The 115,343-nt window shown below is 64.5% G+C and carries 77 protein-coding genes and 2 tRNA genes (1 of these 79 running past the window's edge); 34 read left to right on the top strand and 45 right to left on the bottom strand.

Translation table 11 applies throughout. The features are described 5' to 3' along the window. Window positions 1–185 precede the first annotated feature (185 nt). From NTZ26_08300 to NTZ26_08335, 8 genes are all read left to right on the top strand, one after another. Window positions 186–1,529, top strand: coding sequence for an alpha-L-fucosidase (locus NTZ26_08300; GenBank protein ID MCX6560503.1), 1,344 nt, complete (start codon window positions 186–188; stop codon window positions 1,527–1,529). 132 nt (window positions 1,530–1,661) lie between these two features. After that, window positions 1,662–5,045, top strand: coding sequence for a hypothetical protein (locus NTZ26_08305; protein MCX6560504.1), 3,384 nt, complete (start codon window positions 1,662–1,664; stop codon window positions 5,043–5,045). 62 nt (window positions 5,046–5,107) lie between these two features. Continuing rightward, window positions 5,108–5,554 carry a CBS domain-containing protein gene (locus NTZ26_08310; GenBank protein ID MCX6560505.1) on the top strand — a complete coding sequence of 149 codons (447 nt, stop codon included), beginning with the start codon at window positions 5,108–5,110 and terminating at the stop codon, window positions 5,552–5,554. Between the two features lie 23 nt (window positions 5,555–5,577). Continuing rightward, window positions 5,578–7,224 (top strand): FecR domain-containing protein, encoded by a 1,647-nt coding sequence (locus NTZ26_08315; GenBank protein MCX6560506.1) that lies wholly within the window; start codon window positions 5,578–5,580, stop codon window positions 7,222–7,224. 2 nt (window positions 7,225–7,226) lie between these two features. Then, complete coding sequence (locus NTZ26_08320; GenBank protein ID MCX6560507.1) at window positions 7,227–9,152, top strand: CHASE2 domain-containing protein; 1,926 nt, start codon at window positions 7,227–7,229, stop codon at window positions 9,150–9,152. A 108-nt stretch (window positions 9,153–9,260) separates the two neighbouring features. After that, window positions 9,261–12,170 carry a M14 family zinc carboxypeptidase gene (locus tag NTZ26_08325; protein ID MCX6560508.1) on the top strand — a complete coding sequence of 970 codons (2,910 nt, stop codon included), beginning with the start codon at window positions 9,261–9,263 and terminating at the stop codon, window positions 12,168–12,170. Window positions 12,171–12,250: 80 nt separating this feature from the next. Further along, window positions 12,251–13,483, top strand: a complete 1,233-nt coding sequence (locus NTZ26_08330) for an MFS transporter (GenBank protein MCX6560509.1) — start codon at window positions 12,251–12,253, stop codon at window positions 13,481–13,483. A gap of 443 nt (window positions 13,484–13,926) precedes the next feature. Next, on the top strand, window positions 13,927–16,086 hold the full coding sequence (locus NTZ26_08335) for a Tex family protein (protein ID MCX6560510.1): 2,160 nt from the start codon (window positions 13,927–13,929) through the stop codon (window positions 16,084–16,086). On the opposite strand, the gene nuoF is transcribed toward NTZ26_08335, so the two are convergent. Both nuoF and fdhF read right to left on the bottom strand, forming a co-directional pair. Further along, complete coding sequence (gene nuoF, locus NTZ26_08340; protein ID MCX6560511.1) at window positions 16,061–17,818, bottom strand: NADH-quinone oxidoreductase subunit NuoF; 1,758 nt, start codon at window positions 17,816–17,818, stop codon at window positions 16,061–16,063. The two genes, NTZ26_08335 and nuoF, sit on opposite strands and share 26 nt — an antisense overlap. Beyond that, the gene (fdhF, locus tag NTZ26_08345; GenBank protein ID MCX6560512.1) at window positions 17,815–20,529 is read right to left on the bottom strand and encodes a formate dehydrogenase subunit alpha; all 2,715 of its coding nucleotides are present in this window, start codon (window positions 20,527–20,529) and stop codon (window positions 17,815–17,817) included. The genes nuoF and fdhF overlap by 4 nt, the downstream gene beginning before the upstream one ends. A 56-nt stretch (window positions 20,530–20,585) precedes the next feature. Here fdhF and NTZ26_08350 point away from each other — a divergent pair, with 56 nt between their 5' ends. Continuing rightward, window positions 20,586–21,701: a molybdenum cofactor guanylyltransferase gene (locus NTZ26_08350; protein MCX6560513.1), complete on the top strand. Its 1,116-nt coding sequence runs from the start codon at window positions 20,586–20,588 to the stop codon at window positions 21,699–21,701. Between the two features lie 376 nt (window positions 21,702–22,077). Here NTZ26_08350 and NTZ26_08355 read toward each other — a convergent pair whose 3' ends face one another. The 3 genes from NTZ26_08355 to glgP all read right to left on the bottom strand — a co-directional run bounded on the left by NTZ26_08355 (window position 22,078) and on the right by glgP (window position 26,623). After that, window positions 22,078–23,562, bottom strand: coding sequence for a hypothetical protein (locus NTZ26_08355; GenBank protein MCX6560514.1), 1,485 nt, complete (start codon window positions 23,560–23,562; stop codon window positions 22,078–22,080). After that, window positions 23,559–23,942: a BlaI/MecI/CopY family transcriptional regulator gene (locus NTZ26_08360; protein ID MCX6560515.1), complete on the bottom strand. Its 384-nt coding sequence runs from the start codon at window positions 23,940–23,942 to the stop codon at window positions 23,559–23,561. Before NTZ26_08360 ends, NTZ26_08355 begins: the two co-directional genes overlap by 4 nt. A 551-nt stretch (window positions 23,943–24,493) precedes the next feature. Continuing rightward, window positions 24,494–26,623 (bottom strand): alpha-glucan family phosphorylase, encoded by a 2,130-nt coding sequence (gene glgP / locus NTZ26_08365; protein ID MCX6560516.1) that lies wholly within the window; start codon window positions 26,621–26,623, stop codon window positions 24,494–24,496. 270 nt (window positions 26,624–26,893) lie between these two features. Between glgP and NTZ26_08370 the strand changes: the two genes are divergently transcribed. The 8 genes from NTZ26_08370 to NTZ26_08405 all read left to right on the top strand — a co-directional run bounded on the left by NTZ26_08370 (window position 26,894) and on the right by NTZ26_08405 (window position 39,876). Continuing rightward, on the top strand, window positions 26,894–29,074 hold the full coding sequence (locus NTZ26_08370) for a DUF5916 domain-containing protein (GenBank protein MCX6560517.1): 2,181 nt from the start codon (window positions 26,894–26,896) through the stop codon (window positions 29,072–29,074). 452 nt (window positions 29,075–29,526) lie between these two features. Next, on the top strand, window positions 29,527–30,906 hold the full coding sequence (locus tag NTZ26_08375) for a Gfo/Idh/MocA family oxidoreductase (protein ID MCX6560518.1): 1,380 nt from the start codon (window positions 29,527–29,529) through the stop codon (window positions 30,904–30,906). 12 nt (window positions 30,907–30,918) lie between these two features. After that, entirely contained in the window at window positions 30,919–31,890 is a 972-nt protein-coding gene (locus NTZ26_08380) for a PmoA family protein (GenBank protein ID MCX6560519.1), read from the top strand. After that, window positions 31,890–33,155, top strand: a complete 1,266-nt coding sequence (locus NTZ26_08385) for a mandelate racemase (GenBank protein MCX6560520.1) — start codon at window positions 31,890–31,892, stop codon at window positions 33,153–33,155. Before NTZ26_08380 ends, NTZ26_08385 begins: the two co-directional genes overlap by 1 nt. A gap of 135 nt (window positions 33,156–33,290) precedes the next feature. Further along, a complete protein-coding gene (locus tag NTZ26_08390) occupies window positions 33,291–34,742 on the top strand; it encodes a caspase family protein (GenBank protein ID MCX6560521.1) in 1,452 nt (483 codons plus the stop codon). 11 nt (window positions 34,743–34,753) lie between these two features. Then, a complete protein-coding gene (locus NTZ26_08395) occupies window positions 34,754–35,788 on the top strand; it encodes an outer membrane beta-barrel protein (GenBank protein ID MCX6560522.1) in 1,035 nt (344 codons plus the stop codon). A gap of 33 nt (window positions 35,789–35,821) precedes the next feature. Continuing rightward, window positions 35,822–37,492, top strand: a complete 1,671-nt coding sequence (locus tag NTZ26_08400) for a hypothetical protein (GenBank protein ID MCX6560523.1) — start codon at window positions 35,822–35,824, stop codon at window positions 37,490–37,492. Between the two features lie 47 nt (window positions 37,493–37,539). Next, entirely contained in the window at window positions 37,540–39,876 is a 2,337-nt protein-coding gene (locus tag NTZ26_08405; protein MCX6560524.1) for a caspase family protein, read from the top strand. 104 nt (window positions 39,877–39,980) lie between these two features. On the opposite strand, the gene NTZ26_08410 is transcribed toward NTZ26_08405, so the two are convergent. Continuing rightward, window positions 39,981–45,995, bottom strand: coding sequence for an MG2 domain-containing protein (locus tag NTZ26_08410; GenBank protein ID MCX6560525.1), 6,015 nt, complete (start codon window positions 45,993–45,995; stop codon window positions 39,981–39,983). Window positions 45,996–46,156: 161 nt separating this feature from the next. On the opposite strand from NTZ26_08410, the gene NTZ26_08415 reads away from it, so the two are divergent. Next, window positions 46,157–47,320, top strand: a complete 1,164-nt coding sequence (locus NTZ26_08415) for a hypothetical protein (GenBank protein ID MCX6560526.1) — start codon at window positions 46,157–46,159, stop codon at window positions 47,318–47,320. A gap of 132 nt (window positions 47,321–47,452) precedes the next feature. Then, window positions 47,453–50,350, top strand: coding sequence for a glycosyl hydrolase (locus tag NTZ26_08420; protein ID MCX6560527.1), 2,898 nt, complete (start codon window positions 47,453–47,455; stop codon window positions 50,348–50,350). A 75-nt stretch (window positions 50,351–50,425) separates the two neighbouring features. Here the strand turns inward: NTZ26_08420 and NTZ26_08425 are convergent, their stop codons facing one another. The 8 genes from NTZ26_08425 to NTZ26_08460 all read right to left on the bottom strand — a co-directional run bounded on the left by NTZ26_08425 (window position 50,426) and on the right by NTZ26_08460 (window position 58,409). Next, window positions 50,426–51,553, bottom strand: a complete 1,128-nt coding sequence (locus NTZ26_08425; protein ID MCX6560528.1) for an ABC transporter permease — start codon at window positions 51,551–51,553, stop codon at window positions 50,426–50,428. Next, on the bottom strand, window positions 51,550–52,737 hold the full coding sequence (locus NTZ26_08430) for an ABC transporter permease (GenBank protein ID MCX6560529.1): 1,188 nt from the start codon (window positions 52,735–52,737) through the stop codon (window positions 51,550–51,552). Before NTZ26_08430 ends, NTZ26_08425 begins: the two co-directional genes overlap by 4 nt. Then, a complete protein-coding gene (locus tag NTZ26_08435; GenBank protein MCX6560530.1) occupies window positions 52,734–53,678 on the bottom strand; it encodes an ABC transporter ATP-binding protein in 945 nt (314 codons plus the stop codon). The genes NTZ26_08430 and NTZ26_08435 overlap by 4 nt, the downstream gene beginning before the upstream one ends. 14 nt (window positions 53,679–53,692) lie before the next feature. Beyond that, window positions 53,693–55,060: a TolC family protein gene (locus tag NTZ26_08440; protein MCX6560531.1), complete on the bottom strand. Its 1,368-nt coding sequence runs from the start codon at window positions 55,058–55,060 to the stop codon at window positions 53,693–53,695. Beyond that, window positions 55,047–55,991: an ABC transporter ATP-binding protein gene (locus tag NTZ26_08445; protein MCX6560532.1), complete on the bottom strand. Its 945-nt coding sequence runs from the start codon at window positions 55,989–55,991 to the stop codon at window positions 55,047–55,049. The genes NTZ26_08440 and NTZ26_08445 overlap by 14 nt, the downstream gene beginning before the upstream one ends. Window positions 55,992–56,002: 11 nt before the next feature. Next, window positions 56,003–56,974 carry an efflux RND transporter periplasmic adaptor subunit gene (locus NTZ26_08450; protein MCX6560533.1) on the bottom strand — a complete coding sequence of 324 codons (972 nt, stop codon included), beginning with the start codon at window positions 56,972–56,974 and terminating at the stop codon, window positions 56,003–56,005. Beyond that, entirely contained in the window at window positions 56,971–57,618 is a 648-nt protein-coding gene (locus NTZ26_08455) for a TetR/AcrR family transcriptional regulator (protein ID MCX6560534.1), read from the bottom strand. The genes NTZ26_08450 and NTZ26_08455 overlap by 4 nt, the downstream gene beginning before the upstream one ends. 104 nt (window positions 57,619–57,722) lie before the next feature. Then, a complete protein-coding gene (locus NTZ26_08460; protein ID MCX6560535.1) occupies window positions 57,723–58,409 on the bottom strand; it encodes an HAD family phosphatase in 687 nt (228 codons plus the stop codon). Window positions 58,410–58,526: 117 nt separating this feature from the next. Here NTZ26_08460 and NTZ26_08465 point away from each other — a divergent pair, with 117 nt between their 5' ends. Further along, window positions 58,527–59,597 (top strand): hypothetical protein, encoded by a 1,071-nt coding sequence (locus tag NTZ26_08465; protein MCX6560536.1) that lies wholly within the window; start codon window positions 58,527–58,529, stop codon window positions 59,595–59,597. A gap of 9 nt (window positions 59,598–59,606) precedes the next feature. Here NTZ26_08465 and NTZ26_08470 read toward each other — a convergent pair whose 3' ends face one another. Beyond that, window positions 59,607–60,644 (bottom strand): hypothetical protein, encoded by a 1,038-nt coding sequence (locus NTZ26_08470; protein ID MCX6560537.1) that lies wholly within the window; start codon window positions 60,642–60,644, stop codon window positions 59,607–59,609. Between the two features lie 145 nt (window positions 60,645–60,789). On the opposite strand from NTZ26_08470, the gene NTZ26_08475 reads away from it, so the two are divergent. Beyond that, on the top strand, window positions 60,790–62,802 hold the full coding sequence (locus tag NTZ26_08475) for a glycoside hydrolase family 127 protein (GenBank protein ID MCX6560538.1): 2,013 nt from the start codon (window positions 60,790–60,792) through the stop codon (window positions 62,800–62,802). Between the two features lie 355 nt (window positions 62,803–63,157). Here the strand turns inward: NTZ26_08475 and NTZ26_08480 are convergent, their stop codons facing one another. From NTZ26_08480 to NTZ26_08550, 15 genes are all read right to left on the bottom strand, one after another. Next, window positions 63,158–64,183, bottom strand: a complete 1,026-nt coding sequence (locus NTZ26_08480; protein ID MCX6560539.1) for a hypothetical protein — start codon at window positions 64,181–64,183, stop codon at window positions 63,158–63,160. A 124-nt stretch (window positions 64,184–64,307) separates the two neighbouring features. Then, window positions 64,308–65,312 carry a hypothetical protein gene (locus NTZ26_08485; protein ID MCX6560540.1) on the bottom strand — a complete coding sequence of 335 codons (1,005 nt, stop codon included), beginning with the start codon at window positions 65,310–65,312 and terminating at the stop codon, window positions 64,308–64,310. A gap of 67 nt (window positions 65,313–65,379) precedes the next feature. Further along, window positions 65,380–66,468 (bottom strand): response regulator, encoded by a 1,089-nt coding sequence (locus NTZ26_08490; GenBank protein ID MCX6560541.1) that lies wholly within the window; start codon window positions 66,466–66,468, stop codon window positions 65,380–65,382. 19 nt (window positions 66,469–66,487) lie between these two features. Beyond that, window positions 66,488–68,410 carry a cache domain-containing protein gene (locus tag NTZ26_08495; protein MCX6560542.1) on the bottom strand — a complete coding sequence of 641 codons (1,923 nt, stop codon included), beginning with the start codon at window positions 68,408–68,410 and terminating at the stop codon, window positions 66,488–66,490. After that, window positions 68,407–68,811 (bottom strand): response regulator, encoded by a 405-nt coding sequence (locus tag NTZ26_08500; GenBank protein MCX6560543.1) that lies wholly within the window; start codon window positions 68,809–68,811, stop codon window positions 68,407–68,409. The genes NTZ26_08495 and NTZ26_08500 overlap by 4 nt, the downstream gene beginning before the upstream one ends. A gap of 8 nt (window positions 68,812–68,819) precedes the next feature. Then, window positions 68,820–69,350, bottom strand: a complete 531-nt coding sequence (locus NTZ26_08505; GenBank protein ID MCX6560544.1) for an NADH-quinone oxidoreductase subunit B family protein — start codon at window positions 69,348–69,350, stop codon at window positions 68,820–68,822. Window position 69,351: 1 nt separating this feature from the next. Further along, window positions 69,352–69,897: a 4Fe-4S binding protein gene (locus NTZ26_08510; GenBank protein MCX6560545.1), complete on the bottom strand. Its 546-nt coding sequence runs from the start codon at window positions 69,895–69,897 to the stop codon at window positions 69,352–69,354. A 2-nt stretch (window positions 69,898–69,899) separates the two neighbouring features. Beyond that, window positions 69,900–70,802, bottom strand: coding sequence for an NADH-quinone oxidoreductase subunit H (locus NTZ26_08515; GenBank protein ID MCX6560546.1), 903 nt, complete (start codon window positions 70,800–70,802; stop codon window positions 69,900–69,902). A gap of 10 nt (window positions 70,803–70,812) precedes the next feature. Then, window positions 70,813–72,483, bottom strand: coding sequence for an NADH-quinone oxidoreductase subunit C (locus NTZ26_08520; protein ID MCX6560547.1), 1,671 nt, complete (start codon window positions 72,481–72,483; stop codon window positions 70,813–70,815). A 4-nt stretch (window positions 72,484–72,487) separates the two neighbouring features. Further along, entirely contained in the window at window positions 72,488–74,350 is a 1,863-nt protein-coding gene (locus NTZ26_08525; GenBank protein ID MCX6560548.1) for a proton-conducting transporter membrane subunit, read from the bottom strand. Next, a complete protein-coding gene (locus tag NTZ26_08530; GenBank protein MCX6560549.1) occupies window positions 74,350–75,192 on the bottom strand; it encodes an FAD/NAD(P)-binding protein in 843 nt (280 codons plus the stop codon). Before NTZ26_08530 ends, NTZ26_08525 begins: the two co-directional genes overlap by 1 nt. Continuing rightward, window positions 75,189–76,253, bottom strand: a complete 1,065-nt coding sequence (locus NTZ26_08535; protein MCX6560550.1) for a 4Fe-4S dicluster domain-containing protein — start codon at window positions 76,251–76,253, stop codon at window positions 75,189–75,191. The genes NTZ26_08530 and NTZ26_08535 overlap by 4 nt, the downstream gene beginning before the upstream one ends. Window positions 76,254–76,255: 2 nt before the next feature. Then, entirely contained in the window at window positions 76,256–78,238 is a 1,983-nt protein-coding gene (locus tag NTZ26_08540) for a molybdopterin-dependent oxidoreductase (protein ID MCX6560551.1), read from the bottom strand. Between the two features lie 224 nt (window positions 78,239–78,462). Next, window positions 78,463–78,984, bottom strand: coding sequence for a hypothetical protein (locus NTZ26_08545; protein MCX6560552.1), 522 nt, complete (start codon window positions 78,982–78,984; stop codon window positions 78,463–78,465). A gap of 22 nt (window positions 78,985–79,006) precedes the next feature. After that, entirely contained in the window at window positions 79,007–79,378 is a 372-nt protein-coding gene (locus NTZ26_08550; GenBank protein ID MCX6560553.1) for a response regulator, read from the bottom strand. Window positions 79,379–79,510: 132 nt separating this feature from the next. Between NTZ26_08550 and NTZ26_08555 the strand changes: the two genes are divergently transcribed. Continuing rightward, window positions 79,511–80,347, top strand: coding sequence for an SDR family NAD(P)-dependent oxidoreductase (locus tag NTZ26_08555; GenBank protein MCX6560554.1), 837 nt, complete (start codon window positions 79,511–79,513; stop codon window positions 80,345–80,347). Window positions 80,348–80,353: 6 nt separating this feature from the next. After that, window positions 80,354–80,983, top strand: a complete 630-nt coding sequence (locus tag NTZ26_08560; GenBank protein ID MCX6560555.1) for a CDP-alcohol phosphatidyltransferase family protein — start codon at window positions 80,354–80,356, stop codon at window positions 80,981–80,983. A 257-nt stretch (window positions 80,984–81,240) separates the two neighbouring features. Here NTZ26_08560 and NTZ26_08565 read toward each other — a convergent pair whose 3' ends face one another. From NTZ26_08565 to NTZ26_08580, 4 genes are read right to left on the bottom strand one after another with little or no spacing between them, the layout of a single operon-like run. Beyond that, the gene (locus NTZ26_08565; protein ID MCX6560556.1) at window positions 81,241–83,208 is read right to left on the bottom strand and encodes a DUF362 domain-containing protein; all 1,968 of its coding nucleotides are present in this window, start codon (window positions 83,206–83,208) and stop codon (window positions 81,241–81,243) included. 1 nt (window position 83,209) lies between these two features. Beyond that, window positions 83,210–83,428 (bottom strand): 4Fe-4S binding protein, encoded by a 219-nt coding sequence (locus NTZ26_08570; protein MCX6560557.1) that lies wholly within the window; start codon window positions 83,426–83,428, stop codon window positions 83,210–83,212. 3 nt (window positions 83,429–83,431) lie between these two features. After that, window positions 83,432–85,390 (bottom strand): aldehyde ferredoxin oxidoreductase family protein, encoded by a 1,959-nt coding sequence (locus NTZ26_08575; GenBank protein ID MCX6560558.1) that lies wholly within the window; start codon window positions 85,388–85,390, stop codon window positions 83,432–83,434. A gap of 45 nt (window positions 85,391–85,435) precedes the next feature. Then, window positions 85,436–85,669 (bottom strand): MoaD/ThiS family protein, encoded by a 234-nt coding sequence (locus NTZ26_08580; protein ID MCX6560559.1) that lies wholly within the window; start codon window positions 85,667–85,669, stop codon window positions 85,436–85,438. Between the two features lie 156 nt (window positions 85,670–85,825). Here NTZ26_08580 and NTZ26_08585 point away from each other — a divergent pair, with 156 nt between their 5' ends. Beyond that, window positions 85,826–86,899 carry a 6-bladed beta-propeller gene (locus tag NTZ26_08585; GenBank protein ID MCX6560560.1) on the top strand — a complete coding sequence of 358 codons (1,074 nt, stop codon included), beginning with the start codon at window positions 85,826–85,828 and terminating at the stop codon, window positions 86,897–86,899. Window positions 86,900–86,996: 97 nt separating this feature from the next. Here the strand turns inward: NTZ26_08585 and NTZ26_08590 are convergent. After that, window positions 86,997–87,079, bottom strand: a tRNA-Leu gene (locus NTZ26_08590). A 228-nt stretch (window positions 87,080–87,307) separates the two neighbouring features. Here NTZ26_08590 and NTZ26_08595 point away from each other — a divergent pair. From NTZ26_08595 to NTZ26_08605, 3 genes are read left to right on the top strand one after another with little or no spacing between them, the layout of a single operon-like run. Then, window positions 87,308–88,996, top strand: coding sequence for a PmoA family protein (locus NTZ26_08595; protein MCX6560561.1), 1,689 nt, complete (start codon window positions 87,308–87,310; stop codon window positions 88,994–88,996). Between the two features lie 13 nt (window positions 88,997–89,009). Next, window positions 89,010–90,374 (top strand): Gfo/Idh/MocA family oxidoreductase, encoded by a 1,365-nt coding sequence (locus NTZ26_08600; GenBank protein MCX6560562.1) that lies wholly within the window; start codon window positions 89,010–89,012, stop codon window positions 90,372–90,374. A 7-nt stretch (window positions 90,375–90,381) separates the two neighbouring features. Beyond that, on the top strand, window positions 90,382–91,509 hold the full coding sequence (locus NTZ26_08605) for a DUF4185 domain-containing protein (protein ID MCX6560563.1): 1,128 nt from the start codon (window positions 90,382–90,384) through the stop codon (window positions 91,507–91,509). A gap of 40 nt (window positions 91,510–91,549) precedes the next feature. Here NTZ26_08605 and NTZ26_08610 read toward each other — a convergent pair whose 3' ends face one another. The 5 genes from NTZ26_08610 to lpxC all read right to left on the bottom strand — a co-directional run bounded on the left by NTZ26_08610 (window position 91,550) and on the right by lpxC (window position 97,557). After that, window positions 91,550–92,389, bottom strand: a complete 840-nt coding sequence (locus tag NTZ26_08610; GenBank protein MCX6560564.1) for a carbohydrate-binding family 9-like protein — start codon at window positions 92,387–92,389, stop codon at window positions 91,550–91,552. A gap of 47 nt (window positions 92,390–92,436) precedes the next feature. Next, window positions 92,437–94,266, bottom strand: coding sequence for a glutamine--fructose-6-phosphate transaminase (isomerizing) (glmS, locus tag NTZ26_08615; GenBank protein ID MCX6560565.1), 1,830 nt, complete (start codon window positions 94,264–94,266; stop codon window positions 92,437–92,439). Window positions 94,267–94,290: 24 nt separating this feature from the next. Beyond that, window positions 94,291–95,700 (bottom strand): bifunctional UDP-N-acetylglucosamine diphosphorylase/glucosamine-1-phosphate N-acetyltransferase GlmU, encoded by a 1,410-nt coding sequence (gene glmU / locus NTZ26_08620; protein ID MCX6560566.1) that lies wholly within the window; start codon window positions 95,698–95,700, stop codon window positions 94,291–94,293. Further along, window positions 95,697–96,209 carry a tetratricopeptide repeat protein gene (locus NTZ26_08625; protein MCX6560567.1) on the bottom strand — a complete coding sequence of 171 codons (513 nt, stop codon included), beginning with the start codon at window positions 96,207–96,209 and terminating at the stop codon, window positions 95,697–95,699. The genes glmU and NTZ26_08625 overlap by 4 nt, the downstream gene beginning before the upstream one ends. A gap of 499 nt (window positions 96,210–96,708) precedes the next feature. Next, window positions 96,709–97,557: a UDP-3-O-acyl-N-acetylglucosamine deacetylase gene (gene lpxC, locus NTZ26_08630; protein MCX6560568.1), complete on the bottom strand. Its 849-nt coding sequence runs from the start codon at window positions 97,555–97,557 to the stop codon at window positions 96,709–96,711. Between the two features lie 84 nt (window positions 97,558–97,641). Between lpxC and larB the strand changes: the two genes are divergently transcribed. The 5 genes from larB to NTZ26_08655 all read left to right on the top strand — a co-directional run bounded on the left by larB (window position 97,642) and on the right by NTZ26_08655 (window position 103,048). Continuing rightward, complete coding sequence (gene larB, locus NTZ26_08635) at window positions 97,642–98,385, top strand: nickel pincer cofactor biosynthesis protein LarB (GenBank protein MCX6560569.1); 744 nt, start codon at window positions 97,642–97,644, stop codon at window positions 98,383–98,385. A gap of 201 nt (window positions 98,386–98,586) precedes the next feature. After that, window positions 98,587–100,353, top strand: a complete 1,767-nt coding sequence (dnaG, locus tag NTZ26_08640; GenBank protein ID MCX6560570.1) for a DNA primase — start codon at window positions 98,587–98,589, stop codon at window positions 100,351–100,353. Next, entirely contained in the window at window positions 100,350–102,005 is a 1,656-nt protein-coding gene (rpoD, locus tag NTZ26_08645) for an RNA polymerase sigma factor RpoD (GenBank protein MCX6560571.1), read from the top strand. Before dnaG ends, rpoD begins: the two co-directional genes overlap by 4 nt. Window positions 102,006–102,179: 174 nt before the next feature. After that, window positions 102,180–102,251, top strand: a tRNA-Ile gene (locus NTZ26_08650). 20 nt (window positions 102,252–102,271) lie between these two features. Beyond that, window positions 102,272–103,048 (top strand): hypothetical protein, encoded by a 777-nt coding sequence (locus tag NTZ26_08655; protein ID MCX6560572.1) that lies wholly within the window; start codon window positions 102,272–102,274, stop codon window positions 103,046–103,048. A 36-nt stretch (window positions 103,049–103,084) separates the two neighbouring features. On the opposite strand, the gene NTZ26_08660 is transcribed toward NTZ26_08655, so the two are convergent. From NTZ26_08660 to gyrB, 3 genes are all read right to left on the bottom strand, one after another. Further along, window positions 103,085–104,860, bottom strand: a complete 1,776-nt coding sequence (locus NTZ26_08660; GenBank protein MCX6560573.1) for a long-chain fatty acid--CoA ligase — start codon at window positions 104,858–104,860, stop codon at window positions 103,085–103,087. 516 nt (window positions 104,861–105,376) lie between these two features. After that, complete coding sequence (gene gyrA, locus NTZ26_08665; GenBank protein ID MCX6560574.1) at window positions 105,377–107,935, bottom strand: DNA gyrase subunit A; 2,559 nt, start codon at window positions 107,933–107,935, stop codon at window positions 105,377–105,379. A gap of 31 nt (window positions 107,936–107,966) precedes the next feature. Beyond that, window positions 107,967–110,354, bottom strand: coding sequence for a DNA topoisomerase (ATP-hydrolyzing) subunit B (gene gyrB / locus NTZ26_08670; protein ID MCX6560575.1), 2,388 nt, complete (start codon window positions 110,352–110,354; stop codon window positions 107,967–107,969). A gap of 244 nt (window positions 110,355–110,598) precedes the next feature. Between gyrB and NTZ26_08675 the strand changes: the two genes are divergently transcribed. Both NTZ26_08675 and NTZ26_08680 read left to right on the top strand, forming a co-directional pair. Next, window positions 110,599–111,594 carry a 50S ribosome-binding GTPase gene (locus NTZ26_08675; GenBank protein ID MCX6560576.1) on the top strand — a complete coding sequence of 332 codons (996 nt, stop codon included), beginning with the start codon at window positions 110,599–110,601 and terminating at the stop codon, window positions 111,592–111,594. 370 nt (window positions 111,595–111,964) lie between these two features. After that, window positions 111,965–113,812 carry a VWA domain-containing protein gene (locus NTZ26_08680; protein MCX6560577.1) on the top strand — a complete coding sequence of 616 codons (1,848 nt, stop codon included), beginning with the start codon at window positions 111,965–111,967 and terminating at the stop codon, window positions 113,810–113,812. 20 nt (window positions 113,813–113,832) lie between these two features. Here the strand turns inward: NTZ26_08680 and NTZ26_08685 are convergent, their stop codons facing one another. Then, window positions 113,833–114,774: a rhomboid family intramembrane serine protease gene (locus tag NTZ26_08685; GenBank protein ID MCX6560578.1), complete on the bottom strand. Its 942-nt coding sequence runs from the start codon at window positions 114,772–114,774 to the stop codon at window positions 113,833–113,835. Between the two features lie 43 nt (window positions 114,775–114,817). Then, window positions 114,818–115,343: the final stretch of a M20/M25/M40 family metallo-hydrolase gene (locus NTZ26_08690; GenBank protein MCX6560579.1), read on the bottom strand. The gene runs 1,022 nt beyond the window's last position; 526 of the gene's 1,548 nt are visible here — the last part of the coding sequence; its start codon lies off the right edge, out of view — the gene reads right to left on this strand; it ends in the stop codon at window positions 114,818–114,820.

Here is a 115,343-nt window from a genome sequence, read left to right on the forward strand (position 1 = left end):
AGATCGTCGTCGACGATGAGACTTCGTTTCGGGGTCATGATGGCTCGCTCTTCCGTCCGGGGGCATTCATCTTAGACAAATAAGGCTTATCGCGCAAGGCGCGGCGGGGATCGGCCGATTCGGATTCTGGACGGAGCCCGCGGGCCGGGGTACAATGCGCCCATCCCGCGAAGGAAGGTGTTCTCATGAAGCGACGCGCGGCCGTCCTCATCGGAATCGTTCTCCTGCTTGGCGTGGCACTGGCAGGCCAGGCGCCGAAAGCCCAGGACAAGGAGACTGATCCCCAGGTGCTCCAGAAGCTCCAATGGTTCCAGGACCAGAAGTTCGGGCTGATGATGCACTGGGGCCCCTACAGCCAGTGGGGAGTCGTCGAATCCTGGAGCATCTGCGCCGAGGACGAGCCCTGGTGCCGTCGCTCCCTGCCCGACTACATCGAATACAAGCGCCGCTACGAGGCCCTGCCCAAGACCTTCAACCCGGTCGAGTTCGACCCGGCCGCCTGGGCCAAAGCGGCCAAGGCCGCCGGCATGCGCTATGTCGTCCACACCACCAAGCACCACGACGGATTCTGCATGTTCGATACCAAGCAGACGGATTACCGGATCACCGGGCCCGGCGTGCCGTTCGCCTCGAACCCGCGGGCCAACAACTACTGGGCCCCGGAGTGGGCCACTCCCGACCGCCACGTCAATTACGACACCGCCAAGTACCCCGAACGCTGGAAGAAGTTCAAGGACTTCACTTACGCCCAGATCGAGGAGCTGATGACCGGCTACGGACCGGTCGACATCCTCTGGCTCGACGGCGGCTGGGTTCAGCCCTACCCGGCCATCCCGGCCGCCTACAAGGGCCTGATCAAGCAGCCCGCCAACCAGGACATCGACATGCCCCGCATCGCGGCCATGGCCCGCAGCCACCAGCCCGGGCTCATCGTCGTCGACCGGGCCGTGGGCGGGCGGTACGAGAACTACCGTACGCCGGAGCAGGAGATCCCCGAAAAGCCCCTCCCCTACGTCTGGGAGACCTGCATGACCATGGGCAATTCCTGGTCCTATGTCCCCAACGACAATTACAAGTCGGCCGGCCGGCTCATCCATCTTCTGGTCGACATCGTCTCCAAGGGCGGCAACTTCCTGCTCAACATCGGGCCTGACGCGCAGGGACGTCTGCCGGCCGAATCCCTGAAGCGGTTGGCCGAGATCGGTGATTGGATGAAGACAAACGGCGAAGCCATCTACAAGACGAGGCCGATCGCTCCCTACAAGGAAGCCAAGACCTGTTTCACCAGCCTGGCCGACGGCACGGTCTATGCCGTCTATCTGGCCGACGAGGACGAAGTGCGGCCGCCCGCCTCGATCATGATCTATTCCCGCCAGGCCAAGCCGGGAGTACGGGTCGAGATGCTCGGCGTCCAAGGCGCGCTCCGCTGGGAGGCCGTGGGCAAGGGCATGCTCATCCACCTCCCCCCGGCTGCGGTCGAAAAACCGCCCTGCCGCCACGCCTGGGCCTTCAAGATCGCCGCTAAGTAAGAAGGGGAGCCGGAGATGACAGATACACCCGGGATTGAAACCAAAAAGCGACGCGCCCCAGCCTTCCGAACGGTCTTTGTCGCTACCGTTGCGATCGCTCTGTTCGTCTTGATTCTTGGGAACCTTCCTCCCATGGATGCTCATGACCACGCCCGCGCCGACGGCCTCGCCGCCCCCGACACGCCGAGCGCCTCGCCCGCCGCCGCGAAGGCCGCATGGCTCAAGGGCTATGCCCGGTCGATCTCCGGCGAGACGATCGGCTATCACTCCTCTTATCCGGATGCGACCTCGGCCCTGTTGGTGCGGGCCACGGACGGCCGGATGGCCGTCGAATGGGAGACAGAGCCCGTCCCGGCCGGATTCGACGCCCCCGAAGCGTCTTTCATCTGGCTCTGCGGGCTGGCTTCCGGGAAAGGCGCCCATCGTTTCGACCTGACGGTCGACGGGCGGCCCGGCTTCTCTTTCCGGACGGCAGCGGGGGCCGGCGACAAGGACTGGGATATTCCCGGCCCCGACGGCTTATCGCTTTCCTTCAAGACGACCCTAGTCGACCAGTTCGGCGAGTTGTTCGGCTTCATGACCCTGCGGGTGCAGCGCGCCGCGCTGACGCCGGGCCGGCCGTTTCGGCTCCGCGTCGCGGGCGAAAACGGCGGCAGCCTTGACTGGCACATGGTGTTCCAATACGAGCTGAAGCCCTTCGTCCAGGCCGCGGGCGAACCGGCGGTTCTGGCCAACGGCGGCCATCCGGGCCCTCACACCACCAGCGGAGACCGCGGTGCGAGTGAGGACGAGGTCGGAAACCTCCCTCGTCAACTCATCCGGATCGCGGTCAGTCACATCGCACCTCCCGCAACGGCCGAGCTCAAGATCGACGGCACGCCGGCCAAGTCCGTCCGGCTGGAGACGGGGTACAACACGTTCTACCTTCCGGTCGCCGCCGTCCAAGCGCCGCGCCGGGCCGTCGTCGAAGTCGTGCCCGCGGGCGGCGAGCCGTCGCGGCTTGAGGTCGACCTGCGGCCGGTGACGCCGCGGACATTCTATCTTCTCCCCCACTCCCACACCGACATTGGGTACTCCTCGCACCAGGTCAAGGTCGAGAGCGACCATCAGGCGTACATCGACCAGGCCGTCGAGCTGATCGGCAAGACCGCCGCCTATCCGGAAGGCGCCCGCTTCAAATGGAACAGCGAGGTTCTTTGGGCGGTCGAGACCTGCCTGCGCCGCGCCCCGGCCGAGAAGCGCGCCGCTTTTTTGCGGGCCGTGCGGGAGGGATCGATCGGGCTGCAGGCCCTGCTGGCCAACGAGCTGACCGGGGTCTGCCATCCCGAGGAGCTGATCGAGCTGACCGCGTACGCCCGCCGCCTCAACCGCGAGTTCGGCTTGGCCATCGATACCGCGATGATTTCCGATATTCCCAGCTATTCATGGGGCATCGTCCCCGCGCTGGCTCTGGCCGGCGTCAAGTACCTGTCCTCCGGTCCCAATTACATGCCCGTCAACGCCGACGGCGGCGACCGTATCGGCGGCGCCCTGAAGGCCTGGGGCGACAAGCCGTTTTACTGGATCTCGCCTTCGGGCCGGGAGAAGATCCTGCTATGGATGGCGGGCCACGGATACTCCTGGTTCCACGGCATGAACATGGGCCAGCTGACCGCGGACAAGGGCCAGCCGGTCTTCGATTATTGCCGCGAGCTTGAGGCCAAGGGCTATCCCTATGAGATGGTCCAGGTCCGTTACACCGTCGGCGGCGACAACGGCCCCCCTGATCCGGCTCTGCCCGACGTCGTGCGCCGCTGGAACGAGGCCTTCGTGACCCCGAAGCTGGCCATCGCCACAGCCGGGGAGATGTTCGCGGCCTTCGAGAAACGCTACGGCGCGACCCTCCCCTCGGTCAAGGGTGATTTCACTCCCTATTGGGAGGACGGCGCGGGATCAACGGCCCGAGAATCCGCCCTGAACCGGAGGTCCGTCGTCCGGCTCCTGCAAGCCGAAACGCTCTGGGCCATGCTCGACCCAAAGGGATATCCGGCACCCGCGTTCGATGAGGCTTGGCGCCAAGCCCTGCTCTGGGACGAGCACACTTGGGGCGCCTCCGATTCGGTCAGCGACCCCGAGGGCGAAAACGCCAAGTCGCAGTGGGTTTATAAACAGGCTTTTGCCCTGGAAGCCGACAAGCGCTCGCGCGAGCTTTTGGCCGCGATCATCGGCCGGGACGATAAAAGCGGATCGGCGCAGTTCCGCGTCTTCAACACCTGCTCTTTCGAGCGAACCGGAGCCGTCATCGCCCCGGCCGGTCCCGCCGCCCGGGGCGACCGGGTCGTCGACGAGATGGGGCGGCCGGTCCCCTCGCAACGGCTCAAGGACGGCACCCTGGCGGTCCTGGCCGCGGGAGTCCCGGCCTTCAGCGAAAAAGTCTTCACCATCGGACCGGGCCTGCCGGGGCGCGGCACCGTCGCGACAGCCTCGGGACCGGTGTTGAAGAACGACAGAATGGAAGCGGCTATCGATCCCGTCTCGGGCGCGGTTAAAAGCCTGCGCTGGCTGGAAAAAGGCGGCCTCGAGCTTGTCGACTCCGGCGCGCTCCCCGGCCTCAATTCCTATCATTATGTCCCCGGCCTCGACCCCAAGACCGCGGCGGGCGTTAAAAGCGGCCGGATTTCGGTCGGAGAGACTGGTCCGCTCGTCGCCTCCATTGTTGTGGAGTCCGAAGCACCCGGCTGTCGCGGCCTGCGCCGGGAATACCGGTTGACCGCAGGCTCGAGCCGGCTCGAGATCATCGATCGGCTGGACAAGTCGATGATCCGGACCAAGGAATCGGTCCATCTCGGATTCCCCTTCCGGGTGCCCGGCGGGACTCTACGCTTCGACCTGGGCTGGGGCTGGATCGAACCGGGCCGGGACCAGATCGCCGGCTCCTGCCTGGATTTCTATTGCCCGCAGAACGCAGCCGACATCTCCAACGGCGACTGGGGCGTCACCTGGGTGACCCTCGACGCGCCCCTGGCCGAGCTGGGGCGGATGACCGATGAATCGCGCGGCCCGAAAGGGACAAGGACCTGGCGGACATCCGTCGAGCCCTCCCAGACCGTCTATTCCTACGCCATGAACAACTACTGGCACACCAACTACAAGGCCGACCAGGGGGGGCCGGTCGAGCTGCGCTACGCCATCGAGCCCCACGCCGGAAGCGGACGCGAGATCGCCAAGCGGATCGGGCAGGACGCCGAGCGGCCGCTGATCGTCACGTCCGCGGCCGCGTCGGCCGCGCGCCCGATTCCGGCCCTTTCGAATCCGGACATCGTCGCCACCTCGCTCAAGCCGGTCGACGGCGGCTCGGCTCTGCTTTTACGCGTCTTTAACGCCTCGGACCGGCCGGCCGAAATCCGGCTGCCGCCGCTAGCGGGTTTGCATGTCTTCCGGGCCGATGTCGACGGCGGGCGGGGCGCGGCCCTGGCCGGCCCCCTCCTCCTGGCGGCCCGCGAGATCGTCAGCCTGCGGCTTGAATTCGCCCCGTGATCGGGCTAGAATGATTACAGCAATTTGACAGGTTTTGTAAGTTTAGTGAAGGGAGACAGTCCATGAACACGGTCAAGGATCTGCTGAACGAAAAAAGCTCCACGGTCTGGTCGATATCGCCCAAGGCCAAGGTCTTCGACGCCCTTAAGCTAATGAGTGAGAAGCAGATCGGCGCCTTGATGGTCATGGACGAGAAGGGCGAGACGGCCGGCATCATCACCGAGCGCGACTACGCCCGCAAGATCATCCTGCTGGGCAAGACCTCCAAAGAGACCGCGGTCGAGGAGATCATGACCCCGGTCGATAAGATGTACTACATCAAGCCCGCCAACACCGTCGAGGAGTGCATGGTCCTGATGACGGCCAAGCACGTCCGCCATCTCCCGGTCTGCGACGAAGGCAAGTTCGCCGGGCTGGTCTCGATCGGCGACGTCGTCAAGTCGATCATCTCCGAGAAGGAGACCCTGATCAACCAGCTCAGCGATTACATCGGCGGCAAATACCTGTAGCCCGGAGCGGGGGGGAGGTTTTCATGCGGCTGGCTTGGTTCTTCGTCATTCTGGCCTTGTTGGGCGGGATTGTCCTTGGCCAAGTCCCTCCCGACCAGGTCGTGGAAGTCCGGGTCGCCCAGGGAGACACAGTCGGGGCGATCGCGAAAATGTATCTGGCGAATCCCGCGGATTGGCGCGAGATCGCCCGGATCAATCGTCTCTCGAATCCGGACCGGATCAGCCCGGGCCAGATTCTGATCATCCCCGTTCGTCTGCTCCGGGAGGCTCCGGCCGAAGGCGTCGTCGACTTCCTCAGCGGAACGGCCGAAGTTCAGGCGCCGGGGAGCTCCGTCTGGACGCCGCTCGCGCTGCGGAGCCGGATTTCCGAAGGGAGCCTGGTTCGAACGCGCGAGGCCAGCGTCCTCGAAATCGCCTTTGAAAACGGCGATTCCTGTCTTCTTCGGCCGCAGACGACCCTCGGCCTTTCAACGCTGCGCCGGCAGGGAGGTTCGATCTTCAAACATCTCTTCCTCCAGGCGGGGAAAGTCATCACCCGGATCCGCAAAGCGACAGGAGCGGAATCCCGGACCGAAATCCAAACCCCCTCCGCCCAATGCGCCGCCCGCGGGACCATTTTCCGAACCTCGGCCGGGGCAGACGGCACTTCCCGAGCCGAAGTCTTGGAGGGGACCGTCGTCGTCGAGGCGATGCGGACGCCCATCGACGTGCCCCCCGGCTTCGGAACGGCCGTCCGCAAAGGCGAAGCGCCGCTCCCGCCCAAAGCCCTCCTCCCCGGCCCCCAGCCCGTCGGCTTCGAGACGGTTTACCGAGCTCTGCCGTTCGCCATTCGGTACGACCCGCGACCGGGGGTCGTCGCCTATACCGCAGCCCTGACCAAGGACCGCGAGGGACGGGACGTCGCCGTCGAGGCGACCTTCCAGCCGGGGGACCCTTTCCGCGTCGAATCCGTCCCGGACGGGCTGTACTATCTGCAAGCCCGGGCCATGGACGATTTGGGGCTTGAAGGCCTCCCCGCCGATCCCGTCGAAGTCCATGTCCGGACCCGACCGGGGCCTCCCTCGATCGCGGCCCCCCTTGGAGGGTTCCGCCGGCAAATCGGCGCGTTGCCGCTGACTTGGCCAAAAGAGGAGGGCGCCGAGGGCTATCGAGTCCAAGTCTCGGAGGACCCGGTTTTTGCCAAGATCGTTTCCGAGAGAATCGAGTCCGGTCCGACATCGAGCCTGCCTTGGCCCGCGATGGGGACGTTTTACTTCCGGGCTCGGTCGATGGCGGCCGGCGGCTTCGAGAGCGCCTGGTCTCCCCCGATCACGGTGACGGTCGTTCCGCCGCTGGCCGCGCCCGTCCTGGAGAAACCGCGGATCAAAGGATCCTGGGTCCTTCTCCGTTGGAAAGATCTCGGGGCAGGCAAGCTGTTTCGCTGCCAAGTCGCCGAAGATGCTCGGTTCATGCGACTGATTCACGACTCCTTAGTCTCGGCCGGAAGCCTTGATATCGCGAAGCCATTGGCGGCGGGAATTTATTACGTCCAGATCAAGGCGCTCGACGGCGAGGGTGGGGAAAGCCCCGCCTCGGCCCCGGAAACCTTCAAGATCGGCCGCGGCCTATTGAGCTGGTGTACTCCCTGCATGATTCTCCCCCTGGTTTTGCTCCTGGTCCTCCTCCTCTGATCATGCCGCGGCCACGCCTCCGTCGCGAGTTGGCTGCCGTCCTGGCCGCCTTGAGCCTACTCCTCGTCATCGAGGCCTTGGGTTTTTTCGAGGGATTCGATCGCTCTTTCTATGATCTTTCGTTCCGGCTCCGGGGCGCCATCCCCGGAGACCGCACCATCCTCATCGCCGCCGTCGACGATCGGACTCTGGCCCGGCTCGGGCGATGGCCGATCCGACGCCGCTATTATGCTCAACTGCTCGACGCCGCCGCGGGAGCCCGGGCTGTCGGCCTGGATTTCCTGCTGGCCGAATCCTCCGAGGACGATGGGCTTCTCTCCGCCGCCATCCGACGCCACGGCCGCGTCGTGCTGCCCATCGCCATCACCCCGCGCAACGAGATCTCGCTCCCCTTCTCTCCGCTCGACGGCCTGAGGCATGGCCATGTCCAGATCGAGCCCGGGCCCGATGGGATCGTGCGAAGCGTTTATCATACGCTCCATACCACCGCGGCCATCCTGCCGTCATTCGCCTCCGTTCTTTACGAAATCGCGGCCGCTCGGCCGCTCCGGCGCAGCGCCGTCCCGAACGGCCGCAAGCCCGGGCCGGGGACGATCCGCCAAGAGGATGAATCGGCCATCGACTTTTACGGTCCGCCGGGGACGTTCGAATCCATTTCACTCGTCGACATTCTTGATGGGCTTTACCCGGCCTCGTTTTTCCGGGACAAAATCCTGCTGGCCGGCTTGACCGTGCCGGGTCTCGGGGACCAGCTTATGGTCCCCTTCACCGAAGACAGGAACACGATGTCCGGCGTCGAAATCCACGCCCAGATCCTGAGCAATCTGCTCGACGGCCGGGCCATCCGCCCGGTCGGCCGGATCCTCCGATGGCCTGCTGTGCTGCTGGGCGCCCTCTTGTTTTACCTTCCGCTGCGGCGGAAGTCCGAGGCCGTCTCGGTTCTTTTTTTGGCCGCGGCCCTGGCTGGGATGGCCGTCGCTTCGTACGGCCTTTTCGCCAAGCTCGAAACTTGGGTTCGCCCGGTCCTGTTCGGGTTCGCCGCCGTGGCCGCGTTCGGGCTGGCCTATTTCTTCCGGCTCGACGAAGCCGCGCGCCGCTTGGACGCCAAATCCAGAACTCTTGTCGCGCGCCTAAGCGGAGCCGCAGCGGGGACTGCGGAATCGCCGGTCGTAAAGGCCGGATTGGCCGGTTTTCTCTCAACCCAAGGGCTGAACGCAAAGATCGCGCGCCTGCTTGCGGCCGAGGATCGATATGAATCCGGCCTCGAAGAAACCGTCCGCGACCGGACCCGGGATCTGCAGGAAGCCCTCTCCGTCATCAATAAAATGTCGAACGAGATGATCCTCCGGCTGGCCCGGGCCGTCGAGTCCAGGGAGTCGGGAACCGGCGAGCATATCACCCGGATCGGACTTTATGTGGAACGGCTGGCTCGCCGCCTCAAGCAGACTCCGGAAGAGGTTGAGAGGCTGACGTTCGCCAGCTTCATGCACGATTTGGGCAAGATCGGCATCCCCGATCGGATCCTCCTCAAACAGGGGCCGCTGACGACGGAGGAATATGCCGTCATGAAGGAGCACACCCGCATCGGCGAGCGCATCCTGGCCAAGTCGGACCATCCCAAGATCCAGCTGTCGGGCGTCATCGCCCTCCATCACCACGAAAAATGGAACGGCCAAGGCTATCCCCAAGGACTGCGGGGCGAGGAAATCCCCTTTGAAGCCAGAATCGTGGCCATCTGCGATCAGTATGACTCCCTCAGGAGCCCCCGCCCGTACAAACCCGGCTTCGACCATGTGACGGCGGTCCGGATCATCCTGGAGGGGGACGGCCGCACCCGGCCCGGGGACTTCGATCCCGAGGTCGCGAGGGCGTTCTCGGACCTGTCGCCGGAATTCGAGAGCATCTACGATGCGCACCCCTCGCATTGAGCGAGGCCGGGAGCTCTATTTTGCCCTTTACACTCTGAGCCCTCCTTGACCGTCGCCCCGAAAAAAACTATGGTTATCCTCATCTTGGCGCCCATCTGGAGGAGACCCATGATCCACCCCCGTCGCAAGGCCTGGACTCTCGCCCTGGCCGTCCTCATCGTCGTTTCCGCCGCCTATCCGCAGCGGATCCATGAAGCCTACACGAAGAAGATCCGCGAGTTCACAACCGAAAAGGCCTTCCTGACGAAATACGTCGACTACCTGCCGGCCTCGTCGTCCGGCGTCCCCTCCCCGCTCGAGGTCCTCGGGCACATCGTCGGGGCGCCTAACGTCCTGAGCTATTCGCAAGACGTCTATAAGTACTTCGACGCCCTGGACAAGGCTTCGCCCCGGGTCAAGGTCTTCCGGCTCGGCAAGACCGAGGAGGGCCGGGACTGGATCGTGGCCGCGATCGGCGACGAAGCCTCCATTCGCGACCTGGACCGTTACAAAGACATGACCGCCCGCCTGGCCGACCCCCGCAAGACAAACGAGGCGGAGGCTGCCGCGATCATCAAAAAAGCCAAGCCCTTTTATTGGGCCACCGGGGGGATGCATTCCTCCGAGACCGGATCGGTCGAGATGCTCATGGAGCTGGCCTACCGGCTGGCCGTGGACGAGACGCCGTTCATCCGGACCATCCGGGACAACGCCATCGTCCTGATCACGCCGATCCTCGAGGTCGACGGCCGCGACAAGTACGTCGACGTGGCCATGGCCCCCCGCAAGGATCCCAAGACAAACATCACCAGTCGCCTGTTATGGTGGGGCAAATATATCGGCCACGACGACAACCGCGACAACATCGGTCTGGGCCTGGTCCTGTCCCGCAATATCATGGCCGCGGCCCTGGACTATCATCCCCAGGTCATGCACGACCTGCACGAGTCGGCCTCCCACCTCTACATCTCCACCGGCTCCGGCCCCTACAACGCCTGGCTCGACCCGATCGTCATCGACGAATGGCAGATGATGGCCTTCCACGAGGTCGACGCCATGACCCGCGAAGGCGTGCCCGGCGTCTGGACCTTCGCCTACTACGACGGCTGGGCCCCCAACTACGCCTTCTACGCCGCCAACGGCCACAACGCCATCGGCCGCTTTTACGAGACCCAGGGTGCCGGCGACGGCTCGACCCGGATCGTCTCGAACTCGACCGATCGGGCCTGGTACAAGCCCAACCCGCCGCTGGCTCAAGTCGTCTGGTCCATCCGCAACAACGTCAACCTCCAGCAAAGCGCCCTGCTCGTCGGGATCAACAACGTAGCCGCGAACCGGGTCCGCTTTCTTGAAAACTTCTACCTCAAGAGCAAGCGCTCGATCGCCAAAGCCAGGGCCGAAGGCCCGGCCGCCTATCTTTTCCCCGCCAATGATCCCCGAGTCGGCCTGCAGGCCCGCCTGCTGCGGCTGCTGCAGGCCCAGGGCGTGGAGATCCACAAGGCCGAAAAAGCTTTCAAAACCGGCGACATCGAATATCCCGCGGGATCCTATGTCGTCCGCATGGACCAGCCCTACTCGCGCATGGCCGATATGCTCCTCGACAAGCAGTTCTTTAACACTTCCGACGCCCGCCCCTACGACGACGTCGGCTGGCAGCTCGGCCCGTTGTTCAACGTCAAAGTCGTCCGGCTGACCGACGTCGCGGTCCTGGCGGCGCCGATGAGCCTGGTCAAGCGACCGGCCCAGGCGCCGGGCGGCTTGATCAAACCGACGCCGGGCGCTCCGGCGGCGGCCTATCTCATCAATCACAACGGTGACAACGGGCTGGCTTCGTTCCGGTTCAAAGCCAAGGACCTTCGGATCCACGCGGCCGAAAAGGCTTTCGAAGCCGAGGGCCGGAAGTTCAACCTCGGCAGCTTCATCGTCAAGCCGGCCGAGAACGGGCCTGGCCTGGAGGCCGCCCTGGACGCGGCCGGCAAGGAATTCGGGCTGACCGTGATCGGCGCCGCGGCGGCGCCCGCCGTGCCGACGCACGAGATGATCGTGCCGCGGATCGCCCTGATGCACACCTGGCAGAACACCCAGAACGAGGGCTGGGTCCGGATCGCCTTGGACGAGCTGGGCATCCCTTACGACTACGTCTCGGTTCACGCCGTCCGCGACAACGCCCGGCTGCGGGACAAGTACGATGTCATCCTCTTCGGCCCCTCCTCCGGTGACGCCATGAGCATCGTCAACGGCAATCTCGGGGACAAGCCGACGGCTTGGAAGAAGACGGCCGTCACCCCCAACATCGGTACCGAAGACTCGACGGAGGACATCCGCGGCGGCGTCGAGCTCGAGGGAGTCCTGCACCTGCGCGACTTCATCAAGGACGGCGGGCTGTTCATCACCCTGACCAACAGCTCCATCCTGCCCATCCATTTCGGGTTCGCGCCCGGCATCGCCGTCCGAACGACGCCCAACCTGATCGCCGGAGGCTCCGTGTTCAAGGCCGACGTCGCCGACAAGGCCAGTCCGATCGTCTACGGCTACGACGACTCGCTGGGCGTCTACTTCAGCCAGTCGCCGGTCTTCGGCTTCGGCTCGGGCGGCTTCGGCGGCCGCGGGGGCATGACCGCCTCAGGCCGGCCGTCGGGACGAGGCAGCCAGAGCGACCCCGATATCCCGCAGGGCCGACCGCGCGACCTGGGCCAGAAGGCCGTCGAGGACTTCCGCAAGGCCAACCCGACGCCGCCGGCGGATCCGCGCATGGTGACGTCTTCGGCCCCGCGCCCGCGGACCATCCTGCAATTCGCCCGTACCGCCGACCTCCTGATCGCCGGCGGACTGGCCGGAGGCGACGAACTGGCCGGGACACCCGCGCTTATCGACTCGACGATCGGGGCGGGCCACGCCGTCCTGTTCGCCTTCAACCCGATGTGGCGGCACGAAACGCACGGCTCCTTCGCCCTGGTTACGAATGCCATGCTGAACTGGAAGAATCTGGCGCCGCCGCCGGCGGCGGCGGTTTCGCCGTCCTCACCGCCCGCAAAATAGACCTCGAACGGGAATCTTCGACCCCGGGCAGCCGTCTCGACGGATCCCGGAACGGACCGACGATCGCCAAGGAGGGCCCGATGAATGAACGCAACCTCAAAGCCTACGGATACCGCTGGGTGGTCCTTCTGGCTTTCGTCCTGCTGGGGGCTATGACCCAAGTCCTGTGGATCTCCTTCGCCCCGATCACCAGCGAGGCGGCCAAGTTCTACGGCCGCTCCGACCTGATGATCGGGCTGCTGTCGATGGTTTTCATGGCGGTCTACATCCTGATCGTCATCCCCTCGGCCTGGGCCATCGATACCCTCGGCTTCAAGACCGCCGTCGGCATCGGGGCGGTCGCGACCGGCGGCTTCGGGCTGGCCCGGGGCCTGTTTGCCTCCAACTTCACGATGGTCTTCATCTGCCAGATCGGCCTGGCCTTCGGCCAGCCGTTCGTTCTGGGAGCCATCACCACCCTGGCCGCACGCTGGTTTCCGGCCAAAGAGCGGGCCACGGCGGCCGGCCTGGGCACGCTGGCCCTTTACCTCGGCCCCCTGGCCGCCATGTTCCTGACTCCGATGCTACTCGTCCGGGTGGGCATGGTCCGGATGTTGACGATCTACGGCATCGCGGCCGCCGTTTCGGCCGTCCTCTTCCTCCTGCTGGCCCGCGACCGCCCACCGACGCCGGTCGGCCGGGAGGAGCGGGCCCTGATGTTCGACGGCCTGCGCTCGATGATGAAGCGGCGGGATTTCCTGTTCCTCCTGGGCATCTTCTTCATCGGCCTGGGGCTGTTCAACTGCGTCTCGACCTGGATCGAGGATATCGTCCGCCCCCGCGGCTTCAGCATCGCCCAGGCGGGCCGGGTCGGCGGCCTGATGCTCATCGGCGGCATCCTCGGCGCCGTGATCATGCCCCTTCTCTCAGATAAGTTTCGCCGACGCAAGCCGTTCATCATCCTGGCCGTGGCCGGCCTCCTGCCGGGCCTTCTCGGCCTGACCTTCGCCGCGGATATCCGGCTGCTGATGCTGTCCGGGTTTTTCGTCGGCTTCTTCCTCTTGAGTGCCGGGCCGATCGGCTTCCAATACGCGGCCGAGATCACCCACCCGGCGCCCGAAGGAACTTCGAACAGCCTGCTCCTTGTCTCCGGCCAAATCTCGGGCATCATCTTCATCCTGGCCATGGATGCCCTCAAGAACAAGGCCACCGGCTCGATGACGACCTCGCTCCTCGGGCTGGCCGGCCTGGTTGCGGGCGCCATCCTGCTGGCGCTGTTCCTGCCGGAATCGCCCGTCTGCCGGGAGGCCCAAAAGATCGACCCCCTGGGCTGATCGCCGGGCCGCCCGAAACGGGGCTTGAATAATGAATCATCTCTCGATTTCGGGGAAGGTAAAGCGGTCCGGAGTGTCGGCCAACGGCGAAATCGCGAGGGCCTAGCCTTTTTCCACCTCTCTCCGAGGGTAGCCAACCCTCGCGGGGACTGTCGCAACGACGTCCCGACAAGGACTGCGAAGCGCTGCAGCCGCCGGAGGATGTTTGAGCATGCATCCATCATGGGGAACGCGATGAAGTGGGTGGGCAGGTGGATTCGAGTGAATAAACGTGCGGAGTTCCGGAGGCGCCGAGGAGATCGGTGGGAAAAGGCGTTAAAGGCCCGAAGCCGCCGGGACGACGCTCCGGACCGCTCCCCCCGAAATCGGGAGATGGGCCTTTTTTCATCCCGGCCCGGCTTGTGGTATCATCATCGACCGATTCGGAGAAAGGACTGAAGGACGTGCAAATCGCGGAACGATTGGTCAAGGAATTCAACGCCGGCGCCGGCCAGATCCAGGCCACCCTGGCGCTTCTCGACGAGGGGGCGACCGTCCCCTTCATCGCCCGCTACCGCAAGGAGCGAACGGGCAACCTGGACGAGACGAAGCTCCGCGACATCGCCCATCGCTATGCCTACTACAAGGAGCTCGAGGCCCGCAAGGAAACGATCCTGGCCTCGATCCGCGAGCAGGGCAAGCTCACGCCCGAGCTCGAGGCCCGGATCGGCGAAACGGCCGACAAGACCGAGCTCGAGGATCTCTACCTCCCCTTCAAGCCCAAGCGAACCACCCGGGCCTCCAAGGCCCGCGAAGCCGGACTGGAGCCGCTGGCCCGCTGGCTGGCCGACCTGTCCGAGCCCGAGGCGGACCTCAACGCCGAAGCCGAGAAATATCTCAACCCCGAGAAGGGCCTGGAAACGGCCGAGGCCGCCCTGGCCGGCGCCTGCGACATCCTGGCCGAGGAATGGTCGGATGATGCCGACGCCCGCAAAGAGCTGCGAACGCTAGCCGCTGAGGAAGGCATCCTGGTCTCGGCTGTTCGCAAAGGTTTCGCCGACAAAAAGACCAAATACGAGATGTATCGCGACTACAGGGAGAAAGTCTCCACCTTGGCTTCGCACAGAGTCTTGGCCATGATGCGGGGAGAGCGGGAGAAGGTTCTGGCCCTCAAGCTCGACCTGCCTCAGGAGAAAGCCGTCCGTGCTCTTGTCTATCGCTTTGTCCGCCACCCGCACGCCGCCTCCGCGCCCCGCCTGGTCGAGACCGCGATCGACGCTTTGGGCCGCCTCCTGGCGCCCGCCGTCGAGACTGAAGTCCGGCAGGGGCTGATCGAGAAGGCCGAGAAGGAAGCCTTTCAGGTCTTCGGGGCCAACCTCAAAGACCTGCTCCTCTCCCCGCCGGCCGGCCGCCAGCCCGCGTTGGGTGTGGACCCCGGATTCCGCACGGGCTGCAAGCTGGCCGTGGTGGACGCGACCGGCAAGTTCCTCGAGAACGCCGCCATCTATCCCAACGAGCCCCGCAACGATACCGACGGGGCCAAGCTGACCCTGCTGAAAATGATCGCCGAATACGCCATCGCCTATATCGCCGTCGGCAACGGCACCGCCGGGCGCGAGACCGTCCAGTTCATCCGCGAATCGCTGGACGAGCTGCCGGCGGGCCGAAGGCCGGCCGTCGTCGTGGTCAATGAGGCTGGGGCCAGCGTGTACAGCGCCTCCGAAGCGGCGGTGCGGGAATTCCCCAGGCTCGACATCACCATCCGGGGGGCCATCTCCATCGCCCGCCGGCTGCAGGACCCTCTGGCTGAGATGGTCAAGATCGAGCCCCGCTCGATCGGCGTCGGGCAATACCAGCACGACGTCGAGCAGACCGGTCTCAAGACCGCTCTCGACGAAGTCGTGGAAAGCTGCGTCAATTCGGTCGGCGTCGACCTCAATCTGGCTTCGGAGGAGCTGCTCCGCCACGTCTCGGGGCTGAATAAGGCGACAGCAGAAGCTGTTGTCCGGCGCCGCAACGAGAGAGGCCCTTACGCCGCGCGGGCCGAGCTGATGGAGGTCAAGGGGCTGGGCGAGAAGACCTTCGAGCAGGCGGCAGGGTTCCTGCGCATCCCGGGCGCCGCCAACCCCTTGGACGGCTCGGCCGTCCATCCCGAGCGCTACGGCTTGGTCGAACGGATGGCCGAGTCCCTGTCCGCCTCCGTCGGCGACCTGATCGGCAACACGGCCCTGCTGCGCAAGATTTCCCCCAAATCCTTCGTAACCGAGGACGCCGGCCTGCCGACCATCGTCGACATCGTGCGCGAGCTGGAAAAGCCCGGCCGCGATCCCCGGGCGGCTTTCAACTACGCCTCGTTCCCCGAGGGCGTCAAGGACATCAAGGATCTGACTGAAGGGATGATCCTGGAAGGGGTCGTCTCCAACGTAGCCAACTTCGGCGCCTTCGTCGACATCGGCGTCCACCAGGACGGGTTGGTCCATGTCTCCGAGCTGGCCGAGAAGTTCGTCCGGGACCCCCGCCAGGCCGTCAAGGTCGGCCAGGTGGTCAAGGTCAAGGTTCTGTCGGTCGATCTGGTCTTGAAAAGAATCTCGCTGTCGCTCAAGCAGGCTGCGGCGTCGAAGTAACCGGCCCGGCCAGTCCGGCTTCGAATTCCGGCCGGAACTTCGCCAGCATCGATCCCACAGCCGTGGCGAAAGCGTCTCCCAACGGGCATAAAGTCGTGCCTCCGATTCCCGAGCAGAGGGCGGCGGCCAGATTCAGGTCCCCGGCCGTCCCTTCTCCGCGCGCCAAGCGGCGGAGCAGCCGCCCAACGGCGTCCGAGCCTTCCCGACAGGGGACGCAGGCGCCGCACGATTCGCGGGCAAAAAAGGCCATGGTCCGTTCGGCCAAGGCCGGGATGGAGACCGATTCGTCCAGGACGACTACGGCGCCCGAGCCCAGCATCGTCCCCCGCCGGCGGCAGGAGTCGAAATCCAGCTTGAGCCCGGCCGCCTCCGCCGCCGTCAGAATGGCCGACGATGCGCCGCCGACGAGGACGGCCTTCATCCGGCCGGTGGCCCCCCCGGCCAGATCAATCAGGTCTTCCAGCCCGACGCCCATGGGCATCTCGTAGACGCCCGGCCGGGCGACCCGGCCGGAGACGCAATAGATCTTCGGTCCGTAATTGTCCGCTGATCCGATGGCCCGGAAAGCCTCGGCGCCCTTCCCGACGATGAACGGCAGGCAGGCCAGTGTTTCGACGTTGTGGACGACGGTGGGGCCGCCGAACAGCCCCCGTTCGGCCGGGTAAGGCGGCCGCAGGCGAGGCTGGCCGCGCTTGCCCTCCAGCGATTCAAGCAGCGCGGTCTCTTCGCCACAGATATAGGCCCCGGCACCGCGGTGGACGAGAAGATCGAAGACCCTCTCCCCCGCTCCCAGCCAGCCGGCCGCCCGGGCCTCCGCCAGCGCCGTCTCCAAGAGACCGGCAGCCCGATCGAATTCGCCTCGAATGTAAATATATCCCCGTTCAGCCCCCAGGGCTCGAGCCGCAATGGCCAGCCCCTCGATTAAAAGGTGCGGGTCGCCCTCCATAAGGACGCGGTCTTTAAAAGTACCGGGCTCGCCTTCGTCGGCATTGCAGACCACGGTCACAGGCGCGGAGGCGGCCAGGGCCACCTCCCATTTCAGGCCGGCCGGGAAGCCCGCGCCGCCGCGTCCGCGGAGACGGGAGGCTTTGACTTCGGCGACGATCGCCTCCGGGCTCATCGAGCGGGCTTTGGCCAAAGCCCGGTAGCCGCCGTCGCGGACATACGCCGCCAAGCCTACGGGCTCCCCTCGGGCGGCCCGGCCCAACAGGATGCCGCATTCGGACACGATGCGTCGATCGGCCGGCCAAGCCGCAACCCGGCCGCTTCGGAGCGCGTCCAACAGAACTCCCGCCCGTTCGGGCGTGACTCGTTCGCAAAGCCGTCCGGCCACTCGAACGATCGGGGCCGTATCCGATGAACCGAGATCTTCGACTTCCTCCAGCGAGAACAGCCCATCGGGCGTCGTTCCTCCCGCCTGGATGCCGAGCCCGGCCTCGAAAGCCCGCAGGGTTTCCTTGGCGCCCGCCAACCAGCCGGGAACCGACGTGTCCACCTGCAGGTGATGGGTCCCGACCGGCCGGTCATGGTAGAGCGAATAAAACGTTCGCACGCCGAACGCCCCGGCCAGGGAGACGCCCAGCAGGCGGGCCGCCGCGGCCAAGTCCTCCTGGAGCAGCGGGCCTCGGGTCAGGGATTGAAGCAGGCTCAAGACGGGCAGGAGCGCCGCCTCCCGGCGCGGATACCGGGCCGCCAGATCCAGGATTTTGCGCTCCAAGCCGGCGTCGATCATGCCTCGGCCTCCCCGGCCGCGATTTTGTCCAGCCGGGCCGCACAGACTTTGTATTCGGGGATCTTGGCCAGCGGATCGAGGACGTCGAGGGTCAGCCGGTTAGCCGCTGCCTCGGCGAAGTGGAAGGGGATGAAGATCGCCCCGGCCGCGACCCGGGGCGTTATCAGCACCGCGATATCGATCGTCCCGCGCCGGGTGGACACGCGGACGATCTCGCCGTCGATCAGGCCGAGGCAGGCCGCGTCCACGGGATGGACTTCGACCATGCCCCGCGGCACGAGCCCGGACAGGACCTCGGACCGGCGGCTCATGCTGCCCGTATGGTAGTGCTGGAGGAGGCGCCCGGTGTTGAGACGGAAGGGATAGGAAGAGTCCGGCTCCTCGGCCGGAGGGACATAGGCCACGGCGGAAAGCTTGGCTTTGCCCCGAGGGAAAGAGGCGGCGTGAAGGATCGGCGTGCCGGGATGGCTTTCGTCGGGGCAGGGCCAGCGCAGGCCTTGGCCCGCAATCCGCTCATAGGTGATGCCCCGATAGGATGGCGTCAGATTTCGGATTTCCCGATACAGCTGCTCGGGCCCGGCCGGGAAGCCTTTCGCCCCAAGCCGGGCGGCCAGGTCGGCGATGATCTCCGAATCGGGCCGGGCTTGGCCGGGCGGGTCGAGCGCTTTGCGGCTGATCTGAACCCGGCGCTCGGAGTTGGTGTAGGTGCCTGTCTTTTCGAAGCTGCAGGCCGAGGGCAGGACGACATCGGCCAGCTGGGCGGTTTCGGTCAGGAAAATGTCCTGGACGATGATCAGCTCGGCCCGCCGAAGCATTTTCTCGGCGTGGTTCAGGTTGGGATCGGCCACCATGGGATTCTCGCCTATAATGTAGAGCCCCCGGATCGTGTCGCCGCAGGCGGCCACCATCTCGGTCATGGTCAACCCGGGTGCGGAATCCATGGCCGCCGGATCCGCCCCCCAGGCCGCGGCGAAGGCAGCCCGGACGGCCGGGTCGGTCACAGGCTGATACCCCGTAAAGACATTGGGCAAGGCACCCATATCCGACGCGCCCTGGACGTTGACCTGGCCGCGCAACGGATTGATGCCCGTGCCCTCGCGGCCGATGTTGCCGGTGATAAGGGCCAGGTTGGCCAAGGCTCGGACATTATCCACCCCATGGGCGTGCTGGGCGACGCCCATGCCGAAGTAGATCGCGGCCGCGCCGGCCGAGGCATACAACCGCGCCGCCGCAGTCAGCGCATCAGCCGGGATGCCGGTGATCGATTCCACCGTCGCAGGGGTATAGAAGGCCAGGCTGTCGAGATAGGCGTCCCAGCCTTCGCAGCGCGCCCGGATGAATTCGGGCCTGTGCAGGCCGTCCCTGACAATGACGTGTTGCAGGCCCATCAGGACGGCGATGTCGGTGCCGTTGCGGTGGCGGAGGTGGATGTCGGCGCACTCGGCCAGTTCGATCCGGCGCGGGTCGGCTACGATGAGCTTCACGCCCCGCCGCTTGACGGCCCGCCGGATCATGCCGCCGAAGACGGGATGGCCCCAAGTCGTGTTGCTGCCGGTGACGAAGATCACGTCGGCCTTCTCGGCTTCCTGAAGACTGTTGGTCATGGAGCCGGAGCCGAGGACCTCGGACAGGGCGGCCACCGAGGAGGCGTGGCAGAGCCGGGCGCAATGGTCGATCGAATTCGTCCCCAGGACGCCCCGGGCCAAGCGCATCAGGGCGTAGTTTTCTTCGTTGGAGACCTTGGCCGAGCTGAAGACACCGAGCGAGCGCGGCCCATACTTGCTCTTGATCTCGGCCAAGCGGGCCGCCGCAAAGGACAGCGCCTCTTCCCAGGTCGCCGGCCGCAGCTCGCCGCCCTGCCGCAGGAACGGTGTCGTCAGGCGATCGGGCGAGGCGACGTAATCGAACCCGAAGCGGCCCTTGACGCAGAGCATACCGCGGTTGGGCAGCCCGGCCGCGCCGTCCTCGACCCCTTCCGACCACATCCAGCGATTGTCCTTGACCCGCAGATCGATGAGGCAGCCGACGCCGCAGTACGGGCAGACGACCCGGTGCGCCTCGGTCTCCCAAGGCCGCGCCTTCCCCCGAGCCCGCTTGTAAACCAAGGCCCCGACCGGACAGACCTGGACGCACTCGCCGCATTGGACGCAGGTAGACCCGCCCATCGGTTGGCCGTCGTCGCAGACAAGCCGCGACCGGGCCCCGCGGCCGGCGAAGTCCAGCACTTCGTGAAGGACATTCTCCCCGCAGGAGGCGACACAGCGGCCGCACAGAATGCACTTGTCGAGGTCGCGGATGATGCCCTCGGAGGATTCATCGGGAGGCTCTTTGTCCCGGCCCGTGAGGAAGGCGGGCCTCTCGATGCCCAGCCGGTAGGCCAGACTCTGCAGCTCGCAAGCCCCATTGGCCTGGCAGGACAGGCAGTCGTGGCCGCCGCCCGCCAGGAGGAGCTCGACGACAAGGCGGCGGGCGGCCAGAACCCGCGGCGTCGCGGTCCGGATAGACATCCCTTCCCGCACCTCCAGGGCGCAGGCTTCCTTCAGGCGCTCCACTCCCTCCACCTCGACCAGGCAGGCCCGGCAGCGGCCGGCCGCACCGGTCCGGGGATGCCAGCAGAGGGAGGGGACGTCGATGCCGTTGGCCCGGGCCGCCTCGAGGGCGGTCAGGCCCGCCGGCACGGTGAAGGAAACGCCATCGATCAGAATGTTCATGCCGTTTCGGGTTTTGCTATTATACTATACCCTCGATCGGAACGATCGGGGCCGAAATGCTGAAAGCGCTGAATGTCCTCCTGATCGGGGCGGCCGCCCGCAAGGCCGGCAAGACCGCCTTTTCCTGCCGGGTCATCCGCAGTCAGGCCGCCCGCCGCGAAGTCGTCGGCGTCAAGATCACACCGGTCCACGGCCCGGACGAGCCCTGCCCCCGGCCCGACGGCGGATGCGGCGAATGCCGGGACTTCCCGGGGCGGTTCCGCATCCATGAGGAACGGCGAGCCTCGCCGGCTTCCGATACCGGCCGGATGCTTCTGGCAGGAGCCCGCAAGGCCTATTGGCTGCAAACCCGGCGGGAGCACTTGGAGGAAGCCATGGCCGCCCTCTGGGCCCGGATTCCCGCGGGCGCCTGTATCGTGGCCGAGGGCAATTCAGCCCGGCGCGCCCTTGAACCCGGACTGTTCGTCCTGCTTCGGGAGCGGAACAATCCCGAGATGAAGGAATCCTTCCGGGAGCTGCTTCCAATGGCCCATCGGGTCGGGCTGTTCGACGGAACGGAATGGGATTTTCCGCCCGAGGACTGCCGATTCTTCGACGGCGGCTGGATGATCCGCCCACTGGCCTCGGCCGTCATCCTGGCCGGGGGCGACAGCCGCCGCATGGGACAGGACAAGGCCCTGCTCGAGATCGACGGCCGCCCCCTCATCGCGTTCATCGCCGGACGGCTGGCGGAGTTTTTCGACGAGATCGTCGTTGGAGCCAACCGGCCCGCCGACTATGCTTTCCTTGGCCGTCCAGTCATCCCCGACCGCGAGGCGGGGCTGGGCCCGCTGATGGGGATCGCCTCGTGCCTGGACCGAATCACGAACGACCTGGCCTTCGTCACGGCCTGCGACATCCCGTCGATCGACCTGCGGTTCGTCGCCTCGATGCTGGAACAGGCCGAGGGTTATGACTGGGTCTTGCCGCAAGCCGGGCCCGAAACCTATGAACCGCTGTTCGCCGTCTATCGGAAGACGGTAGTCGCACCGGCCCTGGCCGTCCTGGCTGGCGGCGGACGCCGGATCGTCGAGCTTCTCGATCGGGTCCGGGTCCGCAGGTTGGCCCTGCCCGACTCGACCCGCATCCGCAACATCAACACCCTCGACGATTACCGGGCCTTGAAAAAATAAAAAGGAATCTCTTCCAATCTGTGCGGGTTGGTGAGGCGGCACGGTGTTTGGCCAACGGCGAAACCGCGCGGGTTTAGACTTTTTTGCGAGCCTCTTCGAGGGCACCCAACGGGCGCCGAGGGATGTTTGAGCACGTGATAATCATGGAGAATGAGACGGAGTGGGTGATCGTGCAGATTGGAGAGATCGAAGATGCGGAGTTCCGCAGGCGCCGAGAAGAGTAGCGCAAAAAAGGCGTGAAAAACCCGCGCCGCCGGGTCAAATACCGTGACGCAGGCCGAACAGATTGGAAGAAAACCGCAAAAAAGAAGCCCTACCCCGGCCTCCCTCGCGGAGGCCTCGGCCGGGATAGGGCGGGACGGCGTCGGTCGATCGCTTACTTCTCGGACTTGGCCTTCATCTCGGCCTGGACTTTCTGGGCCAGCTCCTTGAGGGCGGCCTGCTTCTCGAGGACCATCTGCAGGTTCCTCTTAAGCTCGTCGCGCTTCTCCGCGATCTCGGTCTTGTCGAGCTCGGCCCGGATGGCGGTCTCCTTCTCCTGCAGGGATTCCAGCTTGCTTTTCAGTTCGTCGAGCGACGGCAAAGCGGTCGGGGAAAGAGACGTCTTGGAGGCGGACTGCATCTCGGCCGCTTTCATCTTGAGCATCTGCAGCTCCTTCTCCAACCCGGCTTTCGTCTCCGGATCCTGGGTCTTGGCCAGCTCGGCTTCGATCATTTCGGCCTTCTGCTTCAGCTTCATCATCTGCTCGGAAAGAGGGGCCGACGACTTCAGATGGATGCCTTGGGCCTCCAGTTTGGCGCCCAGCTCCTGGCGCTTCTGGGCCAGCTTTTCGAGCTTGGCCTTGATCTCGCCGCGCCGGGACTCGTCCTCGGTCGCTTGGTAGGCTCCCTTGAGCTCGATCATGGTCTGATCGATCTTGCGAAGCTCGTCGGCGGCCTGAGCGGCCTTTTCCTGAGACATCTTCTCCATCTTAGCTTGGTCGGACTTGTCCTGTCCGGCGGGCGCCGCCGAGGCGGCGAACCGGGGGACGGCGAAAAGGGCGACCAGAGCCAGGGCCGCGGGCACGGCCAGCAGACACTTCCAGCGAGAAACACCGGCGGACCGGTTTCGGGACATCATCGTCATTCTCCTTTTAATTAGAGACTGCTTGAAGCTGTTCCCCACTCCAAACAATCGGGCGCCCACGTGCTGCTCGAACACGAGCCGCCGGTACCCGCTGCCGCCGAAGCCCTGCGCAATGACTCCGGCGTCGGCCAGATACTCGTGGGTCTCTTGTAGCGATTTCTTGAACGGCCAGACGAGAGGGTTGAACCAGACGAGGACGACGGCCAGCTCCATCAATAAGAGGTCCAGGGAGTGAAGCTGGCGGATATGGATGCGTTCGTGGGCCAGGATCCGGCGGAGATCGCCGGGCTCGAGCCCGCGCTCGTTGAGGAAAACGAAGCCGAGGAAGGAGAAAGGCGAGAACTCGGCGCCAACGGCCACGATTCGGGTTCCGTTCCGGCGGCGGATGCCGCTTTTGCGGATCACGGAGGCCAGACGGACCAGGTGGGCGCCGAAGCGGATGAGGAAGGCCAGCGCCCCGGCCGCATAGACGACGGCCAGAACGTCGAGGAGCCCGAGGCCCCGGGCGGGCAGCGGGCCGGCCGGGCTGGGCATCCAATCCAGGATGGCCGAAGCCGTCCGGAACGGCGATGCCACAGGGAAGGCGGGGATGAGAAACGAGAGGGCCAGAGCCGCGATGAGGAAGCCCCGGTTCAGGTGAAAATGGGTCTCGTTGCGGAGGAAGACGACGTAGAGGGCATAGAAGAGAGACAGCCCGAGGGCGGCCTTGGCGGCATAAACCAGGAGCGGGATCATTCCTTCCCTCCCCTCTGCCGCTCGATCTCCTCGTCCAGGAGCCGGCGGACGCTCTCGAGCTCGTCCAGGCTCATATCCCGGCCGCCGGCGAAGAAGGACACCATTTCGGGAAAGGAATCGCCGAAGAAGCGGCGGACGAAGGATCGGACGAACTTCTTCTTGTACTCGTCGCGGGCGACGAGCGGGAAATATTCGTGGGTTTTCCCATAAGCCTTGTGGCCGACCACCTTTTTCTTTTCCAGGATGCGAAGGATGGTCGAAACGGTGTTGTAGGCGGGCTTCGGCTCGGGCAGCTTTTCAATGACGTCTTTGACGAAGCCCTTCCCCAGGCCCCAGAGGACCTGCATGATCTCTTCTTCCGCCCTGGTGAGTTCTTTCATTGCACCCCCAATATAAAACTAATCTTTTAGTTTGTCAACTATTATTTTCGTTTCATAACTAAACGCACTAATGATACGATCAAACTAAAGCTGCTGTTACAGATTAAAAACCAGCGAGATTTTATTGATTCCGGGAAACATTGGCGGATCGGAGTACCGGCCAACGGCGAAACCGCGCGGGTTCCGGCTTTTTACGCCTCTCCGCGAGGGCAGCCAGTCCTCGCTGGAACTATCGAAGCGACGTTCCGACGAGGGCTGTTTGAGCACGCGACAATCTACCGGAATCGCAACGGAGTGGATGGTCACCGTAACCGGGAGATCTCGAATGCGGAGTTCCGCCCTCGCGGGGACTGTCGAAGCGACGTCCCTACGAGGACTGCGAAGCGCTGGAGGCGCCGAGGAGAGAAGCGCAAAAAAGCGTGAAAAACCCGACGCCGCCCTCGCGACGACGGGCGAAGCGCCGGTCGTTACGAGGACTACCAAAGCGTTGCCGGGCCGGATTCCCTGCCGCACAGCCCGGAGATGGGAGAAGGACCGCTTGAATCGCCCGGTCAGCGCGGCAGGTAATACTTGGTGACGTATTCCTGAACCATGCGCCGGGTGTGGTAGCGGGGCGTCAGGCCGGAGACGGCGTTGCGGATCATCTTGATCCAGCGGCGCGGCAAGCCGGAAGCATCCCGCTCGTAGAAGGCCGGGACGACCTCTTCGGACAGCACCCGGAAAAGGTTCTCGGCATCCACCCGGTCCTGCTCCCCGACGTCGGCCGGGTGGGAATCGGGGCCGATGGCGAAGCCATTGGTCCCGTCGTAGGCCTCCCGCCACCAGCCGTCCATGATGCTCAAGTTGAGGCAGCCGTGCACTCCGCATTTCTGGCCCGACGTGCCAGAGGCCTCCAAGGGCCGGCGGGGATTGTTCAGCCAGACGTCGCAGCCCGAGATCATGCGCCGGGCCACCTGGACGTCGTAGTTCTCGATGAAGACGAGCGAGCCTTTGAGCGCAGTGTGCTTGCTCAAGTGGATGATCTGCTGGATGAACCGCTTGCCGTCGTCGTCCCGGGGATGTGCCTTGCCGGCGAAGACGAACTGGACGGGCCGTTGGGCGTCCTTGGCCAGCTCGACGATGGCTTCGAAATTCCGGAAGACAAGCGGCGCCCGCTTGTAGGTGGCGAAGCGGCGGGCGAAGCCGACCGTCAGGGCGTCGGGGTCGAGCAGGGCGTCATAGGTGATGAAGTCGCCCTGGCCGACGATGCGGCCCTGAATGAGCAGGCGCTTGCGGCAGTACTCGATCAGCTTGCGCCGCAGCTCGTAGCGGAAGGCCCACAGCTCCTCGTCCGAGACGAAGGCCGGGTCCTCGACCTTGGCCCAGAAGGCCGAATCATCGACCCTGTCGGCCCAATCCCCCTCGGCCTTGCGCGACCAGAACCGGTAGGTCGTCCCGTTGAGCCAGGAAGGCACATGGACGCCGTTGGTGATATGGCCGATGGGCACCTCGGCTTCGGTCCGCTCGGGCCACAGCCCATGCCACATAGCCCGACTGACGCGGCCGTGGAGCTCGCTGACGCCGTTGGCCGCCCGCGAGCCCTTGAGGGCCAGGACCGTCATGCAGAACAGTTCGCACTCGTCGGCCGGGTGGACGCGGCCCAAGCCCAGAAGCCTCTCCCGCTCGTGGGGAAACGATTTGAGGTAGCGCGAGGCCGCATACTCGACCAGGTCGGCGCTGAATCGGTCGTGGCCGGCCTCGACGGGGGTGTGGGTCGTGAAGACGCACTCGGATCGAACCTCATCCCAGGCCTTCTCGAAGGTCAGGCCGGCCGCGGTCTTTTCGCGCAGAAGCTCCAGGGTCAGGAAGGCGGCGTGGCCCTCGTTCATATGGAAGACCGAGGGGTCGAGGCCCAGGGCGCGCAAAAGCCGCACGCCCCCGACACCCAGCAGCAGCTCTTGCATGATCCGGGTCGTGTGGTCGCCGCCGTAGACGCGGCGAGTCAGGTCCCGATGGGAGGGCTCGTTCTCGGGCAGGTCGGTGTCGAGCAGATAGACGCAGACGCGGCCGATGTTGGCCCGCCAGGCCCGGAAGCGGACTTGGACGGCGGCGATCGGGACGGATCCGACGACCGGCTCTCCCCTGTCGTCGAGCACCGGCTCCAACGGCAGATTCCGCGGCTGGAGGGTGGGGTAGGATTCGATCTGCCAGTTCTGGTGGTCGACCGACTGCATGAAGTAGCCTTCGCGGTAGAACAGGCCGACCCCGACAAAGCCCAGGCCCAGATCGCTGGCCGATTTGGCGTGGTCGGCCGACAGGATGCCCAGTCCGCCGGCGGTGATGGGCAGCGACTCGTGGAAGCCGAACTCGGCGCTGAAATAGGCCACCGGATGGTCGAAAAGATCGGGGGCGTTCTCGCGGCCCCAGGTCCGCTCTTCCTTTAAATAGGCGTCGAAGGCGGCGAGCACGGCTTTGGCCTTGGCGGCAAAGGAGGGGTCCATCAGGCGGACGCGCAATTCATAGGCCGAGACTTCGTGCAAAACGGCCACGGGATTGTGGTAGAGATTCTCCCAGGCCCGCGGCGAAAGGTCTTTGAACAGCCCCTGGGCCGGGGGGTTCCAGGACCACCAAAGATTGCGGGCCAGGCGGTTGAGTCCGGCCGTCAGGGCTTGGATCTGGGCATTTCCGTTCGTCGGTTTCAAGAAGACCTCGCTTCGGGCGGTCCGGGCCGCGAAAATTCCCGGTCATGATAGTCCCATCAGAGGGCGCGATCAAGGGGGCTCCCCCTCACGGTAGCCTTATCCGATTGACTTGGATTTTATTTTCCAAGCAGCTTTATGACCAAGAACTCGTCCCAACACTGACGAGGGAGAGTAACGGGCTATCATGAAGGGCGCATCTGATCCCAATATTTCCGGCCAAGGCAACAATTCGGGTATGATGAGCGTATTTATCAGGTGGAGTCGTCCAAAATGAAGAAGCCGTTCCCGCTCGCCGCAGCCCTCCTCCTGGCCCTCACCCCGGCGCTGGCTGCCAACGCCGGCCCGGCCGCCCAGGGCCAGACCCTGCTCAAACCATATAAAACGGAGACGCCTCCCGTGCTCGACGGCAAACTGGACGACCCCGTCTGGGCCGCGGCGCCTTCGGTCTCCGACTTCGAGACCTTCATCCCCGAGTTCGGCAAGAAGCAGCCCGAGAAGACCGTGGCCTACATGGCCTACGACCGGGAAAACATCTATTTCGCCTTCCGCTGTTTCGACGACCAGCCCGACAAGATCAAAGCCGCCGTCTCCCGACGCGACGACGTCATGACCGACGACTTCGTCTGCATCAACCTGGACTCCTTCAACGATCAGCAGTCGCTCTATGCCTTCTACGTCAACCCACTGGGCATCCAGGGCGACAGCCGCTTCGCCTCCAACAAGGAGGATTTCAGCTTCGACATGGTCTGGTGGAGCGCCGGCCGGATCGACGCGCAGGGCTATACGGTCGAGATCCGGATTCCGCTCAAGAGCATCCGCTACGCCCACGCCGACCGGGTCGTCATGTCGATCTTCTTCGAGCGGGCCATCAACCGGCGTCAGGAGCACGGCTCCTACCCGGCCCTCGACCCCAAGCGCGGCTACGCCTTCCTGACCCAGATGGCGCCCATGGAATATTTCGGCCTGAAGCGCTACAACCTGTTCGAACTGCTGCCGGCCTTCACTTACGGCAGCGAGTCGGTACGGGAGGGTGGCAGCCTGCGGCGGGGCCAGGACTCGCACGAGCTGAGCCTGACCGGAAAGTACGGGATCACCCCGAGTCTCATCCTGGACGGCACGATCAATCCGGACTTCAGCCAGATCGAGGCCGACGCCGGGCAGGTCGACGCCAATCTCCGCTACGACCTCTTCTATCCCGAAAAGCGGCCCTTCTTCCTGGAGGGCGGCGAGAACTTCAACGTCGGCGCCGTCCTCACCAGCCCCCTGCAGGCCCTGGTCCACACCCGGACGATCGTCGATCCCAAGGCCGGATTCAAGCTGACCGGCAAGATCGGCCGCAACGACACCATCGCCTCGATCTTCGCCGTCGACGCCTCCCCTTCGTCCAGCACGGGTATTTCGGACGCGCCAGACGCCTGGTTCTCGATCTTCCGTTACAAGCGGACGACGAGCCAGGACGGGTATCTCGGCGTCTTCTATTCCGAGCGCGACCAGGACGGGCGAGTCAATCGAGTTCTCGGTCCGGACGGCCAGATCCGGATCAACCAGTCCGGCATGCTCAGCTTCCACGCCTTCGGCTCGTTCACCCGGGCCGAGAGGGACTCGGGCTGGTCCAACGGCCGGGCCTTGAGCCTGGAGTACTACCACGACTCCAGCACGCTCGGTGTGGACGCCTCCTTCCACGACATCTCCTCGGGCTTCGAGGCGGACACAGGCTACTTGACCCGGACCGGGCTGACCAGCGCCGTGGTCAACATCGCGCCCCGTTTCTACCCCAAATCCGCCTGGTTCCGCCGGGTTTCGGTCGGCCTGGGCCTGGGCGCCCTGCACGACTACGACAGCGGCCTCACCGAGTCCTCCGCCTCCATCGGAACCGTGGCCGTCCTCAAAGGTAATTCCTCCGTCTCGGCTATCCTTCTGGCTTCAAATGAAGTCTTCCTCGGCCGCCGCTTCAACACCAGCGGTTTCACTCTGACTAGCCGCACCCAGCTGTCCAAGATGTTGTCCTTGACGGCCAACTTCTGGACGGGGAAATCCATCCGCTACGTCGCCGACCCTTATCAAGGCCACGGCTCCCGGGCCACTTTGACAGCCACATATCGGCCTTCGGAGAACATCAATATCTACCTGGCCTGGCAGTACTCGGACCTGTTCAAGGACGCGACAGGGGAGAAAGTCTACGACTACAACATCCTGCGCGGGCGGCTGACCTACCAAGTCAACAAGTATCTCTTCTTCCGGGCCATCCTGGAGTCGAACTCCTATAAAAAGACGCTGCTGGCCGATTTCCTGGCCTCGTTCACCTACATCCCCGGGACGGTCATCCACGTCGGCTACGGCTCGCTCTACGAGAAGCTCTCCTGGGTGGAGGGCGAGTACCGCGAATCGGATCGCTTCCTGGAGATGCGGCGCGGATTCTTCTTCAAGGCTTCGTATCTCTGGCGGCTGTAAAAGGAGCATCTCCCATCTCCGGGAAAAGCGGCCAGGGGGTATCGTCCCGGCGGCATCGGCCTCTGCTCGCCTTTTCCCACAGCTCTCTTCGGCGCCTCCAGCGCTTCGCAGTCCTCGTAGGGACGTCGCTTCGACAGTCCCCGCGAGGGCGGAACTCCGCATTCCAGATCAACCGGTCTTGGTGACCTCCCACTCCGTTTCTTTTTCGATTTTTCTTTCCTAGCTCAAACAGCCCTCGGCGGCCGATGGCTTCCCTCGGAGAGCTATGGAAAAAGGCGCCGGCCTCGCGATTTCGCCGTTGGCCGATACCCCTATCCGCATTCCTTTCCCGGAGATGAGAGATGAATTTAATAAAAAAGCCCCCCCTCTCAGGTCCCACGGCCCGGTTGTCTCCCGGCCTTCGGATGTGATAGGTTGAACGGCGGAAACCCATCACTGTCCGGGAGAGAGCCATGAGCAAACCCGCGTCCTTGTCCCGCCGCGATTTCATCAAAACGGCTTCCGCCGCCCTGACGATCCCGGCCGCAGCGGCTGGATCATTTAGGACAACTACGGAAGCCTCCGTCGCGGCGGGACCGACCATCGTCCCTTCGCGCGTCGTGACGGGCCGCATCCGGCCCAACGACACCCTGTCCTTCGGCTGCATCGGCGTCGGCCGCCAAGGCACGGGCGACATGCAGGAGCTGATCTACCGAGGCCTGGAAGCGGGCGCCCGGGTCGTAGCCGTATGCGATGCCGACGCCCACCGCCGGGATAATGCCCAGTGGACGGCGGAGAAGATCTACGCCGCCGAGCTAGGGGCCACCGGCTACAAGGGCATCGACGTCTACGCCGATTTCCGCGAGCTTCTGGCCCGGCCGGACATCGACGGCGTGCTGATCGTCACCCCGGACCATTGGCACGCCTGCCACGCCATCGCCGCGGCCGCGGCCGGCAAGGACATTTATCTCGAGAAGCCCCTGACCTACACCATCGCCGAGGGCCGCAAGCTGGTCGAGGCGGTGCGCCGGAACAAGCGCATCTTCCAGACCGGCTCCCAGCAGAGGTCGTCGGTCTATTTCCGGGTGGCGGCCGAAGCCGTCCGCAACGGCCGCATCGGCAAGCTGCGGACGATCAAGGTTCTCCTGCCGATCGACCAGGGCACCGGCGATCCCAAAGTCGTCCCCGTCCCCCGCTTCCTGGACTACAACGCCTGGCAGGGGCCGGCCGCCGAAATGCCCTACTCCGTCGACCGGGTCCACCCGGCGAACAGCCTGGACCGGCCCGGCTGGCTCCAGATCGAGCGCTACAGCCGGGGCATGATCACCGGCTGGGGCTCGCACATGATCGACAGCGCCCAGTGGGGCCATGGCACCGACGATACGGGCCCGGTCACGATCGAGGCCAAGGGCGAGTTCCCGGACCGCGGCCTGTTCGACGTCCACACGACGTTCAAGGGCCAGGCCGTCTTCGCCGACGGCGTCACGATGGACATGGAGACAGGCGAGGCGGGCGTGCGCTTCGAAGGGGACGCCGGCTGGGTTTACGCCGATCGCGGCAAGGTCCAGGCCTCCGACCCCGAGCTTCTGCGGGCCAAGCCGGGAGCGGGCGAGGTTAAGCTCCCGGTAAGCGGCAACCATATGAAGGACTTTCTCGAAGCCATGCGGACGCGCAAGGACCCCATCGCCCCGGTCGAAGTCGGGCACCGATCCAACTCCATTTGCGTCCTGACCCACATCGCCATGAAGCTCGGCCGCAAGCTCCGCTGGGGCGCCAAGGCGGAGCGGTTCATCGACGACGCCGAGGCCGACCGTTGGCTGGACGTCCCGCACCGCGCACCCTGGACGCTGTAAGGGAAGACGGCGATGACCCGGCGCTTGTCCGCGGGACTTCTGGCTCTTGGTCTCATCCTGGGAGCCAACGCCGCGCCTCCTTCACATATTGAGCTTCGCAATGACGATGCGGCAGGCCGCCTGCGGGTCCTTGTCGACGGCCGGGAGGCGTTCATTTACCAATACGCCGGCTCGCTCGACATGCCCCATTACTGGCCGCTGTCCACACCGGGCGGCCGCAATCTCCTGGTCCAGCAGACCGAGCCCTACCCCCACCACCGGTCCTTCTGGTTCGCCGACACGGTCCGTCTGAACGGCGGCCGCGACGTCAGCTTCTACAACGGGCTTTATTCCGGAGTGGAGCAGCCGACTGACCCCAAGACCTACAAGCCCCCCTTCCGCGACCACATCCGTCATGTCCGATTCGCCAAGCTTGCGGCGCACGGCTCGCGCGCCGAGATCGAGGCCGAGCTCTTCTGGGAGATGGACGGCAATCAGGCCGTGCTCCGCGAGATGCGACGGCTCGTCGTCTACGGGCTGGGCGGAGGGGACTATCTTATGGATCTGTCCTTCGTCCTGACGCCCGCCGGCGGCGAGGTCGAGTTCCGTAGCGACGACGTCCATTATGCCTGGCCCTACCTGCGCCTGCAGACGCGCTGGAGCGGCGAAGGCGGCGGCCGCCTAACGGCGGACGACGGCTCCGTCGGCCAGGAAACCACGAACATGCGGGCCGCCAAGTGGATCGACTACTCCAACACCATCGAAGGCGAGACGGCCGGCGCGGCCGTCTTCCAGTATCCCGACGGATTCAGCCACCGCTGGCTGACCCGCGAATACGGATGCTTCGGCCCGCGCCGCCCCGACGCGTTGAGCGGCAAGCCGTTCATCCTCGTTCCGGGCATGTCCCTGCGCCAGAGGATCGGCATCCTGATCCACGCTGGAGACGTCAAGAGCGGCCGGGTAGCCGAGCGCTACAAGGACTACATCGGCGACCGCTGGAAATGATGGACCGAAGGAAATTCCTCAAAACGGCCCTGGCCGCTGCCGCGGCCGATGAGGCCTGGGCCTCGATTCCGTCGAGCCGGCTGACCTGGCCGCTTGTCGGGAGGCCGCTAATAGTCCCCCCGCCTACCCGCATCGCCCGAATCGATCTCTTCCCCGTCCTCTACCCCGTCTCGGGCTACTTCAAGTTCTTCGCCGGACCCGGCGGCCGGACCGGCCGGCCCGCGGTCATCATTAAAATCACGGCTGATGACGGGACCGTCGGCTGGGGCCAGTCCGTCCCGCTGTCCACATGGAGCGACGAGACCTGGGAAGGATCTGTCGCCGCCCTTCGAGTCTATTTCGCCCCCACCCTGATCGGCCTCGATCCCGAGAATCTCGAAGCGGCCCAGGCCGCCCTGGACAAGTCTGTTGCGGGCGGTTTCTCGACGGGGCTTCCCATCACCCGGGCCGGGCTTGACCTGGCTCTGCACGACTTGGCCGGCAAGCGCCGCGGCATCTCCCTGGCCCGCCTCTGGGGGAAGCCCGAAGGCGGACGCTTGACGCTGTCCTGGACGGTCAACGTCCGGACGCTGGGCGAAGCGGACGCCGTGATCGAGGAAGGCCGCCGCCGCGGCTATGCCCACTTCAACATCAAGATCGGCCCCGACCCGGACTTCGACATCGCCCTGGCCAAAGCCGTCCGCAAAGCAGCGCCCCAGGCTTTCTTATGGGCCGACGCCAACGGAGGGTACGATCAGGAGACCGCGCTACTGGCCGCCCCCCGGCTGGCGGATGCGGGGGTTGACGTCCTGGAATCTCCCCTGCGGCCCAACCGGATCTCGGGCTACCAGGCTCTCAAGAAGCAAGGCGCCCTGCCCATCCTGATGGACGAAGGCGTGGTCTCCCCCGCCGATTTGGAAGAGTTTATTCGGCTGGGCATGCTGGACGGGATCTCGGCCAAGCCCGCCCGCTGCGGCGGGCTGCGCTCCAACAAGCACCAGATCGAGATCTGCCGCGAGCGCGGGCTGATGTGGCTCGGCAGCGGCCTGACCGATCCCGACATATCGCTGGCCGCGTCGCTGGCGCTTTACGGCGCCTTCGGACTGGCCAAGCCGGCGGCCCTGAACGGCCCGCAGTTCCTGGCCGCCGACGTGCTGAAGACGCCGCTTCGGATCGAGGGCGGCATCGCCCAAGTCCCGACCGGGCCCGGCTTGGGCATCGACGTCGACGAGGCCAAAGTCGTCGACCTCATGAAAAGAAGCGGCGGCGGCAAGCTGCTGGGCTGATCCCCTTCCTTTTTCGCCATCCGATCGAAGCTCGCGTCGGCCCGTTCCTTGACTTATCAGGATGGAGTTGTTAAGTTTCATCTAGCGAAAGCGGATTACTCGATCTTACTCATTGGGAATTATGGGGAGCGCCCTTTGAAGAGAGGCCTGATCTCGTCGATCCTTTTCCTTCTCGGAGCCATTCTCCCCGCCCCGGCCCAGGACAAGGAATTCCGATTCGACGCCGGCGCTCGCCAGGCCCGCGATGTCTCGCTGTACCGTTCCAGCTACGCGCTTGTGATCGGCATTTCCAATTACACGGCCGGATGGCCGAAATTGCCGGGCGTTTTACGGGACATCGTGGACGTGGAGAGGGCTCTGAAAAAACAGGGCTTCGAAGTGACGGTCGTCCGGGACGTCGGGCAGGATCGGATCAAGGGGGCTATCGAAGACTTCATCGGCCGCCATGGCGGCGAGCCGGAGAACCGCCTCCTGTTCTATTTCGCGGGCCACGGCCACACCTTGAGGACGGGCTACGGCGGAGAACTGGGCTTCATCGTTCCCTCCGACGCCCCCAATCCCGACGTCGACAAGGCGGGCTTCCGGGCCAAGGCCATCAGCATGCTGCTGTTCGAGAACTACGCGGTCAGCATCGACTCCAAACACGTGCTGTTCGTGTTCGACAGCTGCTTCGCCGGTTCGATCTTTGCCGCGAGCCGGTCCGCCTCCGTGGCGATCAGCGAGAAGACGGCCGCCCCCGTCCGACAGTTCATCACCTCGGGGAGCGCGGACGAGAAAGTCCCGGACGAAAGCATCTTCAAAGGGCAGTTCATCGCCGGAATCGAAGGCGAGGCGGACATGAACCGCGACGGCTATGTCACCGGGGACGAGTTGGGGATCTTTCTTGCGACAAACGTCGTCAACTACTCGAAAGGCGCCCAGCATCCGAAGTACGGAAAGCTGATGAATGCCAAGCTGGATAAGGGCGATTTCGTCTTCATCCTGCCCAAGGGGGTTATCCAACCGGTTTCCAAAACCGAGGCGGATGTCGCCTCCCGGATCGAGCTGGAGTTCTGGAAGTCGACCAAGGAAAGCGATCGGGCGGAAGCCTACGCCGGCTACCTGGCAAAATATCCGGGCGGCGTCTTCACGGCCCTGGCCAAGCAGAGGCTGGACGAATTGGCCAAGGCCGAGGCGGCGGAGAAAGCGGGCAACCCGGCCGCAGAGAACCGGGAGGAGGCCGTTCCCGCAGTCCGGTTGATCCAGCTCCCCGGGGCCATGATCCGCGAATATAACGACAGGATCGGACGATTCTCTGTTTCCGGCGTTCCTGCGGACCTCAAGGCCGGCGGCCAGATCACCCTGGTCTATGCCGTCGCCCGGGACGGCCGGGTGTCCGTCGAATCGATGAACGATGCGGCTCTCGATGTCGTCCCCGAGGATAAAAAGCAAGCGGTTAAGGACGGCATCATCGCCGCGGCCCGGGAGATCGTCCTGCCTCCGCCCCGGGACAAAGAAGGGAACCGCGTCACCGTGGTCCATTGGCCGGTCAGCTATCAGGTCGGCCGTTATCAAGACAGGCTCGTTTTCAACATCGTCGCTTTCTAAGGAGGTGGCCGTTGAAATCGCAAGGTTCCGTCCGGAGAACCGCCCTGGCCGCCGTCTCGATCGCCGTCCTGTTCCTGTCCCTCGCCCGGCCGGCCGCCGCCCAGCAGAGCGAGCTGGAGAAGGCCAAGACCCTCATCAACGCCGGGGAGTTCGACGCGGGCATCAAGCTGCTGGAAGGCTACATCGCCACCATCAAGGACATCGCCAGCCGGCGAAAGTCCATCGCCGAAGCGTATTACCTGATCGCCAAGATCTACTTCTCCGTCGGAGAGGACGACAAGTCCGACGAAAATCTAGCGGCGGCCTTCGCCGCCTTTCCGGGCTTCATGGCTGAGGAGACGAACGCCGCTTTCCGCATCCGGGCGGAACGAGGCCGGGCTCTTGCGGCCCAGCGCCAGAGGGAGGAACAGGCCGCAGCCGCGGCGAACGGGGCGAAATCCGGCGGCAAGGGAAGCGCCGCCTTCCGCTTCAAGGTGCTGGGCGCATATTGTTTCTGCGACTCGAGCCGGACCACCGCTTTCGGACAAAAAGTGAGTTCGTACTATCGCGTCGCCCCGGCCATAGGCGTGGGAGCCGAGTTCGGCTCAAGTCTGGTCCTGGACGTCGAGATATGGCTGCTGCCCAAAGGGGGCAATTTCACCTTCTCCTATCCCGCTGCCGGCGAGAGCTACTCTGAAGCCGTGGATGTGTACGTATTTCGCTGGGAGATCAGCCTGCCCGTCTTGGCCAAGCTCTACGTACTGCCCGCGGACTCCCGCATCCGGCCGTTCGTCCTGGGCGGCGGCGAGATCGCCCAGGTCACCTGGAATGTCCTGGAGGGGTATTGGGGGGACATTCAGCAGAAAAGACAGACCCTGTCGAAACAGATGGATTACGGCCTGATCTTCGGCGCGGGAGCGGATTTCCGCCTGGGCGCTCGAATATCCCTCTTCCTCGAGGGACGCCTTCATCTCGGGCTGGCCGAGCTCGACAATGGCGGCGATTACTACGGCCCGGCCCCCTCGAAGCCGTATATGCTCGGAATATTCACCGGGATCAAGTTCTGATCAAACGCTTCTTTCGGGGAAGAGGAGGAGACCGTGCATCATTCATTTGCAAGAACCGTCGTGGCCTTGGCCGTCAGCCTCTTTCTGGCCGGTCTCTTCCTCGCGGCCGCCCAGGATCGGAATCCCGCCTGGCCCGGCCAGGGAGCCAAGCCCGGCGCTCCAAGCTCCCCCTCGGGCAAGCCGGCGCCGGCCGCCGATGATGGGCTCAAATTTGTCGGCCAAATCGTCGGGGAAACGACGTCCGTCGCGGGCTCGGCCGGCCATTACGAGCGCGTCCTGCTGGCCCCCCCCGACGACGGCCGCTTGAAGGCCGGAAATACGTGGGAGATCGGCATGGACGTGGCGGTCAAGCTCGGGCTCAAGAAGCCCGCCGAGCGATGGGCGGTGATCCGCCGCAACCTCTTGTTGTCGCCGTCCGATCGGGAGGATCTCGTTCTTTGGACCGAGGTCGTCGATTCCCTCCTCGATCAGATCGGGAAGCTTCCTGCCGAGGAAAAGCCCGGAGTTCCCGGCTTCGGACTCCTTGTGGCATTCCCGGGGCAAGCCGCTTCCGACGACGCGAAAGCCAATGTGGCGCTCACATTCAACTCGAATCAGACCAGCCGCAAGGACAAGGAGCAAAAGAAGGACTTCGAAAGCGAATTGAGCCGGAGCGTCCGCGAGCCGCTGACCGGCGCGGAAGGCTTTCTGAACATCGTGGACGACCAGGGGGTCTCGTTGACGTCCGACGAAGCGCAAAACGCGCTGCTGAATGTGAAGCTCAAGCTCTATGACGGCGGCGGCAGGGAGGTGGATGCCGTTCCGGAGATGAAAGGCCGCTATTTTCGCTTCTCGCCTCTCACGGCCGATGGGGAGTTCGGAAGCGACTATTGGCTTAAGGTCCAATGGAGCGCCGAAGCGGCGGCCCAAAAAGGCGTCGCCGGGAAGGTCCTATCGGAGCATTACGTTCCCGTCCGGCAAGGCGCGCGGACGCGAATGGACGTCAGGCTGGCCTTGAGCAAGATCGTCCAAGCCGGCAAAGGCGACATCGGGCTTCCGGGAGCGCCGGCCGCCGTATCGCTTCTCTACCAGAATTTCGTGGCTTCGAATCCCCTGCTGGGAGTTCTGACCCAGGTCATGCCTTCGAACCCGGGCCTGCATCTCGGCGTACTCCAGATCAAAGACGCCGGCCCGCAGGTCTTCTGGTCGACACGCTTCCGCCTGCTGGCGGACATGCAGGACCGGAGCCCCCGCTTCATCACCCGGGGCTCCCTCCGGCTGCAGTGCATGACGGAAGCGGCAACCGACGGCCAGCCGTCTTGGCACTATGTAAAAATCACATGGTGCGGGAGCGTTGACGAGGATCAGCTGTCACTGAAATCCAGGAGAAATGCGAAATTCCTGGGCTTGAAGAGGGATTTTCTGGGGATCGGCCTGGGCGTCGTGCCTTCCTTGGAGCCGTCTCTCTTCGCCGTGGGGGCAAGTCTCAAGCCTATCAAGGGCTGCGAGATCTTTCTCGGCGCCGGCATCCGCCAGGACTATCCGACCCGATTCGTGTACGGCCTGACGCTTGATGTCATGGACATGTTGAGCTTCTTAGGCATCGCCTCCCCGTCGGAAACGCCGGCCGCAGCGACCGCGGTCGCCGCGGAATCGTCGGGGGCGGCGGAGAAAGCGACCGGGCAACGTTTCGGACCCGCGCCTCCCCGGAAGAAATCGAACTGATCCCAATCGGCCCAGCCATGTCCGGAGCCCCTGGAACGTCCCGCCGCATGCGCCGCCGCCTGACGGTCTTGGGACTTATCTGGATCTCGGCCGTGTTGGGTTTGCAGGCGGAGACACGCCGGGCTCTTCTCGTCGGCATCAACCAGTATGTTCCCCAAGGATCCCCTCCCAGCATGATCAAGGATGCCTCTTATCTGGGAAGGCAGGAGTGGTGGAACTTGCGCGGATGCCTGAATGACGTCAAGGTCATGCGGGAACTTTTGGAAAAGAAGTTTCGTTTTCCGCCGCAAAACATCGAAGTCCTCCTGGACGCTCAAGCCACGCGCCAGGCGATCATCGACGCGATCCGAGGGCGGCTGATCGCAGCCTCGTCTCGCGGCGACGTCTCGCTGTTCTATTTCTCCGGCCACGGCTCGAGATTCATCAATACTCTGAATGGCGAACTGAAACGGAAGGACGAAACAATCGTCCCGGCCGATTCCTATGCCGGGGCCAAGGACATCCGCGACAAAGAGCTGGCCCGACTCTTCAACGAAGCTCTCGACAAAGGAGTCATCCTCACGGCCATCTTCGACAGTTGCTGCAGCGGCTCGGTTTGCCGCGGCTTCTCGGCCCTGGACGCCGGCCAAAGCCGGTACCAGCCGGAAGTTCGCAGCGATGCCCTCGAGCCGCCCGACTCGACAAAAAAGCCCGAGGAGCGGACGGAGCTCAAGGAGCGCGGGATCCTCGTCTTGTCGGCAGCCCAGGATGACCAAATCGCCGAGGAAGCCTTCGATGAGGAGGCCCGGGACAAGGAAAGCCGGCCGCGCGGCGCGTTCAGCCTGGCCCTGTCCAAAGTCCTTTCGGCCGCCTCTGAAAATGAGCCGGCCTCCCGGATCGAGCAGCGCTTGCGATCGATCATGCTTTCCGAAAACCGGGCTCAGATCCCTGTCTTCAGCGGGACAAGCGAGCGGATGTCCGGGCCGCTTTTCGGCGCCGGAACGGCCGTGTCGACGGGAGGGCTCTGCGTGGCGGCCGTTCAAGTCGAGGGCGACGCAGTGGAGATCCGAGGCGGATACGCGGTCGGCCTGGCGGAGGGCTGTGAGCTGAATTTAGAGGATGCCCGGAGGCCGTCCGAAGTGCGCATCCGCATCACCAAGGTGGAGGGCCTAGCCCAAGCGAAGGCGGCAGTGATCGCGGGGTCGGCGTCCACCATCAAGCCGGGCTCGCTCTTTCGCGTTTACAAATGGACCTACTCCAACGCTCAGGGGGCTCTCAAGGTCTGGTGGCCCGCCTCGCCCCCAAAGCTCCAGGACCTCAACACCGCCCGAAGCGAGATTCAAGCGTTGAAGAGCTCCGGACAAATCGCCTGGGTTCGGGATCCGACCGAGGACAGTCCCGACTGGCAGGTCGGCTACGACGGCCGGTCGTGGATTCTTCTCGAGAAGGCCGCCGGACGGCGCATCGTCCTGAAACAGCCTTGGCGGGCGAAGGACATCTTGGAAATTGTGTCAGTCCCGGGCGGTGGGCGGGCCAAGGTTTTCGTCGGCTTTCCCGCGCCGGTCGAGCTTACCGCGAAGCTGAACCTCGGCTCCGGAACGGCCAACGACGCCGTCATCCGGACCGTCTCCGAAAGCGAGGCGAATTACTCCTTGGTGGGGCGACTGGAAGACGGCGCCGTCCAGACGGCCTGGCTAGCGCGCAACGCAATCCGGGAGCCGTCAGAATCCCCCCTGCCGGTTCGAAGCGACTGGCGGACCGTGATGCCTTCGGCGGAGTCGTTGCGCGACGCGGCTGCCGCTCTGGAAGACGCGGCACTTCGACTTCAAAAAATCAAAGGCTGGCTCAACTTGCAATCTCAGGACGAGAGCCTGCGTCCCTTCCCCTACCACCTCGGCTTCAAAAACGCGGGGACCGGCCGAGTGACGAGCCCGAACGAGCCGCTTCAAGTCGGCGAACGCTATAATGCGGTCCTCATCCGCGACGAGGCTCCTTCAGGATCTCGGCCGGAGCAGCGACGCATCTACGTGTTCGCCATCAGCGGCGACGGCCGCGGGACGCTTCTCTATCCCCGTTTCGGCGAGGTCGAAAACTTTCTGCCGCCGGAAAATCAGCTTGTGAAGGGCGGGAATATCGTCCTCAAGGACGCGGCAGGCGCGTTCCAAATTCCGGAGACGACCGATCCCTGCGCTTATTTCCTTCTGACGAGTGCCGATCCCCTTGGGAACCCCTGGGTCTTGGAGTTCGACGGAGTCAAAACAAGAGGGGCCGGCGTCGCGGAAGGCTCGAGCAATCCCCTCGCCCGGCTACTGCAGCAGGTCGGCGCCGCAACGCGAGGCAAACCTGCGGCGCCATCCCACTGGTCCGTCGAGCATTACATCGTCAAGAGCGTCCCGGCAAAATAGGCTGGGATCTATGCCGAGGAAGGCGGGAACCTGCACTCGCGCAGCGATCCAAGGTCATCTGACATCCCTCAAGCTGCCAAGACGTCCGGGATCAACCGGCCGGCTTATCGAACGATGATCTCGACGCTCCCGGAATGGCTGTTGAACTCGGGCGCGTACATGCACTCGATATGGGCCATGCCGTTCTGGTATGTCCCGCGATGGACGACCCGCAGTTGGTACTCAAAGACATAGGTGCCCTTCGGCAGGTAGTCGATGAAGAAGTGGCTGGCCGTGTCCTTGGTCGCTTCATAATAGGCCAGCCCGTCCTGGAACTTGTACTGCGACAGGACATTGACCGGCTCCAGGCCGCTGCCCCGGTGGTCCTTCATATGGACGTACTCCAGGTCCCGATCCGTTCGAAGCTCGATCCGAACGACGACCGTGTCGCCGACCGCGAGCGGCCCGCGAACCGGCTCGATGACCGGCCCCTTGGCCGTGGCCCGGCGGACGAAGACCGTCTTCTTCAGAGTCAGTGGGTTCTGGGCATGGGGCGTGATCTTGCCGATGTCCTCGAGGTACTGCCAATGGACGCCGCCCCAGGCGATCCCGGGGTCCGTCTTCTTGACGACGATCTCGCCCATGGCGGGACGGATCTCGCCCGGCGCATACCTCTTTTCATAGAAGCCGGTCCCGGCCTCGACGGTTTCGGGCTTGACGGCCTGCCCGCCCAGCCGGACTTCAACGACCGCGTCCGAGGCCAGAATGTCCGTGCCTTTGAGGACCAGGGCATAGATCGCGTCGGCTGTGGCTTTGGTCGTCTTCCAGTCCTGGGTCTGCTTCTGCTTCAGCAGCCAGATCTTGCACTCCTCGACCGCCTTGGCATCGCCCAGGACCTCGTCGAAGGCCTCGATCATCATGGCCTGGGTCTCGATGGGCGCCCGGTACCACCACCAGGCGAGCTCGGTCTCGGCCCAGTAGCGGCCCAGCTCGGGGTCCAGCTTGCTCCGCTCTTTCATCGAGCGCATGATCTTGCCCGGCGTTGCCGCGTCCCCAAACCGTTTCAGGCCGACGGCCAGGTGGGCCTGGCTCTGCCGGTTGTCGAGCGGGAGCCAGAATTTCGCCCCTTGCCCGAGGAAATAATCAAAGGCTTTGCGGGCGGCATCCGGCACGGGCTTCTCTTTCAAGAAGAAGCTCCGGCCATAGAGAAATAACGCGATCGTCGGGCTTAGGTGATTGAGGGCCTGGGTCTTGTCTTTGACGATCTCCCGATAGACCTTGTCGATCCATTCGTCCAGGTGATCGATCGCCTTCACGGCCAGATCTTGGGAAACGTCTGTGACTCCCAAACGCTTGAGGCGGCCGAAGCCGGTGACGAGGTAGAGGGTGATGTAGCTGTCGCCCCGGCCGCCGGGGAACCAGGGCCAGGACCCGTCGGCGAGCTGCATGGCCGCCAGCTTGCCGTAGGCGTTTTTCAAGCTCGAGGCCAGCGTGTTCTCGTCGAACAGCAGGCCGATGGCATGCTTGGCCTGGGTCTCATTCTTTGCCTCCAGCACCCAGGGCGATTCCTGAAGCAGGACGCTCTTAAGGTCCTGGTTCTTCTCCAGGTTGGAGACAAGCGCAGGCGTCCCCTTCCAAAGATCGAACACGCGCCGGATTTTGGGATCCGAAGCGGCGATGCGGCCGGCCAGGCCATTGGCGTAGAGGCGGTTGAAGATCTGCTCGGCGCATTCATAAGGGTATGCCATGAGATAGGGCAAGGCCTGAATGGCGTACCAAGCCGGGTTGGAAGCCATCTGCACGGTCAGGCCGAGCTGTCGAAGCGAGCCGGACCCGCCGGAGTCGGCCAGCTTATCGAAACGGAACGATTTCTCGCCCTTGTCCGATATCCACAGGGGGATCGATTCGCGGACCAGCATCCTCCGGCTAAGGACGGGGAACGCCCCCTCCTCGCCGTCGGAAAAGTCCCCCGCCGCGGCCACGGCTTTATAGCCGACCGCTTCCAGCCCGTCCGGAACGGCGATGGGCCAGGCGAACGATCGGGACTGCTTGGCCGGCAAGGTGAAGGCTTGACGGCGGGACTTGTTGGCCAAGGCCGCGTCAAGCGGAGCCTCGGTCCGCGGGTCGAAAAAGGCCAGCTCGACAGCGCCGGCCTGTTCGGTCTCGGTCATATTGGTGACCTTGACGGTGAGCTCGATCACGTCTCCCTCGCGGAGGAAGCGGGGCGGATTCGGCTGGACCATGAGCTCCTTCTGGGTCACGGCCTCGGCTTCGATGGATCCGCTGCGCAGATCCTTGTCGTGGGCGAAGCCTAGGAACTTCCAGCGGGTCAAGGCCTCGGGGATCTTGAACTCGATCGTCACCGTGCCGTTCTTGTCGGCCAGAAGCTGGGGATAAAAGAATGCCGTTTCGGAGAGGTTCTTGCGGGCCTTGACGGCTGAGAGATCAACTTCGGCCGGCTTTTTCACGGGCGGCGGAGGAGCGGCGATACCGCCGACGACTCCGCCCACGATTCCCCCGGCCATCGATTTGAGCTCGGAGGCCGGGGCAGCGGCCACATCCATAGCCATGCTCGGCTCAGCTTCCGGGATCGCGCCCGGCCGGGCCATCATCCGGCGGGACGGATAGTCGAATCCGAACAGGCGCTCCACCACATCCTCTGGAAAACGTATATAGAGGGGCGTTGCGGTCGAGGGGATGGAGTTGAGTCGATCGACATAGTCCCGCAGGTCCTGGCGCCGATTGCTGTAGCCGGACCGAAGATTAGTCGTGTCGGAGCGAAAGATGTTCATGACCCCGGGGAACCCGTGGCCAAGGAACTGGTCGAGAGAAGCGTCATAGAGCGAGGCGACCATTTCAGCCGCCGCCGCCGCGGCCTTGGGGCCTTTGATCTCGAGCGACCAGGTCTCGGCCTGGCCCGGGCGCAGCTTGGAGCGGAACGTCTTCCAGCGCAAGTCCAGGCGCTTATTCGACCAAGGGACCAACACCCGCCGGGTTTCCCGATAGAGCCGATTGTCTTTGACCATGGTCAGGACGATCGTGAATCCGCCGCGGTGCTTTTCGGCTACCCGCACGGTGGTGCGGCCTTGGGTCGCCTCGGCCGAAGCCCAGGCCCGCTCGAGCCGGCGCCCGTTCTGATAGAAGTCGATCAGGATCGGGCCTTTCGCATACCCGGTCCCCCACCACAGTTCATAATCATCGCCGACGTCGACAATATCCCGGCGGGAGGCGGCGTGGAATGGGACTTTGACGGGGAAGGATGTCGCCGCCGGATCGAGCACCAGGAAGGCGAACCGCGTTTCGACCGCGACTCCATCCTTGTCCTTGGTCCGGAGCCTGGCTTGATACGCACCCGGCCCAAGATCGAACGGGATCCGGCAGGCCTGGCGTTCGTCGAGGACGGTCTCGAAGTCCCGTTTCACCACGACCGCCCCGGCCGGCCACTTGCGCCAATCCGCGGTCCGGGCGAACCCGGCTTCGGGCCCGGATGCCCCCGCTTCCGCCTCGAGGACGGCGCTCTCGCCGATGAGGTCGGCCGGCTCGGGCCGCTCGGGCCCGAGGAGCGGGGACACCTCGATGACCCCCTTGGCCGCGACGCGCTTGCCGTTCAAGGTCAGCGTGGAAGCCGTGAGGACCACGGGCTTGCCCTTCTCCTGCCAGTCGGAGCCGGACAGCGAGGCCTCGAGCGAGGCGAACCCCACCCGGACCCGGCCTTCATCGCTGCGCGTTTCGCCCGTCCCATCGGTGACGTCGGCGGTAACCGCGAACGTGAAGACCGTACCGGGATCGGCCGGAACCGAAGCGTCGGGCTTGGCCGGAAAGCGAACCGTGAACTTTCCTTCGACGTCGGTGCGGACGGTGCCGTGGGCGATCTCCTGCGAGTCGCCGCCGGAGCCGCCGCGCCAATAGAACCACCACCAGGGATACCGGACTTCGCGTACGACCCGGTATTTGACCGAGGCGCCGTCGACCGGAGCACCGGCATAGGTCGTCGCCGCGCCGGCGAACTCGATCGTCTCGCCCAGCTTGAACTCCCGCTCGGGAACGGCCAGCTTGACCTCGAACTTGGGCCGTTTGTACTCCTCCACCCGGACCGACGCCTGCCCGGCCGGATTCTCCGCCTGAATGGTCATGGCCCCGGTCAGCCGGTCGGTCGGCGCGGAAAACGAGCCGCTGAAGGACCCGAAATCGTTCGTCGTCAGGCTCAAAGCCGCGATCTCCTCGCGGTTGGCGTCCCGGAAGACGACCCGCACGGACTGCTTGGGCAGGATCCGGTAATTGTCCGCGGCCCGGTCGACATTCAGGCAGAGGCCCTTGAAAAAGATCGTCTGCCCGGGACGGTAAATGGAGCGGTCGGTGAAGAAGACCGTGACGGGCGCCTCTCGTTCGGTCCGATCGTAGGACCGGTCGATCTGCGTCTCGGCGATCTCTCCTCCATCGGCCGTCCGGACGTGAAAAACACGATTGCGATACGAGTCGCCGGCCTGAAGAAAGAAGGCGCCTTGGGCATCGGTCTTGGCCGTGCCGATCTTAACCAGGGCGGACTTGTTGTAATCCCATTCATAGGCAACGATGTCCGCGCCGGGGACCGGGTCGCCCGAGGCGGCCCGAACGATGAGGCCTTCCGGAATGAGTCCGGCGGTCCCGGCCACGAAACCGAGGTCGGAAACCCAGAACGACGCGGCTTCGACTTTATTGGCCTTGTTCGCGAACGACTCGTCATGGCTGGCCAACAGGTAATAAAAGCCGGGCTTGAGGGCCGGCATCTCCACCAATGCCCGGCGCGATTGATAGTCTTTGGTGGGCTTCAGGTCGGCCGACCAACGGGCCTGGGGCGCCCGGGTTAAAATCTTGGCCACGGCATCGTCGTTCAGCCAGAAGAGCGTCTCGGCCCCCCTGCCGGCCAACAGGCCGGCGAAATCCTCCCGCACGGCCCGAAAATGGAGCCGGGTGACGTTCCGGTATTCAACAACCAGCCGGGCCGGACGGTCCGGCGCCACCACCCCTTCGGTCCGGACATCGAACTCGCGGGCCGTGATGCGGGCCATCAGAACTCTGCAATTCGCCGCCCCGATCGACTTGGGGTGGGCATCGGCGCCCCGCTTGGCTAAGGCATAGGCCTGGATAAAATCGCCGGACTCGTGCACCGCTTCGGCCCAACGGGCCAGGGCGGAGGCTTGAAGCGGCGAGGCGGCATGCACCTCGACCAGTTCGCGCAGGCGCTGGATATAGCGATCGCGGGCGGCGTCGCCGGCCGAGGCTTTGGCGAAATCGAGCCGCTGGAGGTCGATATCGAACGCCGCATCGCCGTCGGCGTCGCCCTTGTGAAAGGCCAGCAGGCCCTGAAAGACTCGCAAAGCCCGCAAGGCGGGGGCTTCCTGATCCGTCGTCTCGGGTTCGTACTTCAAGAATTCGGCCGCTGGGGCCAAGGCGGCCGAGTCAGCCGTAATCTCGAAAGCGTCCTCGGGACGGGCCGCGGCCTGCTCGCCGGAAGCATAAAACTCGAGCGCTTCGAAGGCCGCGAAATCATAGAGCGTCGGCCGCCGAGTAGACGGCTGGTCGCCCGGCAGAAGAAAGCCCAGGAAAGCCGCGATCGGAGTCTTCTTCAAGTTCTCCGCGTCCTTGAAGATGTCCTGATAGAGCCCGTCGATCGTCCGCAGCAGCCGGGGCAGGTCCCAAGTCGTGAAATCCTTGTCGTCGACACCCTCCGTCGCGGTCCGCCCGGTGAACCGCCAGCGGTTGCGCGAGAAATAGCTCCAGTACCAGCGGGCCAACACGATCCGCAGCATCGGCTTGAGCGATTCGGGAGCCTTCCCGATCTCCTCCTGCAGCCGGACGAGGCGCGGCCCCGGCTGGTTCCCTTCGATCGTCGCCTCCAGGATGAGCTGCCGGGTCAGAGCCCGCAGGGCTTCGGCCGGCTGGCGGTCCGCGGCGGAGGCGGTATAGATCTTCTTCAGCAGGTCGACGGCGGTCTGGGGCAGCCCATCCTTTTCGGCCTTGGCAACCTGGGCCCAGAGCTCGACCGTGTTCACCTTGGGTCGGTCTTGCATCGTTTTTCCTCGGATGGCGCCGGCCACGACGACGGCCAGGAGGACGAGAATGCCGATCAGCATGTGCATCCGGACGGTTCTTTTGCGCATCGATCCTCCTGGCGCCGGGCGGCGGGCGCCGCGTTCTGGCTCCGCTCCGGATACAATCGCCCGGAGCGCTTATTCCATTTTATATGTAAAAGCCGGCAAAGAAAAAGCCGGGATTGCGCGAAAGCCGGGGCGAAGCTATATTGGGATTCCCGGAGGGCCCCATGAACGAAAGTCCAGCAGTGAATTCCCTGTCGGCAGGCGATCTGGTCGGCCTGGTCCACTCCGTCTTTCCACCCTTCCCCGGCGACAGGCTGCTGGCCGTTCTCGTGGATCTGCCGCATGATCCCGCCTCCGACAACGCCCCCTGGCGCGAACGCCGCGGGTTGGCGGCGGCTTGGGCGGCAGCCCTGCGAGACGGAGCGACCGAGCTCCAACTGGAAGGGGTCGATCTTATCGCTTATCCCGATGTCGGCTCGAACAACGCCGATCTGCCCGCCGAGGCTTTCCTGATCGAGAGCGACCTGCCCGACGGAGCAGCCGGGCTGGCCGCGGCCGGCCGGGCGATCGCCTTTGAAGAAGTCTTCGCTTCCCATCAGCTCTACCTGGCGCCGACGGAGTTCTCGACTACGGCGCCGCTCAAGAACGCCGCCAAGCGGTTCGGCTTCCGGGCCGCGACTATGCCGGGCTTCGCCGCCTCCATGGTCCCCGCCCTGCGCATCGACTACGGGCTGGTGGCGGAACGGGTCATGGTCCTGAAAGACCGCCTCGACGCGGCGGCGCAAGCCGAAATCATTCTGGTCGCCGACGGCTTGCCGCACTTCCTGACTCTCGACTTGCGGCACCGGACCGCGCACTCCTCGACCGGCCGTTTCCCGGAGGCCGGGACGGCCGGCAATCTGCCCTCGGGCGAAGCCTATATCGTCCCCTTCGAAGGCGGCCTCGGCGATCCGAGCCAAAGCGCGGGGACGCTGCCGGTGGATACGGGCCGGGGGCTCGTCGTTTTCACGATCGCCGCCAACCGGGCGGTCGAAGTCCGGGGCGAAGAGCCCGCGTGGACGGAGGAAGCCGATCATCTTCGGCGCGAGCCGGCCTACGGCAACATGGCCGAGCTGGGCTTCGGCGTGCTGGCCGACTTCGGCCTCGACCCGGTCGGCGAGATCCTGCTCGACGAGAAGCTGGGCCTTCACATCGCCTTCGGACGCAGTGATCATTTCGGGGGCGCCGTCGGTCCCAAGGATTTTTCGACTCCGGCGGAGGTCATCCATCTGGACCGAATCTACATCCCGCAAAGCCAGCCCCGGGTCGCGGTTCGCTCGGTCGTCCTCGTCGGCCCGGACGGCGGCCGCGAGGAGATCATACGGGACGGGACCTACCGGATTTTCTAGGACAGGAGCATGACCATGCCGCGCCGCCTCGTTATCCTCAAAAATTGGATATTCTTTATCCTGACGGCTTTCGCTCTCCTCGGGCTTAGCTCCGCCTGTAGACCGAGGTCCGCCCCCCAAGGGGACGCCCAGATGCGGGCCGATCTCGAAGCGGGTTTTCGCCGGCCTCCGGATGAGGCCCGCCCCTGGGTCTATTGGTTCATCATGGACGGCAATTCGAGCCGGGAAGGGATCACCGCCGACCTGGAAGCCATGAAACGGGCCGGGATCGGAGGCGTCATCCTCCTCGAGGTCGACGTCGGCATCCCCCGCGGCCCGGTCGAATTCATGAGCCCGGCCTGGCGGGCCCTGTTCAAGCACGCCGTCGAGGAGGCCGAGCGGCTCGGCCTGGAGATCACTCTCAACGCCGGCCCCGGCTGGACGGGCAGCGGCGGCCCTTGGGTCGAACCCGGCCAATCCATGCAGCATCTCGTCGCCTCGGCAACCGAGGCGGTAGGCCCGACCCATTTCGATGCCATCCTGCCGCAGCCCCCTCCCCGGCCCCGCTACTTTGGCGGGAAAGTGCCCGAGGCATTGGACAAGGCCCGGGAGTCGTTCTATGTCGATGTGGCGGTGCTGGCTGTTCCGACGACGCCTGCCGGGGCCCGCATTGCCGACATCGACGAGAAGGCGCTGTTTCTCCGGCACCCCTATTCCTCGATGGCCAAGGTCAAGCCCTTCCTGCCCGCGCCCGCAGCCTATCCGACGGCGGCCGCATCCGCGGTCGTAGACCGCGGCCGCATCATCGACATCAGCGGCCGCCTGGAGGCGAACGGACGCGTGGCCTGGGACGTCCCGGCCGGGCGCTGGACGCTGCTGCGGTTCGGCCGCGTCAGCACCGGGGCCAACACCCGGCCGGCGCCCCTGCCCGGCTTGGGCTTGGAGTCCGACAAGTTCGATCCCGCCGCCCTGGACGCGCACTACAAAGCCTATATCGGCGCCCTGCTGGCCGAGATCGGTCCCCGCCCGGCCGGACGGCGGACGGGCTGGACGATGCTGCATATCGACAGCTGGGAGATGGGAGCCCAGAACTGGAGCAGCGCTTTCCGGGAGGAATTCCGCAGGCGCCGCGGGTACGATCTCTTCTCCTTCCTACCGGTCTGGACGGGGCGCATCGTGGACAGTCCGGAAATCTCGGAGCGCTTTCTGTGGGATCTTCGCCGGACCGCCCAGGAGCTGGTCGTGGAGAACCACGCCCGGCACCTCAAGGAGCTGGGCCGTCGGGACGGCTTCGGCTTGTCCATCGAGCCGTATGATATGAACCCCTGCGCGGATTTGAGCCTGGGGGCGGAAGCCGACGTACCGATGGGCGAGTTTTGGGCCCGCGGCTTCGGGTTCGACACCTCTTACAGCGTCTTCGAGGCCGTCTCGATCGCCCACACGCGGGGGCGGACGATCGTCGGGGCGGAGTCATTCACGGCGGACGACCGCGAAGCGTGGCGGCTCCATCCCGGGGCGATGAAGGACCAGGCCGATTGGGCCTTCGCGGCCGGGATCAACCGCTTCGTCATCCACCGCTACGCCCACCAGCCGCGTCTCGACCAGGCGCCCGGGATGACCATGGGGCCGTATGGAGTCCACTACGAGAGAACCCAAACCTGGTGGGAGATGTCGTCGGCCTGGAACCTCTACCTGGCCCGCTGCCAGTTCCTGCTGCGCCGCGGCTTGCCCGTGGCCGACATCCTCTACCTAGTTCCGGAGGGGGCACCCCAGGTCTTTGTGCCGCCACCGTCGGCTCTCTGGGGACCGAAGCCCGTCCAGAATCGTGGCGTCTTCCAATTCGACGGCTGCGCCCCGGAAAATCTGATCGAGCGGGCCTCGGTCCGGGACGGCCGAATTGTCTTCCCAGGCGGCTGCAGCTACGCCGTCCTTGTCCTGCCCGAGCGGGAGACCATGACGCCCTCCCTGCTCCGTAAGGTGCGGGATCTTGTCGCGGACGGGGCGACCGTCATGGGGCCACGCCCCTCGGCCTCGCTCGGGCTGGAAGGATATCCGGCCTCGAACGCTGAGATAAAAGGTCTGGCGGAGGAGGTCTGGGGGAACCGCCCGGCGCCGGAGCGGGTGATGAGACCGGCGCGCGCTTTCGGAAAGGGGCGGATTTTCGAAACGCCCAGACCGGCCGCAAATCCGACGGCCGATGGCTCGATCCCCCAGTATCCCGAGTATGGCTTGACCGCCGGGGTGTTGACGGCATCGCGAACCCCGCCCGATTTCTCTTCGAACGGCGCGTTCCGTTTCCTTCATCGCCAAGACGGGGAGACAGATATCTATTTCGTCTCCAATCCGTCGGAGGAGGCCGTCAAGGTTGCCTGCAGCTTCCGCACGGCCGGCAAAACGGCTTCGTTGTGGGACGCCGTCACGGGCCGGATCCGTCCGGCGCCCGCGCTCGTCGAAGATCACGGCCAAAGCCGCATGGAATTGACGTTGGAAGCCCACGGCTCCATCTTCGTCGTCTTCCAGCCGCGCGGGGCCGCGTCGCGGACAGAGCCATCGAATGTGGCCGATCTTCGGCCGGCCGCGGAGATCCGCGGGCCGTGGGCCGTCTCGTTCGGGACGGGGCCGGAAGCGCCGGCCGAGTTCGTTCTCCCGGAATTAATCGACCTGGCCGGGCATGCCGACGAGGCTGTCCGGCATTTCAGCGGCACGACGGTCTACACCGCGGAATTCGCCGGCCCGAACCCGGCGGGCCGCGTCGTCCTGGACCTGGGCCGGGTCGAAGTCATGGCCAAGGTTCGCTTGAACGGCCGCGACCTCGGAGTTCTCTGGCACGCGCCCTTCCGGGTGGATGTCACCGATGCTTTGCGCCCGGGTCCCAACAAGCTCGATATCGAGGTCGCCAACCTCTGGCTCAACCGGCTGATCGGGGACGCCGCGCTTCCGCCCGACAAAAGGCCGGCCCGGACGACATGGAATCCATACAAAGCCGACACTCCTCTGCCGCCCTCGGGGCTCATCGGCCCAGTTAGGCTGCTTGTCCCGGAAAGCCGCTGAATATGTAAACTCTGCCAATTCCGGGGAGAACAGAGCGGTTCGGCGTTTCGGCCAACGGCGAAACCGCGCGGACGATCACTCCAACCGTTTCTTGAAGCGGGCGATGCTCAAGGCCAGCACGACCGCGCCGAAGACGGCCATGGCCGCGGCCTCGTCCCACAGCTCCGCCCAACCCGATCCCTTGAGGAAGATGCCGCGGATGACCGAGAAGAAATACTTGATCGGGACGACCGTGGTCACGGCCCGGAAGAAGCCGGGCATGGTCTCGATGGGAAAGACGAAGTTCGACAGCAGGATCATCGGGATCATGAAGAAGACAGCCGTCAGCATGGCTTGTTGCTGGTTGCGGGAGATGGTCGAGATAAACAGGCCCAGGCTTAGGGTCGTCAGCATGAAGATGAGGCTCATGCCGCCAAGAAGCAGACCGCTCCCCCGGAGCGGGATATGGAATCCGAACACCACCAGGCTGGTCACCAAGACGACTTCAACGACTCCGATGAACAAGAACGGCAGGAGCTTGCCCAGGATGATCTGACCGGGACGGATCGGGGTCACAATGAGCTGCTCCAGGGTGCCCGTCTCTTTCTCCCGGACAATCCCCATCGAGCTCAGCATCATGGTCATGATCATCAGAATCAATCCCAGGACCCCGGGCACGAGGAAGTTGCGGCTTTTCAAGTCGGGATTGTAGAAGACTCGGACCTCCGGCGTGATCAGCACCGGCTGCAGACGGGCACCGCGCAGGCGGACGAAAGTCTCCACAAGCAGGGATTGGGAGAATCGGGACGTGATCATGGCGGCGTAGTTGAGTCCGATGGTCGCCGATTGGCTCTCCGTGCCGTCGGCGATGATCTGGGCTACGGCCCCCCGACCAGCCAGGAGCCGCTCGCCGAAGCCGCGGGGGATGATCATGGCCATGGCGGCATCGCCGCGGTCGATCCGGACATCGATCTGATCGGGCCTTTCAACGTCTTCCAGCCGCGAGAAATAGCCGGAGTGGAAGAACGCGTCCAGATAGGAGCGGCTCTGCGGCGTCCGGTCCTGGTCGCAGACGACCGAGGGGATGTCCCGCACGTCCATGTTCACGGCGTAACCCAGCAGCAGCAATTGGAGGATAGGCGAAATAAAGAGGATAGGCGCCATTCGCTTGTCGCGGCGGAGCTGGATGAACTCCTTCTTCAGCACGGCCAGGATGGCTTTCATCGCGCCCTCCCCTTGACCCGCTCCTCACCCGAGGTCCGGCGCAGGCGGGCCGTGCTGACGACGATGGTCAGGATCGCGAACGCCGCCAGGAAGAGCATCTGGTCCCAAAAGGCCGCAATCCCGACCCCCTTGATCATAAGGTCCCGCAGGGCGGACAGAAAATAGCGGGCCGGGACGAGGGCGCTCACGGCCCGGATGATCCCCGGCATGTTGCGGATCGGAAAGACAAAGCCCGACAGGATGAAAGTCGGCAGGAAAGTGGTCAAGATCGAGATCATGAACGCCACCTGCTGGGTCCGGGTCACGGTCGATATGAGGATGCCCTGGCCCAGTCCGCCCAACAGGAACAGCCCCATGACCAACAGGAGAAGCGGGTAGCTGCCCCGGATGGGGACGCCGAACAAGATCCAGCCCAGGCCCAGGACTAGATGGGCCGAGAGAAGCGAGATCAGAACGTAAGGAACGGTCTTGCCGACGATCAGGGCGAAGGGCCGGACAGGCGAGACGAGAATCTGCTCCATGGTCCCCCGCTCCTTCTCCCGAACGATGGAGAACGCGGTCGAGATGACTACGATGATCATGAGGATAAAGGCCATCAGCCCCGGGACGAGAAAGAGGGCGCTGCGCAGTTCCGGGTTGTACCAGACCCGGACCTCGGCCTGAACGGGAAGCGCAGGGCCGCGAAAGCCACGCCCATCCAGGACTCGGGTCGTCATCCGGATCGAAGCACCCTGGACGATGGCAGCGATATAGCCGGCCGCCGTCCCCGCGCTGGTGGCGTTCGTGCCGTCCAGGAGGACCTGGATCTCCGCTCCGCCGGCCGAGGCCAGATCCTCGGCGAACCCGCGCGGAACGACGACAGCGACCCGGGCCTTGTCGAGCCCGAACAGGCCGTCCACCTGGCGAGGATCGTCCAGGCGGAATCGGATGTCGAAGTATTCCGTCGTCCCCAGCCGCTCCAGGAAATCCCGGCTCTCCGGGCTCCTGTCTTGGTCGCAGACGGCCATCGGGATGTGCTTGAAGTCGAAATTCAGGGCATAGCCGTACATCAGCAGCAGGAAACCGGGCAGGGCCAGGAGGAAGATGAGGGTCCGCGGATCGCGGCGGATCTGCCTGAACTCCTTGCGGATGATGGGCCGAATGGAGGAGAACCCGGCCGCGAGTCCAAGCCGCCGCGCCCTCACCGGCCCGCCTCCCGGTCGCTGTCCTCGATGCGGCGCAGAAAGACGTCCTCGAGTGAAGGAACGATGCGGTCGGCTCGCCGCAGCGCAATGCCGGCCTCCGCCAACCGGGCCGCGAGCCGCCGCCGCCCCTCCTCCTCGTCGGCGACCCCGACGTGCAGAAGGACGCCGAAGATCGAGATGTCGCGGACCCAAGGCTCCCGACGAAAAAGATCGAGAGCTTCGACGACCCGATCACATTCGACTTCCAGTATCGGATTGCGAATGGTGGCCGCCTTGAGTGCCGAGGGGCTGCCCGCGCCGACGATCCGGCCGGCATGGATGAGGCGGATGTCGTTGCACGATTCGGCTTCGTCGAGATAATGGGTGGTGACGAAGATCGTAACGCCGGCTTCCGACAGCCGGTTGATGAGGTCCCAGAAGGCCCGCCGCGACACGGGATCGACACCGCCCGTCGGCTCGTCCAGAAAGACGATCCCCGGCTCATGCAGAACGGCGCAGCCAAGGGCCAGGCGCTGCCGCCAGCCTTGGGACAGATGCCGGGTCAGGCTTCGCTCGCGACCTTTCAGGCCGGCCATCGCCAGGACCCAAGCCAGGCGTGCTTGCAGGGCCGCGGAGGCCATTCCGTAAACGCCGCCGAAGAAGAGAATATTTTCCTCGACGGTCAGATCCTCATAGAGCGAGAATCGTTGCGACATGTAACCGATCGAGCGCTTGACCATTTCCGGGGCTCGGCGGATGTCATGGCCCGCCACCAGGGCCGTCCCCGAGGTCGGCTCGAGCAGGCCGCAGAGCATCCGGATGGTCGTCGATTTGCCGGCCCCATTGGCCCCGAGGAAGCCAAAGATATCCCCCCGCCGGACATCGAAGCTGATGGAGTCGACGGCGAGAAAGTCACCGAACCTCTTGCTTAGGTTCCGGACCTCGATCGCACTCGTCGCCATCCCCTTGCCTCCGCTCATGCCGCCGTCGCGCGGCGCAGCCGGGTCCTGGCCAGTTCGAGATCGATCAACGCCTGCGTCCGGCTGGTCTTGGCCTGCAGGACGAAGAGCTCGGCATCGAGGACATCGGAGCTCAGGGCGACGCCGTCTTTGAATCGATCGCCGGTGACGCGAAAATTCTCCTCGGCCTGGGCCGCGGCCGCGTCGGCGGCGGTGATTCTCTCCCGGGCTTGGCGGACAGCCAACCAGGCTTGGGTGACCTCGAGCGCGATCTGTTCGTTCAGGATCCCCAACGCGTCGCGGGCCTGAGTCCGCTGCGCCTCGGCCTGCTTCGTCTGCAAACCGGTTTGGTTGCCGTTCCAAAGATCGTACGAGACGGTCAAGCCTAGGTCCCAAGTTCCGTAGAACTTGTCTTCCGTGGGCAGAAGCCTCGGATTCGGCCGCAAGAGGTGATAGTTGCCGCCGACGAAGACTTGCGGGAGAAGGCCCGCCCGGGCCATGGCGACACTGGCTTCGGCCGCCTGGACGCGCAGGCCCATGGCTTTAAGCTCGGGCCGGCCGGCCAGGGCCCGGGCCATGAGCTCGTCCAGCGTCGTTCCTCCCTCGATCCCGTCGCCGACACCCAGGGCGATGTCGCAGACGCCGGTCCGGAGGTCGAACTCCGTAATGAGCGGCAAACCGAGCAGGCTGGCCAGGAAGACTTGCGAGGATTGAACGCCGGTCTTCCCCTCAACGAGTAGAAGGTCCGCGCCGGCCAGTTGGGCCTGGACCTTGAGGACATCGTTGCGGGTCGCCAGTCCCTGCGCCAGAAGGTTGGATACGTTCTTTAAGTGGGCCTCGAGGCGGCTCCGGTTCTCGCTAGCCACAGCCAGCATCTCCGAGGCCCGGAAAGCGGTCCAGTAGGCCGTCCGCGCCCCCGCCTCGACGTCGGCTTTGTCCTTGAGCCCGTCCTGGGTCGAGGCCTGTTCGGCCAGGCGCGAGGCCTCGGCCGCCTTTTTCAGCCGGAAGCCGGTGAAAACGGGCTGCTGCACGCTCAGCCGGACCGTGTAGTTGTTGAAGTAGACAGGCGAAACGACGAACTTGGAGGCTACGGGAAACGGCAGGCTTGAGAGGAACGGCAGGCTGATCTCGAAAGGCGGGACTTCGCTCAACCGGGTATAGCCACCAGAGAAGCGCAGGGCCGGCAGGCGGGCCGCCGCGACTTCGCGGGTCCGGGCCGCCGCCTCGTCCGTCCGGGCCCGGGCGGCATCCAGCCCCAGGCTGTGGGCGACGGCTAGAGAGACCGCGTCCTCGACCGTCAGGGCTTTCCGCTCGGCTGCCGCGGCGGCCAGACAAGCGGCGATCGCCAGCGCGGCGGCAAAGGCCGTCCGTTTAGTTGATTTCATGCTCGTTCTCCTGCCCGCCGCCCCGGGTAACGGCGATGAACACGTTTTCCAGGGAAGGCGGGATGACGCGCCAGCCGCGGATCTCGATGCCGGCCGCGGCTAAAGCGGCGGCGGCAATCGGGCGGGCCCGCTCAGCCGAGGCCGCAACGACGTGGATACGGTCGCCGAAAATCTGGACCCCGTCGAATTCGGGGTGCTCCTTGAGAAGGAAATAGGCTCGGCGGGTTTCGGAACAGACGAGCTCGGCCACCTGACCCGGCATCAGGGCCTTGACGGCTTGGGGCGTGTCCGCAGCGACAAGGCGGCCTCGGTCGAGCAATCCGACCTGTGAGGATCGCTCGGCCTCATCCAAATAGGGGGTCGTCATAAGAATGGTGATGCCCGTTCGGAGCAGGTCGGAGAGAATCGTCCAAAACTCTCGCCGCGAGACGGGATCGACGCCGGTCGTCGGCTCGTCCAAGAGTAAAAGCCGGGGCTGATGGATGAGCGTGCAAGCCAGGCCCAGCTTTTGCCGCATGCCTCCGGACAGCCGGTCGGCCAGGCGTGTTCGGAAAGGGGCTAGCCGGGTAAAAGCCAGCAGCTCCTCGCGCCGGGATCGGTAATCGCGCTGACTATGGATCTCGGCAAAGAATTCGATGTTCTCGTCCACGGTCAGATCGCCATAGAGGCTGAAGCGCTGGGAAAGGTAGCCGATCCGGCTCTTAGCCGCCCCATCCGCTTGGGCGATATCGCCGCCGAGGACGACGGCCCGCCCGGATGTCGGCCGAAGGATGCCGCAGAGCATGCGGATCAGGGTGGTCTTTCCGGCCCCGTCGGGGCCGACCAGGCTGAACATCTCCCCTTCCCGGATCCGCAGATCGACCGAGCGGACCGCCTCCAAGCCGTCGAACGACTTCGACAGGGATTTGGTCTCGATCGCCCATCCGGCCATGGCGGCTCCGCTCAACGGCCCTGATCGGTCAGAACGGCGTCCGCCGGCAGGCCCGGCTTGAGCAGGCCGTCCCGATTGTCGATCTCGATCTTGACGCCGAAGACCAGCTTGACGCGGTCCTCGCGGGTCTGGACGTTTTTGGGCGTGAATTCGGCCTCGGGCGAGATGTAGGTGATCGTCCCGGGGATTTTCCGCCCGGGGGCGCCGTCGATCGAGATGTCGGCCCGCCCTCCGAGCTTGACGCGGGCCAGCTCGACTTCGGTGACATAGATCATCACGTGAACGCGATCCAATTCCGAAACGACGGCCACGGTCGCACCGGCCGCGATGAGCTCGCCCCGCTCGACCGGGACCTGGGTGACGACGCCGGAGACCGGTGAGACGAGGTCGCAGTCGGCGATCGCCTTGCGCAAAAGGTCGGATGCCGCCTGGGCTTGATCCAGGCGGGCCCGGGCGGCCCGAAGCTCCTCCGGCCGGGCCAAAGTCCGAGACTTTTTAAGGGCCTCGGCCGCGGCTGATGTTTGGGCCCGGGTTACGATCAGGCGGGACGCCGCATCCTCGGCTTGCTTGGCCGTGACGCTGCCCTTGGCCGCCAGATCGCGCATGCGGCGGTCGTCCTCCTCGGCCGTCTTGAGGACGGACTCGGCTTGGCGAAAAGCCTCTTCGACCTGCCGGATGTCTTCGGCCCGGGCTCCGGACTTGAGCAGATCTAACTGGGCCTGGGCCAGGACGGCCCCCGCCTCGGCCTGCCGCAATTGGATATCGAGCCCGGCATGGTCGATCGAAGCGATCGGGTCGCCCGGCTTGACGCGATCGCCTTCCTTGACCGGAAGCGCAAGTAGATCGCCCGCGATCTTAGCCGAAAGACGGACTTGGCGGGCCTCGATAGTCCCCGAAGCGCGAAGCGGCCCATCCGCCGGCCCTCGGACGCAGGCGGCAGCGAGGCAGAGAGGGATGACAGCCGCGAGGAGGCGTCGGCTCATGATCGACCGTCCTTTGCCGGCGGAATGGAGCGCGGGAGCCGGCGGGAGAATTCCGAGCGGCCTCGATTCGTCAAGAGGCCTTGGAAAAAGACCTGGAGGATCGCCCCGAACAGATCGGAAGCGGGGCGGCCGTAGCGCAGGATGGCGTCCGGGTTGAGATAGCGCTCGACGAGGCCGATATACATATCCAAAACGAGGTCGATGTCGACGTCGCCGCGGAAGACGCCGTCGTCGATGCCTCCCCGCAAGACGAGCGAGAAATTAGCCCGCAGCTTCTCGCGGCGGAAGGCGTCGATAGCCGTCCAGATATGGGGCGCGCTACGGCGCAGATCGTCCAGGAAGAGCGGGCTGATCGAGGCAAACAGCGTCCCTATGGTGGCCATCAGGGCCGAGACCCGCTCGACGAAACCGGCCTTGCGGTCCGAAGCGGCGGCCTCGATGCGAGTCATCGTCTCGCCGATCGTACGCCGGACGACCGCCAGGAGAAGGTCCTCCTTGCCGGCGAAGACGGTATACAGGGTGGCTTTCCCGATCCCCAGCCGGGAGGCGATCTCGTCCATCGTCACCCGGTTGAAGCCGGAGCGGAAGAAGAGGCCCCGGGCCGTTTCGACGATCCGGTCGCGAAACGGGTCGGCGGGGCCCACTTTCTTCCCTTCCGGATCTAATACTTTAAAAACTTTCGAGGTTCTCACAGTTCTATGATCGTGCGTGAGGGCGCTCTTGTCAAGTCAGGATTTCAAAGAAACGGCTAGCGTCCGGACGAGGCGGCCGGCTCTGCCCCATCCGCGAGGCAGGATTCGATATGTTCCGCGGCGTCGTCCAGACAGGCGGCGATGTAATCGGCCGGCGAGAAATCGTGGCGTCGCGTATATTCGTTGGGAACGGCGATCACATAGCAGCCGGCCTGCCGGCCGGCCAGGACTCCGTTGCCCGAGTCTTCGAGCACGGCGCAGGCAGCTGGCGGAAGGCCTAGTCTCGCGCAAGTCGAGAGAAAAATCTCGGGATCGGGCTTCCCCGTGGCGATGTCGTCGGAATCCTGCAGGATGTCGAAGACGCCATCCAAGCGGAGCCTGGCGACGACGATGCGCAGGAACTCGCTCTGCGCGCCGGTGGCCACCGCCAGCTTCAGCCGGCCGCGGAATCTCTGCAGGATCCGGCCGAGCCCGGGCATGGCCGCCACCTCGTTGCGCAGCTTGTCCCGCATCAAGCCATTTCGGATCTCATAGGCCTTCTCGGCCGAGATCGGCAGGCCCGTCTCGCGGACGTAGATCTCCAGGCTCTCGAGCGGCTTACGGCCCATCATCTGCCGCAGGGTTTCTTCGCTCACCTCGCGGCCATAAGAGCGGGCCATCTCGTGCTCGGCGGTGAAGTAGAGCCGCTCGCTGTCGATCATCAGCCCGTCCATGTCGAAGATCAGGGCGCGGAGGGAGGTCATGCGCAAATATCCTTTCCGGAAGGTCAAAGCGTCATTGTATCAGGTCGCTCCTCTCTTGCACATCCACTCACGTTCGATTATCATGAGGTTAATGATCGAAGAGTTGGAGGGTGCCCTTTGAAATCACTGCGCGTCGCCCTCATCTACAATTCCTACCAGGACTCCCAGCCCGGCGAAGCGACCGATCACGGCAGTGTCGACCATCTGCGCTCGATGATCCGCCGCATGGCCCGGGCCATCCGCCGCCTCGGGCATACCGTGGAGATCGTTCCGCTGGCCGACGACCTGGCCGCCCTGCAGCGCAAGCTCCGCCGGATTCGGCCCGATGTCGTCTTCAATCAGTACGACGACGTCGTCCACGGAGCTCTCTACGAAATGCGCGTCGCCGCCTTCATCCGCATGCTGGGCTTTCCCATGACCGGATCGCCCGCCTTGAGCCTGGGATTAAGCCGGGACAAATTCATGGCCATCAGTCTGCTCAAGGGCGCCGAGATCCCCATCCCGCCCGACACCGCGCTCATCGAGCGCGTATCCCAGATCGAGACGCGCCAATGGCGCTTCCCGCTGATCATCCACCCGGGCCAGGAGCATGCCGGGATCGGCCTCGATCGCCAATCGGTCGTCGAAACCAAAAAAGCCCTGCGCGAGAAGGTCCGGGAGGTCATCCGCGAATACAACCAGCCCGTGCTCGTCCAGCGGTTCCTGCCGGGGCGCGAGTTCAACGTCGGTGTCATCGGCGGCCGCCGCCTGCGGATCCTGCCGCTGGCCGAGGTGGATTATTCCGGATTGCCGGAAAGCATCCCCCCGATCATGTCCTACGCCGCCAAGTGGATTTCAACTTCGGTCGAGTATAAGCGGACTCGGGTCATCTGCCCGGCCAAGGTCGATCCATCCTTGGCCGCCCGCATCGGCGAGGTCGCAGCCAAAGGCTTCCGGACCATCGGCGGATGGGGCTACGGGCGGGTCGACATGCGGCTTGACGAAAACGGGGAGCCGCGCGTGCTCGAGGTCAACTGCAATCCTTGCCTGGACGACGGCATGGGTTTGGCCCGAGCGGCCAAGCGGGCCGGCATCTCCTACTCCGAGCTTCTGGGATTGGTCATTAAGACCGCTTTCGATCCCCCGCCCTTCGACCTGAACCTGCCGATCTTCACCCTCAAGCCGAAGCCCCTGCCCAGGGGCAAATAGGTTTCGGCCTCAACCGGTCAGGCGGCCGGTGTAGGCATAATCCATGGCCATGGCAGTTGCCAGCGAGACGATGTCGAGCAGCTTTTCTTCGGCCCGCCGGGGACGATAATGCAGCCCCAAGACGCGAGCCCGGGACTCCAGCTTTCGCAGGATCGCCTCCCCCGACACCTCGGAGAGATTGGACCAGCGCACCACCCTACCGATGAGATGGTCGTGATGTTTTCGGAAAAGGTCCGCGGCAGGCCACAGGACTTCCCCTCGTAGAGGGGGGAAGACTTCGCGCAGCCGGTCATCGACGTAGCCGCGGGCGGCGCGGCGCAGTCGCTCAGCCCTTTTGCCGTAATGATCGGCCAGGGGATAAGTCATCCGCTCGATCGGTTTGAAGGTCCGGCCGCGATCAGCGAAGGGAGCCTCGTCCCGGATGCTCCGCATCAGGCCGTCGAGAAAGACGAGCTTGCGGTAAGCAGGCCAGAACCGGTAGCGCCGCCGCCACTCCCCCCGCGGCGTCAGCCAGACTGCAAAGGTTTCCGCGAAGTCCTCGTCGGGATGCTTCTGGGCGTATGTCCGGCCGTAGGGATAGGCGTCGATATGGCGGACGAATTCGCGGCTCGTCCGATCGGGGCGGAAGATGTCACGGTAAGGCCGGTGGAACACCCCGAAGTTCTCGACCCAGCCGGGCCGCTTCCATAGCCGGTAAGCGTAGTTGACGGCGTGGCCGGCCTCGTGTCGGAGGAACATCATGATGCCGGGGCCGTCCTCCAGTTCCCCGTTCTGCTCCTCCTCGATCCGAGATAACCGGGGATCGGCCAGATAGAACGGGGCGCCGATAACCGGCGATCGGTCGGGACAGCCCCATCCGTCGGTCAGATAGACTTGAGGGCGGAACGGAATCTTCTTGGCCTGAAGCTCGCGGTAGAGGCGCTGAACGGGCTTATCCAAGGGCGAACCTTCGACCCGCAGGCCGAGATCGGAGATCCGGGTGTTGAACAGCTCGCAACGGACCGTTTCCCAGCCCTGGACGAGCGATAGGACCGTTTTATCCGTCACTCCGCTTGCCTCCTCCGCCTTGGGCGGCGAGGGCCATTATATGGGAACCCGGACGATATGTCACTCCCGGCCCCCGTCCGGCCTTCGACCTTGTCTAAGTCCTCCCCCTGTGCTACTTATGGAACCGTTGGAAGGAGGAAGCCCCATGACCAGCTTGAACCGCCGCGAATTCCTGACCCATATGACGGCCGGCGCGGTCGCCTTGGCGGCGCCCGGGCTGCCGGCCAAGGCCTCGGCCGGTGTTGCGGCCGATTTATCGGCCCCGGTTCCCTCGGGTCTGTCCGAACCCAAGTTCCGTCCGCTCCCCCTGGGCTCGATCCGGGCCCTCGGTTGGCTCGAACGCCAATTGCGCATCCAGGCCGACGGCTTGAGCGGCCATCTGGACGAATTCTGGCCCGATGTCCAACGCAGCAAATGGTTCGGGGGCGAGGCCGAAGGCTGGGAGCGCGCCCCTTATTGGATGGACGGCTTCATCCCTCTGGCCTGGAGCCTGGACGATCCAGGACTCAAAGCCAAAGCCTCGCGCCATATCGAGGAGATCGTCGCCGGCCAGCGGGCCGATGGCTGGTTCGCTCCCTACCCGGAGGACGCCGCGGTCAAGAAATACGACCTCTGGGCCATCCTCCTGGCCAATAAGATGCTGGCCCAGTATCATGACGCCACCGGCGACGACAAGGTCTTGCGGGCCGTCGAACGCAGCCTGCGGGCGATGGCGGCCGGGCTGGACCGCACGCCGCTATACGATTGGGGCCGCTACCGCTGGTTCGAAGGCCTTGTGCCGATCTTCCACGTCTACGAGCGGACTGGGGAGAAATGGCTGCTCGACTTGGGCCGCAAGCTGCGGGCCCAAGGCTTCGACTACGAAGCCTTCTACCGGGGCGAAGATGTGACCGTGCCGACTCCGCGCCGCGGCTTGTGGAAGTGGGCCAAGCACGTCGTCAACACGGGGATGGCCCCCAAAGCCTCGGCCCTGTCCTGGCGGCTCGGACCCGATCAGGGCGACCCGGCTTTCCCAGCCCGGATGATCGCTCTGCTCGACCGCTACCACGGACAGGTCACGGGCATGTTCACCGGCGACGAGTGCCTGGCCGGCAAGAACCCTCTCCAAGGGACCGAGCTCTGCGCCGTGGTCGAGTTCATGTACTCACTTGAAGTCCTGCTCTCCGTGCTCGGCGATCCTGCCTTCGGGGACCGTCTGGAGCAAGTCGCCTTCAACGCCCTGCCGGCCGCCTTCACGCCGGACATGTGGGCTCACCAGTACGACCAGCAGGTCAATCAAATCCAGGCCACGATCAACCCCGACCACCTCTGGACCACCAACGGACCCGAGTCCAACATCTTCGGCCTGGAGCCGAACTTCGGCTGCTGCACGGCCAACATGCACCAGGGCTGGCCCAAGTTCGCGGCGCACCTCTGGATGAGGACGCCCGACGAAGGCCTGGCCGCCGTCGCCTACGCTCCCAGCCGGGCCCGCTTCCTCTCGCGCGGCGTCCCCGTGACGGCGGAGCTTCGGACCGACTACCCGTTCCGGGAAACACTAACCGTGTCCGTGACGGCGGAACGGCCGGCCAAGTTCCCTCTCCTTCTCCGCGTCCCGGCCTGGGCTCAGGCCCCCACCCTGCGGGTCGCGGGCGGCGCAGCGACGCCGCTCCGGCCGGGAACGTTTCACCGGCTCGATCGCGAATGGGCCGGAACGGTAGAAATCGAGCTGCGTTTCCCGATGCGGGCCGCAACAACAATCCGGTATAACGAGTCCGTCGCTGTCGAGCGGGGACCGCTGGTATACGCGCTCAAGCTGGGCGAAGAACGGACCCGGGTCAACGCGGACAAGCCCCAGCGCGAACTGCCCCACGGCGATTTTGAGGTCCGGCCGACGACGCCATGGAACTACGGCCTCGTGGTGGACGACAAGGACGCGGCGGTCGGGTTGACGTTCGAGGAAAAGCCCGTCGGCGAGCGGCCCTTCTCACCCCAAGGGGCGGGCATGAGCGCCCGGGTCAAAGGGCGCCGGCTCAAATCCTGGCGCCTTGACCACGGCTGGGCGGCGGAGTATCCGCCGGGAATTCACGAATCCGCAGAGCCTCTGGAAGAACTGGAGCTTCTCCCCTACGGCTGCACCAATATCCGGCTGACCGAATTTCCGCGCTTAAAAAAATAGGTTCTTCTCCCGTCTCCAGGAAACATCAGCGGTTCGGGGTGTCGGCCGACGGCGAAACCGCGCGGGTTCCGGCTTTTTACGCCTCTCCGCGAGGGGACCCAACGGGCGCCGAGGGCTGTTTGAGCACGCAACCGTTTAACGGAATCGAATGGGAGTGGGTGGTCTCCATGATCGGGCGATCTCGAATGCGGAGTTCCGCCCTCGCGGGGACTGTCGAAGCGACGTCCCTACGAGGACTGCGAAGCGCTGGAGGCGCCGAGCGGATTAGCGTAAAAAGGAGTGGTGAACCCGCGCCGCCGGGACAACACCCCGGACCGCGTTTCCCGGAGTTGGGAGAACAACTAAAAAAAAAGACTCAGAGCCGAATAGCCAGCCCTGCCGTCAGCTGAAACCCGGACAGCTCGCCGTTGGCGACCGTCGTTCCGGGCGCCGTGCTGTGGCCGATGGTGCTGAAGTTGGTCGTCAGGATGGGTGCCGCGTATTTTCCCCAGGCCGTCGTGGCGTTCTCCCAGCTGATGCCCCAGGTTCCGGAGAGGGAATAATCGGTCTCCGAAGGAACGGGGCTCTCCACGACCGTATGGATGGTGTGGGGGCCGTGGATCTTGGTCAGCTTGCGGAAGGCGTAGCCGCCCCGGCCGTAGATCTCCAAGAAGGGCAGGAGCTTGATCCTGATCTGGCCGCCCAGCTCGATGGCCACGCTGTCGGCGTGGCCCGTCAGCTCCATCGTCCGGGAGCTCGCGGACGTCGTCCCCGTCTCGGTGGTGACGCTCTCGCGGCGTTGGTTCAAGACCTGGAAATCGGCCAGGATCGGGCCGCCCTGCAAGTATATTTCGGTCCGCAGGAACTTGAGCAGATTCCAGCCGAAATGGACCCCCAATTGAGGCATCCAGGCCTTGGCCGATACGACAAAGCCGGAGTTCGTATAGTGGGCGGTGAAGGGAACGCCGGTCGGTGGATTGGCAACCTCGACATCCAGCCCCACGTCGGAGTTCTGAACGCCCTTCAAGTATTGCAAGCCGAAGGATAGGGCGAACGTCGGGCTGACCTGATAGCGCAGGTAGGCCCCGACCGGCGTCATCGCCGTGAGAGGCAGGAACGTCTTGCCCGCCGTGTAGCGGTATTCGGGCGTATAGGCGTCGCCGTACAAGTTGTCATAATAGGCATACTTCTTAACGTAGTAGTGTTGGAGATAAAGATTCTCGCCATCAACCGCACGGTTGATGTTGCCGGGCGCGATCCGGCTCCAGCCCCCGGTCAATTCGATGGTGAAATTGGAGAAACTGAAAGGATTGCCTTCCTCCTGGGCTAGGCCGGGAGACGGCCAAAGAAAAGCGGCGGCGATGACGATGAAGGCGACGGCCGCGATGGATTTATAATGCACGATTGGCTCCTTGGCCGATCCGCCCGCCTCGGCGGCCGGCGGACGCACTCGGCGGCGGAATTATGAAGCGGGATTGTAACGCGTTCCGGGAAACCGGGTCAACCGCAAAAGAACGGGGAGGATTTTAAAGCCGGATCGAGATTCCCGCCGTCATTTGAAAGCCGGACAGGTCGACGTTGGCGGATGCCGTACCGAACATGCCGGAGTCAAAGGACCAAGCCTGGGTCCCATATTCGGTCGTCAGGGTAGGAGACGCATAGGCGCCCCAGGGGGTGTCGGCTTTCTCCCAAGTCCGGCCCCATATTCCTGTCAGCGAGTACAGCGTATCGGAAGGCACGGGGCTCTCCGCCACGGTCCGGATGGTTCGCGGGCCTCGGATTTTGGCCAGCTTGCGGAAGGCATAGCCGCCTTGTCCGTAGACTTCCAGAAAAGGCAGCAACTTGAACCGGACCTGGCCGCCCAGCTCGATGGCGACACTGGTGGAACGGCCCGTCATCTCCAGCGTCCGATAGCCGGACGCCGTCGTACATTCCGCGGCGGTCAGGCTCTCGCGACGCTGGCTCCAAATCCGGCAATCGCCCAGTATCGGGCCACCCAGTAAATAAATCTCCGTCCGCAAGGCCTTGAGCAGATCCCATCCGAAATGGGCCCCCAGTTGGGGCATCCAGGCCTTGACCGACTGGAGGAATCCCTGGTTCCGATAATGGGCGGTAAAGGGGATTCCGGCCGGGTCATTGCCGACTTCCACATCCAGCCCGACATCCGAAGTCCGCTCGCCGCGCAGATACTGCACGCCCAGAGACAGGGCAAAGGTAGGACTGACCTGGTAGCGAATGGAGGCGCCGATCGGTGTGACCGCTTCCAGCGGCAGGAAAGCCTTGCCGGCCGTATATCGATATACGGGCGCATAAGCGGCGTATTTTTTGAGGAAATAATGATCGAGGTAGAGATTCTCGTTCTGGGCAGCCGTTTTTAAATCGCCGAGTCCGGACCCGGCCCAGCCCCCCGCGAATTCGATCCGGAAGTTGGACCAGCGGAACGCATAGCCCTGCTCCTGGGCCCGGGCCAAAGAGGGCAAGAGAACCGCCAGGGAAAGGCAGGCGATGATCCAGGCGCGACGACGGCTCATGGCAGTCCCCTTCAACCCCTTTAACGTCGGAACTTGCCGGAATTGTAACAAGAGCCGGAATTCTTTGTCAAACGGAGGGCGCGTCTGCGCCGCCCGGCAGGGGCAGGGCGACGAAGAAAGCGGCCCAGGCGCCGGGCTCGCTTTCGGCCCAGATCCGCCCCTTGTGCTTCTCGACGATCGTGCGGCAGATGTAGAGCCCCAGGCCCGAGCCCTTGACGCCCTCGGTCCCCCGCTGTTTCAGGCGCTCGAAACGCTTGAACAAGCGGTTCCGGATGTCCTCGGGAGCGATCCCGACACCCTCGTTGCGGACGGACAGGACGATCTCGCCGCTCCGCCGCTCCAGCCCGATCCGGACGGGCGTCTCGTCGCGGCCGTATTTCACGGCGTTGTTGACCAGGTTGCGGACGACGATCCGGAGAAGCTGGGGGTCCCCATGGATGGGCGGATCATCCGTGATCTCGGTCAGGATCGGCATCCGCCGCAGGTTGTCCCGGACCTCGGGCACCTCGACCACTTCCCGAATGACGTCGGCACCCAGCCGGATGTCCTTCTGGAAGGATTCGAGCCCGTCGATCTCCATCTTCGACAGATCGATGTACGAGCGGATGACGTCCTCCAGGTATTCGCAATTGCGGAGGATCGTCTCGACGATCTTGCGCTGGCCCGGCTCGAGTTTGCCGAAGTAGCCGCGGTAGAGGGTGTCAGCCGTAGTCTGGACGGTGGCCAGGGGGCTCTTGAGCTCATGCGAGACGATAGCCATAAGGTCGAGCATGCGGGCCGGCCCCTTTTCGCGGCGCGCCCGGAAGGCATTGCGGACAACGTCCTTGATCTCCTCGGGCGTGAAGGGCTTGGGGATGTAGTCGAAGGCGCCGTTCTTGAGCGCCTCGCGGGCCGTCTCGACGTTGGCGTAGCCGGTAAAAACGATGACGATGGTTTCCGGCCGCTCCTTGCGCAGGGCCTTGAGAACGTCGATGCCGCCCAAGCCGGGCATCTTAAGGTCGGTGACGACGACGTCGTAGTCGCGGCGGCGGGCCTTGTCCAGCCCCTCTTCGCCGGAGGTGGCGGTGTCGATCTCGATATCCTCGCGGGCGAAGATCCTGCGGCAGGACCGCAGGACGATGTCCTCGTCGTCGATGAACAGGATCGTGTCGGGCATGTCCCTTTTTCCCTTCGGTTCAAGCCGGCGGCAGCTTGATGATGAACTCGGTCCCCTCCCCCACTCGGCTGTGGACGTCGATCGTGCCGTGATGGCGCTCGACGACACCGTAGACGGCCGGCAGACCGAGCCCCGTCCCCTTGCCCTTCTCCTTGGTGGTGAAGAATGGCTCAAACAGCCGGGCCATATTCTCGGGCGGAATGCCGACGCCGCTGTCGGACACCCGGATGACGACCCGGGCCGGATCGGCTTCGCGGGACGTCCCGATCCGAAGCCGGCCGCCGGCGGGCATGGCGTCCGCCGCGTTCACGGCCAGGTTGCCGATAATCTGCTTGATCTGGCCGGCGTCGATCTGGACCGTGGGCAGGTCCGGATCGAATTCCCGGATGATCTCAACGTCCTGGAAATGGACGTTCTTCTCCAGGATGCGGAGGGCCTCGTCGATGACCGCGTTGAGGTCGGCCGGCTCCTTGAGGGGCTCGCTCTCGCGGGCGAAATCGAGGATGCCGCGCACGATGCGGCGGCAGCGGAGGGTCTCGTCGCGGATGACCCGGACATCCTCCTCCGCCGGCGTCCCCTTGAGCTCGTCCATCAGGAGGCTGCTGTAGGTCAGAACGCCCGTCAGCGGGTTGTTGATCTCGTGGGCGATGCCGGAAGCCAGCCGGCCCAGGGAGGCCAGCTTCTCGGACTTCAGAATGGTCCGCTCGGCCAGCTCCTGGAGCTTGCCGTCCCGCTCCTCGATCGCCCCGACCATGCGGTTGAATCCCTCGGCGATCCGGCGGCTGTCCGTGTCGGCGTGCGGGCCGGGCTCGATCCGGTGGTAGTTGCCCCTGGCCACGTCGGAGGTGGCGGCCAGGATGCGGCGGACGGGCTTGGTCAGGACGTTAACCAGGTAGACCGCGAGAATCAGGGCGATGATCAGGGTCAGCCCGATCACCCCCAGGAACAGCAGGGTCGTCCGGCGCAGGGCCAGGTCGAACTTGTCCTTGAGGACGCCGACGTAGAGCATGCCCAGGATGCGGCCGTCGATCTCGCGCAGCGGGCTGTAGCCCGAGACGTACCAAGCGTCTACGACAAAAGCCTGCCCGGTCCAGGTCTGGCCCTCCTCGAAGACCTTGCGGTAGACTTCCTCGGAAACCTGGGTCCCGATGGCCCGCCGGCCGGAGCGGTCGGCCACGTTGGTGGTCACCCGGATGTCGCCCAGGAAGATGGTCGCGGCGCCGACCTCGCGGCCGTTGATGCGCTCCTCCTTGAAGACCAGCCGCTTGAAGCGGTCGATGAACCGGTCGTTGTTGTTGAGCAGGACCGCAGCGTAAAGAATCCCCACCATCCGGCCGTCGGCGAAGATCGGGGCGGCCGCCTTCATGACCAGGGCCCGGTCCTCAACCGCCGAGTCGCGGCGGCGGGCCAGCGGGGTCGGGACGACTTTGATGATGGTCCGCTCGGCCAGATCCGGCCCTTCCCGGCGTATGTTCTCGTAGCCGAGGACCCCGGTCCCCGCGGCGGGCTTGCGGTTGCGCAGGATCCATTGGATGTAGCGATAACTGGCCACGCTGTCGCCCCAGGCGTCGAAGTTGTTGGCCCGAACGAGGATGGTGCCGTCCGGGTTGACCACGTTGACGATGTCGAAGCCGAACTCGGTCTTGATCTGGGCCAGCTTGGCGAAGAGGTAGCGGCGGTCATGGTCGGAGGCGGCCCGGACGATCTCGGCCGTTTTGGCCAGGTACTCGACGATCTGGAGCCGCTTCTGAACCTCTTCCTCATACAGCTCCGAGGTGGCGGCCAGGGCGTTGCGAACGGCGTCTCCGCCCTCCCGCACGACGTTCGTGTTGATGACGTTGATGCCGATGATGAGCGATAAGGTCCCGAGCAGGGCGACGATCGCGACCAGGCTGACGACCAGCTTGAATCGGATGTTCGACCGCCGCAGAAATCCGATCATGGCAGGAGCCGGGCGATCACGGCCAAGAGCTCGTCGACATCGACGGGCTTGGTCAGGAAGGCCTCCACCCCAGGCAGGAAGTTGTCGGCCGGGTCGAGGCTGAAGCGCGAGTTCGTGACCTGGCCGATGGCGGTCAGGATGACGAGCGGGAGGTCCCGGACCTCGGCGTAGCGGGATCCGGGCCGCGGGTTGCGGATCTGGTCCGCAACCTCGAACCCGGCCGTGTCGGTCTCCATCATCACGTCCAGGATGACCAGGTCGGGCCGTTCGGCGAGGACGGCCCGCAAGCCGTCGGCGCCGCGATAGGCCGCCGCAACCTCGTAGCCTCGGACCCGCAGAACTTGGGACAGGCTTTCCACCAGGTCGCGGTCGTCGTCAACGATGAGAATCTTCTTGGCCATGGCCGCCCTCAATCCTTCAACAGCTTATAGATCGCGTTGCGATCTTCCCAGGCCTTGGTCCGCAGGGCGGCGTCGATCGGGAACTCGACCTGCTTCAGCTCGACCGGGGCCGACTTCTGGTCGACCAGGCCGAGGGCCAGGGCGACGCCGTAGAGAATGGCCTCGGGGCGCGGCGGGCAGCCCGGGATGTAATAGTCCACCGGGACGGCCGTGGCACCGCCGCCCGTGACGTGGTAGGTATCGAACCAGCAGCCGCCGCCGACGGCGCAGGATCCCACGCCGAAGACGAGCTTGGGAGCCGGCATGGCCTCGAAGGCCCGCTTGACGAGGGGGAAGGTCGGCCGGGTCACGGCGCCCGAGAGGAGCATGACGTCGGCGTGGCGGGGCGAGCCGACCAATTTGATCCCGAACCGCTCCACATCGTAGAACGGCGTCAGGATATTGAGGATCTCGATGTCGCAGCCGTTGCAGGCGCCGCTGTTGCAGTGGTAGACCCAGAGGGATTTGGGAAATGCCTTTTTGGCCAGCTTGGTCAGCATGTCACTCCTCCATCCGGGCCGGCCGCTCGACCCGTTCAGTCGCCGCCAGGGCGGCCGGATCGAAGCGGTCGGTCGTCCGGCGCAGGACCGTCCGCGCCTCGAGGCTGTCGTAGCGGTAGCCGCGCAGCCCCAGCTTATCCACGGCGTTGCGGATTTCCATGTCGTAGCAGCGCCCGCAGCGGTTGCAGGTGAGCATGAACAGCTCCAGGTTCTGGGTGATATCGGCCCGGTTCCCGGTAGCCAGCTCGAAATCGGAGGTCATGACGATGGCCTTTTCCGGGCACAGCTCGGCACAGCGGCCGCAGTAGGTGCAGCGCGAGCCGTCGTAGAGCAAAATCCGGATCTCGGGGCAGACATCCCGCACCAAGATGGTTCGGGCCGGGCAATGATCGGCGCAGCCGCCGCAGCCCAGGCATTTGGTATGGTCCCAGGCGGGCTGGCCGCGAAAGTCCTTGGGCACAGGCCGTACCACCTTGGGATAGGCCAGGGTCACCCGGCCCGGCTTGAGAGCCAGGACGATCTGTTTGAGCTTGCTGGCGAGCCACATGATTACCATCCCTTAACGGCCAGGCCGACGGCGGCCAAAGCCCAGACGATGAGGACGGCATAATAGCGGACGGCCTGGTCGATCCGCAGGCGCGGGTTGGTGGCTCCGACCAGGCCGATGCCGGCGAAGAGGACCACCATGGCCAGGAGCTGCAGAACCAGGTCGAGCGGATAGATGCCGGTCCGCAGGACCGGAACGAAGGCCGAGACGAAGAGCCAAGCATAGAACATTCTCTTCATCATGGCCGCATACTTGAACAAGGCGAGGTTCGGCCCGCTGTACTCGATCATCGGGCCCTCGAGAAGCTCCACTTCGGCTTCGGCGATGTCGAAGGGCTGGCGGGCGACGAAGGCCTGCAGGGCCAGAAGATAGACGGCCAGCATCAGCACGGACGACAGGCCGAAGCCCGCGCCCGCCGCGGACGGCATGGCCGCCGCCAGGGTCAGGGTCTTGAGCTTGACGGCGCCGAGGACAAGGGTCATGGCCAGGACCGGCTCGACCATGATCATGGTCACCATCTCCCGGCTGGCTCCGATCATCCCGAAAGTGTTCCGGCCGGCCAGGGCGCCCATCAGAACGGCGACGCCACCCAGGGTCAACAGGTAGACGACCAGGATGCCGTCCATCCGGCCGGCCAAGGCGTTCATCCGGAAGCCGAACGGCACGGCGGCAACGACGACCAGAATGGCGGCGAACGCCAGGAGCGGCGCCAGCCGGAAGGGCCAGGTGCCGGCCGAGTTCAGGCTCTCCTTGCCCAGCAGCTTGAATAAGTCGTAGTAGGGCTGGACGAGCGGCGGGCCCTGGCGCGACTGGATGCGGGCCGTGAGCTTGCGCAGCAGGCCCTCGAAGAGGGGCGCCAGGAGGAGGAAGATCAGGATGTTGATCAGGGGTAGGAAGTATCGCATCGCTGACTCCTCACATCCGCCCGGCCCGCGACAGGGCCGTCAGCTCGGGCCGTCCCAAGACGCGGCGGCGGCCCGTCCCCTGTTCCACGACGACCGCCCGATCCGTGCAGGAGAAGCAGGGATCGATGCTGCCGACGATGATCGGGAAGTCGGCGAACTGGTTGTCGAGAAGCATCCGCGGGACGCCTTGCAGGTTATTGTAAGTCGGGGCTCGGACGCGCCAGCGCTCGGGCCGGTTCTCTTCCCCGGTGATGACATAGTGAACCGACTCGCCGCGCGGCGCCTCGACCATGGACAGGCCGTGGCGGTAGGCGGGAAGCGCCTCGAGCGGCTCGGCCAGGATCGGCCCGGCCGGCATCTTGTCCAAGGCCTGGCGCATGATCTTGACGGACTCGAAAACCTCCAGGAGGCGGACGAGGACGGTGCCCCAGACGTCGCACGAATCGGCCGTCGGGACGTCGAAGGCCAGCTCGTCATAGGCCGCGTAGGGATGGTCGCGGCGGGCGTCGATGTCGATGCCCCGGGCCCGGGCCACCGGCCCAAGCAGACCCCAGAGGACGGCCTCGGCCTTGGGCATGTGGCCGACGCCCTTGGTCCGTTTATGGATGGACGAGTCCTTCAGGACGGCGGCCTTGAGGCCCAGGACCTCGGTCTCGACCGTCTTGAGGACCGACCGGATATCCGCGGCCGTCTCCGGCGAGATGTCCCGCCGGACGCCGCCCAGGACGACCATGCCGTAGGTCTTGCGGTTGCCCGTGATCCGCTCGGACAGCCACATGACCGGCTCGCGGACACGCCAGGCGTGCATGAAGATGGTGTCGAAGCCGATCAGGTGGCCGGCGACACCGAGCCAGAGAAGATGGGAGTGGATCCGCTCCAGCTCCAGCATCAGAACCCGGATAAACTCGGCCCGGCGCGGCACCGGCAGCCCGGCCGCCTCCTCCACCGCCTGGGCGTAAGCCGTGGCGTGGACCGAGCCGCAGATGCCGCAAATCCGTTCGGCCACGAAAGGGATCTCGTTGTAGCTGACTTGCGTCTGGCACAACTTCTCGATCCCGCGGTGAGTCATGAACCCGCGGTAGTCGCAGCCCTTGATCGTCTCGCCGTCCACATAGACGGCGAAATGGGCCGGCTCGTGCAGGCTGGTATGGAACGGACCGACCGGGACCGTCGTCGTCCCGGGAGGGGCCTCGTCCAGCTCATAGGCGACATCCTCGGCCGAAGGCGGAACGAGGTTGTACGGCACGTCTTTGCGCAAAGGGTAGATCCCGTCCGGCCAGTCGTCGGCGAGGATGAGCTTCTTGGGCTTGGGATGGCCGGGGAATCGGAAGCCGAGCAGGTCCCTGTACTCGCGCTCGGTCCAGCCCGCCGCCGGGATATCGGGGGTGATCGAGGGGAATTCGGGGGCTTCGGCCGGGGCCGAGGAACAGACGGCGACCGCGAACCCGTCTCTGTCGAAGGCGAACAGATGGATGATGCCGAAGCCTGCGCCGCGGGCCCGATCGTCGGTGCCGACGCCGACTTGATAGCGGCCGCCTTCCGCGATCAGTCGACGGGCGATCTCGGGCAAGCGAGCCCGGTCGATGTCGACGAGCAGGCGCTTGGGGGCGGCGGGATCGGGACCGGCGAGAGCGGCGCCGAACTCGGCCTGAAGTGTGCAGAGAAGCGTCTCTTGAGTCATAGGCTCATTCCTTGGGTCCCATCCGGCCGCCGGTCCAGCGAAACAGGTCTTTAAGGGAGGCAAACATCCCGCGGTCGGTGAAGCGAGTCCGTTCGTCGAGGGACCGGTAGCCGCAGAGCCAGGTCGGCACGGCCCGTTCGCGGCTGCCGGCCGAGCGACGAAGCCACGCCCCGAGAGCCAGGGCGGCCAAGAGGAGCCCCAGGACGAGGGGCGGCGAGAAGGCCGCGCTCACCGCCGGCCCGAGGAGCTTGCCGATCCTGAGCCCGGACACGGAGGCGTCAAGGACGCGGTTCCAGCCGCCGGACTGGAAAAGCCAGCCCAGGGCGAAGCCGGGCGAATTCACCAGCGCGCCGGCGATGAACCGGACGAAAAGGAAAGGCAGAAGGCCCTGGGCCAGACAGATCGCGGCTAATCCGATCTTGGCCGCCAGCATCGAGCCGGGGACTTCATGGATGGGCTTGGGGGCGTACGCCTCGGCGCCGGAGGCGGTGAAGGCCAGGCCGAAGAATTTGACATAGCAGGCCAGGGTGACGGCGCTGGTGAAGAGGGCGACGATACCGAAGGGGACTAGCATGACCCAGCCTTGGCCGGCCAGCAGGGTCGAGGCGATGATCGTCCACTTGCTGGCGAAGCCGCTGCCCGGCGGCATCCCGGCGATCGCCAGCGAGGCCACCGCGGCCAGGACAGTACTCACCGGCATCCAACGGACCAGTCCGCCCAGCCGATTGAGGTCTTTGGTCCCGGTGGCGTAAAAAAGGCTTCCGCCGGTCAGGAACAGCAAGCCTTTGAAGATGGCGTGATTGAGGACATGGCAAAGGGCTCCCAGGACGGCCACGGCGGCTAATCCTATCAGGGCCGGTTCTTCGGCGGCCGAGAGATAGAGAGCCGCGCCCAGGCCCAACACGATGTAGCCGATCTGGCCGATCGAGCTATAGGCCAGGAGGCGCTTGGCGTCGCTCTGCTTGACCGATTGAAGCGTCCCTATAAACAGCGTCGCCGCTCCGATCGTCGCCAGAATCGCGCCCCACGGCCGCGGGTCGAAGCCCGAGCCGGCTCCGGGGGCCAGGAAGAAGAAAGTCCGAATCAGCCCGAAAATGCCCGTCTTGAGCATGACGCCGGAGAGGAGCGCCGAGACGGGGGAAGGGGCCACGGAGTGTGCGTCCGGCAGCCAAAGCTGGCCGAGAGGAAAAACGCCGGCTTTGAGCCCGAACCCGAGAAGAAGAAGCGCCAGCGCTCCCGCCAGGACAGTCGGGCTCGCGGTCCCCGCCTTTATTCCCAGCTCGTGGAGCGAATCCCCCGCCCGCCCGCCCAATAGGAAGCCGGCCGCCACGATCAAGGCCCAAGCCAGTTCCATCAGCAGGAGATAGCGGTTCGCAACCCGGATATTGGTCCTCTCCTTGTATTCGAACCGGATCAGCAGGAACGAGGCGATGGTCATGATCTGCCAAGCCAGGCTGAACCCGATTGAGAGATCGTCGATCGTCACTAGGGCGGCCAGGCCCAGGATGAAGAGGGGCAGCCGGAAATAATATCCGCGCAGGCTATAGCCGGCATAATGGTCCATGTAGCGGACCGAATAGAGGGCGGCGGCGGCGGAGACGATCCCGATCACGACGAGAAAGAGACCGGCCAGGCCGTCGATGAGGAAAGGGACGGCGAACGGCCCGATCCGGACCAGCACGGCTTCCTCCATGCCGCCGCCGACGGCGGCCCGGAGGCCGGTCCAGACCAGAAACGCAGCCGCCTCGGCGGCCAGGGCAAAGTGCAGCCAGCCGGTGAACCGGCGGGCCCGGGCCGTTGCCGCCGACAGGACGGCGGCGGCGGCCAGAAGAAGGAAGGCCAGGAAGAGCGGCGTCAGGAGTCTCATCAGATCTGCTCCCCTAGCGTCTTGATCTGCTTATAGGTGTAGACAGGGCCGTCGGTACAGACCAGGGTCCGGCCGATGGCGCAGTGCTGGCATTTGCCGAGGCCGCACTTCATATGGCGCTCAAGCGTCGAGATAATGCAATCGTCCCGGAGGCCGCGGCCGGAGAGCTCCTGGATGACGGCGTTGAACATGATCGGGGGGCCGCAGACAAAAGCCACGGTGTTCTCCACCGGGACCTTGGCCTTCTCGATCAGGGTGTGGACGAAGCCCGTCTCCCCCGTCCAGCCGGGTTCGGGCCGGTCGATCGTGACATAGGTCTCGAATCCCGCAGTCCCGCGCCAGCCCTCGATCGTCTCCCGGTACATCAGGTCCTTGGGCGCCCGAGCGCCGTAAAGAAGGATCAAGCGGCCGAACTCGGCCCGGTGCCGGAGGACGTGGACGATGGACGAGCGCAACGGGATGAGGCCGATCCCGCCGGCGACATAGATGATTGACTTGCCTTTGATGTCCTCGAACGGGAAACCGTTGCCGAAGGGTCCGCGGATGCCGATCTTGTCGCCGACAACGAGGCCGGCCAAAGCACCGGTGACCTTGCCCACGGACCGCACTGAGAGGTGCCGCCGATCGGCCTCGGGGCTCCAGGGCAGCGAAACGGCGAACTCGCCCGACCCGAAGACGGTGCACATGACGAATTGCCCGGAGCGGACGGCGAAGGTCCTCTCCAGCTCGGGGTCCTCGAACCGGAAGTAGTAGGTCCGGACGTCCTCGATCTCGTCCCGGATCTCCTCGATCACGGCTGCGGCCGGGACGGTCGTGATGACGGCGGGGTTGCGGTCGTTCATGGCTTCGATCCCGTGGTTTCCCGGCGGATGGCGGTGACGACGTTGGGCAGGCCGATATCGCCCGGACAGACCCGGGCGCAGCGGCCGCAGCCGACGCACCCCGGCCGGAGGTACTTTTTGGACTGGGAATAGGACAGCTTGCAAAAGAAACGCTTGTTGCGGCGGTCTTCAACCGGCCGCCGGGGATTGTGCTCGCCGGCCATGCGCGCATAGCCCTCGAAGGAGCACGAGTCCCAGGTCCGCAGGCGGTCGGTCGGCCCGGCTTGGGTTGCGACATCCTCGATGTTGAAACAGGAGCAGGAGGGGCAGACGAAAGAGCAGGCCCCGCACTCGAAGCACTGCCGGCCGATGTATTCCCAGGTCTCGGGCTTGACGAATCCCGTGGTCAGGCGGTTCACGGCCCGCGAGATCCAGGCTTTGTTTTCGACCGCCTGCCCGTCGAAGAGGCCGATGGAATGATTGACCGCGGCGTCGCGGGCCGCCGCATCGGCCGGGCCGGCGGCAGCCAGCCCCAGCTCGACGGCCAGGGCGGCGCCCTTCTCGCTGCCCGTCTCGAAGAGATAGGCGGATCCGAGGTCCGTTAGATTGACGTCATATCCTTCGGCGGCGTAGGGGCCGCTGTCCGTGCAGACGCAGAAGCATTGGACGAAGGGCCGGACGCAGGTGTTGGTCACGATCAGCATCTTGCGGCGGTGGTCGCGATAAACTTCATCGACGTATTCCTGGCCCAGGAAGAAGCGGTCGAAGCAGAGCAGGCCGTTCAGGTCGCAGGACCGGACGCCGACCAGGGCCTTGGGCCGGACGAGGTCGTCCCGGACGATGTCCAGGTCCTTGCTGTCCCGGTCGTAGCGGAAGGACAAGATCCGTTCCAGGTGCGGGAAGACGGTGAATTTGGGCGTGTTGACGGGGATGGGCGCGTCCAGCCGGAGGTCTTCCGGCGAGGCGGCCCGGTCGAAGAGCGTCTCACCGGAGACCGGGTCGACGATCGGGCCGAACAGCTCGTACCGATCGGCGAGCGTCCGCAGCAGCATTGGGAGATCGGACTTGGGCAGGATGTACATGCTCACACCTTCTCGATTCGGACGGGAATGACGCCGTCTTCCCCGCGCTCGACGGCCCCCGCTTCGGGCTTGAGAAAGCCCTCGATCATCGGCCCGATGAAATAGGGAGCGTAGACCATGCCGGGCAGGACGTCGGTCGTCACCCGGGCTTGGACGGTCATGCTTCCGCGGGCCGAAACGACTTTGACCGGCCGCTTGTCGCGCAGGCCAAGCCGGGCGGCGTCGCCGGGGTGAATCTCGACCAATCCTTGAGGATATAGGAGAAGCAAGGCGTTGTACTCCCGGCGCGGGATGAACGTCTTCTTCATGATGTTGTTCTGGTGCCAGTAGTAATAGGACTTGCCGGCCATCAGCCGAAAGGGAAAGGCCTCATCGGCCGGGGCGGGAGCCGCGATCGGTTCGTTGAGCGGCACGGCCCGCGGCCCGGCGCCCGCGAGCGGAGCGGATTCGACGGGCCAGGTCAAGCCGCCGAGGTTCACCCCCAGGCCGGCGTAGCTCGCGCCGGAGTAGGCGGGAACCAGGCGGGCGATGTCGGCGAAAATGTCCGCGGGGGCCGTGTAGCCCCAAGCCCCGCCCAGGCGCCCCGCCAGATCGGTCAGGATCCGCCAGGCCGGCCGGGCTTCGAAGCGGGGCTCGATCTTGCGGCGGTTCAACTGAATCCGCCGATCGGTGTTGGTGTAAGTGCCGTCGGTCTCGGCATAAGTTGCGGTCGGGAGGACGACATGGGCCAGGTCCATGAAGGGGTTGCTGAAAGCGCCCAGATAGAGGACGAAATCGAGCCGCCGGATCGCCTCGGCCTGCAGGATGATCTCCTCGTCATGATCCATAACCACAAGGGCTTTCAGGGGAGATCCCGAAACGCGGAGGAGATCGCCGACCCGCCCGCCCGCGGAAGCGTTCGCCGCTCCGCCCCAGGCCGAACGGAGGACGGCTTCGGCGGCCGGGTCCGGCAGAGCGCGCCAGCCGGGCAGACGATCAGGTGCCGCACCCATGTCGTTGGCCCCGGCCAGGTTGCTGATGCCGACGATCGGGATGACGCCGCAGCCCGGCCGGCCGATTTTACCGGCGGCCAGGAACAGATCGTAGACGAGGGCCACGGTATCGCGGCCGAGCCCCGTCGTCCCCGTCGAGAAGAAGCCCATGGCCCGTTTGGCCTGGGCCAGGCGGCCCGCCAGGTCTCGGAGTGCATCAACGGACAGGCCGGAGGACTTGGCCGCGCCGGCGAGATCGAATTCCACTAGCGATCGCCGTAGAGCCGCGGCTCCGGGCGTACGGCCCGCGAGAAAGTCCGGATCGGCCAAGCCCTCGTCCAGGAGGATTTTGAGCAGGGCGGCCAGAACCATCTTCTTGGTCCCCGGCGCCGGCCGCAAATGGGTTCGGCTGAGCCGCGCCAATTGGGTCGTCCGGCTGCCGATAGTGACCAGATCGGCTCCGGCCCGGGCGCCGAAATGCAGCTCCGAGGCCACGATCGGATTCTGGCGGGCCAGGTCCGTGCCGACGACGAGCAGAAAATCGGCGGACCGCACGTCGGTCAGGAAGCCGAGAGCGCCGGGCTGGTCCGTCCCTTCCCGCAGGACGCCGGCCGTGGAGGAATACCAGCCGTCGGAGAGAAGATCGATATGAGGGGTGCCGAGCACGCCCCGCGCCAGCCGGACGAGGGTGAAAACGTCTTCGTTCGAAGCCCGGGGAGAAGCCCACAGACCGACTTCGCCGGGCCGGAAGCGTCCCAGTTCGGCCGCGGCCCGGTCGAGAGCCGCGTTCCAGGTCACGGGCTCAAGCCCGGCCGCACCGCGCGTCAGGGGCCTCGGGATGCGCTCCTCGGTCGCCATCAGCTCGTGGATGTGCCAGCCCCGGACGCAGAGGCGTCCGCGGCTGACGGGATGGCCGGGCGAGGGAAAAACGCCGCGAACGGCGCCGTTCTCCACCTGGAGCAGGTGGCCGCATCCCGTCCCGCAGAAGTTGCAGACGCCCGAATGATAGCTCATGCCCACGGCTCCTCGGTCTCCCCGCGCGGGGAGTGTTTTCCCCCTCCCCTCACTTGTCCGCCGCGTCCGCGCAGACACCCCGGGGCGATCTTCGGTGAAAGTTCTCCGCCCGAAGCGACGCGGGAGCCGAAAAGGCACGGGAGAGGATGGAAATTAGAATCGAATTTACCACGAACACGGATGGAAGTAAAGACGGCCGTGCGGCCGTCGCCAGCCGATCCGAATCATCCCCCGCCTCCGAGTGGTCCGGTCCGCCGTAAGTAGGTCTGAACCAAATAAAGACCATTAGTTAAAAGGCTTATGCCGCCGACAAAACGCTCCTTGATCATCCCTTTCGGGATGGCCTCGATCTCGGCCCGGATCACATCCAAGGCTTCGCCTACGGCCGCCAGCTCGGCCTGCAGGCGCTCGGCCGCCCCGGCGTCGCCGGAACCGAGCCGAGCGGCAATCAGCTCGCGGACTCGAGCCGGCTGGGCGAAGACCGCATGGTAGAAATCCCGTCCCACGGGATTCAAAGCGCGCACCGCCCGCTCGACGGCGCAGATCCGCACGATCGCGTAGCCGATGCGGACGGCCTCCAGGTCGCGCCCGCCGGCGGAATCGGGATGGGCTTCAAAATAGGCCTTGCCCAGGTCCGTCATGGCGGCCGTATCGAAAGGGAAGTCCCCCTCCAAGCGCCGGACGGCCCGGGCGAAGTCCTCCGGAGCCGGGAAGCGCCGGAAGAGGTCCGCCGGGGTCGGCGTCATCGGAGCCGGGAGAGGCTCGGGCTCAGGACTTGCCCAGCCGCCGCATCACGGCCAGCAGCATGTCAAAGTTGACCGGCTTCTGGAAGACGCCGCTGAAGCCTAGGCTGCCGAAGCCAATATTATCGGTCGTGGCGTCGCCGATCGAGCTGAGCAGAAAGATGGGGACGTCGGGACGATCATGGCGCATGATGCCGGCCGCCTTGGCCCCGGCGTCGAGGTCTTCCATCATCATGTCGCAGAGGACGATGTCGGGCTTCCAGGCCCGAAAGACCGTGACCCCGTCCTTGCCGCTCAAGGCGGCCGCGGTCTGGAAGCCTTCCGCGTCGAGGATGGCCTGGACGGATTCGCAGATGGCCGGGTCGTCGTCTATGATGAGGATTTTCTTGACGGGCATGATGACCTCCGAGGATGATGAAGCCAGGTTATTATAACCCAGGTCCGGCCCTTTCGCCAGAGAGCGCGAGCGGATTGCCGGGCCTGCGGCTCTATGCTAGGATGAGTCCTATCCCAACCCGGAGAGCATCCCATGGCCAAAGACCTCAAAGACAAAATCGTCATCATCACGGGCGCGGCCGGCGGCATCGGTTCGGCCACGGCCCGCCTCCTGGCCGGCCAAGGCGCTGTCCTCGTCCTGACCGATATTAAAAAGGATGAGCTCGAGGCTCTCAGCCGGGAGCTCCAGGCCTCGGGTGCCAAGACCCTTGTCCACGTCCACGATGTCCGCGACCCGGCTTCCTGGCAGACGCTGACCGACCGGGTCGTGGCCGAGCTGGGGGCGATCGACATCCTGATCAACAACGCCGGCGTCGTCCATCCCGGCGCGGCCGAGGAGCTGCCCTTCGAAAAGCTTCAGCAGCAGATCCAAGTCAACCTGATGGGGACGATCAACGGCTGCCGGGCCGCCCTGCGGGTCATGAAGCCCCAGGGCCGGGGCAAGATCGTCAACGTCGCCTCGCTCGGCGGCATCATCCCGATGTCGGGCGAGGCGATTTACAGCGCCACCAAGGCCGCCATCCGATACTACACCCTGTCGCTGGCGGCGGAGCTGCACGGTTCGCCGGTGGACATAGCGGTCGTCTGCCCAGACTCGGTCGAGACGCCCCAATTAGCCTACGAACTGCAGCACGATGACGCCGTGCTGTCGTTCATCGGCACGGCGATGAAGCCGGAGAAGGTCGCCAAGGGCATCCACAGGGCCATCCGCAAGAAAAAGCCCGAGATCCTCGTCCCCGGCGGATTCGGCTCGATCTACCGCCTGGCCATGGCCTTCCCCCGCCTCTACTACATGATCTATCCCTCGCTGAAAAAAATGGGCGGCAAAAACATCCAAAAGAAACGGCAGAAAGCCGCCAAAAAGGACTGAAGCCGGATGGCGGATCGCTCTGGCTTGCGCATCGTCCCCCGCTTCATCGACCGGGGTGCTGTCGGGCTGGTCGACGCGCTGGCCGGGGCCTTCATCAAGCTGGGGTTGACGCCCAATGCCGTCACCCTGCTGGGCCTGTTCGTTTCCTGGAGTGCTGCCTATTTTCTATGGCAAGCCCGGCCGCTTCCGGCCCTCCTCCTAGGCGCGGCCTGCGGCGGCCTGGATATGCTGGACGGCAAGATCGCCGTCCGGACCGATCGCCAGACGCGCTTCGGGGCCCTGCTCGATTCCAGCCTGGACCGTTACGCCGAATTCGCGTTCTATCTGGCCTTGGCCGCCCATTTCCGGGACCGCTGGCCGCTCTGGGCGGCGTTTGCCGCCTTCCTGGGCTCGACCATGGTCAGTTACGTCCGGGCCCGGGCCGAGGGGCTCGGGTTCAAGTGCACCGCGGGCCTGATGCAGCGGGCCGACCGGTTCCTGGTCCTGGGGCTGGCCTGCCTGGCCGCGACCTTTTTTCCGGTCTTCGATCCGGCCATGACAACGGCCCTCGTCCTGATCGCGGCCGTCTCCAACGCCACCGCGATCCAGCGCATCCTTCTCATCCGCCGCCTCGACCGCAAGATTTCCCCGCATTGATACGTTCGCGGCGCCAAACCCCGATTTTCAAATCGGGGTCATAGCGCCGCTCAGTATTAACCCTTCAAATACCCCTGGGCTTCAGCCCGCCCTCATCCGCTTCGCGGCTGAGGACTGCAACCCCGTCGTCGAACCGCCGGGGCGGAAGACGAGCCCGGGGGTATCGAGCGGGTTTATTCGGAATCGATTGATCTCGCGTTAATCATTATCAGGCCTCGATCCCAGCACGGCATTTTTCCCTCAAATTAAGCCGAGGGTCAATCGAAGACTCCCTTGGCATAAGGGACCCAGGCCGGGTAGCCGATCGTCAGCGTAGCCAGGATCGTCCGCCAAGAGGGGGGCTTTCCCGAAGTCAGCTTCAGCCGTTCCGCCCGCCGGGCGTGGGCCCGCAGGGAGAACGGCAGCTCGGCGATGTGGATCGCCTCGATGAGGCCGAAAACGAAGAGCCAAATCGCCGGCGAAAGCCAAATCCCGATCCCGGCTGCGCCGAGGGCCGCCAGCACCAAGGGCGCGGCCGTGACGGCCAGCCCGGCCGCCGCTTGAGCCCGCCAAAGAAACCGGTCCTTGAGGCGGGCCACAAGCACACCGCGCAGCGAGGCGATCGCCGCGTCGTCCTCGAAGTCCCGCAGCTTTTTTTTCTCCCGGCGGTCGACGACCGGCGATTGCGGCCAGGCGATCCAATCGACGTCTTTTTCCGCTTCCGTCAGCGGCCGGGGCTCCACGATTCCCGCATCCAACTGAAAAGGCACATCCAGCCTCTCGCCTTTGCCGATCAGCCGAGATCGAATCCTTCGTATCTTGACGGTGGCCGCCAAGACGGGCAGAAGGTTCTTGTTCCGGACCGAAAGGACGCTGCAGAACGTCCCGGTCATCGAATGAAGGATGGCGTGAGGCGAATTGGCCAGGGGCATGCACCCGGCGGCGTAATAATTCACGGCTCCGGCCAGCTCGCCGCCGCAGGACCCGATCAGGGCCTTCTTGCCGGGCAGGGCCCGGATCGCGGCCTCATCGTAAGCGCGGCCGGATTCGTCGTACCAGTACCGGATCCCGTCCCGGAGCACACCCCGGCCGATGACGACGGCCCCTTCGGATTTGGAGGTATTGAATCCCTCGGCCGCGATCATGGCCAGCCCGAAACGGGTGGACGCCAGGCATCCGCCCGGACAGGCGGACTGTAGGCGATAGGCGATGTCCGGTCCGGGCGCCGCGTCCGCTCCCGGCCGGGTGACGCCGAACAGGAAGCGCAGGCCCGGGAAGCTCTTTTTGACCCGGTCCGAAAACAGGGAGCGATCGGCCGGCCGGAACGGCACGGGGCGAAGATCCCCCAGGACCCGGGCCTTGGCCGGCTCGCCGAAGCCCAATTCGTCGGCGACGCGCATCAGCTCGATTTCGGCCGGGTCAAAGCCCATCAACCAGATCGCTGCGCGGTCGGTCTCGACGGCCTGGTCCCCGGCCACGATCAGGCGGCTGTCCACCGGGTCAACCGGGGCCGGACATTCGCCCTCGCCGCCGACCACACCGTCGATGACCGTCAGGGCGGGCTTGAAAAGGTAAAGCATTTCGACCAGCTTACGGTCGATCGAGAAATGATGGTTGCGCTGGCGCAGGTTGTAGGGAATGACTCCCATGGCGTTCTTGAAGCCCAGGGTGACGCCGGTATAGAGATTGGTTTTGAGCTTGGGGACAGAGACGTAGACCGCTTCGCCGCGCACAACGGGCGAGAACACGCGGGGGATGAGGATCTCCCGCTGAACCCTGGCCTTGGGGAGGATGTAGCGGTCCACGGGCTGCTCCTCCAGGGCCAGGAGTCCGCAGCCCCGCCGGCGGGCCAGGCGATCGATGCCCGCAGCCTTAAATGAGGCCCGGGTCGGAAAACCGCGCCCGGACGATTCCACGATGGTGATCGAAGCCGCCCGCCCGGCCAACCAGAGCACGACGGCGTCAAGGACGCGGGGATCGGTTGTTTCCGGGTAAAAATCGCGGATCATGCCAAGGTGGTTGTAGACGATGACCAGATTGGGCTTGATCAGGACGGGGCGGCCGGCGATCCGGGCCCCGATGCCGCCTTCCGCGTCCAACTTGTCCAGGGCGGCGAAGACGGCGGCTCGAATGGCCGCCGTTTCCGGCCGAGCTTCCCAGGCGGGCGAGCCGTAATCCTTGGCCAGGGCGACGCACTCCTCCGCGTATTTTCCCTCGGGCAATCTTTCCACTACGACAACGGACACGTCAGCTCCTTTCGGCCATAGCCACGCAATCGATCGGACAGGCCTTGGCGCAGAGGGTACAGCCCGTACACGTCTCCGGCCGGGCCAGCTCGGGAAAGACCTTGCCGTAGCGGTCGCGGCCGCCGGCCGTCAGGTCGAGCGAGCTGAACGGGCAGGCCGCGACACAGACGCCGCAGGCCATGCACAGAGCGTAATCAATGATGGGGCGCTTTTTATCCATGGCTTATAGGCCCAGCGCCGCCCGGGATTCGGGCGTGGGCGCGCCGGTTTCCCCGTCCCAGCCGAGGGCCTTCCAGTAGTTGCGGATCATAGCCTCGAGCGGTACGGTCCGGCCGGCCAGCGGCCCTTTTTCGAGCGGCGGGTCGCCCTTCAGGCGGGAAGGGATGATGAAGCTCCGCGGTTCCAGGCCATGCTTGATGTTGAAAAGCTGGCGGAGGGTTTGGATCCGCCGCCCGGCCTCCATATAGTCCACGGGCGTGCGGTTCCAGCCCGTGGCCAGGTTCAGGTAGTCGAAGAGGCGCCAGTGCTGAAGGCCGTTGACCATGGCAAATAGGCACCCGCCGGCGGCGTCGGCCAATTGTTTGAAACAGACGTAGGCAGCGGACTTGGCCGCCTCCTCATCGCTCGGCAAGTATTCGCGGGATTTGGGGTATGGCTTAGTCACGCGGGGAGCCCAGGGGACGAACTCCCAGAGGTGCGAAGGATAGTAGTAGGAGCCGGACGCGATGGTGTGACGGCCCGGCGTCGGGTCGGCTCCGTAAGCCACCCCCATCATCGGATCCATGCGCGAATCGTGCATGGCCGGCTCCTGCCCCCCGACATGGATGGCGAACCGCTCGGCTCCGCGCCCGATCCGCGCGGCCGCCCGCTTGACGCCGTCGGCCAGGACGTCCCCGAAGCCCTCGCGAACCGCCATCATCTCCAGGAGGCGGACGATCTCCCGGGTACGGCCCCAGCCCAGCTCGAGCCCGCCGGTATCCTCCTTGGTCAGGATGCCGTTCTCGAAGCACTCGATGGCGAAGGCGATGGTCATCCCGGCCGAGATCGTGTCCAGCCCGCAACGGTTGCAGATGTCGTTGCAGACATAGATCGAATCCAGATCGGCGTTGCCGAGGAGGCCGGCAAAGGCCGCCACGGTCTCGTACTCGGGCTTGTGGGAATGGCCGGGCCCGTTCGGACCGTCCAGGCGGCTGATGCCGCCGCAGCCGACAACGCACGAATAGCAGTGGTATTTACGGATCTCGCGCCGGAGCATTCGATCGGGATTAAGCTTGCGGTAGCGGCGGCGGCCGAAATCGGCAACGCTGCCGCCCCAGTTCCGGATCGGGGAATCGCCGTTGACGGCGCCGGCGGTGTTGTTGTAGTCGGTGCCCCATTTCTTCAGGATGGCGGCCAGGATCAGACCGTCTACCGGCACGACGAGCTTGAGCCCGAGCGCCCGGCCGAACGTCGGCAAGAGGCGCCCTGTGAAGATCCGGGGCAGATTCAGGCGGCGGACCTTGGCCGCGTACTTCTTCGAGATCGCCTTGACGCCGGCCGGATCGGCGCAGGGGATGGCCCGGGCGCCGGACAAAACGACCGCCTTCAGACGCTTGGACCCCATCACCGCTCCGACTCCAGACCGGGCGGCATAGCGGCCGCCGTCGTTGGAAATTCCAGAGATGAGGGCCAGCTTCTCGGCGGCCGGGCCGATCGCGGCAACGGCGGGCCGCTTCGTGCCGCGGTATTCCTTCATCAATCGCTCTTCGGTTTCAACGGCGTCCAAGCCCCAGAGAGGGCCGGCGTCTTGGAGGCGGGGGCCTTTGACGTCGAGCACGAAGACGACCGGGCGCGGCGAGACACCCTTGAAGAGGATGCCGTCGAATCCCGTCTGCTTGATGGCCGGCGCCAGGGTGCCGCCGCAGTTGGCGTCCCCCCAGCCGCCCGTCAGGGGCGACTTGCAGACGGCCATCCAACGACCGGTCATCACCGAACCGGTCCCGGTCAGCAGGCCGCTCATGAAGCCGAGGATGTTTTGCGGGCCCAGCGGGTCCGCCCCGGCCGGGATCTCGTCATAGAGAAGGCGGGCCGCTAAGCCGACCCCGCCGAGATAGCGCTCGTAAATGTCCTCGCCGATCTTGCGCTCTTCGAATGTCCCCGCCGAGAGATCGACGAAGAGGACCTTGCCCATGCATCCTTTCACGCTTCGTTCTCCTCTCCCGGGCGAGTCGGGCCGGTCATGGGCTCGTCATCCGCCCGAAACCAGGGCCAGAAAGCCCACGGTATCGCCGTCCTCAAGCACCCGGGATAAAGACGCCTTTTCATAGTTGACCAGGCAGAAGAGAACGGTCGCGAATCGGAGCGGCATCCGAAGGGTTTTGAGAAGATCGTTCAGGGTGGCGCCGTCGGGCATCGTCACGAAGCCGGCGTCGTCGATCTTGGTGTGATCGGCGAACCGGGGTGCGTAAACGCGGATACGCATGGACATATTCGCGGTCATCATAGCTTTGATAAGGGGGGAAATTCAAGGCGCCAAGCGCTTCGCCGCGGTTGCGGATCGCGGGTGTCCCGACGTTATAATAGGGAGGGAATGGGAGAGGCGGCATCTACGGGCGAGCCGCCGTCCGGGAGGCGGGACATGCGCAAGCTGGCGAGGTTCGCATGGCTGGCCCTGATGGTCGGTATCGGGGCTTGGGCGGCGGACCAGGAGAAAGTCTTTCCCCTGCCCGAGATCTCTTCGGCCTATGCCGTCAAGGCCTGGAGCGGGCGACTGTACATCTCGGACGCCCGGACCAAGGATGTCCTGGTCTATTCCCTCGCCGACGCCAAGCTCCTGGGCCGGATCGGCAAAGCCGGCCAAGGTCCCGGCGAATTCGATTCGGCCCCCCTGATCGTCCCTTCTGCGGACGGGCTGGCGGCCAAGTCGTTCTCCAAGCTGCTTTTCTTTTCGCCCGAGGGGGTTTTTCGGCGCGAAGCCAAGGGCTTCGGCATCGATTTAATGGTCTCCGGATTCCCCGTCTTCCCGGTCGAGACGGGCTATATCGGGCTCCCATTCGTCAGGGGCGAAGACGGGCAGATGAACGAATGCATCGGCCGCGTCTATGATCAGGACTGGAAACCGATCCGGGATTTCGGGGTCCGATTCCCGAGCCCGACGCCGCCGCCCCCTCCCCCGCCGGGCGCCAAGCGAGGCGGCTCCAAACAGGATGTCCTGTTGATTAAAAACTGCTTCGACGTCGTACTCGCGGGAGGACGCCTCTATCAGGCCGACTCCCGGCTGGGACTGCATCTGACCGTCTTCGACGCGAGCGGACATCAGACCGGCGAGATCCGGGTCCCGGTCCGGCCTCTCGATGTTCCGCGGGCGGAGAAGCAGCGGCTCCTGGCCCATTGGCGGGAAGCGATGATAAAAGTGCTGAACGAATATAACCCCATCGTCCCCGATGCCTATCCCGCCTTCCTCGCTTTTCGCGTGGACGGGAGCGAGATCCATGCCGTCACCCCCGCCAGTAAGAATGGCCGATACGAAATCCTCACTTTCGACGCAGCGGGGAAGATCCTGCGGCGCGGCTTCTTCTTCCCGCTGGAGCCGTCCTGGGGCTACCTCCCCGAAATGAACGGTCATTTCGACATCCTGGACTGCCGGCTTTACGCGGTCGACTACAACGAAGCGGCCGAGCGATACGAGCTCCGGGTGACGCCGCTTCGCTGAGCCGCGGACCGGTCCACGAAAAATCGCAGATGAGCCATTCCGCTTTTGCGCTTGACGAGGGCTGGAGCCAGGATTCGGCCGAGTCAAAAGAGGGATTTGCCCAGGGCGGGACTTGAACCCGCACGGCCTTACGGCCTCGACATTTTAAGTGTCGTGCGTCTGCCATTCCGCCACCCGGGCTTTTTTTCGGCTGCGCTGCGCCGGCTACACCCCATGGCCACTCGGGCATAGCATCCTTAGCGAGAATATTATGATACGGCCATCGTAAAAACAATACTCGTATATTACGTTTACCGTCATATCCCCAAAATTTTTTTCCCCGGGACCGCTTCATTTGAATCCAAAGGCTTGAGATTGACACCGGAAAGAAGAGGGATAATGATGATGCCGAATAAAGGAGTTGGAAGGATGAGACCGGGATACCATCCTCTGATCGGGCCGACCCGGCTGACCCTTTGGGCCCTCTCGATCGGGCTGGGGATCGCATCCTTCGGGGCTCAGAACCCCCAGCCGATCCGCGTTCTCCTGCTCAGCGGCCAGAACAACCACGATTGGAAATCCACGACTCCGCGCTTAAAAGACATCCTCGAGACCGAGGGGATCTTTCGTGTGGACATCACGGAAAATCCCGGCCGACTCACGGCCGGAGCACTCGAAACCTACGATGTCGTCTTGAGCAACTGGAACGCCTTCGGGCTTGACGCCGCCGCCGCGGCCTGGCCGGAGGCGGCGAGGCGCGCCTATCTCGATTTCGTCGAGAAGGGCAAAGGGCATGTCGTCGTCCACGCCGGCAGCTCATCGTTCCCCGGCTGGGATGAATATAGGCGCCTGACCCTGGCCGCATGGAAGGACGGGCAATCCAGTCACGGCCCGCGCCACGAATTTCCCGTCCGCATCGACAATCCAAGGCACCCCGTGACCGAGGGGCTCGAACCGTTCACGATCGGGGACGAGCTTTGGATCCGGCCGGGAATCGCGGGCGGAGCCGAAGTGCTGGCGTCCTCGTACTCGGCTCCGGACAAGACGGGCCCGGGATCGTGGGAGCCGGCTGTTCTCGCCGGCCGGTTTGGCCGGGGCCGCAGCCTGACCATCCTGCTGGGCCACGACGCCGAAGCCATGGAGAATCGGGGCTTCCAAGTCCTGCTGCGACGAGCCGTCGAATGGGCGGCCACCGGACGGGTGGCCCCTCGCCCCGCCGCGCCGGCTTGGCGCTGGGAGAGAGCGGACGGAGAGTCGCTGGCTCTCGCCGGTCCCGCGGGGCCGCTGTGGCGGTTCCGTTACGGAGCCGGGCTCGATACGCCCTACTTCCACCCCCTAAACACTCCCGACGGCCGGACCCTGACTTGGGACCGGCCGCCCGATCACATCTGGCATCACGGACTCTGGTTCGGCTGGAAGTTCATCAACGGCATCAACTTCTGGGAGATCGAGGCCAAGACCGGGCGCCCCGCCGGCCGGACCTCCTGGTCGAACGTCAAGGTTGAGACGCGTCCCGATTTTTCGGCCCGGATCCGCATGGACCTGGCCTACCGGCCCGCAGGCGTAGAGAAGCCCGTTCTGACCGAAGCAAGGACGATCGAGGTCCGTCCGCCCGACGCCGCAGGCGTCTATGCCATGGACTGGACCTGCGAATTCCGGGCCGTTCGGGAGGTCGTCCTCGATCGAACCCCGATCCCGGGCGAGCCGGGCGGCCAGAGCTGGGGCGGCTACGCCGGGTTGTCGCTCCGTTTGAGCGGCACGCTCGCCGAGCGGCAGGCGGTGACGAACGACGGCCCCATCTCCCAAATGACGGAGGACCGCTACCGCGGGCGCCACTCGGCCGTCGATTATTCGGGCCTCCTCGAGGGGAAGCCGGCGGGAGCGGCCATCCTCGACCATCCCCTCAACCCCCGGTCCCCCACGCCCTGGTATATCATCCGCTCGACGGAGATGGGCTTTTTCAGCCCGGCCATCCTCTGCTTCGAGCCGATGCGGCTTCGGCCCGGCCAGGGGCTCGTCCTCCGCTACCGGGTTTTCGTCCACCCCGGCCGTTGGGACGCCGCCCGCCTCAAGGACGAATACGCGAAGCTCTCCAAACCGACGCCCGAATCCAAGTGAAGAGGAGCGAGCCATGAGCGGGACAAAGATCAAGCGAAGGGATTTTCTGAAGTCCGCCGCCGCGATCGCCGCGGCGCCGTCCATCGTGCCCGCGAGCGTGCTCGGCTGGAACGCGCCCAGCAACCGGGTTAACCTGGCCGCGATCGGCGTCGGCAACCGCGGCGCAAGCAACGTTTGGCAGGAATTCGTCGCGACCCAGGCCGACGTGCGCCTCGTGGCCGCCTGCGACTGCTTCGCCGGCCGGAGGGCGGACTTCGCCGCCAAGGCCAACGCCTTCTACGGCGGCAAGGTCTGCGAGGCGGTGGCCGATTGGCGGGAGGTCCTGGCCCGCAAAGACATCGACGGCATCGTCGTCAGCACCCCGGACCACTGGCACGTCCCCATCGCCTATCACGCCGCCCTGGCCAAGAAGGACATGTACGTCGAAAAGCCGCTCGGTGTCGCCATGGCCTGGGCCTGGAAGCTGCGGCAAGCCGCGGCCGCCAGCAAGATCGTCTTCCAATACGGCACCCAACAGCGCTCCTCGGGCGAGTTTACCCGGGCCGTCGAGCTGGTGCGCAACGGTTATATCGGCAGAATCAAGCACATCGACGCCTGGTGCGCCGGAATGCGCTCCGGCGATGGCTATGCGGAGGTCTTCGCCGAGCGATTCAAGGACACCACCCCCCTGCCCGTGCCGGAAGGCCTGGACTACGAGATGTGGATCGGCCCCGCACCGATGAGCCCCTACACCAAGACCCGCTGCACGGAATGGGGCGCTTACCACATCTACGACTACGCCTTGGGCTTCATCGCCGGCTGGGGCGCTCATCCCCTGGACATTGCCCAATGGGGGCTCGGCCTGGACCACGCCAGCCCGGTCTTCTACGAGGGCCGGGGCGAGATTCCGCAGGGGGGCCTGTTCGATACCATCGACAACTGGGACGTGCGCTGCCGCTACGCGAACGGCGTGACCATGCGCTTCATGTGCGACCGGGTGGCCAAGGGCGTCCCGGGCCTGATGGACGATCCCAAGAAGCGCCCGTTCATGGACCACGGCACGACGTTCTGGGGCGAGGGCGGCTGGATCAGCGTCAGCCGGGGGGCGCTCTATGCCGCCCCCAAAGAGCTCCAGACGAAGAGGATCCGCGACGATGAGATGCCCGTCATCCGGAGCAAGAGCCAGGGGCTCAACTTCGTCGAGAGCATCCGATCGCGCCGGCCGACGGTCAATCCGCTCGAGTCCGCCATCCGCTCCGATACGATCAGCCATCTCTCCGACATCGCCATCCGCCTCGGCCGGCCGATCAAGTGGGATCCGGAGAGGGAAAGGATCATCGGCGACGAAGAAGCCGCCCGGCGCCTGGACCGGCCCCTGCGCCGGCCCTGGAGGATGTGAGCCGGCTTTGAAAAGACCGAGGTGGCTTGGGGCGGGCTGCCTGGCGGCCGTCGCTCTCTCCCTCTGCCTCGGATGCGTGGCACCCGTCCGGCGGGCTTACGAAGTCGGCGTCGACGACGCCTACGACCGGATGTTCACGAGGTCAGAAGGGTGGACGGGAGGGGACATCGCTTCGACCGTTCCCCTCTCGGAATCCCTGACCCTATGGCTGTTCGGCGACTCCTGGGTCGGCCGGGTCTTCGAGGATCGCCATGTTCAGGCGGAGATGATCAACAACGCCGTGGCCCTCCAGGCTGGAAAAGGCGCCTCTCCGGACGGCCTACGCTTCTTCTATGGGACCCGGAACGGCAAGCCCGCGGCTCTGTTCACTCCTCCCGACGGCCGCGGCTTCTACTGGCTTTCCCGCGGCGGGATCAGGACCCGGGATGGGCTGTATCTGATCGTCTCCCAAGTCGTCAAGAAAGAGGGAGATTCTTCGGTCTTCGGATTCGAAGCCGTCGGCAATTCGCTGCTATTCATCGACAACCCCCTGGATCCCCCCACCCTCTGGCGGCCGGAAATCCTGGAAATCCCCTTTTTCGAGAGGACGGCCGACGGAGTGGAGATCGACTTCGGGGACCCGCAATTCATCGAAGCCGGCCGGATCTACATCTACGGGGTCGCCTTCGACCGGCCGCGGGGGAATCGCTTCATGCTCCTGGCCAGGGCGCCCGAAAGCCGGCTGAGGGATTTCTCGGCCTGGGAATTCTACGGCGGCGGCCGCTGGGGGAGCGATTTCAAAAAAGCCGAACAGCTCTGCGATCGATTCGGCGCCGAGTTTTCCGTCTCATATGTGCCGGGCATCCGAAAATACGTCGCGATCTATTCGGATCTGGGGATGTCCGACAAGATCATGATGAGGATGGCGCCGGCGCCGGAGGGCCCCTGGAGCGAACAGGAGATGGTTTACCAGACGCCGGATCCGGCCAAGGACAAGGATTATTTCTGCTCTGCGGCAAAGGGCCACGCCGCGCTCTCGGGGCCGGACAACCTGCTCGTCAGCTATGTCTGCAATTCGACCGATTTCTGGAAAATGGCATCCGACGCCCGGATCTACCGGCCGCGGTTCATTCGGATCCTATTCGAATCGCCCTGACGGCGGAAGACGGGAGATTTCCGGCGTCTCTCGGAATTGCCTATCGGGCCGGCGGCGCCGGATCGACGGGCCTCTCGGAAAACGTCACTCGAGTGAAGCGCTCGGGGATGTGGTTGTCGCCGTCGCCGATGCGGCCCCAGGAAAAAGCCGGGCTGACCACGGCCTCGCCGACGGCCAGCTTCCCGAAGCGGCCGAAGAAGATCCGCCACTCGTCGCCGTCCTTGGGAGGGAGGCTGCGGCCGCCGGCCAGGTGGGCCATGCCGGCCCAGGGAAAAGCCAGCTCGACCGTCCAACCCTTGTCCACCGAGCCGTCGTCGTTCAGCCGGCCGTCGACCCGGACCGCCGAGCGCAGGCCGGGAAAATCCCAATCGGTGAAAGCCCAGCGCAGCCCCCGAGGGTGGGTTCCGCGCCAAAACGTCCGGGCGTCGCGGTCATGATTGCCGCCGAAGGTATAGGCGTGTCGGGCAAAAACATCGAACTCCGGAGTCCGGAACTTCTTCAGGTAGGCATCCTGCCAAATGAATAAGACTTCGTAGATCGTATTCTTCGCGTTGATCTCGAACTCGTAATAGCAGTCCCCGCCGTCAATGAACACTTCGACGTCGTTCTCCTGGAAGATAGTCGCGTCGCGCTCCGTCAGCCTGGCTTCGACAAAGGGCTCCTCGATCCAGAACCCAACGTAGAAGGCTTCGTCGTCCCAGAGCGCTGCGGCCCTGGTCTCCATGAATCCCGGTCGGCCGGTGATCATGTCCACGAACCGCGGCGACCGGGGCGCATTCCGCCAGGACGGTTCGTCCAGCTTGCCGTCGACGAGAATGGGGCCGGCGGCGCGGCGGCAGGTGTACCGGGTCATGTCGGAGTCGGTCCAATCGGCGCTCATCGATGTCTCCTTCGGCGATGCCGCGAGATTCTTTTCCGACCGGCCCCCTACTCCACGGTCACGGACTTGGCCAGGTTGCGGGGCTGATCCACGTCGGCGCCGCGCTTGGCCGCGATATAGTAGGCGAAGAGCTGGAGGGGCAGCACCGCCAGAAACGGCACGAGCAGCGGATGGACGGCGGGAATCCGGAGGGTTACGTCGACCAAATCGGCGATCCGTTCGTCGTCCTCGGTGGCCACGGCCAGGACGCAGCCCGAGCGGGCTTTGATCTCGGCGATGTTGCTGAGCGTCTTCTCGTAGACGCGATCCTTTGGGACGATGGCCATAGTCGGCATCTTCTCGTCGATCAGGGCAATCGGCCCGTGCTTCATCTCCCCGCCCGCGTAAGCCTCGGCGTGGATGTAGGAGATCTCCTTGAGCTTGAGAGCCCCCTCCATGGCCACGGGAAAATTGACCCAACGGCCCAGGAAGAGGAAGTGGCTGAATCCGGCGAAGCGGGCGGCCAAGTCCTCGACTTCGCGGGCCCGGGCCAGAGCGCGCTCCATCTTGTGCGGCAGGCGGTGCAGCTCTTCGATCAGGGCGACTCGCGACTCCCGGTCCAGGCTGCCGCGGACCTGCCCCAGGTGCAGGGCGATCAGGGCCAAGGCGGTCAGCTGGGCCGTGAACGTCTTGGTCGCCGCAACCCCGATTTCCGGTCCGGCATGAGTGTAGAGGACGCCGTGGGCTTCGCGGGCGATCGAGGAGCTGACGGCGTTGGTGACGGCCAGGACGGTTGCGGCCCGGTCCTTGGAGGCCCGCAGAGCGGCCAGGGTGTCCGCCGTCTCCCCCGACTGGGAGATGACGACGACCAGGGTGTCCTTGTCCAGGATGAAATCCCGATAGCGGTATTCCGAAGCAAACTCGACGTCCGTGGGGACGCGGGCCAGCGACTCCATCAGATACTTGCCGACCAGGCCGGCGTGATAGGACGTGCCGCAGGCGATGATAACCGCCTTGCGGACGCTCGTCCAGACCGCGGCCGGGATGCCGATCTCATCCAGCTTGACCTCGCCCGCGTCCAGGGAGGTCCGGCCGGCCAAGGTGTCCCGCACGACTTCGGGCTGTTCGAAGATCTCCTTGAGCATAAAATGCTTGAAGCCCCGTTTCTCGATCATCATCGGGTTCCAGGCCAGGACCTCGACCTTCTTCTCCAGCGGGCGGCCGGAAAAATCGGTGAACCGGGCCCCGCCGGCGTCGAGCACGGCCATTTCACCGTCCTCCAGAAAGACGATCCGCGGGGTGTAGGCCAGGATCGGGTTGATGTCCGAGGAGAGGAACGTTTCTCCGTCGCCCAGCCCGACGACGGCCGGCGGACCGATCTTGGCGGCCACGATCCGGCCGGGGTCCTTGGCCGCGATCGCGGCCACAGCGAAGGCCCCTTCCAGCCGGGCGATGGCGGCGCGGAAGGCTTCCTCCAGGTTTCCCCGGAAGTGCTTTTCGATCAGATGGACGATGACCTCGGTGTCGGTCTCGGTCTTGAAGACGTGTCCCTCCGCCTTGAGCTCGGCCTTGAGGGCCAGATAGTTCTCGATGATGCCGTTATGGACGATAACGATCTCGCCCGTGCAGTCGCGATGGGGGTGGGCGTTCTCTTCGCTCGGCCGGCCGTGCGTCGCCCAGCGGGTGTGACCGATGCCGTAGGCGCCCCGCAGCGGTTCCCGGGCCAGCGATTCCTCCAGGACCGAAATCTTTCCCTGGACGCGCCGGACCTTGATTTCGCCGTCTGCGACGACCGCGACGCCGGCCGAGTCATAGCCGCGGTATTCGAGCTTCTTTAACCCCTCGATGATGAGCGGGACGACGTCCCGCGGACCGACGTATCCGATGATCCCGCACATGCTCCCCCCTCATTTTCGCCGGGTTCATTTCCCGGCATCGGTTTTGGCCCGCTCGTTCTGCTCGCGACGCCGCCGGGCCCAGCCGTCCTTGACCGTCTGCCGGCCGCGGGCGATGGCCAGCGCTTCGGCCGGGACATCCTCGACGATGACCGAGCCTGCCGCCACATAAGCGCCGCGGCCGATCCGGACGGGCGCCACCAGCTCCGAGCCCGAGCCGATAAAGGCGCCGGCTTCAATGACCGTTCGGTTCTTGCGGACCCCGTCATAATTGCAGGTGATGGTCCCCGCTCCGATGTTGACGCCCTCCCCGACCTCGCTGTCGCCCAGGTAGGAGAGATGCCCGGCCTTGGCCCCGGGGCCGAAATCCGACTTCTTCATCTCGACGAAATTCCCGACATGGGCCCCGGCCCGCAGGACGGTGCCGGCCCGCAGCCGGGCGAACGGCCCGATCGAGACGCGGTCTTCAAGGACGGCGTCGTCGATCACAGTCGAGGCCGAAACGGCGACATCGTCGCCGATGACCGCGTTCCGGATATGGCACCCCGGCCCGATCCGGGTCCAGGCGCCGATCGTCGTCGCCCCCTCGAGGACGCAGAACGGGTTCACGATCGAGTCGGGCCCGATCCGGACGCCGAGGTCGATCCAGGCCGTGGCGGGGTCGATGATCGTGACCCCGGCTTCGGCCAAACGGAGGTTCGTCCGGTCCCGCAGGGCCGCCCGGATGCGAGCGGCGTCGGCCCTGGTGGCAAGGGGGATGATCTCTTCGGGTCCGGGTGTCGCGAAGGCTTCCACCCGCTCGCCGCGCTGGGAGAGAGTTTCCGCCGCCGCCTGCCAGTCGCGTTCGCCGGGCGCGCCGCCCCTTCGGCCGGACCGCAAGGCCCCGAACAGAAGGCCGGCCCGGGCGCAGCCGACCCCGGTGCCGATCTCGGTCACGGCCAGGGCGGCGCCGGCGACCTCGCTTTCGGGCACGATCCGCAGCGCCCCTTCATCACCCCTTAGGACGCGCCCAAAACCGCGAGGGTCGGCCACAACGGCGCTGAGGATCGTCAGGGAAGCCCGGCGTTTGCGGTGGAATTTCAACAGCTCGGCCAGCGTTTCGGGGCGGAGCAGCGGGTAGACCGTCGGGAGGATCAGGAGATCGCTTTCGGTTTCGCCGGCCAAGGCGGCGCGGGCCGCAGCGACGGCACCGGCCGTTCCGTCCGGATCGGCTTGCACGACGTCCGCGGCTCCCGCCTCCCGGGCCGCCCGAGCCGTGGCCTCGTCGCCGCGGTCGCAGACGACGATCAGGCGGGTCGCGCCGGCGCCGCGGGCCGCGTCCAGGGCCAGCGCGAGAGGGGTATTCCCGAGCAAGGGATGGAGGGATTTGGGAGTTGCAGATCGGTACCGCGTCCCCTTCCCCCCGGCTAAAACAATTGCGGTCAGCCGCGTTCTCATGCCATGCGCGTCAGTAGCTTAAAGCGCTTGTCCTCCCACAGAGGCTCGAAATCGTGCTCGTTCTGGGCCATGATCTTGTAGGCTTTATCCGCCAGGATGGCTTTCTTCAGGAATTCGAGGCCTTCGTCAAGCTTGCCCATGGCGGTCAGGAGGGCCGCGTTCAGATAAGGAACGATGGCGGCATCGGGATCGAGCTTGGCCGCCTTATCGAGCATCTTCTGGGCTTCCTCAAACTCGCCCCGATTCATCCGGTAGACGCCGTGGTGGCAGAAGTCCGAGAAGGTCTTGGGTGTCGGCAATTCCCGGGGCTCCCGCAGCTTCTCCTCGCAGATGGCCAGGTAGGTCCGGGCCCGATCGGCGAACTCGCGCTCCGAGGCGTGCTTCTCCAAAAGGGAGCGGAGCAGTTCCGCCGCTTTCTCGAAACGGCCCTTGCGGAATTCCTTCAGAGCCTCGGAATAAGCGGCCAGCGCCTTCTGGTATTCGTCCTTTTTTGTCCGTTCGTCTTTCACTAATGCACTCCCAACACGAAGATGGGTCGTATTTTACACAAGCCGGGGTAATAAGTCCAATATAGGGCTCAGGGGATTCCCTTGGAGGTGGACCCTTTATCCGGGTCCCCCTCCAACGTTCCGTCCCGGTCTCCGACCGGGCCGTCTCTGCCTCCCCCCCAAGGAGCCTTCTCCATTCGGCTTCCATCGTATCGTGAGCAGCGGTCAGAAACAAAGTCGGATCGGGACCCTTCCTGTTTGGCTAAGCGTTCAATTTTATGTGTTTGGGAGAGGTTTGCCCCCTTTTGCTCAAGAGGAGTTCGGAATAAACCCGCTCGATACCCCGGGCTCGGCTTCCGCCCCGGCGGTTCGACGACGGGGTTGCAGTCCTCAGCCGCGAAGCGGATGAGGGCGGGCTGAAGCCAGGGGTATTAACAGGGTTAATCCTGAGCGGCGCTTATGACCCCGATTTAAAAATCGGGGTTTCAGCGCCGCGAACGTATGAATCCGAAAAATTCAATTATTCAAACGGTTCCCAGCAGTCCGGTCGATTTAGAAGCGCTTTGACGGCTTCAAGGTGGAGCCGGTGGCCGGCCCGGAAGGCGGACGCTCGGCCGAGGAACGGGCGGCCGAGCAGGGCCAGATCGCCCGCAAGATCCAGCAGCTTGTGGCGGACGAACTCGTCCGGAAACCGCAGCGGCGGGTTGACGACGCCCGCTTCATCCAGGGCCACGGTGTTGGCCAGCGAAGCGCCCAGAGCCAAGCCCCGGGCGTGCAGCGATTCGACATCTTTCAGAAAGCCGAAAGTCCTGGCAGGCGCGATCTCGGCCGCAAAGGCCTCCGGCGTCAGAGGCCGCTCCAGGCGGGACGTCCCGATCGCGGGATGCTCGTATACGATCGTATAGTCGAGGACGGCTGGGCCGTCCCCGGGGATCGGGTCCAACCGAACCCAGGCCCCGCTGTCTTCCAGGACCAGAGGCCTGACGATCCGCATCCCGGCGGCGGGGCGATCCAGCTCCCGCAGGCCGGCCTCTTCGATCGCCCGAACAAAAGGCAGGGCGCTGCCGTCCATGATCGGCATCTCGTCGGCGTCCACGGCCAGAATCACGCTGAACACCCCATAGGATTGCAAGGCGGCCAGGAGATGCTCCACGGTCCTGACCGTGAACCGCTCGCCGACCAGGGCCGTGCTGTTGCGGGATTCGACGCGGTCCAAAGCCAGCCCCATCTCCGCGCCGCCCAGGTCGGGCCGGCGGAAGATGATCGTCCCCCCATCCGAAGGGAGGATCCGAAGGCTGACCGGTTTCCCGGAGTGGACGCCCAGGCCGGAGACATCGGCCGGGCGGCGGAGGGTTCTCTGGGCGGGCATGCGGCTATTCTATGGGGACGGAGCGTTCCGGTCAAATCCGCGGCGGGTTTCGGCCGTATGGGCCTCTCGTGGTAGAATCCCGACATGAAGAGCCAGCTCGAAGCCATCCTGGAACGGGTCCGCAAAGGGACCCTCACGCCCCACGACGCCATGGGCGTCCTGAAGGACTACCCCTACGAGGATTTGGATTTCGCCAAGATCGACCACCACCGGGAGCTCCGCAAGGGCTTTCCCGAGGTCATCTATGGTCTGGGCAAGACGGACAATCAGATCGTGCGCATCGCCAAGGCCATCTTGGCCAAAGGGTGCAGCCTCCTCGTCACCCGGATCGAAGCCGCCTCCTTCGCCAAGCTGAAACGGGCCGTTCCCAAGGCCGCCTACAACGCCGACGGGAAGATCGCGTTTCTCCGCCAAAGGCCGCCGCTTCCCGGCAAGGGCCGGGTCTTCATCCTGACCGCCGGAACTTCGGACATGGCCGTAGCCGAAGAAGCCCGCGTCACCTGTGAGATGCTCGGCAACAAGGTCGAACGGGCCTACGATGTCGGCGTCGCCGGCCTCCACCGCCTTCTGGGCGAATACAAGCGGATTAAGGAAGCCCGGGTCATCATCACCTGCGCCGGGATGGAAGGGGCGCTGCCCAGCGTCGTCGCGGGGCTTTTCTCCGTCCCCATCATCGCCGTCCCGACGAGCGTCGGCTACGGGGCCAGCTTCAAGGGCGTCGCCGCCCTGCTGGCCATGCTCAACTCCTGCCCGGGCGGAGTGGGGGTCGTCAATATCGACAACGGCTTCGGAGCGGCCTACTTGGCCAGTTTGATCAATCACCTCTGAAACGGGATCGATCCCAGTCAAGGATTCAGAACACACTGGTAATTTATTCCATATCAATAACTTAACAATTTTCGACAGAAAAGGACCGATCCGCAGGCCTGAAATAGGGTCAATTTATCCGCCTAAGCCGATGTTTTTCTTGACTTTGAGTGGATCGGACCCTATATTGAGGTAAATTTTTCGCCTGACCCCGGCCATTCCATGGAAATCGTCGAACAAGTCCGCCAAGCCGCCAACATCATCGAGATCGCCTCGCAATATACGACTTTGCGCGCCCGCGGCCACAAGCATGTCGGGCTCTGCCCCTTTCATAACGAGAAATCGCCTTCCTTCACCGTTGACGCGGACAAACAGCTCTACCACTGCTTCGGCTGCGGTGTGGGCGGCGACGTCTTCTCCCTGGTCATGGAGAAGGAAAATCTGACCTTTCCCGAGGCCCTGCGGGCCATGGCCGAGCGCTATCACGTCCCCATCCCCGATCAGCGCAAGCTCAGCCCCCAGGCCCTTAAACTCGAGGAACAGCTGGTCAAGCTGAACGAGTCAGCCCTGGCCTTCTTCCGCAAAAGCCTCACCTCGACGCAGGAAGGCCGCAAGGCCCTCGAGTACTTGAAGAAGCGCGGCGTCTCGGACGAGATCATCGAGGAATTCCGGATCGGCTATGCGCCCAATTCCTGGGACGCCCAGACTTCCTATTTCAAGGCCAAGGGCGTCTCCCTGGCCCTCTTGGAGCAGGCCGGCCTGGCCCTGCCCGGCAAGAAGCCCGGGGAATACTATGATCGCTTCCGCGGCCGGGTCATCTTCCCGATCGCTAACTTGACCGGCAAGATCGTCGGATTCGGAGGCCGGACGCTTTTCAACGTCGAGCCCAAGTATCTCAACTCCCCGGACACGCCGCTCTACACCAAAGGCCATCTCCTCTACGGCCTGAACACCAGCAAGGATGCCATCCGCCAAGCCGGCGAGTCGATCCTGGTCGAGGGGTACACCGATTACCTGTCCCTCTACCAGGCCGGGTTCCGTAACGTCGTCGCCTCGCTGGGAACGGCCCTGACCCCCAATCAGCTGGCCTTGGTCAGCCGGTTCGCCCCGCGGATCCTCCTGGCCTACGACGGCGACGCGGCCGGGCAGACGGCTTCGTTCCGGGCCTTGCCGCTTCTTTTCGAGAAGGGGCTGGAGGGCCGGGTCCTCGTCTTGCCGGAGAATCTCGACCCGGATTCGTTCCTCAAAAAGTACGGAGCCGCCGACTTCCGGGAACGCTGCGACAGGGCTTCGACCGGCATCCAGTTCTTCCTCGAACAGTCGATCCGGGGCCAGCGCATGGCGGTCCCCGAGGTCAAGACCCGGGTGCTCAAGGGCGTTCTGGCCGCCTTGGACGCCATTCCCGACGCGGTCATCCGGAGCGAATACCTCCGGGAAACGGCCGAGACTCTCAAGATCGACGAGGCGGTCCTGCGCCGCGTGGCCCAGCCCCGGCCGCAGGAAAAGGGGCCGGAGGCGGACGGGGAGCTCTTCCCGGCCGAGCGCCGCCTGATCCAGATCCTGATCGAACGGCAGGACTTGTGGCCTGCGATCCTGCCCGGCTGCCCGGTCGGAGAATTTGAGAGCTTGAAAAGCGGGCCGTTTTTTAGGATAATACAGGACCGTTTCCGCACGGAGAAGAATCTCATTCTTCACGAGTTACAGAAGGAGCTCGACTCCTCTCTTTCCCGGCAGGTCGGCCGGGCCCTGCTTGAGAAGGGCTGCGAGCCCAGCCTGGCGGAAGCCCTGGAATGCCTGGCGGCCCTGCGCCGGACGGCCAAGGAAACAGAAGTGAAGCGAATCCAGGCGGAGATAGGCAAGGCCGACAAGGCCGGCGACAAGGACCGCGTCGTCGAGCTCCTACGCCGCAAGCAGGACTTGACCCGTGAGCTCGTCCAGGCGGCCAGCCCCTGGCAACCGAACGAAGGAATGGAGCGTAATCATAGATGAAGCCCAAGAACGCCGGAGAGGAGAATCGCGTGCCGACCAACCCCAAGATCGCCAAGGACGAGATCTCGGAGCTGATTTCCAAGGGCCGCAAGCAAGGCTACCTTCTGTTCGAGGACATTGACAAGACCTTTCAGGACGAGCTCGAGTCCGAGGGCAACTTCGACGACTTCCTGAGCTCGATCGACGACTACGGCATCAAAATCCTGGACCAGAAGCAGCGCGAGATCATCCCCCGCCGGCGCAAGAACGAGCTGGTCACGACCCAGGGGCTGGAGCGCACAACCGACCCGGTCAAGCTTTACCTGCGCGAGATGGGCAACATCTCCCTGTTGACCCGCGAGGGCGAGATCGCCATTGCCCGCGAGATCGAGCGCGGCGAGAAAGCCATCGTCAAGGCCCTCAGCAAGACCCGGCTGGTCATGAACGAAGTCCTCAACCTTGAGGAGCGGATCAAGATCGACGCCATGGTCATCCAGGAGATGTTCGACGTCTCCGAGGACGACATCGCCGAGGGCAAGCTGGAGGAGAAGAAAAAGCAGATCCTGGCCAAGATCAAGCGGATCCGGGACCTCAGCCGCAAGCTGGACAAGATCCCCAACAACCGCCGTAACGCCCTGTCGCGAAGCCGCGTGATCGTCGAAATGTCCTCCTCGATCCGCGGTCTCAACCTGCGCTCGACCCAGAAAGAAAAGATCATCGACATCCTCCGTCAGCGCCTTCATGCCGTGAACCTGCTGGAGGAGAAGAAGGAGGAGATGGAGCTCCTCTTGGCCAAGTCGCGCAAGAAGAAGCCCGACGAGGACCTGGCCGAAAAGCTGCGCGACATCAGCCGCCAGATCCGGATCGTCCAGAAGGACGTCGGTCTGGACTCGCCCAACCTGCGCAAAATCGTCCGCTCCATCACCACCGGCAAGAAGATCAGCGACCAGGCCAAGAAGGAGCTGGTGGCGGCCAACCTGAGGCTGGTCGTCTCCATCGCCAAGAAATACAGCAACCGCGGTCTGCAGTTCCTGGACCTCATCCAGGAAGGCAACATGGGCTTGATGAAGGCCGTCGACAAGTTCGAGTACCGCCGCGGCTACAAGTTCAGCACCTACGCCACCTGGTGGATCCGCCAAGCCATCACCCGGGCCATCGCCGACCAGGCCCGGACGATCCGCATCCCGGTCCATATGATCGAGACGATCAACAAGCTGATCCGGGTCAGCCGCCAGCTCGTCCAGGAGATCGGCCGCGAGCCGACCTCGGAGGAGATCGCCAAGAAGATGGACATGCCGGTCGGCAAGGTCCGCAAGATCATCAAGATCGCCCAGGAGCCCATCTCGCTCGAAACCCCGATCGGGGAAGAAGAGGACAGCCACCTGGGCGACTTCATCGAGGACAAAGTCATGCCCTCGCCGCCCGAGACGGTCATCCACATCAACCTGCGCGAGCAGATCGAGGAGGCCCTCAAAAGCCTGACCGAGCGCGAGGCCAAGGTCCTCAAGATGCGGTTCGGACTGGGCGACGGCAACGAGCACACCCTGGAAGAGGTCGGCCAGCAGTTCAAGGTCACCCGCGAGCGCATCCGCCAGATCGAGGCCAAGGCCCTGCGCAAGCTCAAACACCCCAGCCGCTCCAAGAAGCTTAAAAGCTTCACCAATGGACACTAAGCCTCCAGGGCGAAAGACTTCCGCCGAAGACGGACCCGTCCGTTGGAGGCTTGGCCCCGGGGGCGGGGATATTTTCTTCTCGATTTTGGGGTTGCGGTCCCCGCGAAGGGGCTAAGCCTACCCCGGTATTTCGGTTGTGCCCCAACCGCGATCTATGGTATAAGAGGCCGGTTAGGGCCTATAGCTCAGCGGTAGAGCTCCCGGCTCATAACCGGTTGGTCCCAGGTTCGAATCCTGGTAGGCCCATCTGAAATGAGGGACAAATTGTGGATATCGCTTTCGACCGACTGATCCAGCTTCAGAATGTGGACTCCGAAATAGCCCGGCTCGTCGCCCTTCTCGACGCCGTTCCCGCCCGCCTTGACGCCATCGACAAGCAGATCCATGCCACCGCGGATGTCGTCGTCCAGGCCAAGGACAAGCTGGCCGCCAACCAGAAGAAGCGGCGCGACCTGGAGGGCGAGATCAAGACGCTCCGGGAGACCGTGGCCAAGTACAAGCGCCAGCAGAACGACGTCAAGTCGAACAAGGAATACGAGGCCATCAAGAAGGAGATCGCCGAGAACCAGGACAAGATCGACTCCATTGAGGAGACCATCCTCAACGAAATGATCGCGGCCGACGACGTCGAAAAGGAAATCAAGGCCGCCCAGGCCGCCCAAGCCTCCCAGGAAGTCACGCTGAAGTCGGAGAAGATCGCCGTGGCCGACGAGCAAGCTGATCTTATGGGCCGCAAGGCCGCCGCTGAAGCCGAACGGGCCGCCGTCCTGCCCGGGATTCCGGCCGAGCAGGTCAAGCTTTACAATCGCATCCACATCAAGAAGGGCGGCACCGCCCTGTCCAAAGTCACGGACGACTTCTGCTCGCTCTGCCAGATGAGGGTCCGGCCCCAGCTGCTGGACGAGCTGATCGGGCGCAAGGCCATCATCATGTGCGAAGCCTGCGGCCGCATCCTATACTGGACGAAGGACTACGGCGACGAATCGCTGCCGCCGTCCGAATCCAACGCCCCGGCCGATGATCCCGGCCGCCGCGACGGCTGAGCCGGCCGCCGCCCCCGAGGGGGCAGCCTCCCCCGCTTACTCCCGATAAAGCCCGTCGAGAAGGTCCTTGTACTTGCCCTCGACGATGTTGCGCTTGACCTTGAGGGACGGCGTGATTTCGCCCTGCTCGATCTCGAAATCGCGGTCCAGGACGACGACCTTCTTGATCTTTTCATAGGGCGCCAGGTGGGGCGTCGAGCGGTCGATCTCGGCCATCAGGAAATTCACGATTTGCACGTTGCGAACAAGGGCCGTCCGGTCGTCGAAGGGGATGCGGGAGAACTTGGCATAGTCCTCCAGCTTCTCGAAGTTCGGGACGATCAGGGCGCTGATGAAGCGGCGGCGGTCGCCGATGACCACGGCGTTGGCGATATAGGGATTCGTCTTGAGGATGTTCTCGATCGGCTGGGGGGCCACGTTCTTGCCCCCGGCCGTGATGATCAGGTCCTTCTTGCGGTCGGTGATGGTCAGCATCCCCTCCCCGTCCAGGTTGCCGATGTCGCCGGTCTTAAACCAGCCGTCCGCGGTGAAAACGTCGCGCGTCTCGGCCGGTTTTTTGTAATAGCCCTTCATGACGTTGGGCCCCTTGACCAGGATTTCGCCGTCCGCCGCGATCCTGACCTCGACGCCGGGCGCGACCGGGCCGACGCTGCCGAAGCGGAGCTTCTCGAAGGTGTTGATGGAGATGAGAGGCGAAGTCTCGGTCAGCCCGTAGCCTTCCAGGATGAACAATCCGATGGCGTGGAAGAACTCGGCGATGTCCTTGGAAAGCGGGGCGCCGCCGGAGACGAAGAAGCGGACCCGACCGCCCGTCTTAGCCACGATCTTGGAGAAGACGAGCTTTTGGGCCAGGTGGAGCTTGAGGCCGCCTACGGGCTTGCCCGCCAGCTTGCGGGCGCTGGCCGCCTTGCCGACCTTGATCCCCCAGAAGAAGATCTTGCGGCGCAGGCCGGGGCTGGCCAGGACGGTGTCCATGACCTTGGCGTAGATCTTCTCGAAGACCCGCGGTGCGCTGACCATGATGTGCGGCCGGACCTCGATGAGGTTCTCGGCCACCGTTTCAATGCTCTCGGCGTAAGCCACGGAACAGCCCTTGTAGAGATAGGTGAAGGTGACCATCCGTTCCAAGATGTGGGACAGCGGCAGGAAGGAGAGCACGGTGTCCTTGTCCGAGAAGAAGATCATAGTCGAGGCGGCAATGATGTTGGTGACCAGGTTGGCGTGGGTCAGGATGACGCCTTTGGGCAAGCCGGTGGTCCCCGAGGTGTAGATGATCGAGGCCTCGTCCTCCGGCTTGACGGCCCGGGCCAGCGTCTCGAACTCGTCCGGGGCGGACGCAGCGGCCTGGCGGCCCTTGGCCAGGACTTCGGCAAACGTCAGCACGCCGGGCGCGGGGGCCTCGGCGGCCATGGTGATGAAATGCCGGACGCCGGGCAGGTCCTCCCGGATCGCCTCAATCTTTTTCCATTGCAGGGCGTTGCTGACCACCACGACCGTGGCATCCGAGTCGTTGATGAGATACCTGACCTGGTCGGGCACCAAGGTCGTGTAAACCGGGACGGTGATGGCGCCCAGGCACTGGTCGGCGAAGTCAGTCATGACCCATTCGGGCCGGTTTTCCGAGAGAATGATGAGCTTGTCGCCGCGGTTGTGGCCGAGGGCGTGGAGGCCCAAGGCGAAATGCTTGACGGTATCGCCGAATTCCCGGGTCGAGATGGGGGTATAGCGTCCTTCCTTCTTGGCCAACATGAGATCGGGCTTGGGATAGCTCTTCAGGGTGTTGAGAAAAAGCTCGGCCAGAGTCGTGACCATGGGCGCCTCCTTGGCGGCTGCTGTTAAGGTGGGGCAATTCTATGGATTCGGGAGAGTCGTGTCAACGGAAAGCACCGTCCAAGTTATATCGGGATCCTCTGAAGGGGGCCTTAAACTCTCTTCCCTCATGGAGTAGAGAACCGGGACGGGTGACGCGGACTTCCCCTCAAGGTAGCCTTTGCCGTTTGAATGCGATTTTATCGTTCGAGATACGGATCGGAAAGGGCGGGCTTGAACGATAAGCATCGCGCATTCCGGAAAACGCAACTTAGGGCGAGGGATGATGGGGGCCGAAACCCACGAGCTTTGTAGCCCTATGCTTCAGCATAGGGTCGGCGAGGAAGCGGGTAAGGTTCCTAAAATGGATTTCTTTTACCCTTTCTCCTCAAAGAGTGAAGAGCCGGAAGGGGTGACGCGACGGATGCTCCGGCCGCGCGCAGCGGAAGGGCCCCACTGGGGGATGGGTGGCGCGAGCACGGACGGGGCGCCGGAGCGGTCAGGACCCCTTCCGGCTCTTCATTCGCTCTCGCCCGCCTTGGCCACCGAGCAGACCCGATCCTGCTCGTCGAGATTGATGAGGCGGACGCCCTGCGTCGCCCGGCCGGAGGCCCGGACCGCGGTCGTCTTGATCCGGATGACCTTGCCCGAGAAGGTGACGACGAGCAAGTCGTCCTCCCCCACCCCGAGAATCCCCAGGGCGCTGCCGATCTTGGGCGTCACCTTGAGGTTCAGAATGCCCTTGCCGCCGCGGCGCGTCTTGCGGTAGAGGTCGATCTCGGTCTTCTTGCCGTAGCCCTTTTCGCTGGCGGTGAAGATGAACTTATCCTCTTCGCCGATGGCCACCATGCCGATGACCTCGTCCTTCTTGGCCAGGGTCATGCCGCGCACGCCGGCCGCCGTCCGGCCCATCGACCGGATGTCCTTCTCGCCGAAGCGGATGGCCTTGCCCATCTTGGTGGCGATGACGACATCGCGCTTGCCGTCGGTCAGCCGGGTCCACATCAGCTGGGCTTTGGGCCGCAGGCCGATGGCGATGATGCCGCCCTTGCGGATATTCTGGAACTCGTTGAGGGCCGTCTTCTTGATCTGGCCGTCGGTCGTCATCATGACGATGAACTTGTCCTCGACGAAATCTTTGACGGCCACGACCGACGTGCACTTCTCGTCCGGCTGGAACTCGATCAGGTTGGCGATGGCCTTGCCCCGGCCGGCAATGCCGACGTCGGGGATCTCCAGGGCCTTCAGCCAGTAGACCCGGCCGATATTGGTGAAGAACATCAGGTAGGAATGGGTCGAGCAGACGAACAGCGATTCGACGACGTCCTCGGCCTTCATGCTGATGCCCTTGCGGCCTTTGCCGCCGCGGATCTGGAAATGGTAGGACGACAGCGAGGTCCGCTTGACGTAGCCGGATTGGGTGAAGAGGACGACCACGTCCTCCTCCTTGATCAGGTCCTCCGGGCGCAGGTCGGCGACGATCTCACCGCGAAGCTCCGTGCGGCGGGGATCGCTGAAGGCGGCTTTGACCTCGCGCAGCTCCTCGCCGATGATGTCCATGACCATCTTGTCACTGGACAGGATCTTGCGCAGCTTGGCGATGAGGGCCTTGACCTCCTGGTATTCCTGGACGATCTTCTCCCGCTCCAGGTTGGTCAACCGCTGCAGCTGCATCTCCAGGATGGCCTGCGCCTGGAGCTGGGACAGCTTGAACTTCTCCATCAGGCCGGCCCGGGCCTCTTCGGCGTTCTTGGAGGCCCGGATGAGCTTGATGATGGCGTCCAGGTGGTCCAGGGCGATGGTCAGCCCTTCCAGGATATGGGCCCGGGCCTCGGCCTTCTTCAGGTCGTGCCGGGTCCGCCGCCGGATGACGTCTTGGCGGTGGGCGATGAAGTACTTCATGATGTCGATCAAGCTCAAGACCTTGGGCTGCTTGTCGACGATGGCCAGCATGATGATGCCGAAGGAGGTCTGCAGGGCGGTGTGCTTATAAAGATTATTCAGGACGACCTCAGGCAGCTCGCCCCGCTTGATCTCGAGCACGATCCGGATGCCCTCCCGGTCGGACTCGTCGCGGATGTCGGCGATGCCCTCGATCTTCTTCTGGTTGACCAGCTCGGCGATACTCTCCAGCAGGCGCGACTTGTTGACGGCGTACGGGATTTCATTGATGACGATCCGCTCCCGTTCGCCCTTGTCTCCCCGTTCGATGATGGACTTGGCCCGGATCTGGATGCTCCCGCGGCCGTCGCGGTAGGCGTCCCGCAGGCCCTGCTGGTTGAAGATGTAGCCGCCGGTCGGGAAGTCCGGGCCGGGGATGATCTCCATGATCTTGTCCAGCGAGGCGTTGGGATGCTCGATAAGATACGACACCGCATCGCAGACCTCAGCCAGGTTGTGGGGCGGGATGTTGGTGGCCATGCCCACGGCGATGCCCGAGCTGCCGTTGACCAGCAGGTTGGGGAACCGGGCCGGCAGGACCTCGGGCATGGTCAGACTTTCGTCGTAGTTGGGGATGAAGTTGACCGTGTCCTTCTCGATGTCGGCCAGCATCTCCGAGGCCAGCTTGCTCATCCGGACCTCGGTGTAACGCATGGCCGCCGGCGGGTCGCCGTCGATCGACCCGAAGTTGCCCTGGCCGTCGACCAGGACGGCCCGCATGCTGAACTCCTGGGCCATCCGGACGATCGTATCGTACGCCGCCTGGTCACCGTGGGGGTGGTACTTGCCGATAACGTCGCCGACGATGCGGGCTGATTTCTTGTACGGCTTGTTATAAGCCGTTCCCGTCTCGTACATGGAGTACAGGCAGCGCCGATGGACCGGCTTGAGGCCGTCCTTGATGTCCGGGATGGCCCGGCCGATGATGACGGACATCGCATAATCGAGGTAGGAGCGCTTCATCTCCTCCTCGAGGCTGACGACCGAGAGGTCGGCGGCCATCGGGAACAGCGGCTGCTGGGTTTTGGGAGCTTTTTCGGGGTCGGGAGTCGGCCCGGTTTCGGCCGGAGCACCCGCGTCGCCGGAGGCGAGAGGGGGCTTCTTGGGATTGCGGGGGCGGTTGCTTTTTTTAGCCATAATCTATATCTCTCGGGATTCGGTTCGGAGGTCAGATGTCCAGGTTTTGCGCCAGCAGGGCGTTGCGCTCGATAAACTTCTTGCGCGGCTCGACCTCGTCGCCCATCAGGACGTCGAAGACGCTGTCGGCCGTGACGGCGTCCGTGATCGCGACCCGCAGCAGGGAGCGGTTCTCGGGGTTCATCGTGGTCTCCCAGAGCTGTGCGGGAGCCATCTCGCCCAAGCCTTTGTAGCGCTGGATGGAGACGCCCTTCTTGCCCTTCTCGTGCAGGAAGTCGACCAGCCGGGTCTCGTTCTCGACCACGACGGTCTCGCCGTCGCTCAAGACCTCGAAGGGCGGGACGAAGTCCTTGAGCTCCTCGTAGATTTTGATCAAAGCCTTGTATTCGGACGACTCGATCAGATCGTGGTTGATCCGGCAGGTCACAGACATGCCGTTGACCCCGAACTTGACGGACAGCTCGAAGGCGCCGTATTCTTCGTCCTGGCTCATCTCGACCTTGAGGTCCTTGGCTTCGATCAGCCCCTGCAGGCGCTTGACGCTCTTGCGGTCCTGCAGGTATTCCAGGTCGGATACGCCCTCGCGGATGAGCATCTCGATCAGGAAGAAGGGGTAGTTCTTGCGCTCCAGGAACTGGATGTAGTTCTTTTTCTGCATGATCCGCAGGAAGAGCTTGCGGAACTTCTCGCCCTCGAAAATCTCTTTATGGCCCTTGACCCGGACCTTGAAGTCCTCCGAAATCTTCTTGACCAGCCACTTCTCGTAGGTCCGCTCGTCTTTGAGGTAGAGGATCTCGCGGCCGCGGCTGATCTTGTAGAGCGGCGGCTGGGCGATGTAGACGAAGCCCTGTTCGATCAGGGATTTCATGTGCCGATAGAAGAAGGTCATCAGCAGGGTCCGGATGTGCGACCCGTCCACGTCGGCGTCGGTCATGATGATGACTTTGTGGTAGCGGAGCTTGTCGAGGCTCGATTCGGTCTCGCCGATGGATGTGCCCAGAGCGGCGACCATGAACCCGATCTCCTCGTTGTTGAAGATCTTGTCCTGGCGGGCCTTCCAAACGTTGAGGATCTTGCCCTTGAGCGGCAGGATGGCCTGAAAGCGGCGGTCGCGGCCCTGTTTGGCCGAGCCGCCGGCGGAATCGCCCTCAACCAAGTAGATCTCGGCCAGGGCCGGATCGCGCTCTTGGCAGTCGGCCAGCTTGCCCGGCAGGGAGGAGCTCTCCAGGACGCTTTTGCGGCGGGCCATCTCGCGGGCCTTGCGGGCCGCTTCGCGGGCCCGCGCCGCATCGAGGGCTTTCAGGATGATGCGCTTGGCGTTGGTCGGATTCTCCTCGAGATAGGCAGCCAGCTGTTCGTTGACCAGCGACTCGACGATGCCTTTGACCTCGGAGTTGCCCAGCTTGGTCTTGGTCTGGCCCTCGAACTGGGGGTCGCGCATCTTGACGCTCAGGACCGCGGTCAGGCCTTCGCGGGCGTCATCGCCCGAAAGGCTGCTGGCTCCCAGGTCCTTGAGCATGTTGTGGCTCTCGGCGTATGAATTGAGGCAGCGGGTCAGGGCCGACTTGAACCCGATCAGATGAGTGCCGCCCTCGTGGGTGTTGATATTATTGACGAAAGTGAAGATGTTGTCGTTGTAGCCGGCGTGGTACTGGAAGGCCAGCTCGACGACGATGTCGTCCTTGGTGGACTCGAAGAGGATGGGGCGGGGGTTGAGGACGTCCTTGTTCTGGTTCAGGTACTGGACGAACTCCAGGATGCCGCCCTTGTACTGGAAGTCGTGCGACTTGGCGGAGCGTTCGTCGGTGATGGCGATGCGAATACCGCGGTTGAGGAAGCTCAGCTCGCGCATCCGCTGGGTCAAGATCTCGAAGTCGTATTCGAGCGTCTCGAAGATCTCATCGTCCGGCCAGAAGGTGATCTTGGTCCCGGTCTTCTTGGTCTTGCCGACCTGCTTGAGCTTGGCCAAGGCGGCGCCCCGCTCGTAGCTCTGGACGTAGATGCCTCCGTCCTGTTTGACCTCCAGGTCCAACCGCTTGGATAAGGCATTGACGACTGAAACGCCGACGCCGTGCAAGCCGCCCGAGACTTTGTAGGCTTTGTCGTCGAACTTGCCTCCGGCATGGAGCATAGTCATAACGACTTCGGCCGCCGACTTCTTCTCCTTCTTGTGCATCTGGACCGGGATGCCCCGGCCGTCGTCGATGACGGTGATCGAGTTGTCGACGTGGATGAAAACTTCGATGTTCTTGCAGTAACCGGCCAGAGCCTCGTCGATGGAGTTGTCCACAACCTCGTAAACCAGGTGATGGAGCCCCTCCGATCCGGTGCTTCCGATGTACATGGCGGGCCGTTTTCGGACCGCTTCCAATCCTTTCAGGACCTTGATGCTTTCGGCCGAATATTTTTGTTCCGACATGGGCACCTAACTTGTTTATTTAAAGCAATATAAACTTAGCCGGTAGGGGGCTCTAAAAACCCCTGATTCAATCGGAAATTATACTCCAATCCGGCTCAACGAGTAAAGGAAAAAAACGAGTCAAATCCACTAGATTTTGTGGCCGAAACCCATCTCCGGCCCCAGGGTTGGGGGAAGGGGCCCCGATTCGCCGGCCGATCAGCCGGGGGGTCGCGCCGGGCCCGTTTTTTGGTATAATCCGGTTATGGCGGCCAACCTGACCCCGCAATATTTGGAGGCGGAGAAGAAGCTCCGGACAGCCGTCACCCCGGCTGAGAAGATCGAGATCTACGAGGAGCTTCTACGTCTCATCCCCAAGCACAAGGGCACCGAGAAGATGGTGGCCCAGCACCGTTCCAAGATCGCCAAGCTGAAGGAAGAGGCGCAGAAAGCCACGGCCTCGGCCAAGCACGGCGTTTCGTATATCATCGACAAGCAAGGCGCCGGGCAGGTCATCCTGGTCGGGCCTCCCAACGCGGGCAAGTCGCTCTTGGTTAAAACGCTGACCGGGGCCGAGGTCGAAGTGGGCGACTATCCCTTCACCACCCGCGTGCCGGCTCCGTATATGATGAAGTTCGAAAACGTCAAGGTTCAGCTCATCGACCTCCCTCCTATCACGGCCGAGTACCTCGAGAGCTGGCAGGTCGAGCTGATCAAGGTCGCCGACGCCGCAGTGGTGGTCGCCGATGCGTCGGCGCCGGAGACTCCCGGCCTGCTGGAAACGCTTTTCGCCAAGCTGAAGGACAAGAAGGTCGAGTTCGTTCCGGAATCGTTCGAGCCGCCGGCGGAGGATGCCTCGCGGATCTACCGTAAGCGCTCCTTCCTCATCGCCAACAAAACCGATCTCGATCCAGCGGGCGAGAACCTCGAGGCCCTCAAGTTTTTCTTCGAGGGCCAGATCCCCATCCTGGCCGTGTCCGCCGCCACCGAAGACGGTCTCGAGGCTCTGCGCCGGCGGATCTTCGACATGCTCCGGGTCATTCGCGTCTATAGCAAGCCCCCGGGCAAGAAAGTCGAGCACAACGACCCCCATGTCTTGAAACGGGGCGCCCACGTCGTGGACATCGCCCGCTCGGTGCACAAGGACTTCGCCGAGAAGCTGGCTTATGCCCGCCTCTGGCGCGAGGGATCGTACAGCGGCCAAATGATCACCCGCGACGAGATCCTGCAGGACCAGGACGTCGTCGAGCTGCATATCTAGTCGGCTGATCGAATCCGGTATTCCCGGCGTCTACGACGCCTGGCGCTCGCGCACGGATCTTCTGACGATCAACGCCGGCCTGACGCTGGCCTTCTAATCCGATTCGGGGAACCCGGACTGCGCCCGGCAGGACATCTGTCCTGCCGTGAGGACGGGAGGCCGGCCTCCATTTTCAATAACCCCTCTGAATTCAGCCCTCCTCTTGGCATATTATTTGCTGATATAACTAAGAATAAGGCAGGTCCTTTTTTGCGGAAGGAGGGTGCCTATGAAGCGCACGCTTTGCCTGAGCGGGTTACTTGTTGCGGTTGGGTTAGTGGTCCCTGCAGGCCAAGAACAAAAACCTATCCAACATGAAGTCTCTGTCAGCTTGAAGTTGATTCAGGTCTATGTCTCTGGCAAGGATGGAAAGCCGGCCATGACCCTGGGGAAATCGGATTTTCGCATTTACGACAACGGTCAGGAGCAGACAATCACGGAATTCGAGAAGCATGCGGCTTCGGGAACGAAGCCCGCGCCCCAGCCGCCGGTGGGCGAAACGCTCCTGCCGACGCCCCTCCCCGAGACGCGCTTGAACCGAAAATTCTTTATCTTCATCGACCAGGACGCCAACGACCTCGAGGGAATCGCCAAGGCCCGGGCGGCCGCCCTTCATTTTCTGGATACCCAGGTCTTGCCGACGGACGAAGTCGGTGTGTTTTCCTATTCCACCATGAAGGGTGTCGTTCTCCACGCTTTTTTGACGACGGACCACGCCCTTGTTCGGGAAGCGCTGAGGCGCGTGAGGGATGCGCCCGGCCGCACAGTTAACACCGGCGGCGCCGATACCGCCGGAAACGTTATGACCAGCGCGAACGGAATCGTCGTCATGGCGGCTCCGCGAGCCGGTCTGTCATCCCTCCGGATGTTTACCGATCGGATGAGCGATTTGGCCAAGGCGCTCCGCTTCCTGCCCGGTTATAAAAACATCCTTTACTTCTCGCAAGGCGCGGTGATCAACGGCAGAGACGGGGACGGTCTTCGCCGCTTGGAGGCCATGAACCGGGAATTCGCGGCCGCCAATGCGCTTTTTTATGCGATCAATACGGAAACTCCAAATCCTTTCCCTCCCGCGGGCGGGCCGGTGAAAAAATCCGGCGGAGAATTGCTCTCCTTCATGGCCAAGGGGACGGGCGGAAAGGCTTATGGCGAGATTGGGGCGATCGACGTCTTCCCTGACATCGCGCGCGATGTCCAGGAGATGACCCGCAATTACTATGTCCTCGGATATCCGGTCAAGGAGACATGGGACGGAAAATATCACAAGATCAAAGTCGAGCTGGTCTCCGGCGATTACAAGATCCAGGCTCAATCGGGATACAACAATCCTAAGCCCTTTAGCGATTATTCGGACCTGGAAAAAGAGCTGCATTTGTTCGATCTGGCCTTGTCCGAAAAGCCGCGCGGCCAGGCTCCCCTGATCTTCCCGATGGCCGCCGCGAGCTTTCATCCGCCGGGTGCCGAGATAGGCCGCGTCCTGCTTTTGGCCAAGCTACCAGGCGCGGTGATCGACAAATTCGACGGGCGGAGCGTCGAGCTCGTGACCCTCATCCTGGACGAACAGGACCATACCATCGATCGAATTCGATTGAAGCTCAAGCTGGCGGAATACGCGGGAAAGAGCCTGATTTTCGCAGCCGACTCGGCGACCCCGCCGGGCTCGTATCGCTGCCGGATCATCATTCGTGATTTGGAAACAGGCGAGTCCGCGATGGCCTATGCCAGGGCAGCGATGCCGGCGAAGGCCGCCGCGGGGCTTCGGGTCGGGACGCCGCTGCTCCTAACGGCCGGAGGACAGGCGATCTTCATCGGGGGCATCGACAAAAAGAACTCCACTTGGAAGAATTTCTATTCCTTCGATCAGTCGGCCTACAGCCTGTTGTCGGGCGAGATCCCGAGCGGGACGCCGAAGCTGGCCGCCATTATTCCCTGCGAAATACCGGAAGGTATGAAGGCAAGTCTCATCTGGAGGGCTTCCCTCATCGATTCCGGGAGCGGCTCCAGCCGATCTTTGCCGGTAACCGTGATGAAGAAGAGCCGGGGCGCCGGAAGCGAGACCACGCTCGCCGAGCTGGGGCTGGAGGGAATTCCTTCGGGGTCTTATCGGCTCTATCTCCAAGCCGAAGAGGAAACGACGAAGGCGGCCGCTTACTGCCAGATGCCGTTGTTGATCCGTTGATCCGAATCGTCCGGGATTATCTATCGGAAGATGATCGGCGGCGCCTTGATCAGAAGCACGAAGCTAATGACTAGAACGGCGAAAAACAACCCGGCCAGGATCTTCCAGGCCGGCGCCCGCTTCCGCATCTCATCCGCCCGGAATTCCATGATCGAGCCGAGAAGGAAGCCGGTCACGAAGCCCCCGGCATGGGCGAGGTTGTCCGCCCGCACCATCAGCCCGAAGACGAAGCCGTAGATCGCCCAGCGGAGCATGAAGCTCTGGATCGCCTGGGCCCTCGCTCCCCCCTGCCGGCGGAAATAGGCGATCGAGAAACCGATCAGGCCGAAGAGGGCTCCCGACGCGCCGGCCATCACGACTTCCGTCCGGAGCGCATAGGAGGCGGCGGATCCCCCGATTCCGGCCAGTAGGAATAGCGCCAGGTACCGGGCCGATCCGATTTCCCGCTCCAGGAAATGCGAGACGCTGACGAGCGCGTACAGGTTGAAGAGCAGATGGATGACGCCGATATGGACGAACACGCTCGTCAACAGCCGCCACCATTGTCCCGAAGCCACCAGCTGGGATTCCAGGGCGCCCGCCCGCAGCAGGGACTCGAGGCTCGGCCGCAGAAGCGCGCTCCCTCCCGTAAGGATCATCTGGAAGAGGAAATCGACGGCGATGAGAGTGATGAGGCCGGCCGTGACCGGGGAAACCCCGGGCAGGATGAGCCCGAAGACCTTGGCCAGATAGTTGGCGGCCGCCGATGGGAGCTTGGCGCCGCAGACGCCGCAGGTCCGATCCCCCGCGCCCGCCAAGGCGCCGCAGCGGCAGATCCTTTGCCGGGACCGGAGATGGCGGGCGGTGTTCGTGTCCGTCGAGAAGGAGCTTTTCAGCCGCTGCTTGAAGCGAAGCCATCGCCAATGCCACCAGACATAGTTCAAGCCCAGGGCCTTGCTTAGCTTTTCGAAAAAACGGCTCATGGAATACTGATTATACCCGAGGCGGCGGCAAGCCGTCCGGTCTTTAATTGACCCGAAAATTCAACACCGGCTCGTCGGCCATGTCCATGACGGCCATGAAGAAGAGCTGGGCCATGTCCTCCATGATCTCGGGGGTGACCAGATTCAAGGCGTCCCGGGTGTTGTGGTAGGTCGGATACGGGACCGGCTTGCCGCCGTCGGCTCCGAACGTCAGCGCCGGCACGCCCGCCCAGTAGAACCAGGCCGAGTCCTGGCGCGGCCGGCCGGGATAGCCCGTCCCACCGCCCGAGACGATCCGATGGATATAAGACGCGTTGGCTTTCTCGATAAACGCCCAAAAAGCCGGATAAGTCGTGGCGCCGGACGCCCCGATCTTCTCCCCCGCGCCGGGCCCTTCCATGTTGATCAAAACAAGGGTTTTGTCGAGCGGATACAGGGGATGCTCGACATAGTACTTGGACCCCCGCACTCCCTGCTCTTCCGAACCGAAGAAATTGAAGACGATCGTCCGCTTGGGCTTGATCTCGCAATTCCCGATGGCCTCGGCCACGCCCAGCCCGACGGCCACT

The sequence above is a fragment of the Candidatus Aminicenantes bacterium genome, assembly GCA_026393855.1.
Taxonomy (GTDB): domain Bacteria; phylum Acidobacteriota; class Aminicenantia; order Aminicenantales; family UBA4085; genus UBA4085.

Bases quoted from the DNA above. Each gene is read 5' to 3' on its own strand.
- NTZ26_08300 (MCX6560503.1), top strand. From the start codon at position 186: ATGAAGCGACGCGCGGCCGTCCTCATCGGAATCGTTCTCCTGCTTGGC.
- NTZ26_08305 (MCX6560504.1), top strand. From the start codon at position 1,662: ATGGATGCTCATGACCACGCCCGCGCCGACGGCCTCGCCGCCCCCGAC.
- NTZ26_08310 (MCX6560505.1), top strand. From the start codon at position 5,108: ATGAACACGGTCAAGGATCTGCTGAACGAAAAAAGCTCCACGGTCTGG.
- NTZ26_08315 (MCX6560506.1), top strand. From the start codon at position 5,578: ATGCGGCTGGCTTGGTTCTTCGTCATTCTGGCCTTGTTGGGCGGGATT.
- NTZ26_08320 (MCX6560507.1), top strand. From the start codon at position 7,227: ATGCCGCGGCCACGCCTCCGTCGCGAGTTGGCTGCCGTCCTGGCCGCC.
- NTZ26_08325 (MCX6560508.1), top strand. From the start codon at position 9,261: ATGATCCACCCCCGTCGCAAGGCCTGGACTCTCGCCCTGGCCGTCCTC.
- NTZ26_08330 (MCX6560509.1), top strand. From the start codon at position 12,251: ATGAATGAACGCAACCTCAAAGCCTACGGATACCGCTGGGTGGTCCTT.
- nuoF (MCX6560511.1), bottom strand. From the start codon at position 17,818: ATGATCGACGCCGGCTTGGAGCGCAAAATCCTGGATCTGGCGGCCCGG.
- fdhF (MCX6560512.1), bottom strand. From the start codon at position 20,529: ATGAACATTCTGATCGATGGCGTTTCCTTCACCGTGCCGGCGGGCCTG.
- NTZ26_08350 (MCX6560513.1), top strand. From the start codon at position 20,586: ATGCTGAAAGCGCTGAATGTCCTCCTGATCGGGGCGGCCGCCCGCAAG.
- NTZ26_08355 (MCX6560514.1), bottom strand. From the start codon at position 23,562: ATGATCCCGCTCCTGGTTTATGCCGCCAAGGCCGCCCTCGGGCTGTCT.
- NTZ26_08360 (MCX6560515.1), bottom strand. From the start codon at position 23,942: ATGAAAGAACTCACCAGGGCGGAAGAAGAGATCATGCAGGTCCTCTGG.
- NTZ26_08370 (MCX6560517.1), top strand. From the start codon at position 26,894: ATGAAGAAGCCGTTCCCGCTCGCCGCAGCCCTCCTCCTGGCCCTCACC.
- NTZ26_08375 (MCX6560518.1), top strand. From the start codon at position 29,527: ATGAGCAAACCCGCGTCCTTGTCCCGCCGCGATTTCATCAAAACGGCT.
- NTZ26_08380 (MCX6560519.1), top strand. From the start codon at position 30,919: ATGACCCGGCGCTTGTCCGCGGGACTTCTGGCTCTTGGTCTCATCCTG.
- NTZ26_08385 (MCX6560520.1), top strand. From the start codon at position 31,890: ATGGACCGAAGGAAATTCCTCAAAACGGCCCTGGCCGCTGCCGCGGCC.
- NTZ26_08405 (MCX6560524.1), top strand. From the start codon at position 37,540: ATGCGCCGCCGCCTGACGGTCTTGGGACTTATCTGGATCTCGGCCGTG.
- NTZ26_08410 (MCX6560525.1), bottom strand. From the start codon at position 45,995: ATGCGCAAAAGAACCGTCCGGATGCACATGCTGATCGGCATTCTCGTC.
- NTZ26_08415 (MCX6560526.1), top strand. From the start codon at position 46,157: ATGAACGAAAGTCCAGCAGTGAATTCCCTGTCGGCAGGCGATCTGGTC.
- NTZ26_08420 (MCX6560527.1), top strand. From the start codon at position 47,453: ATGCGGGCCGATCTCGAAGCGGGTTTTCGCCGGCCTCCGGATGAGGCC.
- NTZ26_08425 (MCX6560528.1), bottom strand. From the start codon at position 51,553: ATGAAAGCCATCCTGGCCGTGCTGAAGAAGGAGTTCATCCAGCTCCGC.
- NTZ26_08435 (MCX6560530.1), bottom strand. From the start codon at position 53,678: ATGGCGACGAGTGCGATCGAGGTCCGGAACCTAAGCAAGAGGTTCGGT.
- NTZ26_08440 (MCX6560531.1), bottom strand. From the start codon at position 55,060: ATGAAATCAACTAAACGGACGGCCTTTGCCGCCGCGCTGGCGATCGCC.
- NTZ26_08445 (MCX6560532.1), bottom strand. From the start codon at position 55,991: ATGGCCGGATGGGCGATCGAGACCAAATCCCTGTCGAAGTCGTTCGAC.
- NTZ26_08450 (MCX6560533.1), bottom strand. From the start codon at position 56,974: ATGAGCCGACGCCTCCTCGCGGCTGTCATCCCTCTCTGCCTCGCTGCC.
- NTZ26_08460 (MCX6560535.1), bottom strand. From the start codon at position 58,409: ATGACCTCCCTCCGCGCCCTGATCTTCGACATGGACGGGCTGATGATC.
- NTZ26_08475 (MCX6560538.1), top strand. From the start codon at position 60,790: ATGACCAGCTTGAACCGCCGCGAATTCCTGACCCATATGACGGCCGGC.
- NTZ26_08485 (MCX6560540.1), bottom strand. From the start codon at position 65,312: ATGAGCCGTCGTCGCGCCTGGATCATCGCCTGCCTTTCCCTGGCGGTT.
- NTZ26_08490 (MCX6560541.1), bottom strand. From the start codon at position 66,468: ATGCCCGACACGATCCTGTTCATCGACGACGAGGACATCGTCCTGCGG.
- NTZ26_08495 (MCX6560542.1), bottom strand. From the start codon at position 68,410: ATGATCGGATTTCTGCGGCGGTCGAACATCCGATTCAAGCTGGTCGTC.
- NTZ26_08500 (MCX6560543.1), bottom strand. From the start codon at position 68,811: ATGGCCAAGAAGATTCTCATCGTTGACGACGACCGCGACCTGGTGGAA.
- NTZ26_08505 (MCX6560544.1), bottom strand. From the start codon at position 69,350: ATGCTGACCAAGCTGGCCAAAAAGGCATTTCCCAAATCCCTCTGGGTC.
- NTZ26_08510 (MCX6560545.1), bottom strand. From the start codon at position 69,897: ATGTGGCTCGCCAGCAAGCTCAAACAGATCGTCCTGGCTCTCAAGCCG.
- NTZ26_08515 (MCX6560546.1), bottom strand. From the start codon at position 70,802: ATGCGATACTTCCTACCCCTGATCAACATCCTGATCTTCCTCCTCCTG.
- NTZ26_08520 (MCX6560547.1), bottom strand. From the start codon at position 72,483: ATGACTCAAGAGACGCTTCTCTGCACACTTCAGGCCGAGTTCGGCGCC.
- NTZ26_08525 (MCX6560548.1), bottom strand. From the start codon at position 74,350: ATGAGACTCCTGACGCCGCTCTTCCTGGCCTTCCTTCTTCTGGCCGCC.
- NTZ26_08530 (MCX6560549.1), bottom strand. From the start codon at position 75,192: ATGAACGACCGCAACCCCGCCGTCATCACGACCGTCCCGGCCGCAGCC.
- NTZ26_08535 (MCX6560550.1), bottom strand. From the start codon at position 76,253: ATGTACATCCTGCCCAAGTCCGATCTCCCAATGCTGCTGCGGACGCTC.
- NTZ26_08540 (MCX6560551.1), bottom strand. From the start codon at position 78,238: ATGAGCTATCATTCGGGCGTCTGCAACTTCTGCGGGACGGGATGCGGC.
- NTZ26_08545 (MCX6560552.1), bottom strand. From the start codon at position 78,984: ATGACGCCGACCCCGGCGGACCTCTTCCGGCGCTTCCCGGCTCCGGAG.
- NTZ26_08550 (MCX6560553.1), bottom strand. From the start codon at position 79,378: ATGCCCGTCAAGAAAATCCTCATCATAGACGACGACCCGGCCATCTGC.
- NTZ26_08555 (MCX6560554.1), top strand. From the start codon at position 79,511: ATGGCCAAAGACCTCAAAGACAAAATCGTCATCATCACGGGCGCGGCC.
- NTZ26_08560 (MCX6560555.1), top strand. From the start codon at position 80,354: ATGGCGGATCGCTCTGGCTTGCGCATCGTCCCCCGCTTCATCGACCGG.
- NTZ26_08570 (MCX6560557.1), bottom strand. From the start codon at position 83,428: ATGGATAAAAAGCGCCCCATCATTGATTACGCTCTGTGCATGGCCTGC.
- NTZ26_08580 (MCX6560559.1), bottom strand. From the start codon at position 85,669: ATGCGTATCCGCGTTTACGCACCCCGGTTCGCCGATCACACCAAGATC.
- NTZ26_08585 (MCX6560560.1), top strand. From the start codon at position 85,826: ATGCGCAAGCTGGCGAGGTTCGCATGGCTGGCCCTGATGGTCGGTATC.
- NTZ26_08595 (MCX6560561.1), top strand. From the start codon at position 87,308: ATGAGACCGGGATACCATCCTCTGATCGGGCCGACCCGGCTGACCCTT.
- NTZ26_08600 (MCX6560562.1), top strand. From the start codon at position 89,010: ATGAGCGGGACAAAGATCAAGCGAAGGGATTTTCTGAAGTCCGCCGCC.
- NTZ26_08610 (MCX6560564.1), bottom strand. From the start codon at position 92,389: ATGAGCGCCGATTGGACCGACTCCGACATGACCCGGTACACCTGCCGC.
- glmS (MCX6560565.1), bottom strand. From the start codon at position 94,266: ATGTGCGGGATCATCGGATACGTCGGTCCGCGGGACGTCGTCCCGCTC.
- glmU (MCX6560566.1), bottom strand. From the start codon at position 95,700: ATGAGAACGCGGCTGACCGCAATTGTTTTAGCCGGGGGGAAGGGGACG.
- lpxC (MCX6560568.1), bottom strand. From the start codon at position 97,557: ATGCCCGCCCAGAGAACCCTCCGCCGCCCGGCCGATGTCTCCGGCCTG.
- larB (MCX6560569.1), top strand. From the start codon at position 97,642: ATGAAGAGCCAGCTCGAAGCCATCCTGGAACGGGTCCGCAAAGGGACC.
- dnaG (MCX6560570.1), top strand. From the start codon at position 98,587: ATGGAAATCGTCGAACAAGTCCGCCAAGCCGCCAACATCATCGAGATC.
- rpoD (MCX6560571.1), top strand. From the start codon at position 100,350: ATGAAGCCCAAGAACGCCGGAGAGGAGAATCGCGTGCCGACCAACCCC.
- NTZ26_08660 (MCX6560573.1), bottom strand. From the start codon at position 104,860: ATGGTCACGACTCTGGCCGAGCTTTTTCTCAACACCCTGAAGAGCTAT.
- gyrA (MCX6560574.1), bottom strand. From the start codon at position 107,935: ATGGCTAAAAAAAGCAACCGCCCCCGCAATCCCAAGAAGCCCCCTCTC.
- gyrB (MCX6560575.1), bottom strand. From the start codon at position 110,354: ATGTCGGAACAAAAATATTCGGCCGAAAGCATCAAGGTCCTGAAAGGA.
- NTZ26_08675 (MCX6560576.1), top strand. From the start codon at position 110,599: ATGGCGGCCAACCTGACCCCGCAATATTTGGAGGCGGAGAAGAAGCTC.
- NTZ26_08685 (MCX6560578.1), bottom strand. From the start codon at position 114,774: ATGAGCCGTTTTTTCGAAAAGCTAAGCAAGGCCCTGGGCTTGAACTAT.